Below are 115,343 nucleotides of genomic sequence, written 5' to 3'. Positions count from 1 at the left end.
CGGACGGGGGCTGCTGGGGCTGTGTGGGCTGTGGGGACTGCAGATACGGCTGGGACTGCGGGAGGGGCGAGGCGATGGAGCCCGGCGGGGCCTGCATCACCGGCAGGGCCTGGGTGGGCTGCGGGCCGTGGGAGGAGGCGCGGGACCGGGCGGACACCAGGGGCTGGACCGGCGCGAGCGCCTGGGCCTGCATCAGTGACCCCACCGGCAGTGGCCCCTCCGGCAGTTGCGACTGCGTAGTCGGCGGGGCGGGTTCGCTGGATGCGGCGGGCACGGTGGGTCCGGTGGGGGCGGTCAGCGCGGGCTGGCGGACCGGTGACAGCTGCGGAGGTTGTGCGGCCTGCGGGATCGGAGCCATCGGTGGGCCCGGGTCGGCCTGCGGGCCCGGGGTGCCATGCGGACGGGGGGCGGCCTGCGGGCCCGGGACGGTCGGGGCCGACTGCGTCCGCGGCCCGTCGGAGGGGGTGCGGGCCTTGTGGAGCTGCACCTGGCCCGATCGGCCCGAGGACGCGGGCAGGACGGCGCGCGGCGCCGGCTGCTCGACCACCCGTTCGGCCAGCTCGTGCAGCAGGATTCCGTGCCGGTAGGCGAGTTCGCCGATCTCCGTCCGGCCGATCCCGGACACCGCCAGACCCACCGCGCCGTCCCGGCGGACCAGAGCGCCCTGGCCGAGCAGCAGGTCCGCGAGCCGGGCCATCTGCGGGCCCCGGACGGACACCTCGGGGCGCAGCCGGGTGCGGCGGAAGTCGGCGACCGGCTGGTCCGCGACCAGCCTGCCCTGCTCCAGGGTGACCACCCGGTCGGCCAGCTGGGCCGCCTCCTGCGGGGTGCGGGTGGTCACCAGGACGGTGCCGCCGGCGACCGCGAACGAGCGCAGGAAGGAGTGGAACCACTCGATGTTGCGGGGTGACAGACCCTCGGTCGGCGCGTCGAGCACCAGGGTGCCCGGGGCCCCGAGGAGCGCTCCCGCGAGGATCAGCCGGCGGTTCATGCCCGGCGAGAAGGCGCGCAGCCGGTGGCCCGCGACCGTGGCGAGGCGGGTCTGCTCCAGGAGTTCGTCGGCGCGCCCGGTCGGCACGCCCGCGAGGGCGGCAAGCATCCGCAGGTGGCCCCGGGCGGTCCGGCCCGGATGACCGGCCATCGCCCCGACCGTCGGCAGGACGACCCCGACCTCGCGTTCCGGCCGACGCAGGGTTCGGTAGGTGCGGCCGCCGAACAGGGTGACTCCCTGGCCGCGTTCGAGGTCGAGCATCAGTCGCAGTGCGGTGCTCTTGCCGGACTCCTCGGGTCCGAGCAGCGCGGTGACCAGGCCCGGGCGGACGTCGAAGGTGAGGTCGAGCAGGGCCGGTGGCCGGCCGCGGCGGTAGACCTTGGTCAGTCCGGTGATCTGGATCATCGCTGGCTGCTCCCATTACCCTCGGCCGGCCGGGTCCACGGCACGGACCTCCCCGGACGTCCCCCGCGCCAGCACACTAGGTGCCACAGGTGGAGATTTCGGGCATTACGGAAGCGGCGCCGGGCACAAGTCCGCACACCTCACCCGATCAGGGGAAAATCCGACCCCGGGCATCCCCCGGACGCACCGGACCGCACCATCGGGGCAGGTGCCGCCGGCCGCGGACGGGCGGGCCCGGAGGCGGAGTTCGGGCCGCGGGCGCGAGAGGGGATGCGGGCGCAGCGGGCTCCGGGTCAGGGCTCCGGGTCAGGAGAGCGCGTCAGGACGGGTCAGGACTGCGGGTCAGGACTCCGGGCGCAGCATCGGCGGGTTGAGGTCGGTGGCGCCGCCGGCGGTGAACAACTGCGCGGGGCGGCCGCCCTGACGGGTCGTCGTGCCGCCGGAGGGCAGCAGGAAGCCCGGGGTGCCGGTGACCTTGCGGTGGAAGTTGCGCGGGTCCAGGGAGACGCCCCAGACGGCCTCGTAGACCCGGCGCAGCTCGCCGACGGTGAACTCGGTCGAGCAGAAGGCCGTCGCCAGCGAGGAGTACTCGATCTTGGACCGGGCTCGCTCGACCCCGTCAGCGAGGATCAGCCCGTGGTCGAAGGCCAGCGGAACGCCGTCGGCCGGGTTGCCGCCGAGCAGTTCCGCCACCGGCGCCCACCGCGCGCTGCTGGCGTCCCCGCCCGGGCGAGGGGTCGGCAGGTCCGGTGCGAGCACCAGGTACGCGACGCTGACCACCCGCATCCGGGGGTCGCGCTGGGGGTGTCCGTACGTCGCGAGCTGCTCCAGGTGGGCCCCGACCGAGCCGTGCTCGGGGGCGGAGTGGGCCCGCAGTCCGGTCTCCTCGGCCAGCTCCCGCGAGGCGGCCTCGGCGAGGCCTTCGTCGAGGCGCACGAAGCCACCGGGCAGCGCCCAGTACCCCTGGAAGGGCGGCTCGCCCCGTCGCACCAGCAGGGCACAGAGCGCGTGGTCCCGCACCGTCAGCACCACCAGGTCGACCGTGACAGCGAACGGGGGGAAGGCCGACGGGTCATAACGCGACATGGCGACGATCATAGTCGTCTCTCTGACGATAAGCACAGGCCCTCGCGGCCGTGACGTCGACGACCGCGGTGTCCGGGCGGCGGGGGCGCGGGCCGGGACGGCCGGGGGCGAGCCCCCGGCCGCGGGACGTGCCGGCCCGACCGCTCACCCGCCCCGGGCTCGCCCCGGGGGCTCAGCGGGCGCCGAGCTGAAGATCGGCCGACGCCTCCTCCACGACCGCGACGCCGATCCGGCTCACCCGCACCGAGAACGGCTCCCCCGCGACCCGAAGTCCGGTGAGCTGCAGTTCACCCAGGGGCGCCGTACTGGCCGGCCTGACCAGCACCCGGCCGGCCGGGACGTCGGGGCGGACGCCGGCCAGGGTGAGCACCGCGTGGACCGCCCCGGCCGCCGAGACGGCCGCCGGGCGGCAGGCCGCCGGATGCGGTACCGGCGGGCAGCCGGCGATCCGCTGCTCCCCCGCGTACATCTCCGGGAGCCTGCCCTCCAGGAAGGCGGACGCGCCGAGCAGGCCTTCGAGCAGTGCGCCGGCCTCCCGTTCGAAGCCGGCCTCGGCCATGCCCCCGATGGCCAGGGCCGTCTCATGGACCCGCACCGCGCCGCTCCGGTGGCCCAGCGGATTGAAGCGCGGCGACTTGGCGCTGAGGGTGCGCAGGCCCCAGCCGCAGTCCAGCTCCGGCGCGGCGAGGCGCTGCGCCACCATCCGGGTCTGCTCGCGGTCGAGCAGACCCTCGTGCCGGCCGCCGTCCGAGGAGAGCCCGAGGTCCAGCAGGTGCACCAGGGAGGACGCCACCGCCGGCAACGGACGGCCGCCGACCGCCAGTGCCGCGGCGGGGCGGCCGCCGGAGAGGTCGTCGATCCAGAACCTCTCGCGGAACCGCGACCGCAGGGCCGCCGCCCAGTCGCGCCACTCCTCGGCGCCCGGGCGGCCGAAGGCCTCCAGCAGGTCCGCCCCGTGCAGGGCGGCCCGCACGGCCTGGGCCTGCACCTCGCTCCGGGCCGCCGGCGGGTTCGCCGAGCGGTCCTCCACCGGGCGGCTGAGGTCCGTGACGAAGCCGTCGACGAGACCGGCCCGCAGCGTGCCGAGCGCCCGCTCGACCGCCGGGAGCAGCTCGGCCACCTCCTGCCGGGGCAGGCCCCAGCGCCAGGCCTCGGCCAGCACCGTGACGAACAGCAGGGTGGCCTCGGTCGCCGTGCAGGAGGGCGGGAGTTCGGGCCCGGCGTGCCGCAGGGCGCCGGGCAGCAGCCCCTCGGGGCGCTGGCCGGGCCCGCCGGCGGGCTGCTGGCGGCGGGCCAGCGCCCGGAGCGTGCCGGCCGCGAGACGGGTGCCGAGCGGCAGGGTCAGCCGGGCGGCCCAGAGGGCGTCGGCGGGGGCGAGGCCGAACCGCCAGGGCGCGCCGGAGGCGGCGTACAGGTCGGTGGGGCGGTCGGGGTCGGCCAGCAGCAAGCGGCTCAGGGCGTCCAGGGACCGCGGGACGAGCTGCTCGGCGCGGGGGTCGTCGCAGCGCACCTCGGCCTCGGCCCACGGCAGCGGAACGCCTGTCCCCCGGCCGCCCGGCGGCCGCGGGCCCGGACCGGAGATCTCCAGCTCGGTGCGGAGCTCGACGGACCACCTGGCTCCCGGCTGGACCTCCAGGTCCCACCGCAGGACACCGGCCCCGGCCAGGACGGCGTGCGGCGAGGGCTTGGCCGTCACGGTCGCGCTGTGCGTCTGGCCGGCCCAGCGGAGCCCGGCGGACTGCACCTGGCTGGGGAGGTCGGGTGAGCGCAGGCCGGCGGCGATCTCGGTCATCGGGCCCAGGTCGGTGCCCATCGCCAGCTCCAGCGGGAGCCGGGCCGGCCGGCTGCCGGTGTTGCGGACCGTGACCGTCTCCACCCCGTCGGCGTGCCGCAGCCGCTCGACGGTCAGGGCCGGATCCGGGTCCGGGTCACCGGGCAGGCGCACCGCGCCGAGGAAGCGGGCCTCGGCGGCCGACGTGAGGGTGCCCTGGAGCGGCAGCGGCTCGATGCCGCCGAGCCGCAGCTCCAGGCGGGCCAGCACACGGATGCCCGAACGGTAGAAGCCGTGCAGGCCGTGGCCGCGCAGCTGACCGTCCGGACCGGAGGCCGCCATCGCGGGTGCGTTGACGCAGACCACCGCGTGATGGGCGGCGGGTGGCTGGGGGCGTGCCGGGCCCGGGGCCGGGCGGGGCGCGTGGTCGGGCCGGCCGGCGGGTCTCGGTGCGCCGACCACGCTCTCGGCCGGCGCGGCCTGGGGTGGCCTCGTGGCGGTCACCGGACTCTCCTCCCCTCGGCGGTCCGCCGGCTGTGACCGGGCGGCCGCGAGCGTGATCGATCGCGAACTGGTGCTCCGGCGCCGGCGGGCTGGTGCTCCGCCGGGCGGCCGGACTGCTTCTGTCGGGCTGCTGGATGGCACTGCTGGGTGGCACCGGCGGTTGCCGGTCCGTGCTCCGGCGCCGCGGTGGGCCGGCTCTGCTCCGTGCCGGCACCTCGCTGTGCCGGACTGCTCCGTGGTGCGGGCGGCCGGTACCTGGCGGCGCTCCCGCCTCGCCGCCCTGTGCTGCCTTGCCGAACCGATTTGCCGGGCCGGGCCGGCCGGGGCCGTCGGTCCGCCCCGGTCGGGCCGGTGACTCGCCGTCGAGTCTCCCGGCCGTGTCCGGACGTTTCCCGCTGCCCGCCCCTGCTGCCCGGTGTTGCCTCGTCGGACCGGCCGTACCCCGCCCCGGTGCCGACATTCCCCAGGATGAACGCCGTGGACCCTCAACAGGTCACGCCATCGGTGCGCCGCGGTGGTCGTGCGGTGCGCTCCGGTGGTGCTGTCCGGTCGCGGAACCGTGGCCCGTCGGATGGGGCCACGCGTCCGCGGGACGGACGGGACCAGCCGGCCCCGGCCCTGCTCCGGCTGCCCGGAGCCGATGTGGTGCGGCCGCGGAACCGGTGCCCGGCCGCCGCCAGGATACGGTGCGGGGGTCGTGGCCTCCGCACCGGCAACACCATGGGCGGTGGCCATGACAGCTGTGACCAGCACATACCGAGGAGTTGTATGTCCACCGCCAGCCGGCTGCCCGGGATCGTCACGACCGACCACGTCTTCCACCTGCCGCTCGACCACGCCGTGCCCCAGGGCGAGCGGATCGACGTGTACGCCCGGGAGGTGGTCGCGGCCGGCCGTGAGGACGACGACCTGCCCTGGCTGCTCTTCCTCCAGGGCGGCCCCGGCGGCAAGGCCGGGCGCCCGCTCGGCCGTGACGGCTGGCTGGTCCGGGCCCTCGACGACTTCCGGGTGCTGCTGCTGGACCAGCGCGGGACCGGCCGCTCCACGCCGGCCACCCGGCAGACCCTGGCCCGCCGTGGCGGGCCGCAGGCGCAGGCCGACTACCTGGCGTCCTTCCGGGCCGACGCGATCGTCCGGGACGCCGAGCTGATCCGCCGTCTGCTGCTGGGCGAGGACCGGCGCTGGAGCCTGCTCGGGCAGAGCTTCGGCGGCTTCTGCGCCCTCACCTACCTCTCGCTCGCCCCGGAGGGCCTGCGCGAGGTCTTCATCACCGGCGGCCTGGCCGGCCTGCGCAGTTCCGCCGACGACGTGTACCGCTCGGCCTACCCCCGGGTACGCGGGAAGAACGAGGCGCACTACGCCCGCTATCCGGGGGACGTCGAGGCCGTCCGGCGGATCGCCGCCCACCTGGCCGACGCCCCCGCCACCCTGCCGGACGGCGGGCTGCTCACCGTCGAGGCCTTCCAGGCCCTGGGCATGATGCTCGGCTCGGGAACGGGCTCGCACGTCCTGCACTACCTGCTGGAGGAGGCCTGGGTCGAGGGACCGGCGGGGCCGGAGCTCTCGGACACCTTCCTGGCCGAGGCGCAGGCCAAGCTCTCCTTCGCGCAGAACCCGCTCTACGCGGTGCTGCACGAGTCGATCTACGGCCAGCGCTCGGTGGACCCGGCGGGGACGGCCTGGGCGGCCGAGCGGGTCCGCAAGGAGTTCCCCGGCTTCGACGCCCGGGCAGCCCTGGCCGCCGAGGAGCCGGTGCTCTTCACCGGCGAGATGATCTACCCCTGGATGTTCGAGACCGACCCGGCTCTGCGCCCGCTCGCGGAGACGGCCCGGCTGCTCGCCGAGCGCACCGACTGGCCCGACCTGTACAGCCTCGAACGGCTGGCCGCCAACGCAGTCCCGGTGGCCGCCGCCGTCTACCACGACGACATGTACGTGGACACCGCCGACTCCCTGGCGACCGCGCGTGCGGTCCGCGGCCTGCAGCCCTGGATCACCAACGAGTGGGAGCACGACGGCCTGCGGGTGAGCGGCGGCAAGGTGCTGGACCGCCTGATCGGGATGGCGCGCGGCGAGCTCTGACCGCCCGGCCCACCGGGCCCGGCTCCGGGTGCCGGCGAGCCCCGGAGCCGGCCCGGAGCCGGCCGGCGGCCGCTGCACCGACCGCGGCCGCCGGCGGGCGGGCCACGGGCCCGTACGCGACCCACGGTCGGTACCTGCCGACCGCCTCGTCCGCGCCGCCCGGGAGCCCGCCCCGACCCGGCTCATGTCACGACCTCGCCGCCGTGCCACGGGCCCGGCACCGGTGCCCGGGACCGGGCGGGACCTCGGCGGCCCTGCGCCGCCGGCGGACCGCCGCCCTGGCCCGGCCCGGCAGTCGGCGCCCCACGGGCTCCGGCCGACCGGTCCGCGCCGACGCGCCCGATGCAGGCCCGGGGCCCCGTCCCTGGTCCGGCCCGGTCGGGGCCTCCTCGTCGTCGTGCGGTGCCTCCGGCCCCGGGGGCGGCGTCGGCAGCGACCAGCGCCCCGGTCGCGGGCCCCGCTCCCCCGCGCCGGAGGCCGCCCCGGTCGACGGGCTCGGCGCGGTGGCGGCCCTCCTGGCCCGTTCGGCCCGCACGCCCTCCAGGAGCTGCTCCGGGGCGAGGCCGCCGTTCAAGGACTCGTGGAGCAGCTGGGCCAGCAGGTAGTCCGGGTCGAGCCGGAGCACCAGACCCAGCACCACCCGGGCGGTCGCGAGGTCGTCAGCCAGCCAGGACGTCCAGGCCAGCAGGGTCAGCGGAGCCGCGGCGTAGCCGTCGAAGGGGATCACGCAGCGTCCGGCCAGGAACCGCCACAGCCGTTGGGCCGCCCCGAGCTCCGCGGGTTCGGCGTACTCGGCGGCCCGGTCGCGCAGGGTCTTGTCCTGGAGCCCGACCAGCAGCAGGGCCGTCCGCCGCTCGTCGATCTCCCGCGCGCCCGCCAGGAACTCCGCCATCACCTCGTCGAGGAGCCGGCCCGCCCGCTCTCGGGCCGCCCCGCCGCCGGCGGCCGACCGCCGCAGCGCCTGTTCGATCGCCAGCCGCTGGGGCCCCGCGCCGGGCTCGCCCATCGGCGCCAGGCCGGCCACGATCGCCTTGCGGCTGCCGCGCGGGGCGAGGCCGGCGAAGGTCGCCGCGGCGACCACCGGGCCCGGCCCCCGGTCCTGCTGGACGGGATTGCCCGAGGGCTCGCAACAGCCCGCCCGTCGGCAGAGGAAGGACCACCAGCGGCCGCCGGAGACGCACAGCGACTCCTTGACGCCCACGCCCTTCGCCTCGAAGGCCGTCCGCAGGGCCTCCGCCAGCGGTCCGAGCGTGCCGAGGACGGGCCGGGTGTCCCCCTCCTCGGGATCGCGGCACAGGTAGAGCAGCACCTGCTCGGGCCGTTGGTCGCGCCGTTCGGAGAGCCGGACGAGGAGGGCGGCCGTCTCGGCGGCGGCCCGCGGCCAGTCCGCGGGTGCTTCGGGGATGTCGAGCCGGATCACCCCGCCCTGGCGCAGGTCCGCGCCCTGCAGGCCGACGGCGACGATGCTGTCGTCGGGGAAGAATCCGAGGAGATAGGGAAGCAGCTCGGCCATGTCGGCGGGGCCGCGCATCCTCACCGGCTGGTGGCCGGGGATCGGGTCCGGGTGCGGTGTGCCGTGTTCTTCGTTCATGGACGGAAGAATGACGGGTGGATTACCAGCCGCCCGGAATTCGTCATTGCCTGTGGATAAACCCCGCCTGTGGATATCTTGTCACCCGTCCGGAGCACATGAAAATCACTCGCACGAGCGGGATTTGACACCAGGTCAGGCGATCCGGACGACCCGTGCGGTGAAACCCGGGACGGCCTGCGACCCGGGCCGTTCGTGGTTTGTCGGCCCCGCACTGTTACATGGACGCATGGATCAGCCCGAGACCCACTCCAGCCCGCAGGCCGACACCTCCGCCGCCCTCCCCGGCACCGCCGACACCCCGGGAGCCCCCGACGGCGCCGCCGCCACCGGCGCCCCCGCACCCGGCGGGCCGGCCCTGGCGCGGTCCGGCGCCACGGCGGCCGAGCGGGCCGAGGTCAGGGGCCGGGCCGAGCAGGTCCTGCGCGAGCTGGCCGGGCCGGCCGCGACGCTGCGCGAGGACCAGTGGCTGGCGATCGAGGCGCTGGTGGTCGACCACCGGCGGGCCCTGGTCGTCCAGCGCACCGGCTGGGGCAAGTCCGCCGTCTACTTCATCGCCACCGCGCTGCTGCGCGGCCGCGGCGCGGGCCCCACCGTGATCGTCTCGCCACTGCTGGCCCTGATGCGCAACCAGGTGGACTCGGCCGCCCGGGCCGGCATCAAGGCCCGCACCATCAACTCGGCCAACACCGAGGAGTGGGACGAGATCCAGGCCGAGGTGGCGGCCGGGGCGGTGGACATCCTGCTGGTCAGCCCCGAGCGGCTGAACAACCCCGACTTCCGTGACCAGGTGCTGCCGAAGCTGGCCGCCTCCACCGGCCTGCTGGTGGTCGACGAGGCGCACTGCATCTCCGACTGGGGGCACGACTTCCGCCCCGACTACCGCCGGCTGCGCACCATGCTGGCCGACCTCTCGCCCGGTGTCCCGGTGCTGGCCACCACCGCGACGGCCAACGCCCGGGTCACCGCCGACGTCGCGGAGCAGCTGGGCACCGGCACCTCGGACGAACTGGCGCTGGTCCTGCGCGGCCCGCTCGACCGGGGAGAGCCTCTCGCTCGGGGTGCTGTCCCTGCCCGACCCCGCGCACCGCCTCGCCTGGCTGGCCGACCACCTGGACCGGCTGCCCGGCTCCGGCATCGTCTACACCCTCACGGTGGCCGCCGCCGACGAGGTGACCGCCTTCCTGCGCGAGCGCGGCTTCGCGGTGGCCTCCTACTCGGGGCGGACGGAGGACGCCGAACGCCGCAGCGCCGAGGCGGACCTGCTGGCCAACCGGGTCAAGGCGCTGGTCGCGACCTCGGCGCTGGGCATGGGCTTCGACAAGCCCGACCTCGGTTTCGTGGTGCACCTGGGGTCGCCCGGCTCCCCGATCGCGTACTACCAGCAGGTAGGGCGCGCCGGCCGTGGCGTGGACCGGGCGGAGGTGCTGCTGCTCCCCGGGCGCGAGGACGAGGCGATCTGGCGGTACTTCGCCTCGCTGGCCTTCCCGCCGGAGGAGCAGGTCCGCCGCACCATCGACGCCCTGGCCGAGGCCGGGCGGCCGCTGTCCACCGCCGCCCTGGAGCCCCGGGTCGACCTGCGCCGGGCCCGGCTGGAGACCATGCTCAAGGTGCTGGACGTGGACGGCGCCGTCCGCCGGGTCAAGGGCGGCTGGACGGCCACCGGCCAGGCCTGGGCCTACGACACGGCCCGGTACGCCAAGGTCGCGGCCTCCCGCGAGGCCGAGCAGCGGGCGATGCGCGAGTACGCCTCGACGTCCGCCTGCCGGATGGAGTTCCTGCGCCGGCAGCTGGACGACGAGCTGGCCGTGCCCTGCGGCCGCTGCGACAACTGCGCGGGGCCCCGGCACAGCGCCGACGTCTCCGCCGGGGCCCTGGACGCCGCCCGGGCGGCGCTCGGCCGCCCGGGGGTGACCTTCGAGCCGCGCCGGCTCTGGCCGACGGGGATGGACGCGCTCGGGGTGCCGCTCAAGGGCCGGATCCCGGCCGGCGAGCAGGCCGAGACCGGCCGCGCGCTCGGCCGGCTGTCGGACATCGGCTGGGGCAACCGGCTGCGCGCGATGCTGAACGACCAGGCCCCGGACTCGCCGGTGCCGGACGACGCGGTCAACGCCTTGGTCTCCGTGCTCGCCGACTGGGCCCGCGGCCCCGGCGGCTGGGCCGGCCCCGCCACGTCCGAAGGCGCCCGGCTCGACCGGCCGGTCGGTGTGGTCACCATGGCCTCGTCCCGCCGGCCGCAGCTCGTCGGGAGCCTCGGCGCGCAGATCGCCTCGATCGGCCGGCTGCCGCTGCTCGGCCGGATCGAGTACGCCGCAGGCCACGCGCCGCAGGGCGGGCGGAGCAACAGCGCGCAGCGGCTGCACTCGCTGGCCGGGGCGCTGGTGCTGTCACCCGGGCTGGCGGAGGCGCTCGCCGAGGCCGCCGGCCCGGTGCTGCTGATCGACGACCTGGTCGACTCGGGCTGGACGGTCACCGTGGCGGCCCGGCTGCTGCGCCGGGCCGGAGCGAGCGCCGTCCTGCCGCTGGTGCTGGCCGTCCAGGGCTGACGGCGGCCGCCGGCGTCGGGGTCCGCAGGCCGGCGGGCCCCGGCCCGGGAGACCCGAAAGGGTCACCGGCGGCACGCCCGGGCGACGTCACGGGGCAACCGGCGGGCCGGAGCGCGGGAGGCCGGTGGGGCGCGCGGGTCGCCGGGGGCGGCAGTGGCGATGCTCCCGCGGCAGCGGCGGCCGGGGCCCGACGGCGGCTCTCCCGCCGCCGTCCGGCAACGGCGCCGGACTCAGCCGAATGGCCCTACCGCCCCGGTGGAATATATCCGGCAGAACGTCGGCTTTCGGGCGGCGTTCGTCATTTCATCGTTGCCGCTCCGGCCCCTTTACCGAGAGAATTGGAGCGTACCCAAAAGCCTGGTCCGACGGACCGGCCTTCGGCGTACGCGCGCACCCCCGCACACCCGCCGGGGCAGGGAAGGAGGATCGTGATCAACGGTATCGACCGAGGTCGGAATCCCTTCACCCGGAGTGCGGACGGCAGACGCAGTCTGGATCTGGAGAGCTGGGCCGCGGTCGGAGTGCCGCTGCTGCGCGATCCGCGCGAGTTCGTGACCGAGCTGCACCAGCGCCACCTGCCCCAGCCCGGCACCGTGGTGATCAGCGTGCTGGACGCCCTGCACCACGTCACCGCGTCCGCCTCCTTCACGCCCCGGCCCCACGTCAGCGACGGCTGGCAGCACCGCAACGCGCTGCTCGCCCAGCTGCGCCAGGTGATCCCGCACGACCTCCGGCGGGCCGCCCCGACCAGGACCGCCGTGCTGCTGCGCTGCCGGGACGGCATGCCCGGATGGACGGAACAGGACGGGGCCTGGATGTGGGCGCTGCGCGACGCGGCGGCCCTGCACGGCCTGCGCTGCGGCTCGTACATCGCGCTGACGCCGTCGGGGTGGCAGACCCTCGGCGACGGCCGGGGCGGACGCAGTCCGCACTCGGGCTCCTGGGCGGACGGCCCGGTGCACACCGTCACCGAGCTGCCGCCCCGCTCCGCCCGTGAGGAACGGGCGGCCGAACGCTCCTGGGGGCAGCCCAAGGTGCCGGCCGTCGGACCGGCCAGACGCACGGCCGCCCGCTGAGGTCCGGGGACCTCAACGGGCGTGGCGGGCCCCGCCGGGCCGGGGAGGGCCCGCCGACGGTCGGGCGGCTGCCGCCGGGCCGGCGGCAGCCGTGGACACCGGGCGGGGCGCCCGGCGGTGGGACGGTCAGGCCAGCGCCGGGCGGCTCTCCGGAGCGCCCGGGGCGCCCACCGGCCCGGCCTCGCCGCACACCACCAGCAGGCTGCCTGCGCGGCCGAGCGCCTGCTGGAAGGCGGCCCCGGCGCGGTCGGCCGAGGCGTCGTTGACGACCAGCACCACGACCTCACGGCCGGCCGGCCGGGTCAGGCCCGCGTCGGCGTAGAACACGTCGCCGCCCTCGGTGAGCTGCGCCCAGTACCGGGCCTCGCCGAAGGAGAGTTCGTGCTGCTGCCACGGGTGCGGTTCGCCCACGGTCAGGACCAGCACGTCCCCCGGCCGGCGGCCGGACTCCAGCAGCTGGTCCACGGTGTCGTCGGCACGCTCCAGGGCGTCGCCCGCGGGGGCGGCGACGTACTGGACGGCGGGTGCGGGGCGGCGGGCGGCCGGCCCGGGCTTGGGACCGCGGCCGGGACGGGCCGGCGGTCCGGGCTTCACGGCCCGGGGCGGTGCCGGTCGCGGCGGACCGGGTCGGGGCCCCGGCACGGCGGGCACGGCGGCCGCGGTCCGGGAGTTGGCGGGGTTGACGGCAGGGGACGCGCTGCCGGTGGCAGGCGTACGGGGGGCTTGTGCGTCCGACTCGCGGGGGAAGGGAACGCCGGGGCCCGGGATGCTCTCGTGAATCTCCGGCTCCTCGGGGAAGACAGGCATACCCGGATATCTATCAAATGCCGCTCGAACGCGCACGGGCGCCCCACCCCTTGAACACCGGACGCCCACGGGACGAGGGGCGCCCGGGCGGGGCCGGGGCCGGCGCGCGGGGCGCAGGGGCCGTCAGAAGCCCAGCGTGAGCTGCTCGTCCGCGCCGGCCGGGGTCCGTTCACGCTTCAGGTGGCGCCACATGGGCAGCGCGTCCAGGTAGGACCAGGAGAGCCGGTGGTGCTCGGTCGGACCGAGTTCCTCCAGCGCGGCCCGGTGCACCGGCGACGGGTACCCGGCGTTGTCCGCGAAGCCGTACTCGGGGTGGCTCTCGCCGATCTCGGCCATCAGGGCGTCCCGGTGGACCTTGGCGAGCACCGAGGCGGCCGAGACGCAGATGCAGGACTGGTCGCCCTTGATCACCGTCCGCACCTGCCAGGGCCCGCCGAGGTAGTCGTGCTTCCCGTCGAGGATCACCGCGTCGGGGCGCACCGGCAGGGCCTCCAGCGCCCGGAGGGCCGCCAGTCGCAGGGCGGCCGTCATGCCGAGTTCGTCGCATTCCCCGGCCGAGGCGTGGCCGAGGGCGTAGGCGGTCACCCAGTCCGCGAGCAGCGGGGCGAGGGCGTCCCGGCGGCGTTCGGTGAGCAGCTTGGAGTCGGTGAGCCCCTCCGGCGGCTTGCGCAGTCCGGTGACCGCCGCGCCGACCGTGACCGGGCCCGCCCAGGAACCTCGCCCGACCTCGTCGAGGCCGACGACCACCTGGGCGCCGGCCCGGCGCAGCGAGCGCTCGACGGAGTGGGTCGGGGGAACGACAGGCATCGGGGCATCCGTTTCGACGAGGAGTCCCTCCAGCCTACGGCGCGCGCCGGGCGGACCGGTCCGCCCGGGGCCCGCTCCCCGGTCCGGTCCGCCCGGCCGCCGGCCGGGCGGACCCGGGCGGTGCGAACACCCGGCCGGGCGACGGGCCGGCGGCCCGGAAAACGGGTGGAAGCGGCGGGCCCGGGCCCCCTACCGTCGGACCATGGGCAGCAGCACCTCGTCCACCAGCTCGACGCCGAAGCCCTCGCCGAGCCGACCGTCGCAGACCTTCACCCGGTACATCAGCATCGCGGGGGCGACGTCGGCGACCAGCGGGTTGGCCGCGCCGGGCCGGACGTCACCGCGCAGTTCGCCGCGGCGCAGGATCGCGAGGGTGGCCGCCTTGGTCGGGTCGAAGACCCGCTCGACCACGAACTCCTTGAAGACCTGGGCCTGGTCGTGGTCCAGCTCGTTCATCAGCGCGTTCATCGCCCCGCCCACGCGGGACTCCAGAGCCGTCCCGAACCGGTCGATGAGCAGCAGCAATTCGCTTCGGGCGGACCCGAGGTCGGGGATGTCGTCAGGGGGTGGGAGAGTGGAGCGCAGGGCGTCGAGGACGAGGTCGACCTTGGACGTCCATCGCCGGTAGAGCGCCGCCTTCCCGGTGCGTGCCGCGCCGGCGACGCCCTCCATCGTCAGTCGCGCGTACCCGCCGGAGGTGAGCTGGTCGAGGGTGGCTTCGAAGATCGCCCGCTCCAGTGCCGCACCGCGTCGGCGGGCCGGCCTGGCGAGCGCCTCCGCGACGCCGACCGCGACGCCGGCGACCAGCGCGCAACCGGACGAGAGCGGCACGGCCGACGGGCCGGCCTTGTTCTGCAGTCGCTTCACCTGATCCATCGCCACCAACCTTAGAGAACGGTTGCGTTCACAAACACGCACCGGCTATCGTCCAGCTTAGTGAACGCTGCCGTTCCTTCATAGACCGCGACCACGGCCCGGCAGGCCGGTCCGGCCCACCTCCCGGACCACGCACCGGAGCAGGCGCCGAACCATGCCCGGAGCACGCCCGGACCACGGCAGACCTTCGCGGACCGCAGTCGAAAGCATACGAAGCAGTAGCCAGCAGGGGGCACATCTTGGCTATCTCCGACACACTCAGCAAGAACTCTCCGCCACTCGGCAAAAGCCGGGGCAAAGGCATCACGCTCACCGTGATCGCCGCGACCCAGCTGATGGTGGTGCTCGACGCCACGATCGTGAACATCGCGCTGCCGCAGATCCGGGACGTGCTGAAGTTCTCCACCACCGACCTCTCCTGGGTCATCAACGCGTACACCCTCACCTTCGGCGGGCTGCTGCTGCTCGGCGGCCGGGCGGGCGACATCCTCGGCCGCCGCCGGGTGTTCATCATCGGCACCCTGCTCTTCGGCTTCGCCTCGCTGCTCGGCGGATTCGCGCAGGACAGCAGCATGCTGCTGGCCGCACGCGCCCTGCAGGGCATCGGCGGCGCGATCTGTTCACCGACCGCCTTCGCGCTGATCGCCACCAACTTCGAGGAGGGGCCGGAACGCAACAAGGCGTTCGGCGTCTTCTCCGCGGTGGCCGGCTCCGGCGCCGCGATCGGCCTGCTGGCCGGCGGCCTGCTCACCGAGTACCTCGACTGGCGCTGGGTGTTCTTCGTCAACGTGCCGATCGCGGCCCTGATCGCGTTCGCCGCTCCGCGCTACATCGCCGAGTCCGAGCGCCAGACCGGCCGCTTCGACATCCCCGGTGCACTGACCTCGACGGTCGGCCTGGTCGCCCTGGTCTACGGCTTCATCCGGGCGGCCTCCGACGGCTGGTCCGACCCGATCACCCTGGGCTCCTTCGCCCTGGGCCTCATCCTGGTGGCCGCGTTCGTGGTCATCGAGCGGACCACCGCCCAGCCGATCACCCCGCTGCACCTGTTCGCCGACCGCAACCGCACCGGCGGCCTGGTGATGATGCTCTGCCTGGCGGCCGCCATGTTCGGCATCTTCTTCTACATCACCCTGTTCGTCCAGGGCCCGCTGGGCTACAGCCCGCTGCGGGCGGGTGTCGCCTTCCTGCCGATCAGCGCGGCGATCATCGTCGCGGCGCAGATCGCCTCGACCTTCCAGGCGAAGCTCGGCCCCAAGCCGTTCATGGCCGGCGGCGCCGCGCTGGTGACCATCGGGCTCACCTGGCTGACCACCCTGAGCGCCGACAGCGGCTACGTCGACGGCGTGCTGATCCCGACCGTCATCTTCGGCTTCGGGATGGGCCTCATCTTCGTGCCGGTGATGCTGCTCGCCGTGGCGGGTGTCGCCGAGCAGGACACCGGCGCAGCCTCGGGCCTGCTCAACTCGATGCAGCAGATCGGCGGCTCGCTCGGCCTGTCGATCCTGACCACGGTGTTCGCGACGGCCGCGGCCGACAAGACGGCCGACCTGATGGCCGCCGCGCCGAAGGACGTCGCGCCGACCAAGGAGCAGGCCGCGGCGATGGGCAACCAGGTGCTGGCGTACGGCATCTCGCAGGGCTTCATCGTGGGTGCCGTGCTGGCCGGGGTCGCCCTGCTGGTCGCGGTCTTCGTGATCAAGGCCAAGGCGAGCGACCTGCCGACCGGGGAAGCGCACGGCGCGATCCTCTGACGCACCGCCACGGCGGTCTCCGGACCGCCCGAACCACGGCGCCGGCCGGGAGCACTCCGCTCCCGGCCGGCGCCGTCGTCGCTCCCCCGCCGCCGCCCGGCCCCCGACCGTGGGGGGAGTCCGGCTGTCGGTCAGTAGTCGTACGAATAGCGCTCCTTGAACCCGACCGCCGAGCAGGAGGCGGCGGGGTGGCGGCCGATCGGGTGCCGCTCCAGGATCTCCCGGGCCCGGGACTCGGCCAGGCTGGTGGCGTACCAGGGCGCCGGACCGTCGGCGAGCGCCCGGCTGATCTCCTGCAGCGCGCAGGTCCGCAGGTCCTCGGGCAGCCGGTCGAGGGCCGGCACCGCGTCCAGCGAGAGGTCCCGGACGTTGCGCAGGTCGATCTGCCGGGTCGGGCTTTTCTCGTAGCGGGCCACGTTCTGCTCGGCGACCATGGCGTCCGGCCCCATCAGCCCGTACACGGCGGCGGTGACGGCCGCGCTGAGCACCACGGCGCGCGGCAGCCAGGAGCCCGAGCGCAGCACGCCGGCGGCGATCACCAGCAGGAAGACCACGCCGAGCCAGATCTCCACGACCAGGACCCACAGCCGCAGCGTGGTCAGCCCGGAGGCGTCCACGTAGTACGACATCCGCAGCAGCGCGGAGCCGACCACCACCAGGGTCAGCACGCAGAGGGTGCCGAGCAGTGCCCGGGTCAGCCGGTGGTCGGCGGGCGTGGAGCGCGGTGCCCACCGCTTGGCCAGCGCCACCACGCCGAGGGTGAGGACGGTGATCACCATCAGCTGCCAGAAGCCCTGCCGGGCGTACTCCGAGCGGCTCATCCCGGTGTTCTTGGTGATCGCGTCGCGGCCGCCCGCCAGCACCACGACCTGGATCACGGTGAAGGTGGCGAACATCAGGTTCAGGGCGGTCAGCGGGAGTGCCCACTCCAGGCGGCCGCGCTCACGGCCGGGCTTGGTGGTCGCGCGGTCCCAGACCCGGGGGCCGGCCGCGAGGTGCGCGAAGCCCAGCACCAGGACGGTCCCCAGCACGAACCGCAGGAACCGGGCCGGCAGGTCGTCGAGTTCGACGGAGGGCGTCAGGTTCGACAGCACGTCACCCATGGCGACGTCGGCACTGGCGAACAGGGCGCCGAAGACGATCAGGAGCACCACCGCGACGGCGGTCGCCTTGAGGATCGGCACGACCTTGTCCCGGGCCGGGTAGTCCCGGCCGCGCAGGGCTTGGAGCGCCCAGGGGAGCGAGGGCACCAGGTGCCAGAGGAAGCCGGGCAGGGCCAGCGTGACGCCCGTCCAGCGGCGCCCGCCGTGCAGCGCGAGCGAGGCCAGTCCGAGGGAGGAGGCGACGGCCAGGAAGGTCGGCCACCCGGCGTCGGAGAGCACGGGGACCACCAGGACGACCGCGGCCAGCACGCTCCACAGCACCGTCCAGGGGCGGACCCGGCGCCCGGCGGCCCTGGCGGAGAGCCCGGCCGTCGCGGTGGCGGCGAGGGCGCAGATCAGCAGGTTGACGCCGACACCCTCCCCCAAGAGCCAGGCGGCGAGCAGGCCCGCGGCCACCGCGGCCAGCAGCACCCGCAGGGTGGCCGGCGACCGGCGGGCGGGGGCGGTCTCGGCCATCAGCCGGTTCGGCGGCAGCGGCTGGGGCCGGAACGGCTGGGGGCCCGGCGGGACCGGCGGAGCGGCGAACGGGGCCGCGAACGGGTCGGCGGGGCGGGCCTCGGCGAAGCCCGCCCCCGCGACGGCCGGTTCCGGGGTGACCGGGGGGTGCGCGTCGGCGGGCGACGGCGTGCCGGGCGACGGCTCGGGTATGGACGAATCGGACATGAGTCACCCTCAACTGGTCAGTGGGCATGCGGAACCAGCCCACGGGGCAGTCCGCCGGCAGGCGCTGGATCGGCGCCGCGACATGACGCAGACTCTAGGGAGGACGATCATTCTGAACAAGTTCAAATCTATCTCGGAGGCCTTGTGTCGCAGATTTGTGACACAAGCGGCCACACGCACGAAGGCCCGGTGGCCACCCGTCACGGGCGGCCACCGGGCCCCTGTCCGGACACCCCCGGACACCATCGTCGGACGTCGTACCGCGCGTCCGTCGCCGCCGTACGGCGGCGCTCCGCCGGCCGCGCGGAGCGGCTCAGCCCTTGACCGAGCCGGCGAGCAGCCCGCGGACGAAGTAGCGCTGCAGGCTGAAGAAGACGATCAGCGGAATGATGATCGACAGGAAGGCACCCGCCGTCAGCAGCTCCCAGCGTCCGCCGAAGGAGCCCGAGAGCTGGGCCAGCCGGACGGTCATCGGGGCCACCTCGGGCGTACCGCCGGCGAAGGTCAGCGCCACCAGCAGGTCGTTCCAGACCCAGAGGAACTCGAAGATCGCGAAGGAGGCCAGCGCCGGCGTGCAGAGCGGCAGCACGATCGAGCGGAAGATCTTGAAGTGCGAGGCACCGTCGACGATCGCCGCCTCCATCAGGTCGCGCGGCAGCTGCGAGATGAAGTTGTGCAGCAGGAAGATCGCCAACGGCATCGCGAACATCGTGTGCGCCAGCCAGACCGGCGCGTACGTCCCGCTCAGGTTGAAGGCGGGGATGATGGTCACCGAGCCCAGGTGCGCCCCGCCGGAGAAGAGCTGGAGCAGCGGGATGAGCGCCATCTGCAGCGGCACCACCTGCAGCGCGAAGATCACGAAGAAGATGACGTCGCTGCCCCGGAACCGCACCCAGGACAGCCCGTAGGCCGCCATGGCGGCCAGCACCAGCGAGAAGACCGTCGCCGGGACGCTGATCGCCAGCGAGTTGACCAGGTAGGGCAGCAGACCGCCGCTGACGCCGAAGCCGCCCTCGAAGAGCACCGTGTGGTAGTTCGACAGGCCCAGGTCGGGGTGGGTGACCACGGTCCACCAGCCGCTCCCGGCGACGTCCTGCTTGGGGCGCAGCGAGGTGACCAGCAGGCCGAGGGTCGGGATCGTCCAGAGCACCGTCACGGCGATCACGAAAACCGAGGCGAGCGGGCTGCTGAAGGCCTTGCGGACCGGCCCCGGGTCGGGGGCCGGCAGTGTCGCGCGTGCGGGTTCGGCGGCCGGGGCCGCGCCGGTCTCGTTCATCGGACGGCACGCTCCTTGCGCAGCTGGAGGATGTTGTAGGCCACCAGCGGCAGCACCCCGAGGAAGAGGATCACCGCGAGGGCGCTGCCCCGGCCCGTGTTGAACTGCACGAAGGACTGGGAGTACATCTCGTTGGCGAGCACCTGGGTGCCGAAGTTGCCGCCGGTCATCGTGCGGACGATGTCGAAGGCCTTCAGCGTGGTGATCATCACCGTGGTGAGCACCACCACCAGGGTGGTGCGGATCATCGGCACGGTGACGAACCAGAACAGCTTCACCCCGCCGGCGCCGTCCAGCCGGGCGGCCTCGGTGACCTCGTCCGGGATCGCGTTGATCGCGGCGGAGAGCACCACCATGGCGAAGCCGGTCTGCACCCACACCATCACGACCATCAGCAGGAAGGTGTTCAGCGGCTGGGAGAGCATCCAGTTCGGCGGGTGGTGCCAGCCCAGGCTGATCGCCAGCTGGCTCATCAGACCGATCTGCGACTGGGAGACGTCCCTGGCGTCGTAGACGAACTTGAAGATGATGCTCGCGCCGACCAGGGAGATCGCCATCGGCATGAAGATCAGCGACTTGTAGACGGCCTGCCCGCGCACCCGGTCGATCAGCAGGGCGAGCAGCAGCCCGAGCCCGGTCGCGGCCAGCGGGGCGACCGCGAGCCAGAGCAGGGTGTTCAGCAGCACGTGCTGGACGGATTCGGTGGTCAGCGCCCAGCCGTAGTTCTTGCCGCCGAGGAACTTGGTGCCGTCGTCGTTGTAGAAGCTCAGGTAGACCGTGCGCACCAGGGGTGCGACCAGCCCGACGATCAGCAGCAGGACGGCGGGGCCGAGGAACAGCACCACGGCGAGCGGGCGGGCGATCCGTCCGGAGGCCCGGCCGGCGACGAAGAAGATCACCAGCAGGATGCCGAGGAAACCCGCGACGGCTCCCACCATGTTGCCGAGCTTGACGCTCGCGTCGGTCCACGCGCCGTCGGCGAGCAGTGCCCTGGTGACGGACATGACTGTTCGTCCTTCCTGGAATCCCGCTCCTCCCCGACGGGGTGCGGTCGGGGCGAGGGGTGGTGACGGCCGGCAGGTGGGCGCCGGTGGGGCGTAGGGGCGGGCGGTGCGGGTGGGTGGCCCCGCACCGCCCTCGGCAGGTGGTCTCGGCCGGTCGGCCCGCCGGTGTGCACCGGCGGGCCGACCGTTCAACTGTTGACGCCGGCCGGCGGTCGGCCGGACCGCCGGTTACTGGGGCCAGGCTGCGTCGATGTCGGCGGTGACCCGCTGGATGGACTGGCCCTCGGCGAACCAGGCGGTCAGCGACTTCCACTCCTGCCCGGAGCCGACCGCGGCCGGCATCAGGTCCGAGGCGTCGAACCGGAAGGTGGCGGTCGGGTCGGTCAGCTTGGAGGCGGAGAGCTGGTCGATCGGGTCGGTGTAGAGGCTCTTGTCCACGCCCTGGTTGGCCGACACCCAGCCGGAGGCCGTCTTCACCCGGCTGCTGGCCCAGTCGGAGCTGGACAGGTAGTTCTGCACGGCCTGGACCTCGGGCCGGTCGGAGAAGGCCGCGAGGAACTCGCCGCCGCCCTCGACCGGGTTCGGGACCGCCGGGTTCACGGCCGGCAGGTGGAAGGCGAAGACGTCGCCGTCCGCCGCGACCTTGGTGCCCTTGGGCCACTGCGCCTTGTAGAAGGAGGCCTGCTGCAGCATCGCGCACTTGCCCGCCAGGATCGGCGCACCGGCGTCCTGGAAGGTGGTGGTGGCGATCGACTTCACGTCGCCGATGCCGCCGTTCACCCAGGCCGGGTTCTGCATCCAGCCGGCCAGCGTCTGCATCGCGGTGGTGATCTTCTCGTCGCTGAACTTCACCTTGTGCTCGACCCACTGGTCGTAGACCTCGCCGCCGTACGAGCCGAGGACGATCTCCTCCAGCCAGTCGGTGGCGGGCCAGCCGGTGGCCGTGCCGGATCCGATGCCGCCGCACCAGGGCTTGGCGCCGCCGGCCTTGGCGAGCTTGTCACTGGCGGCCATCAGGTCGGCCCAGGTCTTCGGCACCTCGATGCCGGCGTCCTTGAAGGTCTTCGGGGAGTACCAGACCAGCGACTTCATGTTGGCGCTCATCGGCGCCGCGTAGAAGGTGCCGTTGACCGAGCCGTAGGTCTTCCAGACCGGGCTCCACTTGTCCTCGTTGGCGACCGTGCCGGCCGGCGGCTTCACGACCTTTCCGGTCTTCACCATCTGGGCCAGCAGGCCGGGCTGCGGGATGATCGCGAAGTCGGGCGCGTTGCCGCCGGTCACCCGGACGGGCAGCTGGGACTCGAAGTCGTTGGAGCCCTCGTAGCTGATCTTGATACCCGTACATTTGCTGAAGTCGGCCCAGGACTTCTCCAGGTTGTCCGACTCCGGGCTGAGGATCGAGGCGAACATCGTCACCTTGGTCCCCGAGTGGCCCGCGTACGGCTGGAACTGCGCGCAGTCACCGGTCAGCGCGGCCGCCGACCCCGAACCTCCGCCCGAGCCACCGGAACCGCCGGAACTGTTGGAGCAGGCTGCGGTGAGCGCCAGGGCCAGAACGGCGGGGGCCACCAGCAGGCGTCGGCGGGCGTTCATCGGCACACCTCGGTCGCGGTCAGGGTGAGGGTCAAAGCGTCCTCCAGGCCAGGGCTTCGGGCAACGGCGATATGGCGGAGCAACACTGCGCTGTACACGAGATCTGTCCGTACCCAGCGGTAGCTGGCTTGAAGACGTTAACGTAATGGCAACCTGGCGCCAAGGTGTCCGTTCGACCTTCATCGGCCAGAGTCGGAGTCGTGACCGACCTGTGCTGGAGCACGCAGCCGTCACCCACGAGCAGCGGCGGGGCACCCCTCGCCGACCCGAGGACGCCCCGCCGCCGCCTTGATCGCACCGGCCGCCCCCTCAGAGCCTGACCGGCAGCTCCTTCAGACTGTTGACCACCAGCGACGGGCTCGGCGACAACTCATGGTCCGGCACCGCCAGCGCCAGCCCCGGGAACCGTTCGAACAGTGCCGGCAGCGCCACCGCCGCCTCCAGCCTCGCCAGCGGAGAACCCGGGCAGACGTGCGGGCCGTGCCCGAACGAGAGGTGCCTGGCCGGGTCCCGGGTGACGTCGAACAGCTCTGCGGTGGCACCGTGCTGCGCCGGGTCCCGGCCGATCGCGTTGTACGAGATCAGCACCGGCTCGCCGCGCGGGATCACCGCCCCGTCGACCTCGACGTCCTCGGTGGTGAAGCGGAACAGGAAGTTGCTCGTCGGCGGGGTCCAGCGGAGCGACTCCTCGACCACCGCCGACCACGGCACCTCCCCCGAGCGGACCAGCGCCAGCTGCTCCGGATGGGTGAGCAGGGCCCGGACGGCGTTGCTGATCAGGTTGACGGTGGTCTCGTGCCCCGCCGCGATGATCACCCGCAGGGTGGCCGCCGCCTCGGCGTCGCCGAGTGCGCCGCCCTCCACGTCCGCCGCGAGCAGGGCGCTGGTCAGGTCGTCCCCGGGCTCGGCCCGGCGGCGTGACACCACCCCGCCGACGAAGGCGTTCAGCGCGGCGATCGTCGCCTGGATCCCGTCGGGGTCGGGGCGGCTGCCGAAGAACCGTTCGTACAGGTCGCGCAGGTGGGCGTGGTCGGCCTCGTCCACCCCCAGCAGCGTGCCGATCACCGTCATCGGCAGCGGGAAGGCGAACGCCGTCTTGAGATCCACCTCGGCCGGCCCGGCCGCCAGAGCGTCCAGCAGCTTCGCCGTGATCGCCTCCACCCGCGGGCGCATCAGCTCCACCCGCCGGGGCGTGAAGGCCTGCGCCACCAGCGCGCGCAGCCGCCGGTGCTCCGCCCCGTCGGTGGTCACCATGCTGGGGCCGGGCACCGCCAGCCCGATCAGCGGCCAGGTCCGCGGCACCTCGCCGCGCTGGAAGGCCGCCCAGTGCCCGGCGTCCTTCACCAGCCGGGGATCGGTCAGCAGCTCCCGCGCCGCCGCGTGCCGCGTCACCGCCCAGGCGGCCACCCCGCCGGGCAGCAGCACGGGCACCGCCGGGCCGGCCGCACGCAGCAGCGCGCCCTCGGCCGCGTTGTCCCGCGCCAGCGGGTCGAGCACGATCGGTCCGGTCATCGGCACACTCCTCGGGTTCGGACATCGGACGGAAGGCAGGGACCGCTCACCCGGCCACGTACCCGGGCGTGAAGGAGACCGGCAGGGCCACCAGACCGCGGACCCAGGGCGAGGGACGCCACACCAGCGCGTGCTCCGCGACCGCCAGCCGCAGGTCCGGCAGCCGGTCCAGCAGCACCTCGATCGCCGTGGTCGCGATCATCTCGGCCACCTCCCGCGCCGGCGACGGACAGCCGTGCTCGCCGTAGGAGTGGCTCAGGTGTGCGCGGTTGCCCTCGGCCGGCGCGCCGTCGGCCAGCCGCACCGACGGGTCGGCGTTCGCCCCGGCCAGCCCCAGCAGCACCAGGTCCCCGGCCGCGATCCGCTGCCCGCCGAGCTGGGTGTCCCTGGTCGCCCAGCGGCCCGCGAAGATCTGCGTCGGGGTGTCCTCCCAGAGCACCTCGTTCAGCGCCTGACCGATGCTGCGCCGCCCGCCCGAGAGCGAGGCCGCGAACCGCTCGTCGGTGAGCATCAGCCGCAGCGCGTTGGAGATCCAGTAGCTGGTGGGCTGGTGGCCGGCGATCAGCAGGACCCGGAGGTCCCACATCAGCTCCACCTCGCCGAGCGCGGCCTCGTGCGCCAGCATCCGGGACGGGATGTCGGAGCCGGGCCACTCCCGCTTCTCCGCGACCAGCCGCTCCATGCCGGCCAGCAGGCGCAGCGCCCCGTCCTGCGCGTCGGGGCCGCCGTCCAGCATCGTCAGCAGGCCCTCGATCAGCTCCGGCGCCTCCTCCTCGCCGAGGCCGAACAGCCGGCAGAGCACCAGCAGCGGCATCCGGTGCGCGTACTGCGCGACCAGGTCCGCCTCGCCGCGGCCGGCGAAGGCGTCGATCAACCCGTCGGCGATCTCCTCGGCGTGCTTCCTGAGCTCGTACTGGTCCACGCCGGCCAGCGCGTCGCCGACGGCGGCGGACCGCCGCCGGTGCTCGGCGCCCTCGGAGTACAGGATCGAGGGCACCGGCGCCGTCATCGGCCTCATCGGCCAGTCCTGCGGGATCGACGGCCAGGCGTTCCAGCGCGCCGAGTCCCGGCCGAAGAGTTGCGGCTGCCCGGTGACGTGCTGCAGCTCGCGGTAGCCGATGACCAGCCAGCCCGGGACTCCCCCGGGCAGCTCGACCGGCGCCACCGGCCCGTGGGCGGCGCGCAGCTCCCGGTACACCTGGGCCGGGTCGGTCTGGAACCGCGGCCCGTACAGCGGGGCCGCGTGGGCGTGCGCCGGGCAGCCCGGCGGCGGGGTCGGGGCGGGCTCGGTCACGGGGTGGTCTCCTCATCGGCCGCGCCCTCCCGCTGGGAGGCCTCGACGCGGGTGTGCAGATGGCGGACGAGTGCGATCAGCACCTGCTTGGCCGACTCGCGGTCCCGGGCGTCGCAGTCCACCAGCGGGACGTCGTCGGGCAGGTCCAGCGCGCGGCGGACCTCGTCCAGGCCGTGCGTCGGCTCGCCGAAGTTGTTGCGGGCGACGATGAACGGGGTGCCGTGGTGCTCCAGCCGGTCGATCGTGTACCAGGACTCCTCCAGGCGCCGGGTGTCCACCAGCACCACCGCGCCGAGCGCCCCGCTGAACAGCCGGTCCCAGAGGAACCAGAACCGCTCCTGCCCGGGCGCGCCGAACAGGTACAGCACGTTCTCGTCCGAGAGGGTGATCCGGCCGAAGTCGAAGGCGACCGTGGTCGACCGCTTGTCCGGCACCGCCGAGGGGTCGTCGACGCCCACGCCCGCCCGGGTCATGGTCTCCTCGGTGTTCAGCGGACGGATCTCGCTGACCGAGCCGACCAGGGTGGTCTTGCCGACGGCGAAGCCGCCCACCACGACGATCTTCATGCCGTTGTCGGCGGTCCCGCGCAGCGGCGCGCGCCCCGGGTGGTGCGCCGTGTCAGAGCTGCTGGAGTCCATCGAGCACCTGCTTCAACGTGTCGAGATCGGGCAGCCGGGCGGCGCCGGGGCGCCGGGCCGGGGAGAAGCGGGGGTGGCGGGCGGTGATCCGGCCCGCCTCCAGCAGGTCGCCGAGCAGGATCTTCACCACGGAGACCGGCATCCTCAGCTCGGCGGCGATCTCCACCACCGCCGTCGGGGCCGAGCAGATCCGCAGGATCCGGGCGAGCTCGGACTGCATGCCGGGGGTCGGGCCGCCCTCCGCGACGATCAGCGTGACCAGGTCGAAGACGTTCTCCGGCGGACGGCTGCGCCCACCGGTGACGGTGTAGAGCCGGTCCGGGCCGTCGTCGCGGCCCCCCGGCGCCAGCCGTGCTCTCATACCGGGCCGGCGCCGGCCGGCCGGCCGTCACCCTCGTCCTGGTCCCGCGGCGGGGCGCTCAGGTGGCTGCCGATCTGCTCGATCAGGCCGTGCATGTTGTGGCCCACCACGCCCACGTCCGCGTCGTCGTCGGTGACCAGGGCCAGGTGCGCGCCCTCGCCGGCCGCGACGATGCACAGGATGCCGCCGTGGAACTCCGTCATCGACTGGCGGACGCCGCCGCTGCGGTCGCCGAACTCGATCGAGGCGCCGTGCGCCAGGCTCTGGATGCCGGAGGCGATGGCGGCGAGCTGGTCCGCCTGATCGGTGTCCAGGGCGGCGGTGTGGCAGAGCTTCAGACCGTCCGCCGAGAGCACCAGGGCGTGCCTGGCGCCGGGCGTCGCGGTCAGCAGGTTCTCCAACAGCCAGTCGAGGTCACGGCCGGTCGCGCTGCTCATCAGGAGTCGTCCTTCGGGGGTACGGGGGAATCGTCGGGTGTGTCCTGGCCCTGCAGGGCCTTGCGGAAGGCCCCGAACCGGGCGGCCCGCACGGCGGCGGTCCCTTCGGGGGAGGTCTGCACGGGGGCGGTCCGGTCGGGGGCGGCGGCCTGCGGCGGCGCGGATGCGGCGGGGGGCGTCCCGCCGGGAAGCGTCGTCGCGGACAGCGTCGCGGCCGCGAGGGTCTGGCCGCGGCGGCGCTGCGGCAGGCCGCCGTCGGTGACGGGCCCGTTCCCGGGCCCGTTCCCCGGCCCGGCGGTGTCGCCGGGCACGGCGGCCGCCGCCGGTGCCGGGACGGGGGCGGTGACAGGAGCGGACGCGGGGGCGGTGACGGAGGCGGGGTCCGGGGCCCGACGGGCGGGCGGCGGCTCGGTGGCCGGCGGGTGGGTGATCAACTGCTGCGGGATCAGCATCACCACGCCCGTACCGCCCCGGGCGGACGGCCGGAAGGAGATCGTCAGCCCGTGCTTGCGGGCCAGCGAGCCGACCACCGCCAAACCGATCCGGGTGCCCGCCGACAGCGCGCCGAGGTCGAGCGGCTCGCCGGAGACCGCCCGCTCGGCCCGGCGCAGCCAGCTGTCGCCGAGGCCGAGGCCGCCGTCCTCCACGGTGATCACCAGCCCGGCGTACGCCTCCTCCACGTAGACGTGCACCTCGGCCGGCGGCGCGGAGAAGTTGGCGGCGTTGTCGAGGAGTTCGGCGAGCGCGTGCATCACGCCCTCGGCGGCGTACCCGGCGACGGCGGCGGTGCTGGCGTTGTGCAGCCGCACCCGCTGGTAGGCGCCGATCCGGCCGAGCGCGCCGCGCAGCACGGACTCCACGCCGATCGGCTTGGTCCAGCGCCGGCCGGAGCGGGCACCGGTGAGGACGGCGATGCTGTCGGCCAGCCGGCCCGCCTGGGCGGTGGAGTGGTCGAGCCGCAGCAGATCGCCGAGGACGTCCTCGTCGTGCCGGTGCTGCATCTCCCGCAGGTCGGCGTGCATGCTGGTGGCCAGCGCCTGGACCCGCCCGGCGGCGGTGGCGCAGACCGCGAGCGCGGCCGCCCGCTCGCGCTCCCCGCGCCCGACCTGTTCGGCGACGGTGCGCAGGACGGCGATCTGTGGGTGGCGGCGGTGCTCGGCGAGCGCGGTGTCCACGGAGGCGCCGGTGCGCAGCCGTTCGATCACGGCGGGGAGGATCTCGTCGGTCAGCCGGAGCAGGTCGCGGCGTTCGGCGCGCCGGGTCTCGGCCTCCTTCTCGGCCCGTGCCAGTTCGTCCTGGGCGACGGCCAGGGTGGCCAGGGCGGTGTCGCGCTCCTTGCGGGCGGCCTCGGCGGCGGCGGTGGACGCGGCGGTCCGCGCATGGGCACCCGCCGCCTCGTCCCGGGCGTCCACCAGTTCGTCCTGGCGGGCGGCCAGTTCGGCGGCGAGGCGGCGGGCCCGCTCGGTGGCGCCGGCGGCGAGGCCGACCGCGATGCACCACAGGACGACGACGGCGCAGACGGCGCCGGCGGTCAGCGGCTGGTCCGCGGCGATCGCCCGGGCCACCGCCACCGGGCCGGCGACCGCGGCCGGCAGCACCGCGGCGGCGGTCAGGGCGATGGTGCGCGGGGCCGGTCGCGGGCGGGGCCCGACGGCGGGTCTCGTGCGTGCTCTCATCAGTCCGGTCCTCGGCTGCAGGCGTCGACGGCGGGGCGGGCGACAGCGCGCAACCGCCCGGAGGGCACGCTGCCGTGGGCCTCCGGGCGGTTGTTCGATCTGCGCGGTCGGAAGATCATATCCATTCATGTGAGGTGCTCGACCGACCAGTTGACGGCCAGTACGGGAACACCGGGATCGGGCCTGCCGACACCCCCGGCCGGGGGTCCGGGCCCGGCGGCGCCGCACCGCCGGGCGGGCCGGGTCACCCTCGGGGCGCCCCGCCGGTCAGCCCGCCGACTCGGTCAGCCGGGCCTCGACGGCCCGCCGCACCGCCGCGAAGTCCAGCCCGTGATCCGCGATCACCCGGGCGCCGAGCCCCTGCCCCTCGCGCAGCAGGCCGAGCAGCAGGTGGCCGACCGCGATGTGACCGGAGCCGAGCCGGATCGATTCGCGCAGCGACAGCTCCAGGGTCTTCTTCGCCCGGGAGGTGAACGGACTGCGGCCGCCGGCCTTGAACCAGCCGCGGCCGCGGCGCTCCTCCCCCTTCGCCGGCCCGTCCAGCGCGCCCTCGCCGAAGGCGGCCTCGACCGCCTCCCGGACGGCGTCCAGGTCCACCCCGATGGCGGCGAGCGCCTGTGCGTCGTCGCCGGAGCCGAGCAGCCGGACCACGGCGGCCCGGGCGGTGGCCAGGTCGAGCCCGGCGTCGACGAGCACCTGCGCGGAGGGGTCGTCGGCCTGCCCCAGCATGCCGAGCAGCAGGTGCTCGGTGCCCACGTGGTCGTGCCGGAGCGCGGCGGCCTCCTCCCTGGCCTGCACGACCGTCCCGCGCGCGGCGACGGTGAATCGTTCGAACATCTCAGCCTCCGTCCTTCTCGTCCGTACCGAAACCGCGTCGGCCGTACTTCTTGTGGACCGCCTGCCGACTGACGCCGAGGCAGGTCGCGATGTCCTTCGCGATGTCCTGCCAGGACCAGCCCTGGCCGCGGGCGTTGCCGACCTGGAGGTCCTCCAGGCGGTCCGCCAGGTCGCGCAGGGCGCGGACCGCCCGCAGGCCCACGGCGGGGTCACGACTGCTCGCGGCTGCCGCGAGTTCCTTGGTGTCGCTCATGGTGTCAACCTAGGTTGACAGTCGCGCCCTGTCAACCCAGGTTGACACTTCAGGCCGGGCCGCCGAACCGGGCCGCCAGCGCCTCCTCGAAGGTGCCCCGCCCGTCCGCGTGCTCCGGGGTCAGGTTCCCGCCCGCCCGCAACCTCCGGAACGTCTCCCCCGGCAGCCGTACGGGCAGCAGCACCCGGCGCAGCCCCGCCGCCCGCAGGTAGGCCCGCGCCGCCTCCTCGTACCCGATCACCCTCGGCCCGCCCAGCTCCGGCGCGTACCCGACCGGCTCCCGCCCACCAGCTCGACCAGCCGGGCCGCCACCTCCCGGACGTCCACCGGCTGGAACCTCACCCCCGCCGCCACCGGCACCACCGGGGACTTCGCGGTCACCCGCAGCACCGACAGCAGCAGGTCGTGGAATTGGGTGGCCCGCAGGATCGTCCAGCCCAGCCCCGACTCCCGGACCAGTCGCTCGGCCGCCAGCTTCGCCCGGTAGTAGCCCAGCGGCACCCGGTCCACGCCGACGATCGAGACGTACACCAGGTGCGGCACCCCGGCCCGGCGCGCCGCCGCCACCAGGTTCGCCGTGGCCGTGACGTCCGCCTTCCCCCGGGTGGTGGCGCAGTCGACCACCGCCGAGACGCCGGCCACCGCCGCGTCCACCCCCGCCCCGGTCGCGAGGTCCCCCACCGCCCAGGCGTGCCCGCCCCCGGAGTGCTCCCGCCGGCTCAGCACCCGCACCTCGCACCCCTGCGCGAGCAGCAGCCGGACCACCTCCCGCCCCAGCGTGCCGGTACCGCCGGTCACCAGAATCGGCTTCATGACTGTCCCTTCTCCCGTCGTCCTTCGACAAGAACGACCGGACAGCCCGCCGGAACGTGACATCCCCCCGGGCGGGGGATGCCCGGACCGGCCACGCGCCGCCCGGGCGGGCAGCGCGAAGGGCGCCGACCGGTGGTCGGCGCCCTTCGTCACACTGCGGTACCGCGAGCGGTCGCGGCCCGGCCTCCCCGGCGGGCGGAACTCAGCACCGGGGCACGCGGGCCGCGCCCGGGATCAGCTGCAGCCGCTGGTCGAGCCGCAGCCCTCGCACAGGTAGCAACTGCCCGCGCGGCGCATCTTGGTGCCGCAGGAGAAGCAGAGCGGGGCGTCCGCGTTCAGGCCGAGCTGGATCTCCATCAGTTCGGTGGAGTTGTGGGCCTGGGCCGGGGCGGCCTTCGGCGCCTCGACGGCGGCGGGCTTGGCGGCCACCACCGGCTCCGCGGCGCGGGGGGCGGACTGGGCCAGGCCCTCGACGTCCAGCTCCTCGGCCTCCAGCGGCTCGTACGAGCCGGTGTCCAGGTGCCGCTGACGCTCCTCGACCGAGTGGATGCCGAGCGCGGAGCGGGTCTCGAAGGGCAGGAAGTCCAGCGCCAGGCGGCGGAAGATGTAGTCGACGATCGACTGCGCCATGCGCACGTCCGGGTCGTCCGTGAGGCCGGCCGGCTCGAAGCGCATGTTGGTGAACTTCGAGACGTACGTCTCCAGCGGGACGCCGTACTGCAGGCCGACCGAGACGGCGATCGAGAAGGCGTCCATCATGCCCGCGAGGGTCGAGCCCTGCTTGGACATCTTCAGGAAGACCTCGCCGAGACCGTCGTCCGGGTAGGAGTTGGCGGTCATGTAGCCCTCGGCGCCACCCACCGTGAAGGAGGTGGTGATGCCCGGGCGGCCCTTGGGGAGGCGCTTGCGGACGGGGCGGTACTCGACGACCTTCTCGACCACCGGGGCTGCCTCGGCCTTGGGGGCCTCGGCGGCGGGGGTCTTGGTCTTGGCCGAGAGCGGCTGACCGACCTTGCAGTTGTCGCGGTAGATCGCGAGCGCCTTGACGCCGAGCTTCCACGCCTCGAAGTAGATCTCCTCGATCTCCTCGACGGTGGCGACCTCGGGCATGTTCACCGTCTTGGAGATGGCGCCGGAGATCCACGGCTGGATCGCCGCCATCATCCGCACGTGACCCATCGCCGAGATGACCCGCTCGCCCATCGCGCAGTCGAACACCTCGTAGTGCTCGGGCTTCAGGCTCGGGGCGTCCACCACGTTGCCGTGCTCGGCGATGTGGGCGACGACCGCCTCGACCTGCTCCGGCTGGTAGCCGAGGCGCTTCAGGGCGCGCGGCACGGTGCCGTTGACGATCTGCATCGAGCCGCCGCCGACCAGCTTCTTGAACTTGACCAGGGCGAGGTCGGGCTCGACGCCGGTGGTGTCGCAGTCCATCATCAGGCCGATGGTGCCGGTCGGGGCGAGCACCGACGCCTGGGCGTTGCGGAAGCCGTTCTGCGCACCGATCCGCAGCACGTCCTGCCAGGTCTCGGTGGCGGCGGCCCAGACCGGGGCGTCCAGCTCGTCGACCGGCACGGCGGCGGAGTTGGCATCGGCGTGCTGCTTCATGACCCGCTGGTGCGGGGCCGCGTTGCGGGCGTAGCCGTCGTACGGGCCGACCACGCCGGCCAGCTCGGCGCCGCGGCGGTAGGCGGTGCCGGTCATCAGCGAGGTGATGGCGCCGGCGAGCGCGCGGCCGCCCTCGGAGTCGTACGCGTGGCCGGTCGCCATCAGCAGGGCGCCGAGGTTGGCGTAGCCGATGCCGAGCTGGCGGTAGGCGCGGGTGGTCTCGCCGATCTTCTCGGTGGGGAAGTCGGCGAAGCAGATGGAGATGTCCATCGCGGTGATGACCAGCTCGACGACCTTGGCGAAGCGCTCGGCGTCGAAGGAGTCGTCGTCGCGCAGGAACTTCATCAGGTTCAGCGAGGCGAGGTTGCAGCTGGAGTTGTCCAGGTGCATGTACTCGGAGCAGGGGTTGGACGCGTTGATGCGGCCGGACTCCGGGCAAGTGTGCCAGTGGTTGATCGTCGAGTCGTACTGGATGCCGGGGTCGGCGCAGGCCCAGGCGGCCTCGGCCATCTTGCGGAAGAGCTTCTTCGCGTCGACGGTCTCGATGACCTCGCCGGTCATCCGGGCGCGCAGGCCGAACTCGGTGCCGTTCTCGACCGCGGTCATGAACTCGTCGGAGACCCGGACCGAGTTGTTGGCGTTCTGGTACTGGACGGAGGTGATGTCGTCCCCGCCGAGGTCCATGTCGAAGCCCGCGTCGCGCAGCGCGCGGATCTTCTCCTCCTCCTTCACCTTGGTCTCGATGAAGGCCTCGACGTCCGGGTGGTCCACGTCCAGGACGACCATCTTGGCCGCGCGCCGGGTGGCGCCGCCCGACTTGATGGTGCCGGCGGAGGCGTCGGCGCCGCGCATGAAGGAGACCGGGCCGGAGGCGTTGCCGCCGGAGGAGAGCAGTTCCTTGGAGGAACGGATCCGGGAGAGGTTCAGGCCGGCGCCGGAGCCGCCCTTGAAGATCATGCCCTCTTCCTTGTACCAGTCGAGGATCGACTCCATGGAGTCGTCGACGGCCAGGATGAAGCAGGCGGAGACCTGCTGGGGCTGCTTGGTGCCGACGTTGAACCAGACCGGCGAGTTGAAGCTGAAGATCTGGTGGAGCAGCGCGTAGGTGAGCTCGTGCTCGAAGACCTCGGCGTCCTCCGGGGCGGAGAAGTAACCGTTCTTCTCGCCGGCGGCGCGGTAGGTGAGCACCACGCGGTCGATGATCTGCTTGAGGCTCCACTCGCGCTGCGGGCTGCCGACGGCGCCGCGGAAGTACTTGGAGGTGACGATGTTCACGGCGTTCACCGACCAGGAGTCGGGGAACTCCACGCCGCGCTGCTCGAAGTTGATCGAGCCGTCGCGCCAGTTGGTCATGACGACGTCGCGGCGCTCCCAGGTGACCTCGTCGTAGGGGTGCACGCCAGGGGTGGTGTGGATGCGCTCGATCCGCAGGCCGCCCTTCGTCGCCTTGCCGGCGGCGCCCTTGGCGGCCTTCTCGGACTTGGACCCGCGTGCGGAACCGCTCGTCGTGTCTGTCACTTCTCGCTCCTCCTCCTGGGCAAACGCCCTCGGCGCCCCTTTGCTTCCGGGGTGCCGCTGGTTCGCTTCTCCTGGTGTGCGGACAGCCGGGTCGCCGGCTGCTACCGCACGGTTTGTGGTGTTCTGTGCCCAGATTTCGGGCACGCGTCAGCCCCGGAGGGCCGGTCGGTACGGTTGTAGTACGTCGGTGTTACGCCGCCGCGTCGATGGACGCACCGGTTGGGGTCGTGCGGGTGCCGCCGGTCAGGACGCGGCGGCGGGGGCCGGCACCGGGGCGCCGCCCTCCAGGGCGAAGGCCTGCTCGGCGCGGAGTTCCGCGATGGCGGCCTCGAAGTCTTCGAGTCCGTCGTACGCCCGGTACACGCTGGCGAAGCGCAGGTAGGCGACCACGTCGAGGTCCTTGAGCGGACCGAGTATGGCGAGCCCGACGTCGTGTGTCGAGAGTTCGGCACTGCCGCTGGCCCGCAGGCACTCCTCGACCCGCTGGCCGAGCTGGGCGAGGGCGTCCTCGGTGACCGGGCGGCCCTGGCAGGCCTTGCGGACCCCGGAGATGACCTTCTCCCGGCTGAACGGCTCGGTGACGCCGCTGCGCTTGACGACCATCAGCGCGGCCGTCTCCACCGTGGTGAATCGGCGGCTGCAGTCGGGGCACTGGCGGCGGCGGCGGATCGAGCTGCCGTCGTCGGTGGTGCGACTGTCGACGACGCGACTGTCGGAGTGCCTACAGAAGGGGCAGTGCACCTGAGGATTCCCTCCCTGGCATGACGTGCGGACCCCGACGAGTCTACGCGATGCGAGGGGGTCGACCACAACTTGTGGGTCCGAGGAGCACTCTAGCCACTAGATCTAGGTCTTGGGGGGATCCGGCCACCCAGGCGCGCCGCCCCGGATTAGACTTGTGCAGTCGAACATTTAATCGATGTACAACAAAGCCTTGATCGAGTGTGTCAACTCTCGAATAATTCACTCGAACGTGTGTTTGGCGCAACCTTTCGATAGGTGGTGCCGTTGGGCTGGAAAAGGGGAGGACATCCGTCGAGAGGGGCCGCCGTGAACACGATCGAAAGCAACACCATCCCGGTGCAGGAACACACCCAGCTCAAGGTGGGGCAGCGCACCACGAACCAGAGTGTGGACCACAGCATGGACCGTAGCGAAGACCACCGCCAGGCCGGCCCGGCCGTCCCCGGCGTGAGCCGCGTCCCCGACCAGCCGATCGAGCACTCCAGCACCCAGGACGCCGCTCTCGGCCACCCGGCACCCACCCGCTCGCTGCCCGGCCGCCCGCCCGGCATCCGCACCGACGAGGCCGGGCTGACCGAACGCCAGCGCCGGGTCATCGAGGTCATCAGGGACTCCGTCCAGCGCCGGGGCTACCCGCCGAGCATGCGCGAGATCGGCCAGGCCGTCGGCCTGTCCAGCACCTCCTCGGTCGCCCACCAGCTGATGGCCCTGGAGCGCAAGGGGTTCCTGCGCCGCGACCCGCACCGCCCGCGGGCCTACGAGGTGCGCGGGGTCGAGGTCGCCCGGCCCAACACCGCCGAGACGGCGGGCCGCCCGTCCACCTCGTACGTGCCGCTGGTCGGCCGGATCGCGGCCGGTGGCCCGATCCTCGCCGAGCAGACCGTCGAGGACGTCTTCCCGCTCCCCCGTCAGCTGGTCGGCGAGGGCGAGCTCTTCGCCCTGACCGTGCGCGGCGACTCGATGATCGAGGCCGCCATCTGCGACGGCGACTGGGTCACCGTCCGCCGCCAGCCGGTCGCCGAGAACGGCGACATCGTGGCCGCCATGATCGACGGTGAGGCCACCGTCAAGCGCCTCAAGCGCGAGGACGGGCGGATCTGGCTGATGCCGCACAACCCGGCCTACGACCCCATCCCCGGCGACAACGCGACCATCCTGGGCAAGGTCGTGGCGGTGCTGCGCCGGCTCTGACCCGCCGGCGGGGAGCACCGCCGGACCGCCGGCCGGGCCCAGCTGAGCCGACCACAGATGAGGGGGACTCCGGTCGCAGCCGGAGCCCCCTCTGTCATGCCCGCCCGCCCCGGGCCGCCAGGGGCGGCCCCGAACGACCCGGAACCGCCGCTCAGCCGCGCTTGGCGACCGGACGCGGCTCCGGGGCCGAGGCGTCGATCGCGGCCAGCGAGCGCCGCACCTGGTTGCGGTCGGTGGTGTACCAGAACTCCGGCATCGACGAACGGAAGTAGCTGCCGTACCGGGCGGTGGCCAGCCTCGGGTCCAGCACCGCCACCACCCCGCGGTCGTCCACGGCCCGCACCAGCCGGCCGGCGCCCTGCGCCATCAGCAGCGCCGCATGGTTGGCCGCGACCGCCATGAAGCCGTTGCCGCCCGCCTCCTCAACCGCCTTCTGCCGGGCACTCATCAGCGGATCGTCCGGCCGTGGGAACGGGATCCGGTCCATCACCACCAGTTGGCAGGCGGAGCCCGGCACGTCGACGCCCTGCCAGAGCGAGAGGGTGCCGAACAGGCAGGCCTCCGGCTCGGAGGCGAAGTCGCGGATCAGCTCGCCGAGGGTGTCCTCGCCCTGCAGCAGGATCCGGTTGTCCAGCCGCTCGCGCATCGCCTCGGCCGCCGCCTGCGCCGCCCGCATCGAGGAGAACAGCCCGAGGGTGCGGCCGCCGGCCGCGCCGATCAGCTCCTCCAGCTCGGCCAGCATCTCCGGCCGGTCGGGCTCGCGGCCCGGCGGGGGCAGGTGCTTGGCGACGTAGAGGATGCCCTGCTTGGGATAGTCGAAGGGCGAGCCCACGTCGATCCCGCGCCAGTACGGCGGGGTGTCCTCACCGAACTCCGGCTCCGGGTCCTGAGGGGTGCGGACGTCCGCCAGCCGGCCCTCGCCGGGCAGGCCGAGCGAGCCGGCCACCCCGTTGAAGTCACCGCCCAGCTTGAGGGTGGCCGAGGTGAGGACGACCGAGCGCTCCTTGTAGAGGTTCTCCCGCAGCAGCCCGGCGACGTTCAGCGGCGCCACCCGCAGCGAGGCCGTGCCGGGGCCGAAGCGGTCGGAGCGCTCGATCCAGACCACGTCGTACTCGGACTCGGCGAGCAGCCGCTCGGCCGTCTCGTGCAGGGTGTCGGCGGAGGCCATCGCCTGCTTGCGGACGGCGTCCTCGTCGGTGAGGGCCTTGTCCCTGGTCTCCCCCAGCGAGGTGATCACCTGCCGGGCGGCGTCCCGGATCGCCGAGACCGCGTAGGAGAGGTACTCGGGCAGTTCCTCGACCCGGCCGGGCTGCGCCGTCTCCATCAGCCCGTGGTAGCTCTCGGCGGCCGCCTGGAGGGCGTCCACCGCCTTCTCGTTGGCCAGCCGGGCGGCCCGCTTCACCGCCCGGTTCACGGCGCCGACGGTCAGCTCGGCGGTGGCCGCGCCGGTCACCCGGTTCACCAGCTCGTGCGCCTCGTCGACGATCAGCATGGCGTGCTCGGGCAGCACCGGCGCGCCCTCGATCGCGTCGATCGCCAGCATCGCGTGGTTGGTGACGACGACGTCCGCCAGCTTGGCCCGCTCGCGGGCCTTCTCGGCGAAGCACTCCTGGCCGTACGCGCATCTGGTCGCGCCCAGGCACTCCTTGGAGGTGACCGAGAGCTGGGCCCAGGCCTTGTCGGAGACGCCGGGGGTGAGGTCGTCGCGGTCGCCGGTCTCGGTCTCGTCGGCCCATTCCCGCAGCCGCAGGACGTCCCGGCCGAGCTTGCCGGTGGGGCCGCCGAGCGCCTCGACCGGGTCGAACAGCCCCTCGCCCTCCTCGCTCGGGGTGCCCTCGTGCGCCCGGTGCAGGCAGAGGTAGTTGGAGCGGCCCTTGAGCATCGCGAACTGCGGGCGGCGGCGCAGCACCGGGTGCAGCGCGTCGACCGTCCGGGGCAAGTCCCGTTCCACCAGCTGGCGCTGGAGCGCGAGGGTGGCCGTGGCGACCACCACCTTGTCGCCGTGCGCGAGCGCCGGCACCAGGTAGGCGAGGGACTTTCCGGTGCCGGTGCCGGCCTGGACGAGCAGGTGCTCGCCGTGGTCGACGGCGTCGGCCACGGCCTCGGCCATCCGGACCTGGCCGGGGCGCTCCACGCCGCCGACCGCGGCCACGGCGGCGTGCAGCAGGTCCGGCAGGCGGGAGCGCTTCACCGCGGGTGCGTCGGCGGGCTCGGCCTCGTCGTCACCGGGCAGGGGCTGGGGTTGGGAGTCGTTCGTCATCGCCCTCCCACCCTACGGCGCGGCACTGACAATCCGGCTCCGCTGCCCGGGCATCGCCGCCAGCACGCCGGGGTGCAGCGCGTTGGGCACCTGTCCGTGCACGGCCGCGTGCGGCCGCTCCGGGCGGTCCCGGTAGCCGTCGAGCAGGAGCCGGTTGCGGTTGAGGCAGAGCCGGTCGATGGCCGGCAGGAACAGGTCGAAGAGTTCGAAGCGCTCGCGCAGCTCGGGGAAGCGGGCCTGGTAGCGCAGGATCTCCTCGCGCAGCAGCGCCCAGAACTCGGCCTCGGGCAGGCCGAGCTGCTGGTCGAGCAGCGGCGCGAGGTAGCGGTAGACGCCGATGAAGAGGCCGGAGTGCAGGAACTGGCAGAGGAAGTCCGGCCGGTCGCGCAGCAGGACGCCGGCCACCTCCGCGGGGATGCCGCGCAGCTCGGGCAGGTCCTGGTCGCTGAGGTTGACGTCGTCGACGAAGTCCTTGACGGCCAGCCGGACGGGCACGTCGTGCGCGTCGAACACCACGATGGCGTTCTCGCCGTGCGGGGAGAAGACGGTGCCGTAGCGGTACAGGAAGTGCAGCAGCGGCGGGAGCATCGCGCCGAACAGCCGGCTCACCCACTCCCGCGGGCCGAGCCCGGAGCGGGCGATCAGCTCGGCGGTCAGCGCCCGGCCGTCCCGGCCGCACTGCAGCAGGGCGGCCAGCGTGCGGGCCCGCTCGCCCGGGTCGAGGGAGGGCCCGAGCGGCTCCCGCCAGATCGCCCCGAGCAGTTCCTTGTACTGGTAGGGCGCCTCGGGCAGCTCCCGGTAGACCGGGTGGTCGACGGTGACGGAGGCGATCTCGCCGAGCAGGATCACCCGGCACTCGTCCCGCAGGAAGGCGTCGCCGTCCCGCAGCCCGTGGATCCAGCCGGTCACGGCCGGCGCCACCAGGGTGCGCTCGGTCGGCAGGCCGCGCCAGACCAGGGTGTTGAGGATGGCGAGCGGCAGTTTCACGGTGCAGCGGTCCGGCCGGCTGACGTTGAAGAAGGAGCGGATGGACTGCTGGGGCAGCCGCAGGTCTCCGTCGGAGGGCAGCGGCACGATCTCCCCCGCGGCGATCCAGGGGGCGAAGAGCGGCACCACCGTCTCGTCCCACTGCCAGGGGTGCACCGGCAGCAGCAGGTAGTCCTCGGCCCTGTCGCCGAGCACCGCGCGCAGTGCGGCGGGGTCGTCCAGCTCGGCCCGGTACAGCTGCTCCGGGGTCTCCAGGCCGGGCACCCCGCGGTAGGCGGCGAGCCGCTTGTGCACGGCGATCCAGGGCAGCGGCCGGGGGGTGCGGGCCTCCGGGGCCCAGCGGGCGGCGTCGGCGGCGGAGAAGCCGAGCCGGCCCTTGTTGGGCACGATCCAGGGGTGCCCGCCCTGGCGGCCCTCCAGCTCGGTGTGGCCGAGGTCGGCCAGCTCGGCGGCGGTCGGCGCGGTGGCCAGCTGGTGGGCGTCGGCGAGCAGCGTGGCGGTGAGCTCGCGGACCAGGTGGCCGGTGGTGTCGCCGCCGAGGCCGAGTTCGTGGCGGGCGAACTGGACGAAGCGCAGCGGGTCCAGGTCGGGGTCGTGCGAGCAGTGCAGGGAGGCCGGGTCGACCTGCCAGCTCCCGTAGGCACCGCGGCGGGCGGTGAAGCGGTAGGTCACCGCGCCGGGCAGGGTGAGCAGGTGGCGGCCGTCGGCCTCGGCGACCGGGGTGACGAGCTCCTCGTACGCGAACTCCCCCAGCATCTTGGCCAGCATCGCCCGGCGGGCCCGCTGCCAGTGCTCCGGGGTGAGCTGCGGGGGCAGGTACAGCGGCGGCTCAGCGGCTGGCTGCTGCGGCACGGGGCCACTCCTGGGGTCGTGGGAAGCCTGTGGTGGTCGGGGCGGTGGTGCCGGATCCGCCGCCACCGGCCGCGGTGTGCGGGGCGGCCACGGGCGGGGCGAAGCCGGTCCAGGCGGTGCGGGCGGGCAGCCGGTGGACGGTCCGGCCGGCGACGGCGTTGAGGATCACGGCGGCCCGGTGCGCTCCGAGCCCGAGGTCGGGGGTGCCGACGCCGTGGGTGTGCAGTTCGGCGTTCTGAACGTACAGCCCGCCGGTCAACTCCGGGAGAGTGGCGACACGGTGGTCCAGGCCGACCCGGTAGCGGCCGGTCCCGTCCCAGTCGATCAGGTCGGCCAGCGGCCCGAGCGCGGCCGGACGGGCGGCCCGGTAGCCGGTGGCGAGCACCACGGCGTCGGTGCGCAGCACGTGCTCGGCGGCCGAGTCGACGTGCCGGCAGCGCAGTTCGAGGCCCTCGCCGCCGGGGGCCGGCCGGGCGTCGGTGACCGCGGTGCCGGGGGTGATCTCCACCGGGGCCGAGTCGATCGGGCGGCCGATCGTCCGCTCGTACAGGTGGTCGTGGATCTCGGCGAGCGTCTCGGCGCTGGCGGCCTTGTGCAACTGCCACTGGGCGGTGACCAGTTCGTCGCGGACGGCGGCGGGCAGCGCGTGGAAGTACCGGGTGTAGTCGGGGGTGAAGTGCTCCAGGCCGAGCTTGGAGTACTCCATCGGGGCCAGCGCCCGGGTGCGGGTGAGCCAGCGCAGCCGGGTGCCGTCCTCGCCGCGCCGGCGCAGCAGGTCCAGGAAGACCTCCGCGCCGGACTGCCCGGAGCCGACCACGGTGATGTCCCGGGCGTCGTCCAGCTCGCGCCGGCGGTCCAGGTAGTCCGCCGAGTGCCAGGCCCGCCGATGCCCCGCCAGCGCGCCGAAGGCCTCCGGCAGCACCGGGCGGGTACCGACCCCGAGGACGACGTTGCGGGCGCGCACCGTCCGCCGGGCGCCGGTGGTGGTGTCGGTCAGCTCGGCCGCGAACAGACCGCCGGTCCAGCGCAGCGCGGTGACCTCGGTGCCGAACCGGCAGGCGGGCAGGCGTTCGGCGGCCCAGCGGCAGTAGTGGTCGTACTCGCGGCGGGGCAGCTGGAAGCGCTCGGCGAAGTAGAACGGGAAGAGCCGGTCCTGCTCGCGCAGGTAGTTGAGGAAGGACCAGGGGCTGGTCGGGTCGACCAGCGAGACCAGGTCGGCGAGGAAGGGCACCTGCATCCGGGCGCCTTCGACCAGCATCCCCGGGTGCCAGCGGAACTCCGGACGGGCCTCGCAGAACAGCGTGCTCAGGCCGGCGGCCCCGTCCGCCAGCGCGGCGAGCGAGAGGTTGAAGGGGCCGATGCCGACGCCGAGCAGGTCGTAGGGGTCGGGGGTGGGCGTTTCCATGTCGGAGGGGGATTCCTAGGGGAGGGGCGGCGGCGCCTGGGCCGGGCGGCCGGGCGGGCGTTGGCGGATCATCAGGGCGGCGCGCTTGGTGGGCAGGTCGAGTTCGGCGGTGAGCCGGAACCCGGCCCGCTCGAAGGCCCGGACGGACGGCAGGTTGCGCACGTCGGGTTCGGCGACCACCCGGGTGCAGCGCGGGCGGACCCGCAGGATCCGCTCCGCGACGGCGTCCAGCAGCATCGTGCCGAGGCCCCGGCCGCGGGCCCGGGACGGGCCGAGCAGCAGGTGGACCCCGGTGTCGTGCGGGCGGGCCGGGTAGTGGCGGGCGAGCGGGTCCAGGTCGGCCCGGTAGACCTCCCAGTAGCTCATCGGCGTGCCGTCCAGCAGGCCCATGCAGGGCACGCTGCGGCCGTCGCCCTCCAGTTGTCCGCGCAGGTGGTGCTCGGTGGTGGCGGGCGGCCCGTCGAGCTCCCAGAAGGCGGCCACCTCGGGGTCGTTCATCCAGCCGACGAGCAGGCCGAGGTCGGGGGCGAGCCGGACGGGCCGCAGCCGGAAGTCGCCCGCGTCGGTGGGCATGGTGCCCCACCGGGCGATGCCGTCGAGCAGGTCGGCGGGGGCGCGGGGCGCCGGCGGTGCGACCCGGACCGGCGCTCCCGTCCAGGAGCCGGCCGTCACGCGGCGGCCACCGGGTTGGGGATGTCCACGTACACCGACTGGGTCTCGACCGGGCCGACCAGTTCGTCCAGGCCGTTCAGCCTGGTGAGCAGGTTGGCCTTGCAGCGCAGGGTGGCGGAGCCCAGCAGGTGGGCGGGCAGCGCGGAGCCGGTGGCCGCGGCCCGGGGGCCGGCCAGGAAGCGCCGCAGGGCGGCGAGCAGGACCTGCTCGTCGGCGAGCCGCTGGGAGCCGAGGGCGCCGATCAGGCCCAGCACGTGATTGATGCCGAGGTAGTAGGCGAAGCGCTCGTCGGCGGTGGCGTCGGCGACGAAGGTGTCGCTGTCCTCGCCGAGGCCGGGCAGCCGGGCGTGCAGCCGCCCGGCGTGCGAGGCGCGGAAGTAGTAGCCCTGGTTGTCCCGGTAGCGGCCGCCGACCGGCCAGCCGACGGCGTCCAGCAGCACGAGGCTGTTCTGCTGGTGGGCCTCCAGGGCGATGCCGGCCCGGCCGTCCAGCCAGAGCACCGGCAGCACGACGGCGTCCAGGTAGCGCAGGAACCACTCGGTGGCCACCGTCCGGAGCGGCCGGCCGCAGCGCGCGGACAGCGCCCGCAGCACATCGCCCAGCCGGCTGCGGACCGGTCCTTCGCCGCCCAGCGGCTGCTCGGCCACCAGGCCGGCCACGCAGAGCGCGCGCTGGTCCTGGCCGAAGGGCTGCTGCCGCAGGACGGTGTCCAGACCGCTGGGGTCGGCGGGGCCGTCCTGGCCCGCGCCGGGCAGGTCCACGCCGATCCAGGCCGGGTCCCGGACGATGTCGAAGCCCGGGTGGGCGGCGCGCCACTCCTCGCCGAGGCCGCTCTCCAGCAGCCGGTGCACCTCCAGGCCGCGGTGGAGCTCCTTGCGGAGGTTCTCCCGGCGGGAGTTGGTGATCCGCAGGCCGAGCGAGAGCTTCAGCATCCAGGGGGTGCCGGGGCGGCAGACGGTACGGACCGAGGAGGTCGGGTACCAGGGCGCGCCGTGCGGGCCCAGGTCGTGCAGCCGGCCGTCGGCGAGCAGCGCGGCGACCGCCGGGCGCAGGGCCAGCTCGCGGGCCTGCCAGGGGTGCAGCGGGAGGGCGGCGGTGCCCGGCGGGAGCAGCCCGGGGGTGGCCAGCAGGCTCTCGGTGAGCTGCTCGGCGGTGCTGCTCAGCGCGGAGCCGGCGGCGAGCAGCTCGCGGTCGACGGCGTACCAGTGCAGTTGGAAGGAGCCGCGCAGCTCCGGCGAGTAGGCGGCGCTCTGGGCCGGGCCGAGTCCGTCGCGGCTCTTCGGGGTCGGATGCAGCGGGTGGCCGAGCAGCAGGTCCTGTTCCGCGGCCAGGAAGGGCGAGGCGGGCCGGGCGGCGGGGTCGGCGGGCTGCCGGCGGTGGGCCAGGATGTCGGTGGTGCGGGCCACCGAGTCGGCGACCCGGGCGGCGAGGTCGGCGATCCGGCCGGGGTCGGGGCGGTCGGCGGCGGCCGCGGCGAGCAGCGCGGCGGCGGTGACGGCGTCCACGGGGGCGCCGTCCGGAGCGGGGCCGCCGGGCTCCGCGGCGAGGTCCCCGGGCCCGGCCCCGGGGCCGGAGGCGGCGGAAGCGCCGGTGAGGGCGGCTGCGCCGAACCGGTGCCAGCCGCAGGCCGACCAGTGCCGGACGGGGACGGTCAGCCGGGCGGCGCCGCCGAGGACGGCGATCCGCAGCAGGCCGTCGGGGTCGGGGCGGGCGCCGGTCTCCCTGGTCCAGCAGCGCAGCAGTGCCTCCAGCGCGGCCTGTTCGGCGGCGACCGCCGGGTCCTGGTCCAGCAGCCGGTCCGGTTCCGCCGCCCGGGCGCGAACCACCGCCGCTTCGGTACCGGTCCGGTCCGTGCCCGCCCGCTCCGGCGCCGCCCGCTGCGGACCGCCCCCGTCCGACTGGGCCTCTTCCGCCCCGGCCTCTTCCGCCGCTGCCTGCTGGGGCAGGTACGGAAGTGCGGTCGGGGCTCCGGTGAGGGCGGTGCTCAAGGCTGCTCCTTGTGGCGCGGGGGACTCCGGACGCGGCATGGTCGGGGATGTCTGGCGGGCACCTCTCACCGTGCGTCAAGTAAGGGTTACCTATCCCTGAGGGGTGATCACAAGAACGGACCACTCGTTGGAGTGAAGATCGCGAGTTACTCACCCTCAGGGGGGAGCAGCTGCTTCTCCGACGCGACGCCGGCGGGGCCGCCGAGGAGCGCACCGGGGCACACCCGGCCTGCCGGCGACGGACGCGCTCCGAGCGCCGTGTCACGGATCGGTGACCTTCCATCATCGTCCGCAACCGGGGGGTGGCCACCGCCGTCCTGATGGCCGGTGGAAGACTCCACCATGCCCGCGACGGCCGCAGCACGGCGGTCCGTCACCCCGGCGGCCGGTCGTCGGCGCCGGGCAGTGGACCACAGGGGGAGCGAAGCCCATGTCACCGATCCGCCGATCCGCCGACCGCGCGTCCGGAGCGGCCGCCCGGCCGGCCCGCGCGCGCCGCCGCGCCGTCGGCGCGGCCCTCGTCGCGGCGGCCCTCCTCGGCAGCGCCGCCTGCGGCCCCGACGGCGGCGGCAAGGCCGCCCCGCCCCCGGACGGCCAGGCGGCCACCACCGGTGCGGCGCCGGGCGGCGGCGGGGTGATCGGCGGCCTGACGCTGCCCTCGGGGCTGCCGTCCGGCCTGCTCGACGGGCTGCCGAAGACCTGGGACGACCTGAAGAAGTGGAAGTTCGAGGACTGGGACAACTGGGCCAACCAGCACGTCTTCAACAACCCGGTGGTCAAGGACTTCTGGAACCCGGACAAGATGGGCGACTCCAAGCCCGCCGACCCGGCCCCGCCGACCACGCCGCCGGCCGGCGACAGCGGCGCCAGCGACCCGGAGCCGCCGGTGGTCAAGGCCTCCCCGGTGGCCCGCCCGTACACCAAGCAGCCGTCGGGGAAGGTCTTCTTCAGCGCGGAGGGCGGGCGCGGCAACTGCTCGGCCACCGTGATCGCCGACCCGGCCCACCCCGGCAGGAGCAACCTGGTGTGGACCGCGGGCCACTGCGTCCACCAGGGCAAGGGCGGCGGCTTCTACAAGGACCTGGTCTTCGTCCCCGCGTACAACAACTCCGGTGCCTCCAGCGGCGGGAAGAAGGCGCCGCTGGACCAGCTCGCGCCGCTGGGCACCTGGTGGGCCGACAAGGTCGTGCCTTCCCCGCAGTGGACGGCCGAGGGCGGCGGCACGGGTGACTCGGCGAGCCAGTACGATTTCGCCGTCATGCGGGTGCACAACCAGAACGGCGGCGGCAAGTCGCTGGAGGAGACGGTCGGTTCGGCCGTCCCGGTCTGGTTCGACGCCCCGCGCGAGGCGCTCTCCGTCGCGGCCTGGGGCTACCCGCTCTTCAAGCCCTTCGACGGCCAGGAGTTGTACAAGTGCGACGGCGGCAAGCCGTCCCGGCTCTCGTTCGACGCCAAGCGGCCCTCGATGCTCACCATCGGCTGCGACATGACCCAGGGCTCCAGCGGCGGCGGCTGGTTCGCCAAGATGCCGGACGGAAGGACCGCCCTGGTCAGCAACACCTCGATCGGCACCGAGGAGCACACCTCGCTGAGCGGCCCGTACCTGGAGACCGTCGCCAAGCAGGCCCTGGAGTACATCTCCAAGAAGTAGGCCCGCCGCCGGCCCCCGCGGCCGGCGTACGGCCGCCCACCACCACTCACGACCACCACGGGGAACCACACACCATGTCGAACACCGTCCGCACCAGCCCGGTCCGGCGCCGGGCCGCCCTGGCCTGCGCCTCGGTCCTGGCCGTCCTCTCGCTCACCGCGACCGCCTGCGGGCCGGAGAACGGCGACCCGAGCACCGACGCGGGCGGCACGTCCGCACCGACCGTCGCGGCGAGCGGCTCCGCGCCCGGCAAGCCGGGCCTGGGGCTGCCCACCAGCCTCGCCGACCTCGCCAACTGGAGCCTGGACGACTGGGCGAAGTTCGCCAACGACAACATCCTGAAGAACGATGTCGTCAAGGGCTTCTGGGACATGACCAAGATGGAGGCCGCGGCCGGCCGGGACACCCCCGAGTTCAGCACCCAGAGCGCCACCGCCCAGAACGAGACCGACGCGCAGCTGCCGGGCCCGATACCGGCCAAGCCCCAGGCCCACCCGTACAACGCCGCGACCGCGGTGCTCGGCAAGCTGTTCCTGGAGGACGGCAAGGGCGGCGGCGGCTACTGCTCGGCCACCGTGGTGAGCGACCCGGCGAACCCGGGCCGCAGCAACCTGGTGTACACCGCCTCGCACTGCCTGCACGAGGGCAAGGGCGGCAAGTTCTTCCAGAAGATGACCTTCGTGCCGTCCTTCAACAAGAGCGGCGCGTACAGCAACGGCAAGAAGGCCAGTGAGGCCGAGATGGCCCCGTACGGCTGGTGGGCGGCCGACGAGGCGTACGTGAGCCCGCAGTGGGCGGCCGAGGGCGGCCATGACGGCGGCCCGGTCAGCCAGTACGACTTCGGCATGATCCACGTCCACAACATGAACGGCGGCGGCAAGTCGCTGGAGGAGACGGTCGGCAGCTCGGTGCCGGTCTGGTTCAACGCCCCGCGCGACCAGATCAACTCGGCCTTCGCGTACGGCTATCCGTCCGCCGCGCCGTTCGACGGCCGCGAGCTGGAGCACTGCGACTCCACCGTCAAGCCGGCCAAGCTCTCCTTCGAGGCGGCCCGGCCGACCATGTACGTGATCGGCTGCACCATGACCCCGGGCTCCAGCGGCGGCGGCTGGTTCGTCACCAAGGACGGCAAGCCGGCCCTGATCAGCGTCAACTCGATCGGGCCGAAGCCCGCCGCCTGGATGGCCGGCCCCTCGCTGCAGGCCCAGGCCAAGAACATGTTCGACTACGTGAGCAAGAAGAAGCGCTGACCCGCAGCGGCGGAACGCCGCGGGCCCCGGTCTCCTGGGAGACCGGGGCCCGCGGCGTTCGGGTGGGCCGGGATCAGCCCTGCGTCACCACGGTGTAGCGCTCCAGCTCGGCCGCCAGCTCGGCGGCCACCTTGGCCTTGATCAGGGTGCCCTCGCCGGTGTGCTCGGTGGCGAGCAGCTCACCCTCGGCGTGCACCCGGGAGACCAGGTCGCCCCGGGTGTAAGGGACCAGCGCCTGGACCTCGATGGCGGGCCTCGGGAGTTCCTCGTCGATGAGGCGCAGCAGTTCCTCGATGCCCATCCCGCTGCGGGCCGAGACCACGATGGCGTGCGGCTCGCGGCGCAGCAGGCGCTGCAGGACGAGCGGGTCGGCGGCGTCCGCCTTGTTGATCACGACGACCTCCGGCACGTTCTGCGCGTCGACCGAGACGATCACCTCGCGGACGGCCGCCAGCTGCGTCTCCGGCTCCGGGTGCGAGCCGTCCACCACGTGCAGGATGAGGTCGGCGTCGGCGACCTCCTCCATGGTGGAGCGGAAGGCCTCGACCAGGTGGTGCGGCAGGTGCCGGACGAAGCCGACGGTGTCGGCCAGCGTGTACACCCGGCCGCTCGGGGTCTGCGCCCGGCGGACGGTCGGGTCCAGGGTGGCGAACAGGGCGTTCTCCACCAGGACGCCGGCGCCGGTGAGCCGGTTGAGCAGCGAGGACTTGCCGGCGTTGGTGTAACCGGCGATGGCCACGGACGGCACCTGGTGGCGCTTGCGCTCCTGGCGCTTGGTGTCCCGGCCCTTCTTCATGTCGGCGATCTCCTTGCGGAGCTTCGCCATCTTCTCGCGGATCCGTCGCCGGTCCGTCTCGATCTTGGTCTCACCGGGACCACGGGTGGCCATGCCGCCGCCGGAGGACCCGGAGCCGCCACCACCCATCTGACGGGAGAGCGACTGGCCCCAGCCTCGCAGCCGCGGCAGCATGTACTGCATCTGCGCGAGCGAGACCTGCGCCTTGCCCTCACGGGACTTGGCGTGCTGGGCGAAGATGTCCAGGATCAGGGCCGTCCGGTCGACGACCTTGACCTTGACCACGTCCTCCAGCTGGATCAGCTGGCCGGGGGTGAGCTCACCGTCGCAGACCACGGTGTCGGCGCCGGTCGCGGCGACGATGTCGCGCAGCTCGCGGGCCTTGCCGGAGCCGATGTAGGTCGCGGCGTCGGGCTTGTCGCGGCGCTGGATCACACCGTCCAGCACCTCGGAGCCGGCGGTCTCGGCGAGGGCGGCGAGCTCGGCGAGCGAGTTCTCCGCCTCCTCGACGGTGCCGTCCGTCCAGACGCCGACGAGCACCACGCGCTCCAGGCGGAGCTGGCGGTACTCGACCTCGGTGACGTCCTGGAGTTCGGTGGAGAGGCCGACGACACGGCGCAGCGCGGCGCGGTCGCTCCGGTCGTACTGGTCGCCGTCGTAGTGGCGGTCGCGGTCCTCGTCGATGGCCGCGAGGTCCTCGTCCATCAGGGCCTCGGCCCGGAGGTCGCCGAGGCGACGGGAGGAGTCTTCGGATTGGTCGCGGGTTTCGAACGTGGAGGTCATTCTGTCCTTTGTCTAGCTGGTGTCCGACGGGTGCGGGTGGCCGTGCGTGACCGTGCCGGGACGGTCGCACGGGGATTCTGCCCGGCTGCCGCCCCTTGTACCTCGTACGGTACGGGCGGATCGGAGCAACCCCTCAGGACCGCAGGTGCCAGTAACGCTTCTACACCTCTGGGAACGCCGCGGACCGGCCGTGAATTCCCCATGATGGTCGCACGCCCGGACCGGGCGGGTCATCCGCATTTCCCGCACCCTCCGGCTGCGGCCGGCACACGTCGTACACCCCGGAGACCCGCAGCATCGCCCGCATCACCAGCGGCAGCGTGCCGGCCGTGGGCAGCTCGATCGTGTAGGTGTGGCGGACCCGCAGCTCCTGCGGCGGCTCCACCTCGGCGGACACGATGCCGATCCCCTCGGCGGACATCACGGCGGTGAGGTCGGCCAGCAGCCGGGGCCGGTTGAGCGCCTCGGCCCGCAGCGTGACCCGGTAGCCGGAGGGCGGCACCGCCTCCGGCACCCAGGTGATGCCGAGCGGGCCGCGGCCGGCGGCGCGCATCCGCTCCCCCGCCGGGCAGCCCGCCCGGTGCACGGTGACCGAGCCGCCCTTGGTCGCGTAGCCGGTGACCTCGTCCGGCGGCACCGGGGTGCAGCAGCGGGCCAGCCGGACCGGTACGCCGGGCCGCCCGGCGACCGCCACCGGGGCGGCGCCCCGGCCGGCGGCCGGCGGCCCGGGCGGGGCGGGCTGCTCGGCGGAGGGACCGGTGCGCACCACCGGCGCGCCGGCGGGGTGGTCGACGAGCCAGCGCTCGATGGCCAGCCGCGCGCCGGGAGTACGGGCGTACGCCAGCCACTCGGGCGCCGGCCCGGAGGGCTCCGCGCCCACTGCCGCGCCGGGCTGGTCCGGACCGCCGCCCTCGGTGAGGACGCCCAGCACGTCGCCGTCCTCCAGCGTGGTGGAGAGCGCGGTGAGCCGGCCGTTGACCCGGGCGCCGATACATCGGTGGCCGGTCTCCTCGCCGATCAGGTACGCGGCGTCCACGCAGCTGGCGCCGGCCCGGAGCTGAAGCGTTTCGCCGCTCTCCGTCACCACGGTGATCTCGCGGTCGCCGGCCAGCTCGGCGGTGAGGGTGGACCAGAAGGCGTCCGGGTCGGGCGTCTCCTGCTGCCACTCCAGCAGCCGGCTGAGCCAGCCGGGCCGGGCCGGGTCCGTCCGGTCCAGCTCGTCGCGCGGGCCCTGGCCGCCCGGTTGCCCGGTCGGCTGCCCGGTGGCGGGCTGCCCCGCCGGCTGCCCGCCGGGCTGGTGCGGGTCGCCCAGCGCGACCACGCCGGTCTCGGCCACCAGGTGCATCTGCCGGGTCCTGACCAGTACCTCCACCACCTCGCCGTCGACCGCGACGGCGGTGTGCAGGGACTGGTAGAGGTTGAACTTGGGGGCCGCCACGAAGTCCTTGAACTCACCCGGCAGCGGGGTCCAGCAGGTGTGCAGCTCACCGAGCACGGCGTAGCAGTCGGCGTTCTCCTCGACCACCACCAGCACCCGCCCGAAGTCGGCCGGGTGCAGACCCTGCGGCAGCCCGTCCCGGCCGGCCGCGCCGGAGCGCTTCACCATCACCCGGTGCACCGAGACGCCGTGCCGGGGCCGGACGGTCACCTCGGCGGGCACCCCGGCCTCGGCGAGCTGGCGGCCCAGCGCCTCCGCGAACGGCTGCAGCAGGGTGTCCTGGTCGGCCTCGTGGGCGGCGACCAGCGCCCTGGTCCGGGCGTGCTCCTCGGGGTGCAGGGTGGCGAAGACGATGTCCTCCAGCTCCGCCTTCACCACCTGGATGCCGAGCCGCTCGGCGAGCGGGATCAGCACGTCCCGGGTGACCTTGGCGATCCGCGCCTGGCTGGCCGGCTTCATGTGACGGATCGTCCGCATGTTGTGCAGCCGGTCGGCGAGCTTGATCACCATCACCCGGACGTCGTCGCCGGTCGCGACCAGCATCTTGCGGAAGGTCTCGGCCTCGGCGGCCGCACCGAAGTCGACCTTCTCCAACTTGGTGACGCCGTCGACCAGATAGGCCACCTCGGGGCCGAAGTCGGCGCTGACCTGGTCGAGCGTCACCTCGGTGTCCTCCACGGTGTCGTGGAGCAGCGAGGCGACCAGGGTGGTGGTGCCGGCGCCGAGCTGGGCCAGGATCATGGTGACCGCGAGCGGGTGGGTGATGAACGGCTCGCCGCTCTTGCGGGTCTGCCCGCGGTGGCTGGCCTCCGCCGTCCGGTAGGCCCGGCCGAGCAGGCCGATGTCCGCCTGCGGATGGTGCCGGCGGTGCGCCTGCACGATCGGCTCGATGGCGTCGGGCACCGGCTGGCGGCCGGTGGCCAGCAGCGCGGCGCGGCCCGCCCGGCCCAGCGCTCCCCGGCCGAGCCCGCCGAGCGGGCGTCTGACCGGGCCGGGCCTGGCGGCCCGGGAGTCGTCTGCGGCCGGCGGGGCGGGCGGCGGGGCGGCGAGCGCCGCAGGCTGCGGGGGGTTCGGCCGCGGAGCGGCGGGCGGGAGCGCACTCGGCTGCAGGGCACCGAGCCCTGCGACACTGAGCTGCCCGGTCTCGGGCTGCCCGGCTTCGACGGTCATCGGCACCTCCGGCAGCTAGCACCGGAGCGACTGCCGACCCGGTGGTCCATGCTACCGAGGACAGCACGTTCCGCGATGCCTCGCTTCCCTTCCGTCATCGGGATCACCCGATCGGGGGGATTCGCGTCGGTACGAAATGGGCAAAACCGCCCGCCGATCCCCCACCCAGCGCCGGGCGGGAGCCCGGCAAGGGCCGAGCAAGGGCCCGGCAAGGGTCCGGGAACGGCCGGGCGGCAACCCGGCGGCGCCCGCCCGGCGGCCCGAGGACCCGCGGGAGCGGGCCCCGGGCGGGCGGCGACCGGTCAGCGCGGGAGGGCGGCGAGCCAGTCCGGCTCCAGGACGCCGCTGCCGACGATCACGGCCGGACCGGTCATCTCCACCCGGCCGTCCGGGTGCTCGGCGATGACCAGCCGTCCGCCCGGCAGGTCCACCACGTAGCTGACGCTCTCCCCGGTGACCGCGGGATCGGCGCCGTCCCGGCGGGCGGTCGCGACCGCCACCGCGCAGGCGCCGGTCCCGCAGGAGCGGGTCTCGCCGGAGCCTCGCTCGTGCACCCGCATGGCGACGTGCCGGGGGCCGCGGTCCACCACGAACTCCACGTTGACGCCCTCCGGGTAGACCCCGTCCGGGCTGGTCAGCGGCGCGGCCAGCAGGTCGCCGGCGTGGTCGAGGTCGTCGACGAAGGCGACCGCGTGCGGGTTGCCCATGTTCACGTTGCGGGCCGGCCAGCGCCGGTTCCCGACCGTCACCTCGATCCCGTCCGGACCGGGCAGCCGGGCCACGCCCATGTCCACGGTGACGTCGCCGGGGGTGCCGTCGGCCGCGTCCTCGGCGATCCGCACCCGGAGCACGCCCGCGCGGGTGGCGACGGCCAGCGGCCCGGGCTCGGCCAGGCCCGCGTGCACCAGGTAGCGGGCGAAGACCCGCAGGCCGTTGCCGCACATCTCGGCGATGCTGCCGTCGGAGTTGCGGTAGTCCATGAACCACTCGGCACGGTCGGCCAGCGGCGCGGAGACCGGGTCGGCCGCGGCGCGCACCACCCGCAGCAGTCCGTCGCCGCCGATCCCGGCCCGACGGTCGCAGAGCACGGCGACGGCCTCCGGACCGATCACCAGCCGCCCGTCCGGGTCGGGCAGGATGACGAAGTCGTTCTGGGTGCCGTGCCCCTTGAGGAAGGGGAGGCCGGCCTGCTGCAACGGGGATTCGCTCACACGGACGATGGTACCGACCGGACCCCGGCGGCCCGGGCGGCGGACACTCCGGCCGGGCGTCAGCTGTGCAGGTGGACGACCCGCCAGACGGCGAGCGCGCAGGAGACCAGGGCGACCAGCGTGTAGATCACGATGGCCCGCCAGCCGGCCCGCTGGCCGGATCCGCGGCGGGGCAGTCCGGGCCACTTGTAGCCGGCGTGCCGGGCGGCCATCGCGCCCCAGCCGACCGAGGCCGCGGTGAGCAGCAGGCCGAGCATCCCGACCATCGCCCCGCCGGAGCCGAAGGCGAGCGGGAACCCGAACATCAGCGAGCCGACGGCCGCGAGCAGGGCGATCGGGAGCGTCTGCCACCAGCGGAGTCTTCGGCGCGGGCGGATCTCACGCTCGTGCACGACACCGCCCGGACCGAGGTCGTCGAGCGTCGGCAGCGCCAGCGCGTACGAGGTGGGCCCGTCGAGGGGCGGCAGGTCGGAGAGCTCGGCCAGGGCCGGTGCGTGCTTCTCGACCGCTTCGGTGGTGGCGCTCATCCGCTGCTCGGTTTCGGGGCCGGTACCCGTCGACACGCGGCCTCCCCTGACAGTTCGACACGAGTCCGGACTCACGGCCGGTGCGACCGGCCCGCGCGGCCGGTCTCCAATGCTTTGATGATGGCATGTCCCGGGTGGCCGACAGCGCGTCCCGAGGGGTCTTCGGGTGATCCGTGGCCATGACGTGATCCGCCTGTAACCGCCGGTTCGTCCTGCACGGGAACCTGCGCGCGCAGGTGCACCACCGAGTGGCCGGATACCGCCGTCGGACGGCTCAGATCTGATGTCCGATCAGATCCAGCGACCGCTGGAGGAGCTCGGCCGGGTCTGCGCCGGCCGGCCGGGCCAGCCAGTGGATGCGCTCGCGCGCCGGAACCAGGACTCCTGGCGGCGGGCGAAGCGCTTGGTCGCGCGGACGGTCTCGGCCCGTGCCTCCTCCTCGCTGCACCCGCCGGCGAAGTGCTCCAGCACCTGCTGGTAGCCGAGCGCCCGGGCGGCGGTGCGGCCCTCGCGCAGGCCGACCTTCTCCAGCGCGCGGACCTCGTCCAGCAGACCGGCCTGCCACATCCGGTCCACCCGCAGGGCGATCCGCTCGTCCAGCTCGGGCCGCGGCACGGCGACGCCGATCTGCACCACGTCGTAGACGGCGGTGTTGCTCGGCAGGTTGGCGGTGAAGGGCAGCCCGGTGATCTCGATGACCTCCAGGGCGCGGACGATCCGCCGACCGTTGCTCGCCAGGATCGCCGCGGCCGCGGCCGGGTCGAGGCCGGCGAGCCGCAGGTGCAGGGCGCCGGAGCCCAGCTCGGCCAGCTCCCGCTCCAGCCGGGCCCGGACCTCCGGGTCGGTGCCGGGGAACTCCATCTCGTCGACGGCCGCCCGGACGTACAGCCCGGAGCCGCCGACCAGGACGGGGGTGCGGCCGTCGGCGAGCAGCCGGTCGATCTCGGCGCGGGCCAGCCGCTGGTACTCGGCCACGCTGGCGGCCTCGGTGACGTCCCAGACGTCGAGCAGGTGGTGCGGGACGCCGCCCCGCTCCTCGACGGTGAGCTTGGCGGTGCCGATGTCCATGCCCCGGTAGAGCTGCATCGAGTCCGTGTTGATCACCTCGCCGCCGAGGCTGCGGGCGAGGGCGACGGCCAGGTCGGACTTGCCGGCGGCGGTCGCGCCGACCACCGAGACGACACGGGGCGGGGTGGGGAGGGAGCTGCTCACGCTGCAAGTCTCGCAAAAGCGCCGCCGTACCGGTCCGCCCGCTGCCGAAGGCGGCCGTCCGCGAGACGATATGACCGGTATCGGATGATTTTCACGGCCGGCACCGGCCCGGCCCGCACCTGCGAGCGCCGGAGAACGACTCGGCGCGCACCAGCGTTGGGTGAAGAAGAAGGACGATCGGCCTGCGGGCCGCAGCGGCCGGACGCGACACGGGAGACGCCACCATGGGCATGATGGACAACCTCAAGGGCAAGGCCGAGGAGCTCAAGGAGAAGGCCAGCGAACTCACCGGCAAGCACAACGAGCAGATCGACCACGCGGTCGACAAGGCCGGCGACGCGATCGACAAGGTCACCAAGGGCAAGTACAGCGAGAAGATCGAGCACGGGACCACGAAGGCCAAGGACGCGGTGGACGGCTTCGCGCACCGTCCGCACCCGGACGGCGGCACCGGCGGCACCGCGGGAAACGGCCAGCGGCCGGGGGCCTGATCCCGCGCCGCGGCCCCGGGGCGCCTCGGCGGTGACGCGACGCGGCCGCGCCGGTAAACGGCGGGCGGGGCCGGAGCCGGCGGGGCGCAGCGGGGCGGCAGCGGCCCGGGACGACGCCCGGGGCCGGCCGCGACGGCGTCAGCGCCAGGAGGCCACGAAGTAGCCGACGCCGTACGGCGCGTCCTGGTAGCCGAGCCGGGCCCGCAGCTCGGTGCCCTCGGCGGCGCCCGCCAGCACCTGCCAGGGGGCCCGGCCGTCGGCCTGCAGTTCGGCGCCGAGCCGGGCGTCCAGGGCGGCCAGCGCGGCCAGGTCAGCGGAGCCGAGGGCCCGCGCGACGGCGGCGTCGTACTCCTCGGCGCGCTCGTCGAAGTAGCCCGGCGCCTTCACCGAGCGGCAGGTGCTGCCGTCCCCCATCACCAGCAGCCCGACCCGGTCGGCGAGGCCGGCCAGGCCCTTGCCGAGGCCGGTCATCCGGTCGGCGGGCGAGTCGGCCGGGACGGCGCAGGCGTGCGTCGGCAGCGCCACGCCCGCCCGGTCCAGCAGCCAGGCGCCGACCGTGAGCGCGGGCGTGAGTTCCGGGCCGTCGACACCGCCGGACGGCAGCCGGACGGCCAGCCCGACCCCGAAGCGGCGGAACGAGCCGGCCCCGCCCTCGGTCCACACCTCGGGCTCGGGCCCGGTGCCGACCACGACGATCAGCTCCGGCCCGGCAGCCACCAGCTCCGCGACCGCCTCCGCGCAGGCCGCGCGCAGCGGCTCCAGCTCGGCCGCCGCACCGGCGGCGACCTCCGGCACGAGCAGCGGCGGACTGGGGCACACGGCGGCGGCTACGAGCATGCCGATCACTCTATCCGGGCCGGCTCCGGGCCGGGGCAGGTCCCGCCGACGACTGCCGACGGCTCCGGGCCCGCCCGCGTACGCCGACGGCCCGGCGGGGTCCCCGCCGGGCCGTCGGTGCGGCGCTCCGCCGCCGAACCGCTCGCTCAGTCCCCGCAGCAGGCGCTCGCCGGGGCGGCGGCCGGCGGCGCGGGCGCACCGATCCCGGGCAGGCCCAGCATCACGCCGGCAGGCTTGGCGGCCGGGGCGGCCTGGCGCTTCTCCCAGGCGTCGCCCGCCCGGGTGCGGCGCACCGCGAGGGTCGGGCCCTCGGCGAGCAGGTGGTGCGGCGCGGCGTAGGTGATCTCGACCGTCACCACGTCACCGGGGCGCACCGGCGACGCGGGCCGGGTGAAGTGCACCAGCCGGTTGTCGGGCGCGCGGCCGGAGAGCCGGTCGGTGCGGTCGTCCTTCTTGCCCTCGCCCTCGGCGACCAGGATCTCCAGGGTGCGGCCGACCTGCTTCTTGTTCTCCTCCCAGGAGATCTCCTCCTGGAGGGCGATCAGCCGGTTGTAGCGCTCCTGCACCACGGCCTTGGGGATCTGGCCGTCCATGTCGGCGGCCGGGGTCCCGGGGCGCTTGGAGTACTGGAAGGTGAAGGCGTTGGCGAAGCGGGCCTCGCGGACCGTGTGCATGGTCTGCTCGAAGTCCTCCTCGGTCTCGCCGGGGAAGCCCACGATGATGTCGGTGGAGATGGCGGCGTCCGGCATCGCCTCGCGCACCTTGCGGATGATCCCGAGGAACCGCTCCTGCCGGTACGAGCGGCGCATCGCCTTCAGCACCGTGTCCGAGCCGGACTGCAGCGGCATGTGCAGCTGGTGCATCACGTTCGGGGTCTCGGCCATCGCGGCGATCACGTCGTCGGTGAAGTCGCGCGGGTGCGGCGAGGTGAAGCGGATCCGCTCCAGGCCCTCGATCTGCCCGGCGGCGCGCAGCAGCTTGGAGAACGCCTCGCGGTCGCCCAGGTCGGAGCCGTAGGAGTTGACGTTCTGGCCGAGCAGGGTGACCTCGATGACGCCCTCGCCGACCAGCGCCTCGATCTCGGCGAGGACGTCGCCGGGGCGGCGGTCCTCCTCCTTGCCGCGCAGCGCGGGCACGATGCAGAAGGTGCAGGTGTTGTTGCAGCCGACCGAGATGGCCACCCACGCCGCGTAGGCGGACTCCCGGCGGGTCGGCAGCGTGGAGGGGAAGGTCTCCAGCGACTCCAGGATCTCCACCTGGGCCTGCTGCTCGATCCGGGCCCGCTCCAGCAGCGCCGGCAGGTGCCCGATGTTGTGGGTGCCGAAGACCACGTCGACCCACGGCGCCTTGCGCACGATGGTGTCGCGGTCCTTCTGCGCGAGGCAGCCGCCGACCGCGATCTGCATGCCCTTGTGGCGGGTCTTCGCCGGCGCCAGCTGGCCGAGGTTGCCGTACAGCTTGTTGTCGGCGTTCTCGCGCACCGCGCACGTGTTGAAGACCACCAGGTCGGGATCCCCGTCCGAGGTGGCCTTGACGTACCCCGCGTCCTCCAGCAGCCCGGACAGGCGCTCGGAGTCGTGGACGTTCATCTGGCAGCCGTACGTGACGACCTTGTAGCTCTTCAATCCGCTGTCACCGCTCACACAGACCAGGGTAAGGGCACGGCGTGCGGCCCCTTCCTGACCGGTGCGAAGTCCCGCCCCCGCCCCGGGGCCCGGGCCCTCGGCCCCGGGCCGCGCGGCATCACAACTCGGTCCCTTCACCGGGGCGACCCCTCCCGTTCTCCCCGCCGGGCTGGCAGTATCCCCCCATGACCGCCTCCCCCACCGCCCGCCTCGGCGCCGCCGCCCGCGCGGCCGCCCGCAGCCGGCTGTGGCGCGTCGTGCTGGCCCTGGTGCTGGTGCTGGCGGCGCTGGGCGGCTGGTGGCTGTCGGCCGCGGGATCTCCGGGGTACCCGCGCGGGGAGACCGGTTTCGCGACCGGCGTCCAGCGCGGGGTGTACGACCGCTACGGCCAGCTGCTCCAGGAGCACGTGGCCGGGGCGATGCCCGGCGTCCGGCTGCGGCTGGACAATTCGCAGGGCTCGCTGGACAACCTGGAGCGGGTGACGTCCGGGCGGGACGACTTCGCGATCGCGACCGCCGACTCGGTGGCGAAGTACTCGGGGCCGGGCAAGGACCGGCTGCGGGCGATCGCCCGGCTCTACGACGACTACCTGCAGCTGGTCGTCCCGGCGGATTCGCCGGTGCAACGGACGGCCGACCTCAAGGGCCTGCGGGTGGGGGTCGGGCAGTCGCTCTCCGGGGTCAACCTGGTGACCCGGCGGCTGCTGGCGGCGGCCGGGCTGGACCCGGACAAGGACGTCCGGCCGTCGATGCTCGGGGTCGGGGACGCCGCCGACCAGCTGCAGGCCGGCCGGCTGGACGCGTTCTTCTGGTCCGGCGGACTGCCCACCAGCGCGCTGACCGACCTGTCGGAGCACTTCCGGATCAAGTTCGTACCGCTCGGCGACCTCGCGGAGATCGTCCACCAGGTGGAGGGCGGCGGGACGGACGCCTACCGGGCCGCGACGATCCCCAGCAACACCTACCCGAAGGCCGGGCCGACCGAGCCGGTCTCCACCGTCGCGGTGCCCAACCTGCTGGTCACCCGGGACGACGTCGACACCGGCCTGGTGCAGGGCATGACCCGGGCGGTGATAGACAGCCGCGACCGGATCGGCTCCCAGGTGCACGCCGCCCAGCTGGTGGACCTGCGCACCGCCGTCTACACCGATCCGCTGCCGCTGCACGAGGGAGCCCGGCGGTACTACCGCTCGGTCAAGCCGTAGCCGCGGGCACGGAAGCGGTCGGCCGTGGCCACGGGCACGGTGGGCCCCGCCCCCGGCGGCCCCGCGGCCGGCTCAGTCCCCGGCGCGGCGCGGGACGGCGAGCGTCACCGCCAGGCCGGTCGGCTCGACCGGCCCGAAGGACAGCGAGCCGCCGCCGGCCAGCAGCAGGGTGCGGGCGATCGACAGCCCGAGGCCCGAACCGTCCACGTTCTGGTGCCGGGGGCTGCGCCAGAAGCGGTCGCCGACCCGGGCCAGCTCCTCATCGGTCAGGCCGGGGCCCGCGTCGTACACGGTGACGGCGACCTCCCGGCGGCGCACCGCGACCAGCAGCCGCACCGGGGCGCCGCGCGGCGAGAACTTGAGCGCGTTGTCCAGCACCGCGTCCAGCGCGCTGCCGAAGCCGATCGGGTCGGCCATGCCCAGGGCCAGCGGCGGGCCGTCCCAGACCAGCTCGACGCCGCGCTGGGCGGCGACCGGGCGCCAGGCGTCCATCCTGGCCAGCACCAGCGCGGTGAGGTCGGTCGGCTCGGGCTCCGGCCGGGCGTGCTCGGCGGTGGCCAGCCCCAGCAGGTCGTCCAGCACCCGGGCCAGCCGCACCCCCTCCTCGCGGACCCCGCCGAGCTCCTCGTCGTGGCCGTCCGGCAGCTCCAGCCCGAGCAGCTCGACCCGCAGCAGCAGGGCCGCCAGCGGGTTGCGCAGCTGGTGCGAGGCGTCCGCCACGAAGGCCTTCTGCTGGTCGAGGGCGAGCACCACGTGGTCCGCCATCTCGTTGAAGGAGCCGGCCAGCCGCTGCAGCTCGGGCGGACCGCCGCCGGGGGCGACCCGGGCGTTCATCCGGCCGGTGGCGATGTCGTGGGTGGCCCGGTCCAGGGTGCGCACCGGGCGCAGCACCCACTCGGTCAGCCGGATCGCCAGCAGCACCGCGACGATCATCGCGGCGGCCTCGCCGGCCCCGATGAACAGCCAGCGGTTCAGCACCCGGGAGCGCAACGGGCCGGTCGGGGACTCGGTGAGCACGACCGCGACCACGTCGCCGTCACGGACCACCGGCGCGGCGACGGCGAGCGTACGGTCCGGGGTCCACGGCCAGACCTGCGGCGGGTTGTGGCTGCGCCGCCCGTCCAGGGCCTCCTGGAAGGCCTGGGCACCCCATCCGGTGGTCGGAGCCTGCCAGCCCGCCGGGGCGATCGCGATGGCGCTGCCGTCGCGGGCGAAAAGGCCGATCCGGGCCCCGTACAGCTCGTGGTAGCGGGCGACCTCGGCCCGCAGGGCGTGCCGCCGGCTGGTGTCGCTGGTGGCCTGGGCGGTGGCCGTCTGCGGGGTGCCGGCGGCCGCGGCGGCCGGCGCCGGGTCGGGCAGGTCCTGGGCGAACCGGGCCGCGTCGTCGAGCCGGTCGACCACCACCCGGCTCTGCTCGGCGGCGGCGACGGCGGCCCCGAGCGGCAGCCCGAGGGCGGCCAGCACGCAGGCCATCAGGGAGAGCAGGATGCCCAGCAGGCGGGTGCGCACGGGCCGTCAGTGCTCCGGGGCGTTCGGGGGCGTCCCGGTGGCGGGCGCGGACGGGCTCGCCCCGGGCGCCGGGGCGGCGGCCGGGGACTCCGGGATCAGGCGGTAGCCGACGCCCCGGACGGCCTCGACCAGCCCGGGCAGCGCGAGCTTGGTGCGCAGCGAACCGATGTGCACCTCCAGGGTGCGGCCGTTGCCCTCCCAGCCGCTGCGCCAGACCTCGCTGAAGATCTGCTCCCGCCGGTAGACCACGCCGGGGCTCTGCGCGAGCAGGGCCAGCAGGTCGAACTCCTTGCGGGTGAGGGGGACGTCGCGCCCGTCGACGCTGACCCTGCGCCGTTCGCGGTCGATCCGGATGCCGCGTGACTCCAGCGGCCCGCGGGGCGCGGGCAGGGCGTCGTCGTCCACCGCGACGGCGGCCGCGGCGGGTGCCGCGCCACGGCGGGCCACCGCGTGGATGCGGGCGAGCAGCTCCCCCATGTCGTACGGCTTGGTGACGTAGTCGTCGGCGCCGAGGTTGAGGCCGTGGATCCGGGAGCGGATGTCGGCCCGCGCCGTCACCATGATCACCGGGACGCCGCTGCCGGCCCGGATCCGGCTGCAGACCTCGAAGCCGTCGCGGTCGGGCAGCCCGAGGTCGAGCAGCACCACCCGGTAGGGATCGTTGCCGTCGGGCACCAGCGCGTCGAGGGCCTCGTGCCCGCTCCGGGCATGCCTGACCTGGAAGCCGTGCCGGCCCAGTACCGCGACCAGTGCCGCCGCGACGCGTTCGTCGTCCTCGACGAGGAGCAGTCGCATGGTGTTCCTCCTTCCCGCCGGCTGGCCCTCGGCCGTCCCGCTCGGTTCTCCGGTCCCTCCCGGCGGCTTCCCGCCGGTCCGGCGGTCGGCCGGACGGACCCCGGTCCTGCGCAGTATGGGCCAGCAGGGCGGGCGGACGCCAGGCTCGGTCACGCTCGGCCACGGGGCGGACACCCGGACGGACGGTCCGTACCCGTGCGATCACCGGCCGCGGGCGGGCGGGCGGAGGCGTCCGGGCCGCTCGGCGGAGGCGGCGTGCCCGTGGTGTGGCCGGATCGTGATCCTCAAGTTCCGCTCAGATCGGCTGACGTGGCATCGTCACCACTTCTATGGTCGCCCCACCGGGGGCCGCGAGCTCCGCCGGCTTCCGGCCCCCGGTACTGCGCCGCCGTACTCGGCGGCTCTCCGGTTCCGCTGACGTCGATTCACCGGGCAGCGCATCATCAGTACTTCCGCCCAAGGGAGTTCCCCCAGGGCCGACACGAGGGAGCACGTCGCGATGAGCACGAGCATCGTCAAGGACCTCGCCCCCGGTGCGGCCCCACTGGTCGTCCTGGACGGCGTGAACAAGCACTTCGGCGCCCTGCACGTGCTCCAGGACATCAACCTGGAGATCGCGCAGGGCGAGGTCGTGGTGCTGATCGGCCCGTCCGGCTCCGGCAAGTCGACGCTGTGCCGCACCATCAACCGTCTGGAGACGGTCGACTCCGGCACCATCACCATCGACGGCCGCCCGCTGCCCGCCGAGGGCCGCGAGCTGGCCCGGCTGCGTGCCGAGGTCGGCATGGTGTTCCAGAGCTTCAACCTGTTCGCGCACAAGACCGTGCTGGAGAACGTGGTGCTGGGCCAGGTCAAGGTGCGCAAGGTGCCCCGCGCGCAGGCCGAGGCGACCGCCCGCGAACTGCTGGAGCGGGTCGGCGTGGCCGCGCAGGCCGACAAGCTCCCGGCCCAGCTGTCCGGCGGGCAGCAGCAGCGGGTGGCGATCGCCCGCGCCCTCGCGATGAACCCCAAGGTCATGCTGTTCGACGAGCCGACCTCGGCCCTCGACCCGGAGATGATCAACGAGGTGCTGGAGGTGATGCGCAGGCTCGCCGCCGAAGGCATGACGATGGTCGTCGTCACCCACGAGATGGGCTTCGCGCGCTCCGCCGCCAATCGCGTCCTCTTCATGGCCGACGGCCGGATCGTCGAGGAGAACACCCCCGAAGCCTTCTTCACCGCCCCGCGCAGCGACCGCGCCAAGGACTTCCTTTCGAAGATCCTGCACCACTGACAGCGCAGTTGATCCAGTATCAGTGTGCCGGTGGTGGCCGGCCCGAAAGCCGCGCCACCCCCGTCACGCACGGAACTTCCCGATCCCAGCGCCCGGTTGACCGCGGCCCTGCCCCGAGGAGAGCAACCCTCATGAGGACTCGTCACATCATCGCCGCCACGCTCTGTGTCGTCGCGCTCACCGCGACCACCGCCGCCTGCGGCAAGAGCGGCACTCCGGGCGACAGCGCCGCGGGCGCCTCCGCCGCGCCGAAGCTGCCGACCTACCAGGTCAAGGCCGACGCCAAGGTGGAGGGCTCGAAGACCTTCGACGCGGCCAAGAGCCGCGGCAAGCTGATCATCGGCGCCAAGGCCGACCAGCCCTTCCTCGGCTTCGAGGACCTCAGCACCAACACCCGCAACGGTTTCGACATCGAGATCGCCAAGATGATCGCCGCCGACCTCGGCTTCTCCGCCGACAAGATCGAGTGGAAGACGATCGCCTCGGCGAACCGCGAGACCGAGATCAAGGGCGGCGGCATCGACTACTACGTCGGCACCTACAGCATCACCGACACCCGCAAGACCTCGGTCTCCTTCGCCGGCCCGTACTACATCGCCGGCCAGGACCTGCTGGTGAACAAGGACAACACCGAGATCACCGGCCCGGAGTCGGTCAAGGGCAAGAACGTCTGCACGGTCACCGGCTCCACCTCGATCAAGCAGATCGAGCCCTACGGCGCCAAGATCACCCAGTACGAGACCTACTCGCAGTGCGTCGACAAGCTGCTCACCAAGGAGGTCGACGCGGTCACCACCGACGACTCGATCCTCAAGGGCTACGCGGCCAAGAACGCCGGCAAGTTCAAGCTCGTCGGCAAGCCGTTCACCAAGGAGAACTACGGCGTCGGCCTGGGCAAGGACGACAAGGCGCTGCGCGACGCGATCAGCGACGCGCTGAAGGCCCACGAGGACAACGGCGACTGGAAGAAGGCCTACGACGCCACCCTCGGCCTCTCCGGCTCCCCCGCCGAGATCCCGGCCCTGAACCGCTACTGATCCCCCTTTTCCGACCAACTCCCGATCGAGAGGAGGGCCGCCGGCATGGACATCCTGTTCGAGCACGGCAACTTCGCGCTGCTTCGCGACGGCTTCCTGCAGACGGTCGAGCTGAGCGCGCTGGCCGCACTGCTCGCCCTGCTGCTGGGCACCCTGCTGGCGGCCTTCCGGGTCTCGCCGGTACCGGTCCTGCGCGCGTTCGGCGCCGTCTGGGTGACGGTGTTCCGCAACACGCCGCTGACCCTGCTGTTCCTGGCCGCGGTGTTCACCCTGCCGCGGCTGGACGTCCGGTTCAGCCCCTTCACCTTCGCGGTGCTGGCGCTCGGCTTCTACACCGCGGCCTTCGTCTGCGAGGTGCTGCGCTCCGGCATCAACACCGTCCCGCTCGGGCAGGCCGAGGCCGCCCGCAGCCTGGGCATGACCTTCGGGCAGACCCTGCGCCTGGTGATCCTGCCGCAGGCCGCGAAGACCGTGATGGGCCCGATGAGCAGCGTCTTCATCGCCCTGCCCAGGAACTCCGCGATCGCGGGCGCCTTCAGCGTGGCCGAGCTGTTCCAGGCCCAGGCCTCGCTGACCGACCTCGGCTACCCGATCGTGGTGATCTTCTTCTGGGTGGCCCTGCCGTACCTGGCGATCAGCGCCTCGGTCGGCGTGCTGTTCCACTACCTCCCGCAGATCGTCGCGGCCGCCGGCCGGCTGGTCCGCGGCCTGTCCGAGCGCGGCACCCCCGTACGGACCGAAACCGTGGAGGCGAACCAGTGAGCTCCTCCCGCTCCGCCTCGGCCAGCGTCCTCTACGACGCGCCCGGCCCGCGCGCCCGCACCCGCTACCGGGCCTTCGGCGCCCTCGCCGTGCTCGGCATCGCCGGGCTGCTCTGGTACGCCTACTACAAGCTGGACAGCACCGGCCAGTTCGCCCCCGAGCTGTGGGAGCCGTTCCAGTACACGGCCGTGCAGCAGCGGATCCTGGACGGACTGCTGGCCACCCTCAAGGCCTTCGCCCTGGCCGCCGTCCTGTCGCTGCTGCTGGGCGCGCTGCTGGCGGCCGGCCGGCTGTCGGACCACAAGCCGGTCCGCGCGGTCTCCACCGCCGTCGTGCAGTTCTTCCGCGCGATGCCGCTGCTCATCATGATCTTCGCGCTGTACCGCGGCCTCTTCGCCGGCGACCCGTTCTGGGCCCTGGTCACCGGGCTGACGCTGTACAACGGCTCGGTCCAGGCCGAGATCATCCGCTCCGGCATCGAGGCCGTCCCCCGTGGGCAGAGCGAGGCCGCCTACGCCCTGGGCATGGGCAAGAGCCAGGTGATGCTGAGCATCCTGGTGCCGCAGGCGGTCCGCTCGATGCTGCCCGCGATCATCAGCCAGATGGTGGTCACCCTCAAGGACACCTCGCTCGGGTTCGTCATCACCTACCCCGAGCTGCTGTACGCCATCAAGATCATCGCCAGCAACAGCACCGGCTACCCCTACGTCCCGACCGTCCTGGTGGCCACTCCGATCTACATCGCGATGTGCCTCCTGCTGACCGCGCTCGCCCGCTGGATCGAGGCGCGCGGACGCCGCGGCGCGAACCGGCGTACACCGGTCCCTGCTTGACGGACACGCAGGTGATCTGTTGCATTGCTCTTCGTGACACCACCCGGGACCATCCTCGCGGCATATGACGCCCCCTCGACCCGAGCGTCGGCCTGCCGCCGCCCGGCCGGGCCGGAGGTCCCCCCGTGGACCCGGTGATCGTGGTCGGGGCCGGGCCGGTCGGCCTGGCCCTGGCCCTCGCCCTCGCCCGGCACGAGGTTCCGACCGTCGTCCTGGACGAGGGCACCGGCCTGTGCCCCGAAGGGCCCCGCAGCGTCGTCCTCGGCAGCGACACCACCGCCCTGCTCACCCGCCTCGGCTACGCCCGGGCCGCCTCCGACGCCGCCCGCTGGGACAGCTTCACCGTCTGGCGCCGCCGCCAGGAGGTCCTCCGGGTGGACCTCACCCGCACCCCCGCCCTCCACCTCCCGCAGCACCGCCTCCAGCGCGGCCTGCGGGACGCCCTCACCGCCACCCCGCTGGTCCAGCTCGCCCCGCTCAGCCGGGTGGTCGAACTCGAACAGGACCGCGACGGCGTCAGCGTCCGCACCCGCAACCCCCAGGACGGCACCGAGACCTGGTGGCGCGGCAGCCACCTGGTCGGCTGCGACGGCGCCCGCTCGGCCGTCCGCAAGCTCCTCAAGATCCGCTTCCCCGGCCGCCCGGCCGTCGACCGGCACGCCGTCGCCACCGTCCGGGTCGACCTGCCCTTCGCCGGCGAGGCCAGACTGCACCGCGAACCCCCCTGGCGCGGCGACCGCGAAGCCTCCGCCCGCCCCCTCCCGGACGGCCTCTGGCGGCTGGACTGGCGACTGCCCCCCGGCCGGCCCGCCCCCACCGAACCGGTCGACCCGCACGCCACCTGGCCCGGCATCGTCACCGGCGACACCCTGCTCGCCCGGGTGAAGGCCACCCTCACCGGCTGGTGCGGCGAACTCCCCCGCTACGACCTGCTCGCCGCCGCCGACCACACCGCCCAGCAGCGCCTCGCCGCCCGCTTCCGCAGCGGCCGCTGCTTCCTGGCCGGCGACGCCGCCCACCTGCACGGGGCACTGGGCATGCAGAACCTCGCCGACGGCCTGCGGGACGCGGACAACCTGGCCTGGCGGCTCGCCCTGGCCTGGCACCTCCCGCCGCACGCCGGCGGCCCGCAGCCCGGCGGCGCCCTGCTCGACGGGTACGAGGCCGAACGCCGGGGCGCCGTCGGCGCCCGGCTGCGCGCGGTCGACCAGACCATGCCGCTGCTGCGCCCGCTGCGCGGCTGGCAGCAGACCCGCCGCTCGCTGCTCAGCGGCTCCTTCCGCAAGCACGCCCCGCTGCTCACCGACGGCCAGCTCGGCAGCGGACGCTTCGGCGGCGCGCCCGCCTATCCGGCGGCGCCCTCCGGCGTCCCCGGCCGGGTGCCGGTGCAGCGCAACGCCGGCCGCGGCACCACCCTGTCCGAACTGCTGCCGGCCACCGCGCCCGGCGTGCTCGTCCCCGACCTGCCGGTGCTCGCCATGGACGGCGCCGCCGACCAGCTGCGCGCCCGGCTCGGCGGGACCTTCCTGCTCCTGCTGGTCGCCCCCGGCACCGCCGTCTGGTCGGCCCAGCACTGGCTGGGCGCCGGCCTGATGCCCCGGCTGGCCGAGGTCGCCGCCGCCCTTCCGGTGCCCGCGGAAGTCCTGGTCACCGAGGACTACCCCGGCGCCGCGCCGCACACCGTGCTGCTGATCCGGCCCGACGGGCACCTGGTCGGCACCACCCAGGGCTGCCACGCCGAGGGCCTGCTGGCGCTGGCCGACGACGCCCGCGGTGGCCCGGCGCCGCTGCCGGGCACCCCGGAGCCGGCCGCCTGAGGGCGGCCCCGGGCGGCGGACCGGTGCCCGCCGCCGCGGCCCGCGCTACCGGGCGACGGCGGTGACCCGGCTCTCCCGCACCACCGTGATCCGTATCTGCCCCGGGTAGGTCAGCTCCTGCGCGACCCGCTTGGCCACCTCCCGGGCGATCACCTGGGCCCGAAGGTCGTCCACCACCTCCGGCTGCACCATCACCCTCACCTCGCGCCCCGCCTGCATCGCGAAGACCTTCGAGACCCCGTCGTGGGCCGCCGCGATCTCCTCCAGCCGCTCCAGCCTGCGCACGTACGTCTCCACCGCCTCGCGGCGCGCCCCCGGCCGGCCGCCCGAGCAGGCGTCCGCCGCCTGGGTCAGCACCGCCTCCACCGTCTTCGGGTCCACCTCGCCGTGGTGCGCCTCGATGGCGTGCACGACCTCCGAGGACTCCCCGTGCCGCCGGGCCAGCTCCGCCCCGATCGCCGCGTGGCTGCCCTCGACCTCGTGGGTGAGCGCCTTCCCGATGTCGTGCAGCAGCGCCGCCCGCCGCACCAGCACCGCGTCCACCCCCAGCTCGTCCGCCATCATCCCGCCGATGTGGGCCGACTCCACCAGGTGCCCGAGCACGTTCTGGCCGTACGACGTGCGGTACCGCAGGGTGCCGAGCAGCCGGACCAGCTCCGGTGCCATCTCACCGACCCTGGCCGCCAGCAGAGCGTCCTCCCCGGCCCGGACGCAGAGCCGCTCGACCTCCGCCCGGCTGCGCTCGTGGACCTCCTCGATCCGCACCGGATGGATCCGCCCGTCCGCGACCAGCGTCTCCAGGGTGAGCCGCGCGGTCTCCCGGCGGACCGGGTCGAAGCAGGACAGCTGCACCGACTCCGGGGTGTCGTCGACGATCAGGTTGACCCCGGTGACCGCTTCGAAGGCCCGGATGTTGCGCCCCTCCCGCCCGATGATCCGACCCTTCATGTCCTCCCCCGGCAGCCGGAACACCGACACCACCGTCTCGGCGGTCTGCTCGCTGGCCAGCCGCTGGATCGCCCCGGCGATGATCTCGCGGGCCCGGCCGTCGGCCTCCGCCTTGGCCGTCCGCTCGATCTCCCGCACGGAGACGGCCGCCTCGCGCCGGGCCTCCGCCTCGGCCTCGCGGACCAGCTCGGCCCGGGCGCTCTCGGCGCTCAGCCCGGCGACCCGCTCCAGCGCGGCCCGGCGCCCGGCCTCGAGTTCGCGGACGACGGCCCGCTCCCGGGCCAGCTCGGCCGCCCGCCCGGCGGTCTCCTCCTCCAGGGCGCGCACCCGGCGCAGTTCCTCGGCCAGCCGCTCCTCGCGCCGGTCCAGTTCGCCGCGCAACTGCGCGGTCCGGGCCTGGGCCCACTCCCTGGCCTGCTCGCTCTCGCCGGCGGCCCGGCGCTGGGCCGCCTGGAGTCGGCGGATCATCAGCCAGGTCGCACCGAGGACGGCGACCAGGACTCCCGCCAACACCAGGGAAGCGACCGATCCGGCACCCACCGCGATCTTCATCCAGCCCACTCCCCGTCCCTGCGCGCTCAGCTGTCACGGCGGTGAGGGGCCTGCCGGGGCTCGGGACGCCGGCCGGTGAGGCGCTCAGCCTCGGTTGCGGGGCATTCGGCAAGTGGAGCAAGCCGCCCGGGGCCGACTCCGGCCGTACCCGCGCATGCCCGCCCGCTACGTGGTCGAAGTGCTCCCTCACTGCTTGCGAGGCTAAGCGCAGGTTACGAAACGGTCAAGATGCGATCGAGAGTTGACTTCGGCTCTCCCTGACGCGACATCACCAGTCGCCGGTGCCCGGGTCGTCGTCCTCCTCGCCCAGTGCCTCGCGGACCACCCGGTAGGCCAGGCCCTCCGAGTAGCCCCGCCGGGCCAGCATGCCGACCAGCCGGCGCGTCCGGGCCTGTCGGTCCAGCCCCTTGGTGGCGCGCAGCTTCCGCTCGACCAGGGCGCGGGCCGCCTGCGCCTCCTCGTCCGGGCCCAGCCGGGCCATCGCCTGCTCGACCAGCTCACCGGCCACGCCCCTGGTCCGCAGCTCCTGCGCCAGCGCCCGGCGGGCCAGCCCCCGGGCGGCGTGCCGCGACTCGACCCAGGCGTCGGCGTAGGCGGCATCGTCGATCAGCCCGACCTCTTCGAGTCGGGTGAGCACCTCATCGGCGACCTCGTCCGGGATCTCGCGCTTGCGCAGCGCGTCCGCGAGCTGCTTGCGGGTCTTGGCCGTGCCGGTGAGCAGGCGCAGGCAGATGTCCCTGGCCCGGCCCGCCGGGTCGGCCGGCTCCTCCCGCCGGGCGGCCGCCGGCTCACGCTCGCCGGCCGAGCGGTCCTTCTGCCGGCGCCCGCCGGAGCGGCGGCCACCGGCCCGCCCGCCGTACTCCCGGTCGTGGTCGTCGGCGTGCTGCTCGTCGGCGAGCCGCCCCGCATCGTCCTCCGGGTCGTGGTCGGCCCCGGTGTCGCCGAAGGGCGGACGTCCGGGAGCCGGGCGGCCGGCCCGCCTGCCTGCCGCGGCCCGGCCCCGGGAGGGCGTGGCCGGGGCGGAGTCAGGCCCGCCCGCACCCGCCGGGCCGGACTCCTCCTCCAGCGCGGAGCGGCGCCGGCGCCGCCCGCCGGGCAGCTCGGAGGCCGGGGCGAGCACGGCGCCCAGCGAGCGCAGTGCGGCTCCGGTCGGGACCGGGCGGGCGGCGCGCCCGTCGGCGGTGTGCTCCTGCTCGGCCGCCGGGCCGTCCGCGGCGTTGCCGCCGACGCCGCTGGCGCACCAGTCGACCGGACCCCAGTCGCCCGCCGTGCCGCTGCCGGGCTCCCCCGGGGCCGGCGGACTGCCGCCGGACCCGGGACGGGGCCGGAACTCCTCGGTGTCGTGCATCGGGTCGGTGTCGTGCATCGGGCGATCAGGCCTTGGCGGCCGCCGCCGTCTTCTTCGCCGCGGCCGTCTTGGCGGCGGTCGCGGTGATCGGCTTGGCAGCGCCGTCGGCGGCCTCGGCGGCCGGGGCACCCTCGGCCGGGGTCTCCGACTTGGGGCCGATGCCCAGCTTCTCCTTGATCTTCTTCTCGATCTCCTCGGCCAGCTGCGGGTTGTCCCGCAGGAAGTTACGGGCGTTCTCCTTGCCCTGGCCGAGCTGGTCGCCCTCGTAGGTGTACCAGGCGCCGGCCTTGCGGATGAAGCCGTGCTCGACACCCATGTCGATCAGGCCGCCCTCCCAGCTGATGCCGTGGCCGTAGAGGATGTCGAACTCGGCCTGCTTGAACGGCGCGGCGACCTTGTTCTTGACGACCTTGACGCGGGTGCGGTTGCCGACCGCCTCGGTGCCGTCCTTCAGGGTCTCGATCCGGCGGATGTCCAGCCGCACCGAGGCGTAGAACTTCAGCGCGCGGCCACCGGTGGTGGTCTCGGGCGAGCCGAACATGACGCCGATCTTCTCGCGCAGCTGGTTGATGAAGATCGCGGTGGTGTTCGACTGGTTGAGCGCACCGGCGATCTTCCGCAGTGCCTGGCTCATCAGCCGGGCCTGCAGGCCGACGTGCGAGTCGCCCATCTCGCCCTCGATCTCCGCCCGCGGGACGAGCGCCGCGACGGAGTCGATGATGATCAGGTCGACCGCGCCGGAGCGGATCAGCATGTCGGTGATCTCCAGCGCCTGCTCACCGGTGTCCGGCTGGCTGACCAGCAGGGAGTCGGTGTCCACGCCGAGCTTCCTGGCGTACTCCGGGTCGAGGGCGTGCTCGGCGTCCACGAAGGCGACCGTGCCGCCGAGCTTCTGGGCGCTGGCCGCGGCGTGCAGGGTCAGCGTGGTCTTGCCGGAGGACTCGGGGCCGTAGATCTCGATCACCCGGCCACGCGGGAGACCACCGACGCCGAGCGCCACGTCCAGCGCCGTGGAGCCGGTCGGGATCACGTCGATCGGGGCGCGGGACTGGTCGCCGAGGCGCATCACCGAGCCCTTGCCGAACTGCCGCTCAATCTGCGCGAGTGCGTTCTCAAGGGCCTTCTCGCGGTCCGTACCTGCCATGGCTTCCACCCTCGGGTTCTGTGCTGTGCGCTTCATCGTCCTCGACGCTAGCGCGTCCCACTGACAAACGGCCCCGACCTGGCTCCGCCTGTGGAGAACTCATCGCCGGAGAGTACAAAGAACATATGTTCGATTCAAGCCGGAAGGCAAGGCGCTAGCCCTTCCGGCCCTCCCCACCCGGCCCTCCGCCCGGCCCTCCACCCCGGGAGTCGTCCCGGTCCTGACCGCCGCCCACCATCCGCCGCAACCGGCGCGCCGTCTCCCGACGGCGCTCGCGGCGGGCCGCGCGCCGCTCCTCGCCCCGGTCGATGCGGGGGTCGGTGGCCACCTCGTACCGGCGCACGTACGTCCCGACGAATCCCTGCAGGGTGGCCGCGGCCGGAATGGCGATCAGCGCACCCACCGCCCCGAGCAGCGCGGCACCGGCGATCACCGAGCCGAAGGCCACCGCCGGGTGCACGTCCACCGTCCGCGCGGTGATCCTGGGGTGCAGCAGGTAGTTCTCGATCTGCTGGTACACCACCACGAAGGCCAGCACCCAGAGCGCGTCCACCGGTCGCACGGTCAGTGCGACCAGCACCGGCAGGGCCCCCGCGAGATAGGTGCCGATGGTCGGCACGAACTGCGACATCACGCCGACCCAGACCGCCAGCGCGGCCGCGTACGGCAGGTCGAGCACCACGAACATGATCCAGTGCGCCGCGGCCGAGACGACCGCGAGCAGCGCCCGCGAGTAGAGGTAGCCACCGGTCTTGGCCAGCGCGATCTCCCAGGCCCGCAGTACCTCGCCCTGCATCGCGGGCGGCAGCAGCGAGCAGACCGTGCGCCGGACCCGGGGCCCGTCGGCGGTGAAGTAGAACGTGAACAGCCCCACGGTGAAGGCCTTGAAGAGCCCGCCGATCAGGGTGCTGGACACCCCCCAGGCATTGTCGGCGGCCTGCTGCGCGTAGGTCTCGATGCTGCCCGAGTCCTTGAGGAGCTTCTCCTGCAGCTGGTCCAGCGAGAGGTTCTGGTGGAAGGTCCGGTTGACCCAGGCGATCAGGTTGTCGAGCAGGTGCGGAAGGTCGCCGGCGATCTTCGCCACCTGGTCGACCAGCAGGGTCCCCAGCGCGGCGAGGAAGCCGACGATGGCCACCACCACCGCGACGAACACCAGGAAGGTGCCCAGGCCGCGCCGTATCCCGCGGGCGGCCATCCGGTCGACGGCGGGCTCCAGCGCCAGCGAGAGGAAGAAGGAGACCAGCAGCATCACGAAGAGGTCGATCAGCTGATGGAAGGCCCAGTCGGCCAGTTGGAACAGCCCGACCAGCACCAGGGCGAGCACCATCGCCCTGGGGAGCCAGCGCGGCATCGAGCCGGTCCGCCCGTCGCCCGAGGCCCGGGAGCCCTCGGACCGGGAGCCCCCGGGACGGGAGCCTCCGGCCCCCGGAGCCTCGGCGCGGGTGGCCTCGGCACTGCGGTTCCCGGCGCGGGGGGCCTCGGCGCGGGGGTCCGCCGGTGGTTCGACGTCCGTCGGCGCGGTCGTGGGTGGTGTGTCCGGATTCGGGGTTTCTGGGCTGCTTACCACCCGCACAGTCTCACCCATCCGCCGGCCGCCCCCGCGCGCCCCCGCCCCGGGTGCGCCGCCGCGGCAACCGGCGGCCGGGCCGGCCGGGGCTCCGGCCCCGGGCTCAGCGCAGCAGCGTCGACACGCCCTGGGTGTCGCAGACCACCCGCCAGACGTCCTTGGCCTCCCAGCCCGCGTCCAGCGCCTGGCGCACCGTACGTCCGCCGAGCTCGCTCATCACGTGGTCGGACGCGAAGGACTCCGCGTACACCTCGCCGAAGTGCTCGTACATCCGTCGCCAGAACTCGGTCAGCCTCATGCGCCCAGTATCCCGGACGGGCCGCCGGAGGCCGTCTGCGCCCGGATCCAGTCCGCCGCCTCCAGGGCGTACTCGACGTCGCCGTGCTCGGCCCCCTCGATCGGGTCCGGCCAGCTCTCGTGGAAGGTCCGGACGTGGCGCAGCCCGGCCTTCTCCATCACCCGGCGCGAGCCCGTGTTGACCGCCATCGTGGTAGCCGTCACCCGTCGCACGCCCAGTTCGGTGAAGCCGCGGCGCAGCAGGGCCAGCGCTCCCTCGGTGGCGTAGCCGCGGCCCCAGGCCGCGTGCCGCAGCCGGTAGCCGAGCTCGACCTCGTCCAGCGGGTTCCGCTCGTCCACCGGCCGGAACTCGAACCAGCCCACGAAGGCCCCGCCGGCCCGCTCCTCGGCGGCGAAGTACCCGAGCGAGGCGTGCCGGTCCCGGCAGCCGAGCATCCGGGGCAGCACCTCGCGCTCGACCACCTCCCCGGGGGTGGCGCGCCCGCCGGTGAGGTGGCGCATCACCCGCGGGTCCGCGTCCAGGGCCGTCAGGTGGCCGGCGTCGTCCGGGGTGAGGACGCGCAGCACCAGGCGGTCGGTGATGAGGGATTGCGTCACGCCCCGATGCTGGCCCCGGACCGGGGCCGTTGTCATCCGTATTTCGAGACCGCCGGTGCCGCCGGTGCCGACGGTGGCGACGCGGCCGGTGCCCGGCCGGAGGCTCATCGCGGGAGGGTGACGATCCCGGCGCCGTAGTACTCGCGGTCCCCGCAGCCCCGGCTGACCGGCGGGCAGGCGGCCGCCGCGGTGTTCGCCAGCAGCGCGGCGAGCTGTTCGGAGTTCCAGTCGGGGTGCAGCACCGCCGCGACGGCCACCGCCCCGGTCACGTGCGCGGCCGCCATCGAGGTGCCGGCCAGCGCGGTGTACTGGCCGCCGGGCCAGTCGGAGACGACCGCGCCCTGGACGCCGGAGTCCGGGTCCCCGCCGGGGGCGGCCAGCGAGACCTTCCCGCGCCCGAAGTTGGTGTAGGCGGAGGGCTGGCCGTCGCGGTTGACCGAGGTGACGGTGACCACGCCGGGCAGCTCGCCCGGCAGCCGGATGCACTCGGTGCCCAGTTCGCGGCTCTGCGGCGCTCCGGAGACCCGGTCGTTGGGGCTGCGGTCGTCCCGGCGGGGGGCGCCGAGGTCCTGGCTGTCGTTGCCGGCCGAGGCGACCACCACGGCGCCCTTGCCGCGCGCGTACTCGACCGCCCGGGACACCGCGGCGACCACGGCGGCCTGGTCCGGGTCCTGCGGGCAGTTGTACTTCCACGGGTCGGCGAAGTAGCTGTTGTTGATCGCCTTCGCACCGTGGTCGGCGGCCCAGATCATGCCGCAGACGATGTTCTCGGGGTAGTACTGCCCGAGCGGTCCGAGCAGCCGGACGGCGCCGATCCGCACGCCGGGCGCCACCCCCATGACGCCGTGGCCGTCGCGCACCGCGCCGACGATCCCGGCCACGTGGGTGCCGTGGCCGCTCTCGGTGACCCCGTCGTCGGGCCGCCAGGCGCCGGCCCGGGCGTCGGGGCGGCCGTCCGCGCAGGAGGCCGAACTCTTGGGGTCGACGGCGCCGCGCAGGTCGGGGTGGGTGTCGTCGACCCCGGAGTCGAGGACCGCCACCATCACCTTGTGCAGCGCCTCCGGGCCGGGCACCCCCCGCTCGGCGGCCGGGGTGCGCAGCAGCGCGGCGGAGGTCTCCACGCCGGGGCGGACGCCCACGCCGAGCATCGCGACGTTCCAGCTGTCCTGCTCCCCCGGGTCGGGCAGTGTCGCGGTGCTCTCGTCGTCACGGGTGTCGGGCCCGTCCAGGGAGTCCGAGGCGGCGCTGCCGAAACCGCCGGCGCCGCTGAGCGGGCGGGGCGGGCCGGGCACGGGGGCGGTCCGGGTGGCGCCGACGGCGGCGATGCCGGGGCGGGCCCGGACGGTCTCGGCGAAGCCGCCGGTGGCGTAGGCGAGGACGGCGCCGATCTGCGGGTAGTCCTGGACGACCTCGCCGCCGGCCGCCCGGGCCTCCTCGGCGGCGAGCGCCGAGCCCGAGCCGTCCACCTGCTGGGCGAGCACCAGGTAGCTGAGGTAGGAGCGGCCGGGGCCGGCCACGTAGGGGACGGCGCCGCCGAGCACCAGGGCGGTGAGCAGCATGACGAGCAGCACCCGGAGCGCGCCCTTGCGCGACCCGGGGGTGCCGCCGCCGGCCAGGTGGACCTGCTCCATCGCGCCGGCCTCCGCTCGTCGGTCCCGCCGGGTGTCACGGGTCTAATTCCTCACGATAGAAGCTGATTATCACTTTTGTCCCTTTCGGTTACGGCAGACGGCACCCCGGCACGCCGCCACCTGCCGGACCCCTCGCAGGCCGTCGCTGCGCACCCCGCCGGCCTCAACCCGCCGCCGCGCCCCCGACACCCCTCGGCCCGCCCCCTCAGCCCGCCGCGCCCCCGTTGTCGGTGGCACCGGGCACCATGGGGGCATGGCGCCTCGCACCCCCGACCGGCCCGCCGGCCCGGACGACCCGCTGGCGGGCTTCGCGCCCGCGACCCGGGCCTGGTTCACCGGTGCCTTCAGCGCACCCACCGACGCCCAGAGCGAGGCCTGGCGCGCCATCCGGGAGCGGACGGACGTGCTGGTGGTCGCCCCCACCGGCTCCGGCAAGACCCTGGCGGCCTTCCTCTCCGCCCTCGACCACCTCAGCAGCACCCCGGCCCCGGCCGACCCCAAGCGGCGCTGCCGGGTGCTCTACATCTCCCCGCTGAAGGCCCTCGCGGTCGACGTCGAGCGCAACCTGCGCGCCCCGCTGGCCGGCCTGCGCCAGGCCTCCGTGCGGCTCGGCCTGCCCGAGCCCGACGTCCAGGTCGGCATCCGCTCCGGCGACACCCCCGCCGCCGACCGGCGCCGCTTCGCGACCCACCCGCCGGACATCCTGATCACCACCCCCGAGTCGCTCTTCCTGCTGCTCACGTCCGCCGCGCGGGACGCCCTGCGCGGCATCGACACCGTGATCCTCGACGAGGTGCACGCCGTCGCCGGGACGAAGCGCGGCGCCCACCTCGCCCTCAGCCTGGAGCGGCTGGACGAACTGCTGGAGCGGCCCGCGCGCCGGATCGGCCTCTCCGCCACCGTCCGGCCGGTCGAGGAGGTCGCCCGCTACCTGAGCCCGCAGCGCGGCGCCGCGATCGTCCAGCCCCCGGCCGGCAAGCGCTTCGACCTCAAGGTCGTGGTGCCCGTCCCCGACCTGGACGACCTGCCCGCCGCACCGGCCGGCCCGGGCGCGGGCTCCGCCGACGCGGACGACCCGGGCCGCAAGGCCTCGATCTGGCCGCACGTCGAGGAGCGGATCGTCGACCTCGTCCAGGCCCACCGCTCGACGATCGTCTTCGCCAACTCGCGCCGCCTGGCCGAGCGGCTCTGCAACCGGCTCAACGAGATCGCCCTCGAACGGGCCGGCGCCGGGGCGCTCGCCGAGGCCCACGCCCCGGCCGAGCTGATGGGCGGCTCCGGCGCGGCCAAGGGCGCGCCGCCCGTCCTCGCCCGGGCCCACCACGGCTCGGTCTCCAAGGAGCAGCGGGCCCTGGTGGAGGAGGAGCTGAAGGCCGGCCGGCTGCCCGCCGTGGTCGCCACCTCCAGCCTGGAGCTGGGCATCGACATGGGTGCGGTGGAGCTGGTCGTCCAGGTCGAGTCCCCGCCCTCGGTGGCCTCCGGACTGCAGCGGGTCGGCCGGGCCGGCCACCAGGTCGGCGCGGTCTCCACCGGCGTCTTCTTCCCCAAGTACCGCGGCGACCTGGTGCAGTCCGCCGTGGTCACCGAGCGGATGCGGGCCGGGCGGATCGAGGCGCTGCGGATCCCCCGCAACCCGCTGGACGTGCTCGCCCAGCAACTGGTGGCGATCACCGCCCTGGACACCTGGGCGGTGGACGACCTGCTGGCCCTGGTCCGCCGGGCCGCGCCGTTCGCCACCCTCCCGCAGTCCGCCTTCGACGCGGTGCTCGACATGCTGGCCGGCCGCTACCCCTCCGACGCCTTCGCCGAACTGCGCCCCCGCCTGGTGTGGGACCGGGTCGCGGGCACCGTCACCGGCCGCCCGGGCGCCCAGCGGCTCGCCGTCACCTCCGGCGGGACGATTCCCGACCGCGGCCTGTTCGGCGTCTTCATCGCCGGCAGCAAGGCCTCCGACCCGAAGGGCGGGCGGCGGGGCGGCGGCCGGGTCGGGGAGCTGGACGAGGAGATGGTCTACGAGTCCCGGGTCGGCGACGTCTTCACCCTCGGCACCACGTCCTGGCGGATCGAGGAGATCACCCACGACCAGGTCCTGGTCACCCCCGCCCCCGGCGTCCCGGGCCGGCTGCCGTTCTGGAAGGGCGACACCCTCGGCCGCCCGCTGGAGCTGGGCCGGGCGCTCGGCGCCTTCGTCCGCGAGCTCGGCACGCTCGACCCGGAGCGGGCCACCGAGCGGCTCCGGGCCGCCGGCCTGGACGACTGGGCCTGCGGCAACCTGCTGGACTACCTCGCCGAGCAGCGCGCGGCCTGCGGCCACCTGCCCGACGACCGCACCATCGTGGTCGAGCGGTTCCGCGACGAGCTGGGCGACTGGCGGATCGTCATCCACTCCCCCTTCGGCGCCCAGGTGCACGCCCCGTGGGCGCTGGCGCTGGGCGCCCGGCTGCGCGAGAAGCACGGCCTGGACCCACAGGTCATGCACGCCGACGACGGCATCGTGCTGCGGCTGCCGGACGCCGACCTGCTCGCCCCCGACTTCGACTTCCCCAGCGCCACCGGCGGCACCGGCACCCCTGACGAGGCCCCGGTCGGCGCCGACGCCGCCCTGTTCGACCCCGGCGAGATCGAACAGCTGGTCACCGACCAGGTCGGCGGCTCCGCCCTGTTCGCCTCCCGGTTCCGCGAGTGCGCGGGCCGCGCCCTGCTGCTGCCCCGGCGCAGCCCCGGCCGGCGCACCCCGCTCTGGCAGCAGCGCCAGCGCGCGTCCCAGCTGCTGGAGGTGGCCTCCGAGTACGGCTCGTTCCCGATCGTGCTGGAGGCCGTCCGCGAGTGCCTGCAGGACGTCTTCGACGTGCCCGGACTGGTCGAGCTGATGGGCGACCTGGAGTCCCGGGCCGTCCGCCTGGTCGAGGTCACCACCCCCGAACCGTCCCCCTTCGCCCGTTCCCTGCTCTTCGGGTACGTCGCCCAGTTCCTCTACGAGGGGGACTCCCCGCTCGCCGAGCGCCGTGCCGCCGCCCTCTCCCTGGACTCCCGGCTGCTGTCCGAACTGCTCGGCCAGGCCGAGCTGCGCGAGCTGCTCGACCCCGCGGTGCTCGCCGACCTGGAGGCGGAGCTCCAGCGGCTCACCCCCGAGCGGCGGATCAAGGACGCCGAGGGGGTCGCCGACGCCCTGCGCCTGCTCGGCCCGCTCGGCGAGGCCGAGCTGACCGCCCGGGGCGCCGAACCCTTGTGGGCGCTGGAGCTCGAAGCCGCCCGCCGGGTCATCCAGGTCCGGATCGCCGGCGAGCAGCGCTGGGCCGCCGTGGAGGACGCCGGACGGCTGCGCGACGCCCTCGGCACGCCCCTGCCGGTCGGCGTCCCGGAGGCCTTCACCGAGCCGGTCAAGGATCCGCTGGGCGACCTGCTGGCCCGCTACGCCCGCACCCACGGGCCGTTCACCGCCGCCGAGGCCGCCACCCGCTTCGGCCTCGGCACCGCCGTCGTCAGCGGCACCCTGCAGCGGCTGACCGCCGGCGGCCGGCTGGTCCAGGGCGAGTTCCGCCCGGTCGAGGGCCACACCGCCACCGTCGAGTGGTGCGACGCGGAGGTGCTCCGCCGCCTGCGCCGCCGCTCGCTGGCCGCCCTGCGCCAGGAGGTGGAGGCGGTGCCCCCGCGGGCGCTGGCCGCCTTCCTCCCGCAGTGGCAGCACCTGGCCGGCCACCGGTTGCGCGGCCTCGACGGCCTGGTCCGGGTGGTGGAGCAGCTGCAGGGGACGGCCCTGCCCGCCTCCGCACTGGAGAAGCTCGTGCTGCCCGCACGGCTGACGGACTACCACCCGGCCATGCTGGACGAGCTCACGGCGGCGGGCGAGGTCGGCTGGTCCGGCGCGGGCGCCCTGCCCGGCAAGGACGGCTGGATCAGCCTGCACCTCGCCGAGAACGCCCACCTGCTGCGCCCCGAGCCGCTGCCGCCCGCCCTGACCCCGGTGCACCGCGCCCTGCTGGACGCGCTGGCCGGCGGGTACGGGCTGTTCTTCCGGCAGCTGGCCGAGCGGGTGCGGGCGGCCGGCGACCAGCCCGGCGCCGAGCAGCCCGCGGGCGACACCGAGATCGTCGAGGCGCTCTGGGACCTCCTCTGGGCCGGGTACGTCACCAACGACACCCTGGCCCCGCTGCGCGCCCTGCTGGGCTCGGGCCGGACGGCGGGCGCCACCGCGCACCGGGCGCCCCGGGGCACCCCTCGCGGGCGGTACGGCGGGGCGGGGCGGGGCCTGGGGCGGCTCGCGCCGGGCGGGGTGCGGTCGGGGCCGCCGACCGTCGCCGGCCGGTGGTCCCTGCTGCCGGCCCTCGCCGCGGACCAGACCGTGCGCTCCACCGCGCAGGCGCAGAACCTGCTGGACCGGCACGGCCTGCTCACCCGGGGGACGGTGGCCGCAGAGCGGGTGCCGGGCGGGTTCGCGGGCGTCTACCGGGTGCTGTCGGCGATGGAGGAGCGCGGTCGGGCCCGGCGCGGGTACTTCGTGGAGGGGCTCGGCGGGGCGCAGTTCGCCATGGAGGGCGCGGCCGACCGGCTGCGCGCCGTCAACACCCGTCTGGAGCGGACCCGCGGCGACTGGGCGGGCGGCGCGGGCGCCGAGCCGCCGCAGCTGCTGGTGCTGGCCGCCGCCGATCCGGCCAACGCCTACGGCGCGGCTCTGCCCTGGCCCGAGCCCCCGAACAGCCCGCCCGCCGGGGCGGACCCGCCGGGCGCGGGGCCCGGCAAGGGTTCCGCACCCGCCAAGGCGGCCACCGCACACCGCCCCGGCCGGAAGGCGGGCGCGCTGGTCGTGCTGGTCGACGGCGAACTGGCGCTGTACGTGGAGCGGGGCGGCAAGTCCCTGCTCGCCTGGCCCGAGGACGCCGCCACCCGCGCGCTCGCCGCCGAGGCGCTGGCCGGCGCCGTCCGCGCCGGTGCGCTGGGCAGTGTGACGGTGGAGCGGGCCAACGGGGAGCCGGCGCTGACGTCGGAACTCGGCGCGGCGCTGGAGGCCGCGGGCTTCCACCCGACCCCGCGGGGCCTTCGGCTGCGGCCCTGAAGGCCGCCGGGCCGCCCCGGCGGGGCCCGGCCGGTCGGGTCCCCGCCGGGGAACATTCCCGGGAAGGTCCCGCAACGGGCCCGGGGAGGGCCTGGAACGCGCGACGGCCGTGGGGAGGCCACCCGGGCCCGGAGGCTACGGGTGGCCTCCCCACGGCCGTCGTACACACATCCGTGGGTTCTCGCCGGATCAGTCCGCCGGGGCCGCCGGATCCTCCTGGGCGGGGGATTCACCCGATCGACGCGGTGGCCCGGTCAACCGGGGGTCGGCGTGGATCGGCAGCAGTCCGAGGCCCCAGCCGCCGGCGGCCAGCGCCCCCAGGACCACGCCGTCCGCACCCGGCCCCCTGGTGAGCAGGAGCCAGCAGCAGAGCGCGCCCAGCAGGGCCGCCAGGACCCATCGGACCGGGCGCGGAACCATCCGGTGCAGACCTATTCGGGCATCGGCACCCGCCGCCACGACTCTGCGCACCGCCGTCTCCTTCGCTCGTCCCCGGGTCGGGCCCGGGGCGGGCGGGATCCGGTCGGGTCAGGCCGCGACCACGTCCACGGCCGCGGCCTTGGGCGAGATGGAACTCATCCGGTCGACGCCGGGGGCCGGCAGCGGCACGGGTTCGAGAACCGGCCTCAGCATTTCACCTTCGGAGAGGGTGGCCATGGCCGCAAGTTCGGCGAGCGACAGTTCGTCGCTGACCTCGCGCATGACCTCGGACATCCGGACGTCGAGCGCGTCGCAGATGGCGGAGAGCAGCTCCGAGGAGGCCTCCTTCTGACCTCGCTCGACCTCGGAGAGGTAACCGAGCGAAACCCTGGCTGCCGCCGACACCTCGCGAAGTGTGCGGCCCTGGCGCTGGCGCTGCCGACGCAGTACATCGCCCAGTAGGCGACGGAGCAGGATCATCGGTGCCTCCCTCCTCGGACTGCGGATCGAGATGTCACGTCCCCACCGTACCGCCTCGCCCGCGTCGCGTGCGGGGACCGTGGTCGTGTTCACTCTGGGCTGCAAGGCTGCCCCCTCCCCTGTATCCGTTGTCCCACCCGGCCCGTCGGGCCCCTCACTGTGCCCGCTCCGGGGGCGCGGCGACAGCCGCGCACTCTTCTCCCACCTGGTTTCTGCCCAACCAGGCCCTTCGATGTAACACGATCCTCCAGGTACGACGACCGAATCCGCCGGTCCGTCAGTTCCCGCCCGGGCCGAGGTCCTGGCCAGGGCGCCGGTCGCGGCCGGGTCCGGGGTCGGCCGGCAGCTGCCGCAGGAGCAGTTCGAGCGCGGCCGTCACCGCCTTGCGACGGATTGTGGCACGCTCCCCGGACAACCGTGGCGAAGTGACCAGACTTCCCGCAGGACTTGCAAAAGCGAGATACACCGTCCCCACAGGTCGCCCGTCCTGCGGATCCGGGCCGGCCACCCCGGTGGTCGCGAGCCCGTAGGTGGCGCCGAGCAGCCGCCGCACCCCCTCGGCCATCTGGCGGGCCACCACCGGGTGGACCGGGCCGTGGACGTCCAGCAGGCCCTCGTCGACGCCGAGCACCGAGGCCTTCAGCTCGGTGGCGTACGCGGTGACCGAGCCGCGGAAGGTCGCCGAGGCGCCGGGGACGTCGACCAGCGTGGCGGCGAGCAGCCCGCCGGTGAGCGACTCCGCGACGGCCACGGTGCCGCCGACCGCCCGCAGCGCCGCGTGCGCCCGCGCCGGGAGGCCGGGCTGCGCGCCCGCAGCGGCCTCCGGGCCGGCTCCGGCGGCTCCGGCCGCTCCGGTGCCCCCGGCGGCTCCCCTGGCCCCGCTCATCGGCCTTCGCGCTCCGCCGCCAGGCCCTGGCGGCGCATCCGGACCGCCTGGCTGATGTAGTCCACCGCGGTGCCGAGGGTGAGCAGCACGGCGAGGCCCATCAGTACGGCGCGGGCGGTGGCGAGCCAGCCGTCGAGCACCAGGACGTACATGCCGACCGCGATGCCCTGGGTGAGGGTCTTCAGCTTGCCGCCGCGGCTGGCCGGGATCACGCCGTAGCGGATCACCCAGAAGCGCATCAGGGTGATGCCCAGCTCGCGGGCCAGGATCACGATCGTGACCCACCAGGGCAGGTCGCCGAGGACGGACAGGCCGATCAGCGCGGAGCCCATGATCGCCTTGTCGGCGATCGGGTCGGCGATCTTGCCGAAGTCGGTCACCAGCCCCTTGCGCCGGGCGATCTCGCCGTCGAAGAGATCGGTGATCATCGCGATGGCGAAGGAGGCCCAGGCCACCGAGCGCCACTTCGGGTCGTGGCCGCCGTCCGCGAAGAGCAGCAGCACGAACACCGGCACCAGCAGGAGCCGGAGCATGGTCAGCATGTTCGCGATGTTCCAGATGCCCGGCGGCGGGGGCAGCGCCGCCCCCGACCTGCCGGGGGCGGCCGCAGCCGGGGCGCCGGGCCCCTTGGTCATGCCCCGGCTCCGGCGGACGCCGCCACGGCCGGCGCCGGGGCGGCGGCGGTGACCCGCACCTGCTCCAGCGCCTCGGCCACCAGGTCGACGCCCTCACTGGCGACGACCCGGGCCCGGTAGAACTGCCCGACGACCGGATTCTCCACCCCGGTGAGGGTGGTGAGGCCGTCGGTCTCCGGCGCCTGGTGCTCGGCGCGGCCCTCGACCAGGTCGCCCTCGACCGACTCCACCATGACCTCGACCTCGGTGCCGATCCGCTGCTCGGCCCGCTGGGCGGTCAGCTCCTCGGCCAGCCGGGAGAGCTTGGCGAGGCGCTCGGCCACCACGTCCTCCGGCAGCTTGCCGTCGAAGGTCGCGGCCTCGGTGCCGTCCTCGTCCGAGTAGCCGAAGACGCCGATCGCGTCCAGGCCGGCGTGGGTGACGAAGCGCTCCAGCTCGGCGAAGTCCTCCTCGGTCTCCCCGGGGAAGCCGACGATGAAGTTCGAGCGGGCACCCGCCTGCGGGGCCTTGCCGCGAATGGTGCCGAGCAGTTCCAGGAACTGGTCGGTGTTGCCGAAGCGCCGCATCCGGCGCAGTACGGCGGGCGCCGAGTGCTGGAACGACAGGTCGAAGTACGGCAGGACGCCGGCGGTGCCGGTCATCACGTCGACCAGGCCGGGCCGCATCTCGGCGGGCTGCAGGTAGCTGACCCGCACCCGCTCGATGCCGGGCACCGCCGCGATCTCGCTGAGCAGCGTCTCCAGCAGGCGGATGTCGCCGAGGTCCTTGCCGTACGAGGTGTTGTTCTCACTGACCAGGACGACCTCGCGGACGCCCTGCCCGGCCAGCCAGACGGCCTCGTTGAGCACGTCCGAGGGGCGGCGTGAGATGAACGAACCGCGGAAGGCGGGGATCGCGCAGAAGGAACAGCGGCGGTCGCAGCCCGAGGCGAGCTTGATGGAGGCCACCGGGTTGTCGTCCAGCCGCTTGCGCAGGGTGCGCGGCCCGGAGGCGGGGGCGAGGCCGTCGGGGAGGTCGGAGGGGACGTTCTCGGGGGCGCCGTGGCCCGGCAGGGCGACCTCGGCGGCGGCGGCCTGCCGCTCGACCGGGGTCAGCGGGAGCAGCTTGCGGCGGTCCCGCGGGAGGTGCGCGGCGTGGTGGCCGCCGGAGAGGATCGTCTGGAGGCGCTCGGTGATGTTGGCGTAGTCGTCGAAACCGAGCACCGCGTCGGCCTCGGGCAGCGCGTCGGCGAGTTCCTTGCCGTAGCGCTCGGCCATGCAGCCGACGGCGACGACGGCCTGCGTGCGGCCGTGACCCTTGAGGTCGTTGGCCTCCAGCAGGGCGTCGACGGAGTCCTTCTTGGCGGCTTCGACGAACCCGCAGGTGTTGACGACGGCGACGTCGGCGTCGGCGGCGTCGTCGACCAGCTGCCAGCCATCGGCCTCCAGTCGCCCGGCGAGTTCCTCGGAGTCCACCTCGTTGCGGGCGCATCCGAGCGTGACAAGGGCGACAGTACGGCGTTCAGGCATAGGGCCAAGATTAACGCGCGGCCCCCGGTGCCGTTCGCCCCGGAGGCCGCGCGCCTCGGATTAGCAGATCTTCGCCCCGCCGGTTCAGCCTGCCTGCGGGTCTCCGGGGGTGTACGTGACGTGCACCACCTGGCCGTCCTTGCCCGCAGGACCGAGGTCCTTGCCGTTGACGTACACGTGCACGGCACCGGCGTTGCCGATCACCAACTTGATCTGCTTGGCGTCGGTGAAGGTCTGGTCCTGACCGGCGTCGATGTTGTTCTGGTAGAGGGACTTGCCGTTGCCGTCGACCGCGGACACCCAGCTGGCGTCCTTCTCGGCGACCAGCTTCACGGTCACCTTGTCGGCCGGGGCGGCCGCGATCGCCGCGACGCTGGGCGCCGGGGCGGGCGGCTGGACGCTGGGGGAGGCGGCGGCGACGGACCCGGTGCCCGAGCCGCTGGGAAGGGGTGCGCTGGCCGAGCCGGTGCCGGAGACACCGGTCTTGCCGTTCACCAGGTTGAAGCCGATCAGCGCGACGACCGCGCAGATCGCGGCGACCATGGCCGCCGTCCAGTTCGGACGGCGCCGGTCGGTGACCTTGATCGGTCCGGTGTCGAGCAACTGGCTGGGACGCTTGGTCGCCGGTGCGCCGCCGTGCGCGGCGTCGTACCGGGCGACCAGTTCGTCACCGTCGATGCCGACCGCCTTGGCGATCGAGCGGATGTGGCCACGGGCGTAGAAATCGCCGCCGCAGCGGCCGAAGTCGTCCTCCTCGATGGCGTGGACTATGGGAACCCGGACGCGGGTGCTCGTACTCACCTGGTCGACCGTGAGACCCGCCTCGATCCGGGCGCCGGACAGCACCCGTCCGATGCTCGGGCCTTCGGCGGCCGGCTCCGGTGCCGCAGGGGTCCCGTCGGAGCCGTCCCGGCCTGGCACGGCTCCGGTCTTGCCGGCGGTGGATCGGCGGTTGTCACGGTCCGGGGACTTGCCGATGGTCACGGGGTGCGCCTTTCGAGCGGATGGCCACCTGCTGGAGAAACAGTCTAGGGGCGGGGTCGGAACGATTCTCAAGCGGAATAGGCCCGAACGTGCGCGCCCATCCCGGCCGGGGTCCGCGGGCCGGCCGCCGTCGGATGACGGCAGGTCAACCCGGCGGGTCCGTCGTGCTCCCCCGGCCCTGTGACGCGACGGCAACCCGGTCGGTTCCCACCACGCCCTCTGTCCTCCGAACGAGTGGACACGTCCGGAGGTCACTGCTCTCGCGGGGCACGGCTACCCCCGGATACTGATGATCACACCGTCCAACTCGTCGGGTTTGACCAGCACGTCCCGGGCCTTGGAGCCCTCGCTGGGGCCAACGATCCCACGAGACTCCATCAGGTCCATCAACCGGCCCGCCTTTGCGAAACCGACCCTCAGTTTGCGCTGGAGCATCGAGGTCGAACCGAACTGGGTGGAGACCACCAGCTCGGTCGCCTGGATGAGCAGATCGAGGTCGTCGCCGATCTCCTCGTCGATCTCCTTGCGCGGCCCGCCGCCGACCGTGACGTCGTCCCGGTAGACCGCCGTCAGCTGGTCCTTGCAGTGCTGGACCACGGCGGCGATCTCGGCCTCGGTGACGAACGCGCCCTGCATCCGGACGGGTTTGCTGGAGCCCATCGGCAGGAAGAGCGCGTCGCCCTTGCCGATCAGCTTCTCGGCGCCCGGCTGGTCGAGGATGACCCGGGAGTCCATCATCGCGGAGGTGGCGAAGGCCAGCCGGGAGGGCACGTTGGCCTTGATCAGTCCGGTGACCACGTCCACCGAGGGCCGCTGGGTCGCCAGCACCAGGTGGATGCCGGCCGCCCGGGCGAGCTGGGTGATCCGGACGACGGAGTCCTCGACGTCGCGCGGCGCGACCATCATCAGGTCGGCCAGCTCGTCGACGATCACCAGCAGGTACGGGTACGGCGTCAGCTCCCGCTCGCTGCCCAGCGGCGGGGTGATCCTCCCCGCCCGGACCGCCGCGTTGAAGTCGTCCACGTGGCGGAACCCGAACGCGGCGAGGTCGTCGTAGCGCAGGTCCATCTCGCGGACCACCCACTGCAGCGCCTCGGCGGCCTTCTTCGGGTTGGTGATGATCGGTGTGATCAGGTGCGGGATGCCCTCGTACGCCGTCAGCTCGACCCGCTTGGGGTCCACCAGCACCATCCGGACCTCGTCCGGGGTGGCCCGCGCCAGCACCGAGGTGATCAGGCAGTTGATGCAGGAGGACTTGCCCGCGCCGGTGGCGCCGGCCACCAGGATGTGCGGCATCTTCGCGAGGTTGGCCATCACGGTGTGGCCCTCGACGTCCTTGCCCATCCCGACCAGCATCGGGTGCGGGTCGTCGGCGGCCGCGCGCGAGCGCAGCAGGTCCCCGAGGTTGACCATCTCGCGGTCGAGGTTCGGGATCTCGATGCCGACCGCGGACTTGCCGGGGATCGGGCTGATGATCCGCACGTCCGCGCTGGCCACCGCGTAGGCGATGTTCTTCGCGAGCGCGGTGATCCGCTCCACCTTGACCGCCGGGCCCAGCTCGACCTCGTAGCGGGTGACCGTCGGGCCGCGGGTGAAGCCGGTGACCCTGGCGTCCACCTTGAACTCGCCGAACACCGCGGTCAGCTGGGCCACCACGTCGTCGTTGAGCTTGCTGCGGGTCTTGCCCGGGCCGCCGCGCTCCAGCAGGTCCAGCGAGGGCAGCGCGTAGGTGATGTCGCCGGAGAGCTGCAGCTGCTCCATCCGGACGGGGGCCGGGCCGTGCTCCTCCGGGGCCGCCTGCCCGGCCGTCCGGGCCGCCGGGACGGCCGGCTCCTCCGGCACGGCGGTGCGGTCCTGGACCTGGTGCATCATGTCCGCCACGGCCGGCGAGGCGGGCACCCCGTACAGCAGGGCGCCGTCCAGGTCGGCGGCCACCCCGGCCGCGATGTTCCGGGTCGCGTACGGGTCGTCCCCGTCCTCCCCCGGGCCGGCCTGGGGATGCTTGGCGAACATGTCCGGGACGGCCGGGTCGAGTTCCGGCTCGTCCGCCTGCTTGCGGCGCCGGCGCCGGCGGCGGGCGACGCCGTCCGCCGGACCGTCACCGTCGGTGTCCACCGTGTAGGGCAGCGCGTTCGGGTCGGCGTCCTCCGGCGGAGCGGTGGAGTACTCGCGCGCCGGCGCACCACCCGCGGCGGCCGCCTCCTCGGCGGTCGGTTCGACCACGCCCAGGCGCACGCCGAGCATCCGCAGCCGCTCGGGGATCCGGTTCACCGGGGTCGCGGTCACCACCAGCAGGCCGAAGAAGGCCAGCAGCAACAGCAGCGGCACGGCGAGCGGGGGCCCCGCGGCCGCCATCATCGGGGTCGAGGCCGCCCAGCCGGCCAGACCGCCGGCCTGCCGGATCCTGGTCGCACCGCCGCCCATCGCGGGCGCTCCGCAGCCGATGTGCACCAGCCCCAGCACGCCGACCACCAGCGCGCTCAGCCCGATGACGATCCGTCCGTTCGCCTCCGGCACCTCCGGGTGCCGCATCAGCCGCACCCCGACGGCCGCCAGCAGGAACGGGACCAGCACGTCGAGCCGGCCGAACAGCCCGGAGACCACGTTGGTCGCGACCTCGCCGAGCCAGCCCTGCGGGCTGAACCACGTCCCGGCCGCGGTGACCAGGGCGAGCGCCAGCAGCAGCAGCCCCACGCCGTCCTTGCGGTGGTCCGGGTGCAGGCCCTTGGCTCCGTCGCCGAAGCCCCGGAACAGCGCGCCGACACTGTGTGCCAGACCGAGCCAGACGGCCCGTACGGCGCGGAAGAGTATCGGCCTGGGGGGTGCCGGCGCGGGCGCCGCGGCGGGCTTGGCAGCCGCCTTCCTGGCCGGCACGGCCTTCTTCGCCGCCGCCTTCCCGGCCGGTGCCTTGGCCGGCGACTTCGCCGCCGCCTTCTTGGCCGATCCCGCACCGGAGCCGCGCGCGGCCCCGCCGCGCGAGCCGCTGATGTCCCCGCGGCGCACGCCGCTAGTGTCGCTGCCGGGCGTACGAGTGGCCATGGGCCAGCAGCCTACCGGCGGCGCGCGGCTGCGGACACGCGCCCGGGCACCGGGGCGCGCGCGTGTCGCAGACACACCGTCACGCTGACCACGCTTCACCCGCCCGGCGGAACCGGCCCGCCGGATCGGCCGGGCCCCGCGCCCGCCCGCCCGGTGCCGGGGCAGCCGGACCGGACGGGCCCGTACGACGGGAGGGACCGGCCGCCGTGGGCCGGTCCCGGGTGGACGAATTCAGTCCGAGCCGGGGCGCAGCGCCTCCAGCGCCCGGCGCAGACCCGCCAGCTTGCGCTCCAGATGGGCGGCCGTGGCGGCGGCGCCGCTGTCGTCCGCGCCGTCCAGCTGCTTGGTCAGCGCCTCCGCCTGCTCCTCCACCGAGGCCAGCCGGGCCGACAGCTCGCTCAGCAGCGCACCGCCCAGCGCCGGCCGGGCCGCGTCGCCCGCCTCCAGCTGCAGCCGCAACAGCGCCGCCTGCTCCTTCAGCTGGCAGTTCTTCATGTAGAGGTCGACGAAGACCGACACCTTCGCGCGCAGCACCCACGGGTCGAAGGGCTTGGAGATGTAGTCCACCGCGCCGGCCGCGTAGCCGCGGAAGGTGTGGTGCGGCCCGTGGTTGATCGCGGTGAGGAAGATGATCGGGATGTCCCGGGTGCGCTCGCGGCGCTTGATGTGGGAGGCCGTCTCGAAGCCGTCCATCCCCGGCATCTGGACATCGAGCAGGATCACCGCGAAGTCGTCGGTCAGCAGCGCCTTGAGCGCCTCCTCGCCGGACGCGGCGCGCACCAGCGTCTGGTCGAGCGCGGAGAGGATGGCCTCCAGGGCCAACAGGTTCTCCGGTCGGTCGTCTACCAGGAGGATCTTCGCCTTCTGCACCACGACCCGCCCTCCTGCCGCCTGCCGCCCAGGGGACGGCACCTTGGTACTGCCCACCATTACCCCGGTCATGCTAGCCCGACCCCCTCGCCCGCCACATCGCCCCGGTGGAATGCGACCCGCCGACCCGTCCGGAGACCGCGTCGCCGACCGGGCGGACAGCACTCCGGCGCACCTCTGCGCTGAGTCGCGGTTCCGTCACTGTTCGCAACGATCGGTGACCCTACCGGGTTCCCGGCCGTCCCCGCCAGCGAAAGGGCACGGCCACCGGCGCGGGGCGGCGCCCGGGCTCCCCCGCCGGCGCCCCGCACGGCCCGGGCGCCCCCGCGTCGGCACTCACTTCTGCTCCAGCCAGTGGTGCATCACGGTCAGCAGGTGGTCCGTCTCGACCGGCTTGGTGATGTGGTCGGTGGCACCGGCCTCGATGCTCTTCTCCCGGTCGCCCTTCATCGCCTTCGCGGTCAGCGCGATGATCGGCAGGCCCGAGAACTGGGGCATCCGGCGGATCGCCTCGGTGGTCGCGTAGCCGTCCATCTCCGGCATCATGATGTCCATCAGCACCAGCGCCACGTCCTCGTGCTGCTCCAGCACCTCGATGCCCTCCCGGCCGTTCTCGGCGTACAGCACCGTCAGGCCGTGCTGCTCAAGGACGCTGGTGAGGGCGAAGACGTTGCGGATGTCGTCGTCCACGATCAGCACCTGCTCACCGTCGAACCGGCCGTCGAAACGCCCGTCCGGCCGCGCCACGGCGCCCGGGCGGGCGGCCGGCTCGGTCTGCTGCCGCGGGAGGCCCTCCTCGGCGGCGGCCGCCCGGCGGCGCTCGACGGCGCCCCGGCGACGCTCCTCCGCCAGCTCCCGCACCTCCTGGGCCCAGTGCTCGGCCGGGTTCTCCCCCACCGGCACCGGTGTGCCCACCGGCGTCACGCCGACCGAGGCACGGACCGCCGGGGCGGTCGGGCGCTCGTGGACGGACGGGTCGGGGGCCTCGCTGCGCAGCGGCAGGTAGAGGGTGAAGGTGGAGCCGCGGCCCAGCTCGCTCTCGGCGTGGATCTCGCCGCCGAGCAGCCGGGCGATCTCCCGGCTGATGGAGAGCCCGAGGCCGGTGCCGCCGTACTTGCGGCTGGTGCCGCCGTCGGCCTGCTTGAACGCCTCGAAGATCTCCCTCAGCTTGTTGCCGGGGATGCCGATCCCGGTGTCCGAGACCGAGAACGCCACCAGCTCCTCGTCCGGGTCGCCGATCGCGCCGGCCTCCAGCAGCTGCTCGCGCACGTGCTGCGGCACATCGGCGCCGGCCGGGCGGATGTACAGGTCGACGGCGCCGGAGTCGGTGAACTTCACCGCGTTGGAGAGCAGGTTGCGCAACACCTGCTGGAGCCGCTGCTCGTCGGTGTGCAGGGTCACCGGGAGCTCCGGCGAGACCCGGACGGCGAAGTCCAGGCTCTTGTCCACGGTGAGCGGCCGGAACGCCGCCTCGACGTAGTCGACCAGCTGGACCAGCGCGATCTTCGCCGGACGGACGTCCATCTTGCCCGCCTCGACCTTGGAGAGGTCGAGGATGTCGTTGATCAGCTGGAGCAGGTCGGAGCCGGCACCGTGGATGGTGTCGGCGAACTCGACCTGCTTCGGCGAGAGGTTGCCCTCGTTGTTGTCGGACAGCAGCTTGGCCAGGATCAGCAGCGAGTTCAGCGGGGTGCGCAGCTCGTGCGACATGTTCGCCAGGAACTCGCTCTTGTACCGGGAGGCGAGGGCGAGCTGCTCGGCGCGCTCCTCCAGGACCTGCCGGGCCTCCTCGATCTCGCTGTTCTTGATCTCGATGTCGCGGTTCTGCTGGGCGAGCTGCTCGGCCTTCTCCTGCAGCTCCTCGTTGGTGCGCTCCAGCTCCTCCTGACGGGCCTCCAGCTCGGCGGAGCGCATCGAGAGCTCGGCGGTCAGCCGCTGCGACTCCAGCAGCAGGCCCTCCGTCTTGGTGTTGACGCTGATGGTGTTGACCGTGACGCCGATCAGGTCGGCGATCTGGTTGAGGAAGTCCAGCGCCACGGTGGTGAAGGAGCTGAAGGTGGCCAGTTCGATGACGCCGAGCAGCCGGCCCTCGAACAGCACCGGCAGCACCACCACGTGCGCCGGCGAGGCCTCGCCCAGCCCCGAGGCGATCTTGAGGTATCCGGGCGGCGCCTCCTTCAGGATGATCGAGCGCTTCTCCACCGCCGCCTGGCCGACCAGCGACTCCCCGGGCCGGAAGGTGGTCGGCATCGCCCGCCGCTGGTAGCCGTAGCTGCCGATCAGGCGCAGCACGGTGTCGTTCTCGTCGTCGTCCTCGGTGATCATTTCGGCGGTCCGGCCGGCCGGCTGGGCGAGGAAGAAGGCGCCGTGCTGCGCGGAGACCACCGGCGTCAGCTCGGTCATGATCAGCGAGGCCACGGCCTCCAGGTCCCGGCGGCCCTGCAGCAGACCGGTGACCCTCGCCAGGTTGGTCTTCAGCCAGTCCTGCTCCTGGTTGGTCCGGGTGGTCTCCCGCAGGTTGGCGATCATCTGGTTGATGTTGTCCTTGAGCTCGTCGAGCTCGCCCGAGGCGTCCACGTCGATCCGCAGCGACAGGTCGCCCCTGGTCACGGCGGTGGCGACCTGGGCGATCGCGCGCACCTGCCGGGTCAGGTTGTTGGCGAGCTCGTTCACCGACTCGGTGAGGTCCTGCCAGGTGCCGTCCACGCCCGGCACCCGGGCCTGGCCGCCCAGGATGCCGTCGGTGCCCACCTCGCGGGCCACCCGGGTCACCTCGGCCGCGAACGAGCCGAGCTGGTCGACCATGGTGTTGATGCTGGTCTTGAGCTCCAGGATCTCGCCCCGGGCGTCCACGTCGATCTTCTGCGACAGGTCGCCGCGGGCCACCGCAGTGATGACCAGGGCGATGTTGCGGACCTGCCCGGTCAGGTTGTTCGCCATCAGGTTGACGTTGTCGGTCAGGTCCTTCCAGATGCCCGCGACGCCCGGCACCCCGGCCTGGCCGCCCAGGATGCCGTCGGTGCCCACCTCGCGGGCCACCCGGGTCACCTCGACGGCGAACGCCGACAGCTGGTCCACCATCGTGTTCAGGGTGCCCGCGAGGGCCGCGACCTCGCCCTGCGCCTCGATGGTGATCTTCTTGGAGAGGTCGCCGCGGGCCACCGCGGTGGCGACCTCCGCGATGTTGCGGACCTGGCTGGTCAGGTTGGACGCCATGAAGTTGACGTTGTCGGTCAGGTCCTTCCAGATGCCCGACACCCCGCGCACCCGCGCCTGGCCGCCCAGGATCCCCTCCGTGCCCACCTCGCGGGCCACCCGGGTCACCTCGTCCGCGAACGCCGACAGCTGGTCCACCATCGTGTTGACGGTGGTGACCAGCTCCAGGATCTCCCCGCGGGCGTCCACGGTGATCTTCTTCGACACGTCGCCGCGGGCGACCGCCGTGGTCACCTCGGCGATGTTGCGCACCTGGTCGGTCAGGTTGTTCGCCATGAAGTTGACGTTGTCGGTGAGGTCGCGCCAGACGCCCGCCGCGCCCGGCACCTGCGCCTGGCCGCCGAGCCGCCCCTCGGTACCGACCTGCCGGGCCACCCGGGTCACCTGCTCGGCGAAGCCGGAGAGCTGGTCCACCATCGTGTTGATGGTGTTCTTCAGCTCCAGGATCTCGCCCCGGGCGTCCACCTCGATCTTCTGCGACAGGTCGCCGCGGGCCACCGCCGTGGTCACCTGCGCGATGTTCCGGACCTGCCCGGTCAGGTTGTTCGCCATGAAGTTGACCGAGTCGGTCAGGTCGCGCCAGACCCCGGCCACTCCCGGCACCTGCGCCTGACCGCCCAGCCGCCCCTCGGTGCCCACGTCCCGGGCGACCCTGGTCACCTGCGCGGCGAAGGAGTTGAGCTGGTCCACCATCGTGTTGACGGTGTTCTTCAGCTGCAGCATCTCGCCGTCGACCTCGACGGTGACCTTCCGGGAGAGGTCGCCCTTGGCCACCGCGGTGGTCACCTCGGCGATGTTGCGCACCTGCGCGGTCAGCCGGCCGGCCATCGTGTTGACCGAGTCCGCGAGGTCCTTCCAGCTGCCCGAGACACTGCGCACCCGGGCCTGGCCGCCGAGCTTGCCCTCGGTGCCCACCTCGATGGCGACCCGGGTCACCTCGTCGGTGAACTCGGAGAGCTGGTCGACCAGTCCGTTGACGGTGCGGCCGATCCGCAGGTATTCGCCGCGCAGCGGATGGCTCACCCCGTTGGTGTGGACCGAGCGCAGTTCCATCTTCTGTTCGAGGTCGCCGTCGGCGATCGAGGTGAGCACCCGGCCGACCTCGGCCATCGGGCGCGCCAGGTCGTCGATCAGCGCGTTGCAGTTGTCCACCGCGGCCATCCAGGCGCCCTCGCCCGCGCCGGTCTCCAGCCGCTCGGACAGCCGCCCCTCACGGCCCACCGCCCGCCGGACCCGCGCCAGTTCACCCGTCAGGTGCTGGTTCCGCTCGGCGACCTCGTTGAAGACCGCGGCGATCTCGGCCAGCGGACCGTCCCCCGGCACCGTCAGCCGCCGCTTGAAGTTGCCGTCACGCATCGCCGTCAGCGCCGCCAGCAGCTTGCGCAGATCGGCGGGCTCGGCGCCCCGGGCGTGGTTCGGGCGCCGTCCGGCGGTGCCCCGAGGCGCCGCCCCGGACCGTCCGCCGCGTGCGGCGGACGGAGTCGTGCCGGTCGCGTCCTTGGTGGCCGAACTCAACGGGACCCTCCCACATCGTGAACTGTCCAGTACCGCCCGGAACCGCGCGGGCACAGGCACCGGTGCGGCCGAAAACCGCTGCGGGGACCGTCCGGCCCGCCGGCACCGCATCGACCGTACTGCGCGATCAGGTCGTTGCGGACCCCCCAGTCTGGCAGTACTGGCACCGGGTGTACGGCCGGTTGCGCTCGGTTGGTACGACTCCCGGCCAAACACGTGCCCAGAATCACCCTCCGGTGCTTGTTTCGGCTCCCTGTCCCCACGGGGAACCAACCGGAAAGTAGGGTGGAGCGCTGCACCGGGCCACGAGTCGTCCCGGCGCCGCCACCACCCGGCAGGCGCAGCAGGCGATTCGCCCCCGGACCGTCCGCCGTGTGCGGCGGGCAGCCGGACCAGAGCAGAGGAGAAGTGGCAACGTGGTCACCGCGCGCGCAGCCGCCACCTTCGGACCAGTGGGCCGGTCGGCCGCGGCCGCGCGCGGCTTCGTCCGGGACGCCCTGCTGAGCTGGGGGCTGCCCGAGGTCGTCGACGACGCCGTCGTCCTGGTGAGCGAACTCGTCACCAACGCCGTCGTGCACGCCGGCACCGCCGCCGAGGTCTGCTGTCTGCGCGAGGACGAGACCGTCCGGGTCGAGGTCACCGACCACCACCCCGAACGCGGCCTGCCGGCCTTCGCCGACGTCCCCGACGCGGGCGTCGAGGTGTACGCGGACCCGGACGACGAGGGCGGCCGCGGGCTGCTGATGTGCTCGGCGCTCTCCTCCTGCTGGGGTGTCGAGTACGCGGCCGGACGCAAGACCGTCTGGTTCCGCCTCGCGCTGCCCGACCACGTGATCGGCACCAGGTACGCCGAGCCCGCCGCCCCCGGCGACGAACTGCCCAGCACCGACGGGCCCGTGCACGTCGCCGTCGTCCAGGTCGACGAGCGCGCCCGGGTGCTGGCCTGGAACCCCGACGCCGAAGCGCTCTTCCGGCACCGCTCCGAGGACGTGCTCGGCCGCCCCTGGGCCGAGTTCGCCGCCTGGCCCCAGTCGGCCGGCATCGGCCTCGGCCTCGACGAGACCCTCCGCCTGGCCCGCTGGGAGGGAAGCTTCGGCCTGCGCCGCGGCGACGGACTCACCGTCGAGGTGTACGGCGTGCAGATCCGGGTCCGCGACGCCGAGGGCGTCCCGTCCACCCTCTGCCTGCTGGTGCGCGAGGTCGACCGCGCCGTCCTGCGCTCCCCGGCGCGCACCCACGGCGGCGATCCGGCCGGCCCCGCCGACGCGCCCTTGGACCTGCTCGCCGGGGCGGCCGCGCCGGACGACCTCGGCGCACTGCTGCAGCGCACCGTGGAACGTGCCCGGGACCTGCTGGACGCCGACGCCGCGTACCTGCTGCTGGTCACCGACGACGAGAGCGAGTTCGAGGTCCGCGCCGCCACCGGGCTGACCGCCGGCCGCCGCCGCTACGACCGCTTCCCGGTCGACCCCAACCGCAGCCGCTTCGACGCCGCCCGGCTGCCCACCGTGCACGAGGACCTGGCCCTCCGGCCCGCGCCCGTCCCGCTGCTCAACGGCAGCGGACTGCGTTCGCTGATCACCGTCCCGCTGAAGGTGGACGGCCGGCTGATCGGCTCGCTGGGCGTGGCCGCCGCCCCGCCCGGCCGCTACGACAACGAGGACGCGCTGCGCCTGCAGTTCGCCGCCGACCGGGTCGCCCTCGCCCTGGAGAGCGCCCGGCTGGCCGAGCTGGAGCGGCTGCGGCGCGGCTCGCTCTCCTTCCTAGTGGAGGCCTCCGAACTGCTGGCCGGCACCCTCGAGCACGAGCAGACGCTCGCCCTGATGGCACAGATGGCCGTGCCCACACTGGCCTCCTGGTGCGCCGTCTACACCACCGGCGAGCAGGGCGGCCCGGCCTCGCTCGCCTTCGTCCTGCACCAGGACGAGGACCGGATCGACCCGCTGCGCTACGTGCTCGACAAGATCGCCGCCCCGGAGGCCGACCCGGCCCCGGGCACCCGCTTCTGGACGGCGCCGGCCGAGGCGGCCCGCACCGGCGGCCTGGCCGACAGCCCGGAACTGACCGGCCTGCTGGGTGAGACGGTGGTGCTGCCGCTGGCCGCCCGCAACCGGGTCATCGGGCTGCTCGTCCTGGGCGCCCCGGCCGGTGTCCGGTTCCGCCAGGAGATGCTCGAACTCGCCGAGGACCTCTCCCGTCGCGCCGCCCTCGCGCTGGACAACTCCCGTCTCTACTCCGAGCGCACCGCCACCAGCCAGGCGCTCCAGCGCAGCCTGCTGCCACCGGAGTTGCCCGAGATCCCCGGCGTCGAGGTGGACGTGTTCTACCAGGCCGCCGGCGAGGGCAACGAGGTCGGCGGCGACTTCTACGACCTCTTCCCGATCCGGGAGGGCACCTACGGCTTCGCGATCGGCGACGTGTGCGGCACCGGCCCCGAGGCCGCCTCGGTGACGGGCCTGGCCCGCCACTCGCTGCGGCTGCTCGCGCGCGAGGGCCTGGACGCGCCGCAGGTCCTGCGGCGGCTCAACGCGGCCATCCTGGACGAGGGTTCGCGCAGCCGCTTCCTGACCCTGCTGTACGGCGAGCTGACCCCCAGGGCGGACGGCTGCACCGAACTGTCGCTGGTCTGCGCCGGCCACCCGCTGCCGCTGCGGCTGCGGGTCGACGGACAGGTCGACCAGGCCGCCACCCCGCAGCCGCTGCTCGGCGTGATGGAGGAGCTGGAGCTCACCGCCGAGCACCTGGTGCTGCATCCGGGCGAGGTCCTGCTCTGCGTCACCGACGGCGTCACCGAACGCCGCGAGGGCCTGCGGATGTTGGGGGACGACGGCCTCGCCCAGGTGCTCAGCGGCTGCACCGGGCTGACCGCCGGCGCGGTGGCCGCCCGGGTCCAGCGGGCCGTGGAGCGCTTCGCCCCCGAGCCCCCGTCGGACGACATGGCGATCCTGACCCTGCGGGTGCCCGCCCAGCGAGTGGGCTGACCGTACGTCAGGCCGTGGCCAACTCGTAACGCCCGGGCGACGGTTCACCCGGGCGGTCAACCCCGTTCACCAAGTGGCCAATCGTGGGCGGCCCACAACGGCGGACCATACAAATTGTGCCATTCACAAGGGTACAAGCGGCCACCGGCCGGGTACACCGGATTCACCGGGGAATCCCCCGGAGGGGACACCGACCAGCGGCTACGCCGTTGGCACTTCACTGACCGCAGCCGTTCGCACGTCGATTTTCCGTGCGCCCTCGGCCGGCCACGCGCAGCCACCTCATCGCTCGCATTGACAGCGCCTCAGGCGCGCCCAGAGTGAAAGGAGCCTCCGGTGAGCAACGAAGCTACCGGGGCGCAGAACGCCCGGTCCTCAGGAGCCGACGCCGGTTCCCTCGGATATCTCGCACTCGGCCTGACCCTCCTCGCCTACGGCCTGCTCTCCACCGGCATCTTCAGCGGCACCGGTGCCAAGGACGCGGCCACCCTCGCCCACCTGGTCGGCGGGCTGACCCTGTTCGTCGCCGGCCTCTGGCAGCTCCGCTCGGGCGAGGGCTTCACCGGCACCGCCTTCACCAGCCTCGGGGCCTTCTGGGCCACCTGGTCGGCGGCGGGCGGGGCGGGCAAGAACGCCGCCGGCCTGTTCCTGCTGCTGTGGGCGCTGCTGGCGCTCACGCTGACCGCCGCCGGCTGGAACTCCGGCCTGTTCAGCCGCGCCGTGTACGGCCTGCTCACGGTCTCCCTGGTGGTCTCCGCGATCGCCGTCCTCGGGAGCTCCGGCGGACTCGCCAAGGTCGGTGGCTGGCTCGCCGCCGCGTCCGGCCTGGTCGCCTGGTACTGGGCCACCGCCGCGCTGACCAACAGCGGGTGGGGCCGGGCGGCACTGCCGGTCAAGTAGCGCGGCCGGCCGGCGGGCGCCGCGAGGAGCGGTCGGCCCGCCCGACCGGACACCGTGGCCGGTACGGATACCCCGCGCCGGCCACGGCCGCCGAACGAACCGTGGGCCGGGCCTCGTCCAGAGGCCCGGCCCACGGGTGTGCCGGCTCGAAGCGGGCCTGCCCGGCCGCTGACCGCACAGGCCTGCCAGGCTCGGCCGGGCCGCCGCCCACGCCCTCAGTGCCGTACGGGCGCCCCTCGCGGTGCCGTACGCGGCTCGACGGCCTCCCGGGCCGCCAGGCGAGCCGTGCGGTACCGCCGGACCGCCCACTGCGCCGTGTAGGCCAGCGCCAGGATCACCAGCGCGACCAGCCCGTCCGCCCAGAAGTGGTTCGCGGTGACCACCACCACCCAGACCGTGACCAGCGGGTGCAGGACGATCAGCCAGCGCAACGCGCTGCGGGACACCACGATCACCGTGACGGCCGCCAGGACGCACCAGGCGACGTGCACCGACGGCATCGCCGACAGCTGCGCGGCCACCACCACTCCGCCTACCGCTCCTCCGTAGACGGACTGCCCGTACTCGGCCGCGACGTCGACGAAGCCGCTCTCCGGCAGCATCCGGGGCGGCGCGACCGGGATGAACTGGACGGCCAGGCAGACGGCCGTGGTGAGCACCACCGTGGTCCGCACCCAGGCGTACCGGGAGCGATGGCGGACGAATACCCAGAGCAGCACCGCGATCATGACGGCGAAGTGCATCGACGCGTAGTAGTAGTTGGCGGCCTTCACCACCACCGGGTACGGGGTGACGGCGGCCTGCCAGCCGGCCTCGTCGGGCAGGCCCAGCGCCAGTTCGGTGCGATGGATCCAGGCCGCCCGGTCCAGCGCGTGGTCGGCGCTCATCAGCGAGAGCCGGCCGACCAGCTGCCAGAGCGCGAAGAGCGCCAGCAGGATGCCGGCCTCCCGCAGCATGCTGCCCAGCGAGGGCCGCCGCAGCCGCTTGGCCGCGTACCCCGCGGCGAGGAGGGCGACCGAGGCTCCGCCGGCTGTCTGCCACGTAAGGGTCAGGTTCTGCACTGGACGCGCCTCCACCGAGCTCAGGTTGTGCTGGGGAGACGTTAACGCAAAAATGCCCCCTCCCGAACGGGAGGGGGCATTTTTGGAATGATTGTTCGGCGGCGTCCTACTCTCCCACAGGGTCCCCCCTGCAGTACCATCGGCGCTGTAAGGCTTAGCTTCCGGGTTCGGAATGTAACCGGGCGTTTCCCTCACGCTATGACCACCGAAACACTATGAAACTGTCACCGCACCGCACGATCCCGTGGCCCGGGACATGCGGGGTCGTTGTTTCAGAACAACACAGTGGACGCGAGCAACTGAGGACAAGCCCTCGGCCTATTAGTACCGGTCAGCTCCACCCCTTACAGGGCTTCCACATCCGGCCTATCAACCCAGTCGTCTACTGGGAGCCTTACCCTCTCAAGGAGGTGGGAATACTCATCTCGAAGCAGGCTTCCCGCTTAGATGCTTTCAGCGGTTATCCCTCCCGAACGTAGCCAACCAGCCATGCCCTTGGCAGGACAACTGGCACACCAGAGGTTCGTCCGTCCCGGTCCTCTCGTACTAGGGACAGCCCTTCTCAATATTCCTACGCGCACAGCGGATAGGGACCGAACTGTCTCACGACGTTCTAAACCCAGCTCGCGTACCGCTTTAATGGGCGAACAGCCCAACCCTTGGGACCTACTCCAGCCCCAGGATGCGACGAGCCGACATCGAGGTGCCAAACCATCCCGTCGATATGGACTCTTGGGGAAGATCAGCCTGTTATCCCCGGGGTACCTTTTATCCGTTGAGCGACGGCGCTTCCACAAGCCACCGCCGGATCACTAGTCCCTGCTTTCGCACCTGCTCGACCCGTCGGTCTCACAGTCAAGCTCCCTTGTGCACTTACACTCAACACCTGATTGCCAACCAGGCTGAGGGAACCTTTGGGCGCCTCCGTTACTCTTTAGGAGGCAACCGCCCCAGTTAAACTACCCACCAGGCACTGTCCCTGATCCGGATCACGGACCCAGGTTAGACATCCAGCACGACCAGAGTGGTATTTCAACGTCGACTCCACAACCACTGGCGTGGCTGCTTCAAAGTCTCCCACCTATCCTACACAAGCCGAACCGAACACCAATATCAAGCTATAGTAAAGGTCCCGGGGTCTTTCCGTCCTGCTGCGCGAAACGAGCATCTTTACTCGTAATGCAATTTCACCGGGCCTATGGTTGAGACAGTCGAGAAGTCGTTACGCCATTCGTGCAGGTCGGAACTTACCCGACAAGGAATTTCGCTACCTTAGGATGGTTATAGTTACCACCGCCGTTTACTGGCGCTTAAGTTCTCAGCTTCGCCGAGACGAATCTCGACTAACCGGTCCCCTTAACGTTCCAGCACCGGGCAGGCGTCAGTCCGTATACATCGCCTTACGGCTTCGCACGGACCTGTGTTTTTAGTAAACAGTCGCTTCTCGCTGGTCTCTGCGGCCGGCCCCAGCTCACGGAGTAAATCCGATCACCAGTTCCGGCCCCCCTTCTCCCGAAGTTACGGGGGCATTTTGCCGAGTTCCTTAACCATAGTTCACCCGAACGCCTCGGTATTCTCTACCTGACCACCTGAGTCGGTTTGGGGTACGGGCCGCCATGAAACTCGCTAGAGGCTTTTCTCGACAGCATAGGATCATCCACTTCACCACAATCGGCTCGGCATCAGGTCTCAGACTATGTGTTGCGCGGATTTGCCTACGCAACGTCCTACACCCTTACCCCGGGACAACCACCGCCCGGGCTGGACTACCTTCCTGCGTCACCCCATCGCTCACCTACTACCCTGTTGGGTCAGCGGCTCCACCACGTCCCATTGTCCGAAGACTCCGGGCCGGCTTCGCGGCTTTAGCATTCAGAGGTTCGACGTTGGCGCTTCAAAGCGGGTACGGGAATATCAACCCGTTGTCCATCGACTACGCCTGTCGGCCTCGCCTTAGGTCCCGACTTACCCTGGGCAGATCAGCTTGACCCAGGAACCCTTGGTCAATCGGCGCAAGAGTTTCTCACTCTTGTATCGCTACTCATGCCTGCATTCTCACTCGTGTCCCGTCCACAACTGGATTCCTCCGCTGCTTCACCCGGAACACGACGCTCCCCTACCCATCACAGCAGGCGTTGGCCCTGTTGCTGCAATGACACGACTTCGGTGGTGTGCTTGAGCCCCGCTACATTGTCGGCGCGGAATCACTTGACCAGTGAGCTATTACGCACTCTTTCAAGGGTGGCTGCTTCTAAGCCAACCTCCTGGTTGTCTCTGCGACTCCACATCCTTTCCCACTTAGCACACGCTTAGGGACCTTAGTCGGTGTTCTGGGCTGTTTCCCTCTCGACCATGGAGCTTATCCCCCACAGTCTCACTGCCACGCTCTCACTTACCGGCATTCGGAGTTTGGCTAAGGTCAGTAACCTGGTGAGGCCCATCGCCTATCCAGTGCTCTACCTCCGGCAAGAAACACGTGACGCTGCACCTAAATGCATTTCGGGGAGAACCAGCTATCACGGAGTTTGATTGGCCTTTCACCCCTAACCACAGGTCATCCCCCAGGTTTTCAACCCTGGTGGGTTCGGTCCTCCACGAAGTCTTACCTCCGCTTCAACCTGCCCATGGCTAGATCACTCCGCTTCGGGTCTTGGGCATGCAACTGAAACGCCCTATTCGGACTCGCTTTCGCTACGGCTACCCCACACGGGTTAACCTCGCTACACACCGCAAACTCGCAGGCTCATTCTTCAAAAGGCACGCAGTCACGAGACACACAGCAAGCTGCATGTCCGACGCTCCCACGGCTTGTAGGCACACGGTTTCAGGTACTATTTCACTCCGCTCCCGCGGTACTTTTCACCATTCCCTCACGGTACTATCCGCTATCGGTCACCAGGGAATATTTAGGCTTAGCGGGTGGTCCCGCCAGATTCACACGGAATTTCTCGGGCTCCGTGCTACTTGGGAGAAGCTCAAGTGAGCCGCTGATGTTTCGTCTACGGGGGTCTTACCCTCTACGCCGGACCTTTCGCATGTCCTTCGACTACACCAACGGTTTCTGACTCACCCAGCCGCCGGCAGACGACTGAAGAACTTTCCCACGACCCCTCATACGCAACCCCTGCCGGGTATCACACGTATCAGGTTTAGCCTCATCCGGTTTCGCTCGCCACTACTCCCGGAATCACGGTTGTTTTCTCTTCCTGCGGGTACTGAGATGTTTCACTTCCCCGCGTTCCCTCCACATACCCTATGTGTTCAGGTATGGGTGACAGCCCATGACGACTGCCGGGTTTCCCCATTCGGAAACCCCCGGATCAAAGCCTGGTTGACGGCTCCCCGGGGACTATCGTGGCCTCCCACGTCCTTCATCGGTTCCTGGTGCCAAGGCATCCACCGTGCGCCCTTAAAAACTTGGCCACAGATGCTCGCGTCCACTGTGCAGTTCTCAAACAACGACCAGTCACCCACCATCAAACCCCCGAAACGAGGATCATCAAGTAGGACCGGCACTGAAGCAACGACCATACGGCCGTTCCCTCAGGACCCAACAACGTGCCCGACACGACCCAACCCCATCAGATGCTTTCCACGCGCCGAAGCGCAGTACTTACGGTCGATGAGACCGAACCGTGCCGAATAGTCAACGTTCCACCCATGAGCAACCGTGCGAGACATTTGCTCGCATTCGGCTATGTGCTCCTTAGAAAGGAGGTGATCCAGCCGCACCTTCCGGTACGGCTACCTTGTTACGACTTCGTCCCAATCGCTGGTCCCACCTTCGACGGCTCCTCCCCTTACGGGTTAGGCCACCGGCTTCGGGTGTTACCGACTTTCGTGACGTGACGGGCGGTGTGTACAAGGCCCGGGAACGTATTCACCGCAGCATGCTGATCTGCGATTACTAGCAACTCCAACTTCATGGGGTCGAGTTGCAGACCCCAATCCGAACTGAGGCCGGCTTTTTGGGATTCGCTCCGCCTCGCGGCATCGCAGCCCTTTGTACCGACCATTGTAGCACGTGTGCAGCCCAAGACATAAGGGGCATGATGATTTGACGTCGTCCCCACCTTCCTCCGAGTTGACCCCGGCAGTCTCCTGTGAGTCCCCATCACCCCGAAAGGCATGCTGGCAACACAGAACAAGGGTTGCGCTCGTTGCGGGACTTAACCCAACATCTCACGACACGAGCTGACGACAACCATGCACCACCTGTATACCGACCACAAGGGGGCGACCATCTCTGGCCGTTTCCGGTATATGTCAAGCCTTGGTAAGGTTCTTCGCGTTGCGTCGAATTAAGCCACATGCTCCGCTGCTTGTGCGGGCCCCCGTCAATTCCTTTGAGTTTTAGCCTTGCGGCCGTACTCCCCAGGCGGGGAACTTAATGCGTTAGCTGCGGCACCGACGACGTGGAATGTCGCCAACACCTAGTTCCCAACGTTTACGGCGTGGACTACCAGGGTATCTAATCCTGTTCGCTCCCCACGCTTTCGCTCCTCAGCGTCAGTAATGGCCCAGAGATCCGCCTTCGCCACCGGTGTTCCTCCTGATATCTGCGCATTTCACCGCTACACCAGGAATTCCGATCTCCCCTACCACACTCTAGCCTGCCCGTATCGAATGCAGACCCGGGGTTAAGCCCCGGGCTTTCACATCCGACGCGACAGGCCGCCTACGAGCTCTTTACGCCCAATAATTCCGGACAACGCTCGCACCCTACGTATTACCGCGGCTGCTGGCACGTAGTTAGCCGGTGCTTCTTCTGCAGGTACCGTCACTTGCGCTTCTTCCCTGCTGAAAGAGGTTTACAACCCGAAGGCCGTCATCCCTCACGCGGCGTCGCTGCATCAGGCTTTCGCCCATTGTGCAATATTCCCCACTGCTGCCTCCCGTAGGAGTCTGGGCCGTGTCTCAGTCCCAGTGTGGCCGGTCGCCCTCTCAGGCCGGCTACCCGTCGTCGCCTTGGTAGGCCATTACCCCACCAACAAGCTGATAGGCCGCGGGCTCATCCTGCACCGCCGGAGCTTTACACCAACCCCCATGCGGAGGAAGGTCATATCCGGTATTAGACCCCGTTTCCAGGGCTTGTCCCAGAGTGCAGGGCAGATTGCCCACGTGTTACTCACCCGTTCGCCACTGATCCACCCCGAAGGGCTTCACCGTTCGACTTGCATGTGTTAAGCACGCCGCCAGCGTTCGTCCTGAGCCAGGATCAAACTCTCCGTGAATGTCTGCTCGTAATCGAGCGGCCACTCGCGTTGAGCGGCACGGCAACCACCGGAATAGGGCGGCCCCGCGCACTGCGTCCTCGCTAGTGTTTTGTTACTAAAGGAATCTCCAACCCCGATCAGAGATCGAGGCCGGGGATGTCAACATATCTGGCGTTGACTTTTGGCACGCTGTTGAGTTCTCAAGGAACGGACACTTCCTTCGAGCCACTCTCGTGAACTCTCCGGGCGCTTCGTTCTTTCGTGTTTCAAGCTTATCAGATGTTTTCCGCTCCGTTTTCCGGAGTTTCGCTTCCCTGCCTTGCTTTCCTTCGGCCTTTCGGCACTCCCAGACTCTACCAGAGCCTTTCGTGCTTCCCGGCCTTCAGGAGGGTTTCGTCGGCCCGACCTGACGGTCCGTCCGACGACTCAAACTCTAGCCCAGCCCCGCCCCGAAAGGCGAATCCAAGCCAATCCGCTAAACACACACATGCCAATTAACCGCACAGGAATACGCCGAAGCGAAAAACCCATGACGATGCGATGGGAGGTGGTTCATGGAGTGGCCGCCCCGGGACCGTCCGCGCTGACTGCGTGTCCGGTGCTCCCTGCCGAGCGACTAGGGAACACTACGCCGTTCCCGGCGACGAAGCAAACAGGGCCTGCCGGCCGCGTCGAACGCGGCCGGCAGGCCCTGAGGGCGAGGTGCGGGTTGGCTCAGCTGTTGGTCGGGAAGCCCAGGTTGATGCCGCCGTGCGACGGGTCCAGCCAGCGCTGGGTGACGGCCTTGCCGCGGGTGAAGAACTGGACGCCGTCCGGTCCGTACGCGTGGCTGTCCCCGAAGAGGGAGGCCTTCCAGCCGCCGAAGGAGTAGTAGGCGACCGGCACCGGGATCGGCACGTTGATGCCGACCATGCCGACCTCCACCTCGTGCTGGAAGCGCCGGGCGGCGCCGCCGTCGTTGGTGAAGATCGCCGTGCCGTTGCCGTACGGGTTGGCGTTGATCAGCTCCAGGCCCTCGTCGTACGAGGCGACCCGCACCACCGAGAGCACCGGACCGAAGATCTCGTCGTTGTAGACGGACATGCCGGGCTTCACGTGGTCGAACAGGGTGGGGCCGAGCCAGAAGCCGTCCGCGGTCGGTGCGCCGTTGGCGTCCTCGGCGGCGATCGGGTGCTTGCGACCGTCCACAGCCAGCTCCGCGCCGTCCGCAACGCCGGACTCCACGTAGGAGGTGACCTTGTCGCGGTGCTGGCCGGTGACCAGCGGGCCCATGTCGGAGTCGCCGTTGCAGCCCGGGCCGACCTTGAGGGTGGCCATCCGCTGCTTGATCTTCTCGACCAGCTCGTCGCCGATCGGGTCCACCGCCACCAGGACGGAGACCGCCATGCAGCGCTCGCCCGCCGCGCCGAAGCCGGCGTTGATGGCCGCGTCGGCGCTGAGGTCGAGGTCCGCGTCGGGCAGGACCAGCATGTGGTTCTTCGCCCCGCCGAGGGCCTGCACGCGCTTGCCGTAGCGGGTGCCGGTCTCATAGACGTAGCGGGCGATCGGGGTGGAGCCGACGAAGCTGACGGACTTGACGTCCGGGTGCTCCAGCAGGCGGTCGACGGCCACCTTGTCACCGTGCACGACGTTGAAGACGCCGTCGGGCAGCCCGGCCTCCTTCCAGAGCTCCGCGATGAAGTTCGCGGCGGACGGGTCCTTCTCCGAGGGCTTGAGCACCACGGTGTTGCCGGCCGCGATGGCGATCGGGAAGAACCACATCGGCACCATGGCCGGGAAGTTGAAGGGCGAGATGACGGCGACCGGGCCGAGCGGCTGGCGGATCGAGTAGACGTCGATGCCGGTGGAGGCCTGCTCGGTGAAGCCGCCCTTGATCAGCTGCGGGATCCCGCAGGCGTACTCGACGACCTCCTGGCCGCGGGCGATCTCGCCGAGGGCGTCCGAGTGCACCTTGCCGTGCTCGGAGACGATGATCGCGGCCAGCTCGTCCTTGCGGGCGTTGAGCAGCTCGCGGAAGTTGAAGAGCACCGTGGTGCGCTTCGCCACCGAGGCGTGGCGCCACTCGGCGAAGGCGGAGGCCGCGGCCGCGACCGCCTGGTCGACCTCGGCGATGCCCGCGAAGTCGACGTGACCCGCCACCTGGCCGGTGGCCGGGTCGAAGATGTCGCCGCGGCGCGGCGCGGAACCGGCGGTGGCGACGGGCGCGCCGCCGATCCAGTGGGTGAGGTGCTTGGTCACGTTGGGCTTGCTCAAGATCGTCTGCCTCCGAAGTCCCGGGCGGCACTCCGCCGGTCCCTTTGTGCGGCGCCGCCCGGGAACGGCCGGGCGACGGGATCACGGGGCTACCGCGCTCGTTCTCCAGTCTGGTCCGCACCGCGCCCCGCCTCAACGAGCAGGCTGACGGGTATCCGCGATTCAGCCTTACAGGTCGTCGGGGGTGTCCGCCGGACGGCCCAGCAGGGGCGGGGCGGGGCGGCCCGGCTGCGGGGGCCGTCAGCGGCAGGGGTGGACGAGATCGGCGGCCGCCTCGTGCAGGGCGAACTCCAGCAGCGCCGGGTCGGTGAGCCGCCCCGAGCCGTCCGGCGGGACCAGCCAGCGCACACCGCTGCCCCGCCCGGCCGGATGCGGGACGACGATCCAGCTGCCGTTGCCCGCCGTCCGCACCCCGGTGCCGAGCCAGCGGGCGGCGGTGCCCACCGGGACCAGGAAGCCCAGGTGCTCGTCGCCGAAGTCGGCGTACACCGGGCCCGGTCCGCCCGGGTGGCGGGCCAGGGCGGCGAGAGCGGGCCGCCCCAGCGAGCCGGCCACCAGCAGGACGTCCCAGCGCCGGCCGGCCGGCAGCAGCACCAGGCCGGCGCTGGCGCGGTGCCATTCCCGTCGGCAGGCCTCCGGGTCGGGGGCCGCCTCGGCGAGCCAGTCCAGCCCGGCGGACGGCCCGACGGACGGCGGCTCCCCCGAGCCGCCGGAGGGTCCCCCGGCCGATCCCTTGCTGTCCATGACCTGTCCTCCGCTCGTTCGGTACGGCGGGTTCCGCTGCCTGCCGTCACCGTGGAGAGGGACCCGGCCCCGGGGTCTTACACCGTTCCGCCGAGCTGCACGGGTTCTGCACAGTTCGGCGCCGCGGCCCCAGGAGCCCGGCGGGCGGGAACGTGGGCGGACGGGATCGCGGCCGGACGGACAGCGGCCCGGACAGCACGGCGGGGCGCACCCCCGGTACAGGGATGCGCCCCGGGTCCCGAAGGCCCGTGCCGGACGGGAGCCGTCCGGGCGCAGTCAGCTGTCGAAGCCGAGTCCGAGCCGGTCCAGCGTCCGCAGCCAGAGGTTGCGGCGCCCACCGTTGCGGTCGGCGCGGTCCAGCGACCACTTGGTCATCTCGATCCCCGCCCACCGCACCGGCTCCGGCGGGAACGGCAGCGGCTTGCTGCGCACCATCTCCAGCGAGGTCCGCTCGGTCCGCTCGCCCGCCAGCAGGTCGAGCATCACCTCCGCGCCGTAACGGGTGGCGCCCACGCCGAGGCCGGTGTACCCGGCCGCGTAGGCGACCCGGCCCCCGTAGGCGGTGTCGAAGAACGCGGAGAAGCGGGTGCAGGTGTCGATCGCACCGCCCCAGGCGTGGGTGAAGCGCACCCCCTCCAGCTGCGGGAAGCAGCGGAAGAAGTTGGCCGCCAGTGTCCGGAAGGTCTCCGGCCGCTGGTCGTACTCCTCCCGCACCCTGCCGCCGTACTGGTAGACGGCGTCGTAGCCGCCCCACAGGATGCGGTTGTCGGCGGAGAGCCGGAAGTAGTGGAACTTGTTGGCGCTGTCGCCGAGGCCCTGCCGGCCGCGCCAGCCGATCGCGGCCAGCTGCTCGGTGCTCAGCGGCTCGGTCATCAGTGCGTAGTCGTACACCGGCACCACGAACGGGCGGACCCGCTTCACCAGCGACGGGAAGACGTTGGTGCCGAGGGCCACCCGCCGGGCGAAGACCCGGCCGTAAGGGGTGCGAACGGCCATGCCGCCGCCGTGCTCGGCGAGCGCGGTGGCCTTGGTCCGCTCGAAGATCCGCACGCCCTGGCCGAGGCAGGCCTGCTTCAGGCCCCAGGCCAGCTTGGCCGGGTGGACCATCGCCACGCCCTCCTTGTCCCAGACGCCGCCCAGGAAGGTGGGCGAGTCGACCTCGGCCCGCAGAGCGTCGGCGTCCAGGACGGTGAGTTCGAGGCCGTGGTCGGCGACGGCCTCGGCGATCTCGTGCAGCTCCGCGAGCTGGTGCGGCTGGGTGGCGACGTCGATCTCGCCGGTCCGCTCCCACTCCGCGTCGATGCCGTAGCGCTTGAGCGTGTCCTCGATGGCCTGCAGGTTGGCCGCGCCCTGGCGCTCCAGCTCGGCCAGCTCGCCGGGCCAGCGCTGCAGGCCGTTGCCGAAGCCGTGGGTGAGGCTGGCGGCGCAGAACCCGCCGTTGCGCCCGGATGCGGCCCAGCCGACCTCGTTGCCCTCGACGAGAACCACGTCGAGGGACGGGTCCCGCTCCTTGGCGATCAGCGCCGTCCACAGGCCGGAGTAGCCGCCGCCGACCACCAGCAGGTCGCAGGTGGTGTCGCCGACGAGGGCGGGCAGTGCCTCCGGCCGGCCCGGGTCCTCCAGCCAGAAGGGGGTGGGCCTGGCGTCACTGAGCGCGCGGGCGGAGTCCATGCATTATCAGCCACTTTCTGGACATTGAGGGTGATTTCGGTGCAACACTGGGGAGCCTACCCGGGCCCGGACCGCCCGTCCCTGACCGGAGGTCAGGCGACGGCCTTACGCCGGTTCCCGAGCCACTGGCCCCCGACGGTCAGGGCGACCGCGGCGATGAACATCGCGGTGCCGATGACGTTCACCTGGACCGGGATGCCGCGCTGCGAGGCGCCCCAGACGAACATCGGGAAGGTCACGGTGGTCGGGCCGGAGTTGAACTGGGTGATGATGAAGTCGTCGAAGGAGAGCGCGAAGCTGAGCAGCGCGCCGGCCGCGATGCCGGGGGCGGCGAGCGGCAGGGTGACCCGCAGGAAGGTCTGCACCGGGGTGGCGTAGAGGTCCTGGGCGGCCTGTTCCAGCCGGGGGTCCATGCTCATCACGCGGGCCTTGACCGCTGTCACCACGAAGCTGAGGCAGAACATGATGTGGGCGATCAGGATGGTGACGAACCCGAACGGGATGCGCATGTTGAGGAAGAGCGTGCCCAGCGAGGCGGCCATCACGACCTCGGGCATCGCCATCGGCAGGAAGATCATCGCGCTGGTGGCGCCCCGGCCCCGGAAGCGGTAGCGGGCCAGCGCGAAGGCGACCATGGTGCCGAGCACCGTGGCGCCGATCGTGGCCAGCACGGCCACCTGCAGGCTCAGCGACAGCGACTGGCACATGTCGGCGACGCCGCACGGGTTGGTCCAGGCGTCGGTGGAGAACTCGGACCACTCGTAGTTGAACTTGCCCTGCGGCTTGTTGAAGGAGAAGGCCAGCACGACCAGGTTCGGCAGCACCAGGTAGGCGAGGGCGAGCACACCCGCCAGCACCACCAGGTGGGACCGGATCCACGTGAAGATTCGGGACATCAGACCAGTTCCTCCGTCCCGGCCTTGCGCATGTAGACCGTCACCATGCCCAGGATCAGGGCCATCAGGATGAAGCTCAGGGCAGCTGCCGTCGGGTAGTCGAGGACGTTCAGGAACTGCTTCTGGATGCCGTTGCCGACCATCTGCTCGCTCGGCGACCCCAGCAGCTGGGCGTTGATGTAGTCGCCCGAGGCCGGGATGAAGGTGAGCAGGGTGCCCGCGACGACACCCGGCAGCGAGATCGGGAACGTGACCTTGCGGAAGGTCGTGAACGGGCGGGCGTACAGGTCGCCGGCCGCCTCGTGCAGGCGCGGGTCGATCCGCTCCAGCGAGGTGTAGAGCGGCAGGATCATGAACGGCAGGAAGTTGTACGTCAGGCCGCAGACCACCGCGAGGGGCGTGGCCAGCACGCGGTCGCCGGAGGTGAGGCCGACGGCGCTGGTCAGGTCCAGGACGTGCAGGGCGTTCAGCGCGCCGACCACCGGGCCGCCGTCCGACAGGATCGTCTTCCAGGCCAGCGTGCGGATCAGGAAGCTGGTGAAGAACGGCGCGATCACCAGGATCAGAATGACGTTGCGCCAGCGCTTGCTCGCCTTGAAGGCGATCGTGTACGCCAGCGGGTAGCCGATCGCCAGGCAGAGCACGGTGGCGATGGCCGCGTAGGAGAACGAGCGGACGAAGTGCCACTTGTACTCGCCCAGCGCGTCCCAGTAGGTGGCGAAGTGCCAGGTGAGCTTGAAGCCCTGCTCCAGCGAGCCGGTCTGCAGCGAGGTGGAGCCCTGGTAGACCATCGGCACCGCGAAGAAGACCACCAGCCAGGCGATGCCCGGCAGCAGCAGCCAGTACGCGGTGAGCTTGCGGCGCGGCCGGCGGGCCGGCGGCGCCGCGGCGTCGTCGGGTGGTATCGCCCGGGCCGGCGCGGGGGCGGTGGTGGACGTCATGCCGCCGCCTCCCCGGTGCCCGCGTCGATCGCCTGGGCGGCGTCCATGCCGAAGGAGTGGGCCGGGTTCCAGTGCAGGACGACCGGCGCGCCGGGGACGATCCGGGCGTCGCGCTCCATGTTCTGCTCGAAGACCGCGACCTCCTGGCCGGCGTCGGTGCGCACCACGTACTGGGTGGAGACGCCGATGAAGCTGGAGTCGACGACGGTGCCGCCCAGCCGGTTGCGGTTGTCCGCGACCTCGACCGAGGCGTGCGCGATGGTGATCTTCTCCGGGCGCACGCCCAGGTAGATCTCCTTGGCCTCGGTGGCGCAGCGGGCCTTCGGCACGGCCAGGCGCACGCCGCCGGCCGAGAGCAGCAGGTCGGTGCCCTCGGCACCGGTGACCTGGGCGGTGATCAGGTTGGACTGGCCGAGGAAGTTGGCCACGAAGGTGCTGGCGGGGTTCTCGTACAGGTCGGCGGGGGCGCCGAGCTGCTCGACCCGGCCGCCGTTCATCACCGCGATGGTGTCGGCCATGGTCATGGCCTCCTCCTGGTCGTGGGTGACGTGCACGAAGGTGATGCCGACCTCGGTCTGGATCCGCTTGAGCTCCAGCTGCATCTGCCGGCGCAGCTTGAGGTCGAGGGCGCCGAGCGGCTCGTCCAGCAGCAGGACCTGCGGGTGGTTGATCAGCGCCCGGGCGACCGCGACGCGCTGCTGCTGGCCGCCGGAGAGCTGGTGCGGCTTGCGCCGGGCGAACTGGCCGAGCTCGACCAGCTCCAGCATGTCCTCGACCTGCTTCTTGACGTCCTTGCGGCCGCGGCGGCGCAGGCCGAACGCGACGTTCTCGAAGATGTCGAGGTGCGGGAAGAGCGCGTAGCTCTGGAAGACGGTGTTCACCGGCCGGCGGTAGGGCGGCAGCGCGGTGACGTCCTGGCCGCCGATCACCACGGTGCCGCTGGTGGGCTCCTCCAGGCCGGCGATCATGCGCAGGGTGGTGGTCTTGCCGCAGCCCGAGGCGCCGAGCAGGGCGAAGAAGGACCCCTGGGGCACCGTCAGGTCGAGCGGGTGGACGGCGGTGAAGGCGCCGTAGGTCTTGCCGATGCCGGTGAGGCGGACGTCGCCGCCCGCGGCCGAGTCGCGCAGCTGGTCTGTCATGGTCTCTCTCTGTCTGCTGCCGTTGGGTCTGATGCCGTCAGGTGGGGTCAGGCGCCGATCAGTTTGGAGAACTTCTCCTCGAAGTCGCTCTCCTCGGCCTCGTTCAGGGAGCGGAAGACATGGACCTTGGCGGCCATCTCGGGGGTGGGGACGACCAGGGGGTTGGCCGCGGTGTCCGGGTCGAGGGCGGCGAGCGCCTCCTTCATGCCGGTGACGGCGGAGACGAACCCGATGCCAGCGGTGAGCCGGGCCGCGATCTCGGGCCGGTAGTAGAAGTCGATCAGGCGCTCGGCGTTGGCCTTGTGCTGCGCCCGGGCCGGGATCACCATGTTGTCGGTGGAGGAGACGTAGCCCTTGTCCGGGATCACGAACTCGATGTCGGGGTTGTCCGCCTTCAGCTGGATGAGGTCGCCGCCCCAGGCGAGGCAGGCCGCGATGTCGCCGGAGGAGAGCTCCTGGCCGTAGTCGTTGCCGGTGAACTTGCGGATCTGCTTGGAGTCGACGCCCTTCTGCAGGCGGGCGACGGCGGCCGCGTAGTCGTCGGCGGTGAACTTCGCCGGGTCCTTGTCCATGTCCAGCAGGGTCATCCCGATGGTGTCGCGCATCTCCGACAGGAAGGTCACCCGGCCCTTGAGCTCGGGGTCGTCGAGCAGCTGGCTGACGCTGGTGACCGGCTTGCCCTTGGTGGCCTTGGAGTTGTACGCGATGACGACCTGGATGCCGGCCCAGGGGTAGCTGTACAGGCGGCCCGGGTCCCAGTCGGGGGCGCGGAAGCGGGACTCGATGTTGGTGATGGCCGTGGTGATGTTGGACTGGTTGAGCTTCTGCACCCAGCCGAGCCGGATCAGCCGGGCGACCATCCAGTCGGTGAGCACCATGACGTCGCGGCCGGTGTCCTGGCCGGCGGCGAGCTGGGGCTTGACCTTGCCGAAGAACTCGACGTTGTCGTTGACGTCCTCGGTGTACTTGACCTTGATCCCGGTGGCCTCGGTGAAGGCCTCGACGGTGCCGTGCTTCTCGGTGTCGTTCTCGTCGGTGTCGACGTAGAGCGGCCAGTTGGAGAAGTTGACCTCCTTGTCGCTCTCCGAGCGGTCCTCGGCGGCGTTCGCGAGGGAGTCACCGGTGCCGGTGGTGCGGGCCGGCGGGATGCCGCAGGCCGCGAGGGTGCCCGCCCCGGCGGTCAGAGCCGCCGCGCGCAGCATCGTGCGCCGGGTCAGCGCGGCACGGCCGCCCGCCAGGCTGCGTTCCCAGGCCTTGCGGACGGGCTCTGGCAGGCCGTCGGTGATCTCGTTGAGCTCCATGCTGGAACGCCCTCCCGGGGGAAGTGAGGGGGACGGCCCGCCGGTGACCGTGGGGGTGGCGGGCCGTCCACGAGGGGTTATCTGTCTCCGAAGACGGTGCGGTGCCAGTCCTTGCGGACCACCGCGGTGGTGTCGTACATGACGTGCTTGACCTGCGTGTACTCGTCCAGCGAGTACTGCGACATGTCCTTGCCGTAGCCGGAGGACTTGTAGCCGCCGTGCGGCATCTCGCTGATGATCGGGATGTGGTCGTTGACCCAGACACAGCCGGCCGCGATCTCGCGGGTGGCGCGCAGGGAGCGGTGGATGTCGCGGGTCCAGGCGGAGGCGGCCAGGCCGTAGGGGGTGTCGTTGGCGAGGCGCAGGCCCTCCTCGTCGCTGTCGAAGGGCAGGACGACCAGGACCGGGCCGAAGATCTCGCCCTGGACGACCTCGCTGTCCTGGGCGACGCCGGTGATCAGCGTCGGCCGGTAGTAGGCGCCGCGGGCGAGGTCGGTGCCGTCGTGGCCCTTGGCGGGGGCGTGGCCGCCGGCCGCGACGACGGCGCCGTAGCCGCGGGCGCGCTCGACGAAGCCGGCCACCCGGTCGCGGTGGGTGAAGGAGACCAGCGGGCCGAGGTCGGTCCGCGGGTTGAGCGGGTCGCCGAGGCGGACGGATTCGAAGAGTTCGGCGACGCCGGCCACGAAGGCGTCGTAGAGCGGGCGCTGGACGTAGGCGCGGGTGGCGGCGGTGCAGTCCTGGCCGCTGTTGATCAACGATCCGGCGACCGCGCCGTGGACGGCGGCCTCCAGGTCGGCGTCGTCGAAGACCACGAAGGGCGCCTTGCCGCCCAGCTCCAGGTGGGTGCGCTTGGCGGTGGCGCTGGCCAGCTCGGCGACCCGCTTGCCGACCGGGGTGGAGCCGGTGAAGGAGACCATGGCGACACCGGGGTGCGCGACCAGGTGCTCACCGGCGCCCGGTCCGGCGCCGGTGACGACGTTGACGACGCCGTCCGGGATACCGGCCTCGGTGCAGGCGCGGGCGAACATCAGCGAGGTGAGCGGGGTCAGCTCGGCAGGCTTGAGCACGATGGTGTTGCCGGCCGCGATGGCCGGGAGGATCTTCCAGGCGGCCATCTGCAGGGGGTAGTTCCACGGCGAGATCGACCCGATCACGCCGATCGCCTCGCGGCGGACGTAGGAGGTGTGGTCGCCGGAGTACTCACCGGCCGCCTTGCCCTCCAGGTTGCGGGCGGCGCCGGCGAAGAAGGCGGTGTTGTCGACCGTCCCCGGGACGTCGAACTCGGTGGAGAGCTTGATCGGCTTGCCGGTCTGCGCGGTCTCGACCCGGGCCAGGTCGTCGGCCGCGTCGGCGAGCACGGCGGCGAGCTTCAGCAGCGCCTCGGAGCGGGCGCCGGGGGTGGCGCCGGCCCACCCGGGCAGGGCGGCCCGGGCGGCGGCCACGGCGGCGTCGACGTCCCCGGTGGAGGCCAGGGTGACCTGCTGGACGACGCTGCCGTCGGCCGGGTTGACGACCTGGAAAGGCTGGTTCCCGGTGCCCTGGGTCTGCCTGCCGGCGATGTACTGCGCGCCCGCGCTGAAGTCGGTCAGGTCCATCGTGGTTCCTCCATGTGCCCGGTTCTTCGGCTGCCGCCCTGACGAGCAGCGTGATTGCTGCACGTCATGCTGCCCGCGCCGCTCTGCGCGGGCCCGTAGCCGGTGGCGGAGCGGCTGGTCGAGTCGCCGCCTGGCGGTACGGGAGCCCCCGCTGTCGTCGCGGGCGGCCCGATTGATCACCGAGGTGCGTGATCCTGACATCGCTGTGTTGCCGCTACAAGGGATTCCGCCGTTGCTTTCTGGTTACGCGACGGATTCCGTGCCGATGTCCGGCTGATGCAACAGCGGGTCGCCACTGCCGACTCGCTGACGATGCCTGCTGCCGGGGCGGGGTGACAAGGACCACTCCGGCAGCCTCCGCGCAAAGGGCCTTACAGGGTGCAAAGGTTCGATTTGGGCAACAGGTCGTCGCGGGGATGGATGATTTACCTGACACAGTGCACGCCCGGCCCGCACCGGCGCGTGCCCGACCGGCACGGCCCACCCCCGTCGCACGAACCGCCCAGCCCCCGGAGGACCGACGTGCTCCCCACCGTCGCCCGCGTACTCGACCTGGAGGTGATGCGGCGCGGCCTGCCCCAGGTGGTGGCCGGCGCGGCCCACCTGGAACGACCGGTCCGCTGGGTCCACGTCAGCGAACTGCCGGACGTCGCCGGCATGCTGCAGGGCGGCGAGCTGGTGCTCACCACGGGCATCGCGCTGCCCGAGGACCGCGACGGCCTGGCCAGGTACGTCCGCGAGCTGGACGAGGTCGGGGTCGCCGGGCTGGTGATCGAGTTCGGGCGGCGCTACTTCGACACCCTGCCGCGCGCCCTGGTGCACGCCGCCGAGCAGCGCGGCCTGCCGCTGATCGCGCTCCGTCGGGAGCTGCGCTTCGTCGCCGTCACCGAGGCCGTGCACGCCCTGGTGGTCAACGCCCAGCTGGAGCAGCTGCGCACCTCCGAGGCGGTGCACCAGGTCTTCAACGAGCTCGCGGTGGAGGGCGCCGAGCCCGGCGAGGTGGTCCGGCAGGTGGCCCGGATGGCCGGCGCCCCCGTGGTGCTGGAGAACCTCGCCCACCAGGTGCTGGCCCACGACACCGCCGGCCGCCCCGAGACGGAACTGCTGGAGGGCTGGGAGCGCCGCTCGCGCGGGGTCCGGCCGCCCGGGCGCACCGGTCACGACCCGCGCAGCGGCTGGCTGGTGACGGCGGTCGGCGCCCGCGGGCAGGACTGGGGACGGCTGATCCTGGTCGACGACCCCGGCCCGCTGCCGGACGGTACCGCGCACCCGCACGCGATGCTGCTGGAGCGCGGCGCCGCCACCCTGGCGCTCAACCGCCTGGTACTGCGCGACCGGGAGAGCCTGGAGCGGCAGACCCATCGCACCCTGCTGTCGGGCATCCTCACCCACGCCCTGACCGTGTCCGAGGTGGCCCTGCGGGCCCAGGCGCTCGGTGTGCCGCTGGAGGGCCGGCGGCTGGTCGGCGTGGTGCTGCGGCAGCGGCGCGGGCCGAGCCCGGCCGCGCTGGAGGCGCAGGCGAGGCTGCGGGACTTCACCGAACTGGCGGCCACCGCGGTCCGCACCTGCCGGCTGCCCGCCCTGGTCGGCGCCCTGGACGACGAGGGCGTCGGGGTGCTGATCGCGCTCGGCTCGCAGCAGGACGAGCACGCCGCGCTGGACGCCTTCGCGGCGGCGCTGCGCAAGCTGGCCGCCGACAGCGGCCGGGAGGCGGGCGGCGGCGAGGGCCGGCAGGCGGCGCAGGCGATCCAGCCGGTGGTGGCCGTCGGCTCCTCGGTCGGCTCCGTCCGGGACGCCCGGCGCACCCTGCTGGAGGCCACCCAGGTCGCCGACGCCGCCCTGCACGACGCGCCGGGCGGGCGCGCCGCCGCCTACTACCGCCTGCCGGACGTCCGGCTGCGCGGTCTGCTGCACCTGCTGCGGGACGACGCCCGGCTGCAGACCTACGTCGAACGGGAGCTGGGCCCGCTGCTGGCCCACGACGCCGAGCACGGCGGCCAGTTGGTGCAGATGCTGCGGATCTACCTGGAGCAGGGCCGCAACAAGTCGGCCGCGGCGGACGCGGCGCACCTGTCCAGGCCGTCGTTCTACGACCGGCTGCACAAGGTCGAGCGGATCCTGGCCGTCGACCTGGACCAGGTGGAGTCCTGCCTGTCCCTGCACGTGGCGCTGCTGGCGCTGGACGCCGTCCGCCGCTGAAGCGGCCGCCGGCCCGTCACCACGACGACGGCGGAGGCCCGGTACCGGTCCGCCGCCGCCGTCCGATCAGACGCCGGTGATCCGGCCCCAGACGCGGTGCAGGTCGGGCCGCTCCGCCGCGGTGACGTCCCGCATGGTGCGCAGCCGGGCGCGCATCTCCTCGGTGGGGAAGATCAGCGGCTCCTCGGCGAGTGCGGCGCGCTCCGCGTCCCCGCTGTCGGCCAGGACCTCGCGGGCGGCCGGCACCGGGCAGATGTACTGGACGGCGGCGGCGAGTTCGGCCGCGACCTCGGGCCGGTAGTAGTAGTCGACCAGCAGCTCGGCGTTGCGCTTGTGCCGCGCCCGGTTGGGCACCAGCAGGCTCTCCGCCCAGAGCTCGCCGCCCTCCTCGGGGACGACGAACTCGATGTCGGGGTTGTCGGCCTTCAGCTGGATCGCGTCGCCGGAGTAGGCCTGGCAGGCGAGAGCCGCGCCGGAGGCCAGATCGCTGGTG

General features: G+C 73.0%; 78 protein-coding genes, 3 rRNA genes and 3 pseudogenes (2 of these 84 cut by a window edge). 18 read left to right on the top strand and 66 right to left on the bottom strand.

Going from position 1 to position 115,343, the window contains the following annotated elements:
- The 3 genes from J2S46_RS27405 to J2S46_RS27395 all read right to left on the bottom strand — a co-directional run.
- Window positions 1–1,396, bottom strand: the 5' portion of a protein-coding gene (locus tag J2S46_RS27405; protein ID WP_191291936.1) for a DUF8746 domain-containing protein. The gene continues 230 nt to the left of window position 1, outside the view; 1,396 of the gene's 1,626 nt are visible here — the first part of the coding sequence; its start codon is at window positions 1,394–1,396; its stop codon lies beyond the left edge, outside the window.
- A gap of 342 nt (window positions 1,397–1,738) precedes the next feature.
- On the bottom strand, window positions 1,739–2,482 hold the full coding sequence (locus J2S46_RS27400) for an NUDIX hydrolase (RefSeq protein WP_191291937.1): 744 nt from the start codon (window positions 2,480–2,482) through the stop codon (window positions 1,739–1,741).
- Between the two features lie 172 nt (window positions 2,483–2,654).
- On the bottom strand, window positions 2,655–4,757 hold the full coding sequence (locus J2S46_RS27395) for an amylo-alpha-1,6-glucosidase (RefSeq protein WP_307351457.1): 2,103 nt from the start codon (window positions 4,755–4,757) through the stop codon (window positions 2,655–2,657).
- A 768-nt stretch (window positions 4,758–5,525) separates the two neighbouring features.
- On the opposite strand from J2S46_RS27395, the gene J2S46_RS27390 reads away from it, so the two are divergent.
- The gene (locus tag J2S46_RS27390; RefSeq protein ID WP_191291938.1) at window positions 5,526–6,839 is read left to right on the top strand and encodes an alpha/beta fold hydrolase; all 1,314 of its coding nucleotides are present in this window, start codon (window positions 5,526–5,528) and stop codon (window positions 6,837–6,839) included.
- 187 nt (window positions 6,840–7,026) lie between these two features.
- Here J2S46_RS27390 and J2S46_RS27385 read toward each other — a convergent pair whose 3' ends face one another.
- Both J2S46_RS27385 and J2S46_RS27380 read right to left on the bottom strand, forming a co-directional pair.
- Window positions 7,027–8,430 (bottom strand): DUF4192 domain-containing protein, encoded by a 1,404-nt coding sequence (locus tag J2S46_RS27385; protein ID WP_191291939.1) that lies wholly within the window; start codon window positions 8,428–8,430, stop codon window positions 7,027–7,029.
- Window positions 8,431–8,664: 234 nt separating this feature from the next.
- Entirely contained in the window at window positions 8,665–8,967 is a 303-nt protein-coding gene (locus J2S46_RS27380; RefSeq protein ID WP_307352937.1) for a hypothetical protein, read from the bottom strand.
- Between J2S46_RS27380 and J2S46_RS27375 the strand changes: the two are divergent.
- Window positions 8,852–10,976 (top strand): annotated as a pseudogene (locus J2S46_RS27375) (RecQ family ATP-dependent DNA helicase). The gene J2S46_RS27380 and the pseudogene J2S46_RS27375 overlap by 116 nt on opposite strands.
- A gap of 428 nt (window positions 10,977–11,404) precedes the next feature.
- Complete coding sequence (locus J2S46_RS27370; RefSeq protein ID WP_191291940.1) at window positions 11,405–12,052, top strand: hypothetical protein; 648 nt, start codon at window positions 11,405–11,407, stop codon at window positions 12,050–12,052.
- 126 nt (window positions 12,053–12,178) lie between these two features.
- Here the strand turns inward: J2S46_RS27370 and J2S46_RS27365 are convergent, their stop codons facing one another.
- From J2S46_RS27365 to J2S46_RS27355, 3 genes are all read right to left on the bottom strand, one after another.
- Window positions 12,179–12,646, bottom strand: a complete 468-nt coding sequence (locus tag J2S46_RS27365; protein WP_307351452.1) for a hypothetical protein — start codon at window positions 12,644–12,646, stop codon at window positions 12,179–12,181.
- A gap of 336 nt (window positions 12,647–12,982) precedes the next feature.
- Window positions 12,983–13,666 (bottom strand): ribonuclease HII, encoded by a 684-nt coding sequence (gene rnhB / locus J2S46_RS27360; protein WP_191291942.1) that lies wholly within the window; start codon window positions 13,664–13,666, stop codon window positions 12,983–12,985.
- A 189-nt stretch (window positions 13,667–13,855) separates the two neighbouring features.
- Window positions 13,856–14,542: a TetR/AcrR family transcriptional regulator gene (locus J2S46_RS27355; RefSeq protein WP_191291943.1), complete on the bottom strand. Its 687-nt coding sequence runs from the start codon at window positions 14,540–14,542 to the stop codon at window positions 13,856–13,858.
- Between the two features lie 239 nt (window positions 14,543–14,781).
- Between J2S46_RS27355 and J2S46_RS27350 the strand changes: the two genes are divergently transcribed.
- The gene (locus tag J2S46_RS27350) at window positions 14,782–16,296 is read left to right on the top strand and encodes an MFS transporter (protein WP_268255713.1); all 1,515 of its coding nucleotides are present in this window, start codon (window positions 14,782–14,784) and stop codon (window positions 16,294–16,296) included.
- A 131-nt stretch (window positions 16,297–16,427) separates the two neighbouring features.
- On the opposite strand, the gene J2S46_RS27345 is transcribed toward J2S46_RS27350, so the two are convergent.
- The 15 genes and pseudogenes from J2S46_RS27345 to nrdR all read right to left on the bottom strand — a co-directional run bounded on the left by J2S46_RS27345 (window position 16,428) and on the right by nrdR (window position 33,683).
- Complete coding sequence (locus J2S46_RS27345) at window positions 16,428–18,122, bottom strand: DUF4153 domain-containing protein (protein ID WP_191291944.1); 1,695 nt, start codon at window positions 18,120–18,122, stop codon at window positions 16,428–16,430.
- Window positions 18,123–18,435: 313 nt separating this feature from the next.
- Window positions 18,436–19,398: a carbohydrate ABC transporter permease gene (locus tag J2S46_RS27340; RefSeq protein ID WP_191291945.1), complete on the bottom strand. Its 963-nt coding sequence runs from the start codon at window positions 19,396–19,398 to the stop codon at window positions 18,436–18,438.
- Complete coding sequence (locus J2S46_RS27335; RefSeq protein ID WP_191291946.1) at window positions 19,395–20,402, bottom strand: carbohydrate ABC transporter permease; 1,008 nt, start codon at window positions 20,400–20,402, stop codon at window positions 19,395–19,397. The genes J2S46_RS27340 and J2S46_RS27335 overlap by 4 nt, the downstream gene beginning before the upstream one ends.
- A gap of 228 nt (window positions 20,403–20,630) precedes the next feature.
- A complete protein-coding gene (locus J2S46_RS27330) occupies window positions 20,631–21,995 on the bottom strand; it encodes an ABC transporter substrate-binding protein (RefSeq protein ID WP_073924843.1) in 1,365 nt (454 codons plus the stop codon).
- 309 nt (window positions 21,996–22,304) lie between these two features.
- Entirely contained in the window at window positions 22,305–23,507 is a 1,203-nt protein-coding gene (locus J2S46_RS27325; RefSeq protein WP_191291947.1) for a cytochrome P450 family protein, read from the bottom strand.
- Between the two features lie 46 nt (window positions 23,508–23,553).
- Window positions 23,554–24,801 carry a cytochrome P450 gene (locus J2S46_RS27320; protein ID WP_191291948.1) on the bottom strand — a complete coding sequence of 416 codons (1,248 nt, stop codon included), beginning with the start codon at window positions 24,799–24,801 and terminating at the stop codon, window positions 23,554–23,556.
- A complete protein-coding gene (locus J2S46_RS27315) occupies window positions 24,798–25,439 on the bottom strand; it encodes a GTP-binding protein (RefSeq protein ID WP_191291949.1) in 642 nt (213 codons plus the stop codon). Before J2S46_RS27315 ends, J2S46_RS27320 begins: the two co-directional genes overlap by 4 nt.
- On the bottom strand, window positions 25,420–25,800 hold the full coding sequence (locus tag J2S46_RS27310) for a DUF742 domain-containing protein (RefSeq protein WP_191291950.1): 381 nt from the start codon (window positions 25,798–25,800) through the stop codon (window positions 25,420–25,422). The genes J2S46_RS27315 and J2S46_RS27310 overlap by 20 nt, the downstream gene beginning before the upstream one ends.
- Window positions 25,797–26,237: a roadblock/LC7 domain-containing protein gene (locus tag J2S46_RS27305; RefSeq protein WP_191291951.1), complete on the bottom strand. Its 441-nt coding sequence runs from the start codon at window positions 26,235–26,237 to the stop codon at window positions 25,797–25,799. The genes J2S46_RS27310 and J2S46_RS27305 overlap by 4 nt, the downstream gene beginning before the upstream one ends.
- Window positions 26,237–27,913: a sensor histidine kinase gene (locus J2S46_RS27300; protein WP_191291952.1), complete on the bottom strand. Its 1,677-nt coding sequence runs from the start codon at window positions 27,911–27,913 to the stop codon at window positions 26,237–26,239. The genes J2S46_RS27305 and J2S46_RS27300 overlap by 1 nt, the downstream gene beginning before the upstream one ends.
- Before the next feature lie 267 nt (window positions 27,914–28,180).
- Window positions 28,181–28,750: a Clp protease N-terminal domain-containing protein gene (locus tag J2S46_RS27295; protein ID WP_191291953.1), complete on the bottom strand. Its 570-nt coding sequence runs from the start codon at window positions 28,748–28,750 to the stop codon at window positions 28,181–28,183.
- Window position 28,751: 1 nt separating this feature from the next.
- Window positions 28,752–29,003 (bottom strand): RNA polymerase subunit sigma-70, encoded by a 252-nt coding sequence (locus J2S46_RS27290; RefSeq protein WP_307351444.1) that lies wholly within the window; start codon window positions 29,001–29,003, stop codon window positions 28,752–28,754.
- A gap of 49 nt (window positions 29,004–29,052) precedes the next feature.
- Window positions 29,053–29,816: pseudogene (locus J2S46_RS27285) on the bottom strand (SDR family oxidoreductase).
- A gap of 234 nt (window positions 29,817–30,050) precedes the next feature.
- Entirely contained in the window at window positions 30,051–32,942 is a 2,892-nt protein-coding gene (locus J2S46_RS27280; protein ID WP_191291956.1) for a vitamin B12-dependent ribonucleotide reductase, read from the bottom strand.
- Between the two features lie 243 nt (window positions 32,943–33,185).
- Complete coding sequence (gene nrdR / locus J2S46_RS27275) at window positions 33,186–33,683, bottom strand: transcriptional regulator NrdR (RefSeq protein WP_191291957.1); 498 nt, start codon at window positions 33,681–33,683, stop codon at window positions 33,186–33,188.
- A 474-nt stretch (window positions 33,684–34,157) separates the two neighbouring features.
- Here nrdR and lexA point away from each other — a divergent pair, with 474 nt between their 5' ends.
- On the top strand, window positions 34,158–34,877 hold the full coding sequence (lexA, locus tag J2S46_RS27270; RefSeq protein ID WP_229913015.1) for a transcriptional repressor LexA: 720 nt from the start codon (window positions 34,158–34,160) through the stop codon (window positions 34,875–34,877).
- Between the two features lie 151 nt (window positions 34,878–35,028).
- On the opposite strand, the gene J2S46_RS27265 is transcribed toward lexA, so the two are convergent.
- Genes J2S46_RS27265 through J2S46_RS27245 form a run of 5 tightly spaced genes read right to left on the bottom strand, consistent with a single transcriptional unit; the run spans window position 35,029 to window position 43,080 of the window.
- The gene (locus J2S46_RS27265) at window positions 35,029–37,137 is read right to left on the bottom strand and encodes an ATP-dependent DNA helicase (RefSeq protein WP_191291958.1); all 2,109 of its coding nucleotides are present in this window, start codon (window positions 37,135–37,137) and stop codon (window positions 35,029–35,031) included.
- Window positions 37,138–37,149: 12 nt separating this feature from the next.
- Window positions 37,150–38,976, bottom strand: a complete 1,827-nt coding sequence (locus tag J2S46_RS27260; protein ID WP_370882251.1) for an IucA/IucC family protein — start codon at window positions 38,974–38,976, stop codon at window positions 37,150–37,152.
- Complete coding sequence (locus J2S46_RS27255) at window positions 38,954–40,381, bottom strand: lysine N(6)-hydroxylase/L-ornithine N(5)-oxygenase family protein (RefSeq protein WP_191291959.1); 1,428 nt, start codon at window positions 40,379–40,381, stop codon at window positions 38,954–38,956. Before J2S46_RS27255 ends, J2S46_RS27260 begins: the two co-directional genes overlap by 23 nt.
- Before the next feature lie 15 nt (window positions 40,382–40,396).
- Complete coding sequence (locus J2S46_RS27250; protein ID WP_229913005.1) at window positions 40,397–41,053, bottom strand: GNAT family N-acetyltransferase; 657 nt, start codon at window positions 41,051–41,053, stop codon at window positions 40,397–40,399.
- On the bottom strand, window positions 41,050–43,080 hold the full coding sequence (locus tag J2S46_RS27245) for an IucA/IucC family protein (protein WP_370882250.1): 2,031 nt from the start codon (window positions 43,078–43,080) through the stop codon (window positions 41,050–41,052). Before J2S46_RS27245 ends, J2S46_RS27250 begins: the two co-directional genes overlap by 4 nt.
- A 391-nt stretch (window positions 43,081–43,471) precedes the next feature.
- On the opposite strand from J2S46_RS27245, the gene J2S46_RS27240 reads away from it, so the two are divergent.
- Together J2S46_RS27240 and J2S46_RS27235 are read left to right on the top strand one after the other, a co-directional pair.
- Entirely contained in the window at window positions 43,472–44,692 is a 1,221-nt protein-coding gene (locus tag J2S46_RS27240; RefSeq protein WP_191291960.1) for a trypsin-like serine peptidase, read from the top strand.
- 74 nt (window positions 44,693–44,766) lie between these two features.
- The gene (locus tag J2S46_RS27235) at window positions 44,767–45,942 is read left to right on the top strand and encodes a trypsin-like serine peptidase (protein ID WP_191291961.1); all 1,176 of its coding nucleotides are present in this window, start codon (window positions 44,767–44,769) and stop codon (window positions 45,940–45,942) included.
- Window positions 45,943–46,015: 73 nt separating this feature from the next.
- On the opposite strand, the gene hflX is transcribed toward J2S46_RS27235, so the two are convergent.
- The 5 genes and pseudogenes from hflX to miaA form a co-directional block, all read right to left on the bottom strand.
- Window positions 46,016–47,521, bottom strand: coding sequence for a GTPase HflX (gene hflX, locus J2S46_RS27230; RefSeq protein ID WP_191291962.1), 1,506 nt, complete (start codon window positions 47,519–47,521; stop codon window positions 46,016–46,018).
- Window positions 47,522–47,681: 160 nt separating this feature from the next.
- Entirely contained in the window at window positions 47,682–50,129 is a 2,448-nt protein-coding gene (locus J2S46_RS27225) for a RelA/SpoT family protein (RefSeq protein ID WP_191291963.1), read from the bottom strand.
- A 302-nt stretch (window positions 50,130–50,431) separates the two neighbouring features.
- Window positions 50,432–51,349 carry a diaminopimelate epimerase gene (gene dapF, locus J2S46_RS27220; RefSeq protein WP_370882334.1) on the bottom strand — a complete coding sequence of 306 codons (918 nt, stop codon included), beginning with the start codon at window positions 51,347–51,349 and terminating at the stop codon, window positions 50,432–50,434.
- Between the two features lie 50 nt (window positions 51,350–51,399).
- A complete protein-coding gene (locus J2S46_RS27215) occupies window positions 51,400–51,903 on the bottom strand; it encodes a hypothetical protein (RefSeq protein WP_229913007.1) in 504 nt (167 codons plus the stop codon).
- A 238-nt stretch (window positions 51,904–52,141) separates the two neighbouring features.
- Window positions 52,142–53,079: pseudogene (gene miaA / locus J2S46_RS27210) on the bottom strand (tRNA (adenosine(37)-N6)-dimethylallyltransferase MiaA).
- 224 nt (window positions 53,080–53,303) lie between these two features.
- On the opposite strand from miaA, the gene J2S46_RS27205 reads away from it, so the two are divergent.
- Complete coding sequence (locus tag J2S46_RS27205; RefSeq protein ID WP_191291966.1) at window positions 53,304–53,570, top strand: antitoxin; 267 nt, start codon at window positions 53,304–53,306, stop codon at window positions 53,568–53,570.
- Between the two features lie 138 nt (window positions 53,571–53,708).
- Here J2S46_RS27205 and J2S46_RS27200 read toward each other — a convergent pair whose 3' ends face one another.
- The gene (locus J2S46_RS27200) at window positions 53,709–54,407 is read right to left on the bottom strand and encodes a class III extradiol dioxygenase subunit B-like domain-containing protein (protein ID WP_191291967.1); all 699 of its coding nucleotides are present in this window, start codon (window positions 54,405–54,407) and stop codon (window positions 53,709–53,711) included.
- A 146-nt stretch (window positions 54,408–54,553) separates the two neighbouring features.
- Entirely contained in the window at window positions 54,554–56,050 is a 1,497-nt protein-coding gene (miaB, locus tag J2S46_RS27195; protein WP_268255714.1) for a tRNA (N6-isopentenyl adenosine(37)-C2)-methylthiotransferase MiaB, read from the bottom strand.
- A gap of 167 nt (window positions 56,051–56,217) precedes the next feature.
- On the opposite strand from miaB, the gene J2S46_RS27190 reads away from it, so the two are divergent.
- Window positions 56,218–57,237: a TAXI family TRAP transporter solute-binding subunit gene (locus J2S46_RS27190; RefSeq protein ID WP_191291968.1), complete on the top strand. Its 1,020-nt coding sequence runs from the start codon at window positions 56,218–56,220 to the stop codon at window positions 57,235–57,237.
- A gap of 72 nt (window positions 57,238–57,309) precedes the next feature.
- Here J2S46_RS27190 and J2S46_RS27185 read toward each other — a convergent pair whose 3' ends face one another.
- Entirely contained in the window at window positions 57,310–58,746 is a 1,437-nt protein-coding gene (locus J2S46_RS27185) for a sensor histidine kinase (protein ID WP_191291969.1), read from the bottom strand.
- A 6-nt stretch (window positions 58,747–58,752) separates the two neighbouring features.
- Entirely contained in the window at window positions 58,753–59,541 is a 789-nt protein-coding gene (locus tag J2S46_RS27180; RefSeq protein WP_191291970.1) for a response regulator transcription factor, read from the bottom strand.
- Between the two features lie 499 nt (window positions 59,542–60,040).
- Between J2S46_RS27180 and J2S46_RS27175 the strand changes: the two genes are divergently transcribed.
- The 5 genes from J2S46_RS27175 (at window position 60,041) to J2S46_RS27155 (ending at window position 65,263) form a co-directional block, all read left to right on the top strand.
- Window positions 60,041–60,814: an amino acid ABC transporter ATP-binding protein gene (locus J2S46_RS27175; RefSeq protein ID WP_073924820.1), complete on the top strand. Its 774-nt coding sequence runs from the start codon at window positions 60,041–60,043 to the stop codon at window positions 60,812–60,814.
- A 131-nt stretch (window positions 60,815–60,945) separates the two neighbouring features.
- The gene (locus tag J2S46_RS27170) at window positions 60,946–61,851 is read left to right on the top strand and encodes a glutamate ABC transporter substrate-binding protein (RefSeq protein WP_073924819.1); all 906 of its coding nucleotides are present in this window, start codon (window positions 60,946–60,948) and stop codon (window positions 61,849–61,851) included.
- A 45-nt stretch (window positions 61,852–61,896) separates the two neighbouring features.
- Window positions 61,897–62,613, top strand: a complete 717-nt coding sequence (locus J2S46_RS27165; RefSeq protein WP_191291971.1) for an amino acid ABC transporter permease — start codon at window positions 61,897–61,899, stop codon at window positions 62,611–62,613.
- Window positions 62,610–63,446: an amino acid ABC transporter permease gene (locus J2S46_RS27160; protein WP_191291972.1), complete on the top strand. Its 837-nt coding sequence runs from the start codon at window positions 62,610–62,612 to the stop codon at window positions 63,444–63,446. The genes J2S46_RS27165 and J2S46_RS27160 overlap by 4 nt, the downstream gene beginning before the upstream one ends.
- Before the next feature lie 125 nt (window positions 63,447–63,571).
- The gene (locus J2S46_RS27155) at window positions 63,572–65,263 is read left to right on the top strand and encodes an FAD-dependent monooxygenase (protein ID WP_191291973.1); all 1,692 of its coding nucleotides are present in this window, start codon (window positions 63,572–63,574) and stop codon (window positions 65,261–65,263) included.
- 45 nt (window positions 65,264–65,308) lie between these two features.
- Here the strand turns inward: J2S46_RS27155 and rny are convergent, their stop codons facing one another.
- From rny to J2S46_RS27120, 7 genes are all read right to left on the bottom strand, one after another.
- Complete coding sequence (rny, locus tag J2S46_RS27150) at window positions 65,309–66,763, bottom strand: ribonuclease Y (protein ID WP_191291974.1); 1,455 nt, start codon at window positions 66,761–66,763, stop codon at window positions 65,309–65,311.
- A 268-nt stretch (window positions 66,764–67,031) separates the two neighbouring features.
- Entirely contained in the window at window positions 67,032–67,829 is a 798-nt protein-coding gene (locus tag J2S46_RS27145; RefSeq protein WP_191292001.1) for a regulatory protein RecX, read from the bottom strand.
- A 307-nt stretch (window positions 67,830–68,136) separates the two neighbouring features.
- Window positions 68,137–69,255 (bottom strand): recombinase RecA, encoded by a 1,119-nt coding sequence (gene recA, locus J2S46_RS27140; protein ID WP_191292002.1) that lies wholly within the window; start codon window positions 69,253–69,255, stop codon window positions 68,137–68,139.
- Window positions 69,256–69,409: 154 nt separating this feature from the next.
- Window positions 69,410–70,606, bottom strand: coding sequence for an AI-2E family transporter (locus J2S46_RS27135; RefSeq protein ID WP_191291975.1), 1,197 nt, complete (start codon window positions 70,604–70,606; stop codon window positions 69,410–69,412).
- Between the two features lie 319 nt (window positions 70,607–70,925).
- Window positions 70,926–71,120 (bottom strand): DUF3046 domain-containing protein, encoded by a 195-nt coding sequence (locus tag J2S46_RS27130; RefSeq protein WP_073924813.1) that lies wholly within the window; start codon window positions 71,118–71,120, stop codon window positions 70,926–70,928.
- Entirely contained in the window at window positions 71,117–71,752 is a 636-nt protein-coding gene (locus J2S46_RS27125) for a GNAT family N-acetyltransferase (RefSeq protein WP_191291976.1), read from the bottom strand. The genes J2S46_RS27130 and J2S46_RS27125 overlap by 4 nt, the downstream gene beginning before the upstream one ends.
- 68 nt (window positions 71,753–71,820) lie before the next feature.
- Window positions 71,821–73,347, bottom strand: a complete 1,527-nt coding sequence (locus J2S46_RS27120) for a S8 family peptidase (RefSeq protein WP_191291977.1) — start codon at window positions 73,345–73,347, stop codon at window positions 71,821–71,823.
- 253 nt (window positions 73,348–73,600) lie between these two features.
- On the opposite strand from J2S46_RS27120, the gene J2S46_RS27115 reads away from it, so the two are divergent.
- Window positions 73,601–78,400 (top strand): ATP-dependent helicase, encoded by a 4,800-nt coding sequence (locus J2S46_RS27115; RefSeq protein ID WP_191291978.1) that lies wholly within the window; start codon window positions 73,601–73,603, stop codon window positions 78,398–78,400.
- Between the two features lie 189 nt (window positions 78,401–78,589).
- Here the strand turns inward: J2S46_RS27115 and J2S46_RS27110 are convergent, their stop codons facing one another.
- The 9 genes from J2S46_RS27110 to J2S46_RS27070 form a co-directional block, all read right to left on the bottom strand.
- Window positions 78,590–78,871 (bottom strand): hypothetical protein, encoded by a 282-nt coding sequence (locus J2S46_RS27110; protein ID WP_191291979.1) that lies wholly within the window; start codon window positions 78,869–78,871, stop codon window positions 78,590–78,592.
- 57 nt (window positions 78,872–78,928) lie between these two features.
- Window positions 78,929–79,300 (bottom strand): helix-turn-helix domain-containing protein, encoded by a 372-nt coding sequence (locus J2S46_RS27105; RefSeq protein WP_191291980.1) that lies wholly within the window; start codon window positions 79,298–79,300, stop codon window positions 78,929–78,931.
- Window positions 79,301–79,577: 277 nt separating this feature from the next.
- Window positions 79,578–80,186: a CinA family protein gene (locus J2S46_RS27100; RefSeq protein WP_191291981.1), complete on the bottom strand. Its 609-nt coding sequence runs from the start codon at window positions 80,184–80,186 to the stop codon at window positions 79,578–79,580.
- Window positions 80,183–80,821: a CDP-diacylglycerol--glycerol-3-phosphate 3-phosphatidyltransferase gene (gene pgsA / locus J2S46_RS27095; protein WP_191291982.1), complete on the bottom strand. Its 639-nt coding sequence runs from the start codon at window positions 80,819–80,821 to the stop codon at window positions 80,183–80,185. Before pgsA ends, J2S46_RS27100 begins: the two co-directional genes overlap by 4 nt.
- Window positions 80,818–82,329, bottom strand: coding sequence for a 30S ribosomal protein S12 methylthiotransferase RimO (rimO, locus tag J2S46_RS27090; RefSeq protein ID WP_191291983.1), 1,512 nt, complete (start codon window positions 82,327–82,329; stop codon window positions 80,818–80,820). The genes pgsA and rimO overlap by 4 nt, the downstream gene beginning before the upstream one ends.
- 84 nt (window positions 82,330–82,413) lie before the next feature.
- Window positions 82,414–83,313 (bottom strand): helix-turn-helix domain-containing protein, encoded by a 900-nt coding sequence (locus J2S46_RS27085; protein ID WP_229913009.1) that lies wholly within the window; start codon window positions 83,311–83,313, stop codon window positions 82,414–82,416.
- Window positions 83,314–83,586: 273 nt separating this feature from the next.
- On the bottom strand, window positions 83,587–86,352 hold the full coding sequence (locus tag J2S46_RS27080) for a DNA translocase FtsK (RefSeq protein WP_191291984.1): 2,766 nt from the start codon (window positions 86,350–86,352) through the stop codon (window positions 83,587–83,589).
- Window positions 86,353–86,583: 231 nt separating this feature from the next.
- Complete coding sequence (locus tag J2S46_RS27075) at window positions 86,584–87,225, bottom strand: response regulator (RefSeq protein WP_191291985.1); 642 nt, start codon at window positions 87,223–87,225, stop codon at window positions 86,584–86,586.
- A gap of 333 nt (window positions 87,226–87,558) precedes the next feature.
- Complete coding sequence (locus J2S46_RS27070) at window positions 87,559–91,953, bottom strand: HAMP domain-containing protein (RefSeq protein ID WP_442358322.1); 4,395 nt, start codon at window positions 91,951–91,953, stop codon at window positions 87,559–87,561.
- 416 nt (window positions 91,954–92,369) lie between these two features.
- Here J2S46_RS27070 and J2S46_RS27065 point away from each other — a divergent pair, with 416 nt between their 5' ends.
- Together J2S46_RS27065 and J2S46_RS27060 are read left to right on the top strand one after the other, a co-directional pair.
- The gene (locus tag J2S46_RS27065) at window positions 92,370–94,934 is read left to right on the top strand and encodes a SpoIIE family protein phosphatase (RefSeq protein WP_191291987.1); all 2,565 of its coding nucleotides are present in this window, start codon (window positions 92,370–92,372) and stop codon (window positions 94,932–94,934) included.
- A gap of 336 nt (window positions 94,935–95,270) precedes the next feature.
- Window positions 95,271–95,834, top strand: a complete 564-nt coding sequence (locus tag J2S46_RS27060) for a GPR1/FUN34/YaaH family transporter (RefSeq protein ID WP_191291988.1) — start codon at window positions 95,271–95,273, stop codon at window positions 95,832–95,834.
- A gap of 215 nt (window positions 95,835–96,049) precedes the next feature.
- Here J2S46_RS27060 and J2S46_RS27055 read toward each other — a convergent pair whose 3' ends face one another.
- The 12 genes from J2S46_RS27055 to J2S46_RS27000 all read right to left on the bottom strand — a co-directional run bounded on the left by J2S46_RS27055 (window position 96,050) and on the right by J2S46_RS27000 (window position 112,651).
- A complete protein-coding gene (locus tag J2S46_RS27055) occupies window positions 96,050–96,910 on the bottom strand; it encodes a phosphatase PAP2 family protein (protein WP_229913010.1) in 861 nt (286 codons plus the stop codon).
- Between the two features lie 78 nt (window positions 96,911–96,988).
- Window positions 96,989–97,105 (bottom strand): 5S ribosomal RNA (gene rrf, locus J2S46_RS27050).
- A 91-nt stretch (window positions 97,106–97,196) separates the two neighbouring features.
- Window positions 97,197–100,318, bottom strand: a 23S ribosomal RNA gene (locus tag J2S46_RS27045).
- 287 nt (window positions 100,319–100,605) lie between these two features.
- Window positions 100,606–102,129 (bottom strand): 16S ribosomal RNA (locus J2S46_RS27040).
- Together the 16S, 23S and 5S rRNA genes form the textbook arrangement of a ribosomal RNA operon.
- A gap of 696 nt (window positions 102,130–102,825) precedes the next feature.
- Complete coding sequence (locus tag J2S46_RS27035) at window positions 102,826–104,364, bottom strand: CoA-acylating methylmalonate-semialdehyde dehydrogenase (RefSeq protein ID WP_370882249.1); 1,539 nt, start codon at window positions 104,362–104,364, stop codon at window positions 102,826–102,828.
- A gap of 240 nt (window positions 104,365–104,604) precedes the next feature.
- Complete coding sequence (locus J2S46_RS27030) at window positions 104,605–105,108, bottom strand: bifunctional DNA primase/polymerase (protein ID WP_229913130.1); 504 nt, start codon at window positions 105,106–105,108, stop codon at window positions 104,605–104,607.
- A 276-nt stretch (window positions 105,109–105,384) separates the two neighbouring features.
- The gene (locus tag J2S46_RS27025) at window positions 105,385–106,779 is read right to left on the bottom strand and encodes an NAD(P)/FAD-dependent oxidoreductase (RefSeq protein WP_191292668.1); all 1,395 of its coding nucleotides are present in this window, start codon (window positions 106,777–106,779) and stop codon (window positions 105,385–105,387) included.
- A 92-nt stretch (window positions 106,780–106,871) separates the two neighbouring features.
- The gene (locus tag J2S46_RS27020; RefSeq protein WP_073927417.1) at window positions 106,872–107,675 is read right to left on the bottom strand and encodes an ABC transporter permease; all 804 of its coding nucleotides are present in this window, start codon (window positions 107,673–107,675) and stop codon (window positions 106,872–106,874) included.
- A complete protein-coding gene (locus J2S46_RS27015; protein WP_073927416.1) occupies window positions 107,675–108,616 on the bottom strand; it encodes an ABC transporter permease in 942 nt (313 codons plus the stop codon). Before J2S46_RS27015 ends, J2S46_RS27020 begins: the two co-directional genes overlap by 1 nt.
- Window positions 108,613–109,755, bottom strand: coding sequence for an ABC transporter ATP-binding protein (locus J2S46_RS27010; RefSeq protein WP_191292667.1), 1,143 nt, complete (start codon window positions 109,753–109,755; stop codon window positions 108,613–108,615). The genes J2S46_RS27015 and J2S46_RS27010 overlap by 4 nt, the downstream gene beginning before the upstream one ends.
- 47 nt (window positions 109,756–109,802) lie before the next feature.
- A complete protein-coding gene (locus J2S46_RS27005) occupies window positions 109,803–111,056 on the bottom strand; it encodes a polyamine ABC transporter substrate-binding protein (protein WP_191292666.1) in 1,254 nt (417 codons plus the stop codon).
- Between the two features lie 77 nt (window positions 111,057–111,133).
- Complete coding sequence (locus tag J2S46_RS27000; protein WP_191292665.1) at window positions 111,134–112,651, bottom strand: gamma-aminobutyraldehyde dehydrogenase; 1,518 nt, start codon at window positions 112,649–112,651, stop codon at window positions 111,134–111,136.
- A 522-nt stretch (window positions 112,652–113,173) separates the two neighbouring features.
- Here J2S46_RS27000 and J2S46_RS26995 point away from each other — a divergent pair.
- The gene (locus J2S46_RS26995) at window positions 113,174–114,850 is read left to right on the top strand and encodes a PucR family transcriptional regulator (RefSeq protein WP_191292664.1); all 1,677 of its coding nucleotides are present in this window, start codon (window positions 113,174–113,176) and stop codon (window positions 114,848–114,850) included.
- A gap of 66 nt (window positions 114,851–114,916) precedes the next feature.
- Here the strand turns inward: J2S46_RS26995 and J2S46_RS26990 are convergent, their stop codons facing one another.
- Window positions 114,917–115,343 carry the final stretch of a polyamine ABC transporter substrate-binding protein gene (locus J2S46_RS26990; RefSeq protein WP_191292663.1) on the bottom strand. 743 nt of this gene lie beyond the right edge of the window, so only the last 427 of its 1,170 coding nucleotides appear in the window; its start codon lies off the right edge, out of view; the stop codon is at window positions 114,917–114,919.

The sequence above is a fragment of the Kitasatospora herbaricolor genome, assembly GCF_030813695.1.
GTDB lineage: Bacteria > Actinomycetota > Actinomycetes > Streptomycetales > Streptomycetaceae > Kitasatospora > Kitasatospora herbaricolor.
This window is presented reverse-complemented; position numbering and strand designations above follow the sequence as displayed.

Bases quoted from the DNA above. Each gene is read 5' to 3' on its own strand.
- J2S46_RS27330 (WP_073924843.1), bottom strand. From the start codon at position 21,995: ATGAACGCCCGCCGACGCCTGCTGGTGGCCCCCGCCGTTCTGGCCCTG.
- J2S46_RS27305 (WP_191291951.1), bottom strand. From the start codon at position 26,237: ATGAGCAGCGCGACCGGCCGTGACCTCGACTGGCTGTTGGAGAACCTG.
- J2S46_RS27340 (WP_191291945.1), bottom strand. From the start codon at position 19,398: ATGAACGAGACCGGCGCGGCCCCGGCCGCCGAACCCGCACGCGCGACA.
- rnhB (WP_191291942.1), bottom strand. From the start codon at position 13,666: ATGCCTGTCGTTCCCCCGACCCACTCCGTCGAGCGCTCGCTGCGCCGG.
- J2S46_RS27255 (WP_191291959.1), bottom strand. From the start codon at position 40,381: ATGGAAACGCCCACCCCCGACCCCTACGACCTGCTCGGCGTCGGCATC.
- recA (WP_191292002.1), bottom strand. From the start codon at position 69,255: ATGGCAGGTACGGACCGCGAGAAGGCCCTTGAGAACGCACTCGCGCAG.
- J2S46_RS27235 (WP_191291961.1), top strand. From the start codon at position 44,767: ATGTCGAACACCGTCCGCACCAGCCCGGTCCGGCGCCGGGCCGCCCTG.
- J2S46_RS27240 (WP_191291960.1), top strand. From the start codon at position 43,472: ATGTCACCGATCCGCCGATCCGCCGACCGCGCGTCCGGAGCGGCCGCC.
- rimO (WP_191291983.1), bottom strand. From the start codon at position 82,329: ATGCCTGAACGCCGTACTGTCGCCCTTGTCACGCTCGGATGCGCCCGC.
- J2S46_RS27180 (WP_191291970.1), bottom strand. From the start codon at position 59,541: ATGCGACTGCTCCTCGTCGAGGACGACGAACGCGTCGCGGCGGCACTG.
- hflX (WP_191291962.1), bottom strand. From the start codon at position 47,521: ATGACCTCCACGTTCGAAACCCGCGACCAATCCGAAGACTCCTCCCGT.
- J2S46_RS27120 (WP_191291977.1), bottom strand. From the start codon at position 73,347: ATGGAGCAGGTCCACCTGGCCGGCGGCGGCACCCCCGGGTCGCGCAAG.
- J2S46_RS27295 (WP_191291953.1), bottom strand. From the start codon at position 28,750: ATGTTCGAACGATTCACCGTCGCCGCGCGCGGGACGGTCGTGCAGGCC.
- J2S46_RS27030 (WP_229913130.1), bottom strand. From the start codon at position 105,108: ATGGACAGCAAGGGATCGGCCGGGGGACCCTCCGGCGGCTCGGGGGAG.
- J2S46_RS27400 (WP_191291937.1), bottom strand. From the start codon at position 2,482: ATGTCGCGTTATGACCCGTCGGCCTTCCCCCCGTTCGCTGTCACGGTC.
- J2S46_RS27310 (WP_191291950.1), bottom strand. From the start codon at position 25,800: ATGAGAGCACGGCTGGCGCCGGGGGGCCGCGACGACGGCCCGGACCGG.
- J2S46_RS27020 (WP_073927417.1), bottom strand. From the start codon at position 107,675: ATGTCCCGAATCTTCACGTGGATCCGGTCCCACCTGGTGGTGCTGGCG.
- J2S46_RS27325 (WP_191291947.1), bottom strand. From the start codon at position 23,507: ATGACCGGACCGATCGTGCTCGACCCGCTGGCGCGGGACAACGCGGCC.
- J2S46_RS27245 (WP_370882250.1), bottom strand. From the start codon at position 43,080: ATGCCGCGTCCGGAGTCCCCCGCGCCACAAGGAGCAGCCTTGAGCACC.
- J2S46_RS27290 (WP_307351444.1), bottom strand. From the start codon at position 29,003: ATGAGCGACACCAAGGAACTCGCGGCAGCCGCGAGCAGTCGTGACCCC.
- J2S46_RS27105 (WP_191291980.1), bottom strand. From the start codon at position 79,300: ATGATCCTGCTCCGTCGCCTACTGGGCGATGTACTGCGTCGGCAGCGC.
- J2S46_RS27130 (WP_073924813.1), bottom strand. From the start codon at position 71,120: ATGAGGCTGACCGAGTTCTGGCGACGGATGTACGAGCACTTCGGCGAG.
- J2S46_RS27165 (WP_191291971.1), top strand. From the start codon at position 61,897: ATGGACATCCTGTTCGAGCACGGCAACTTCGCGCTGCTTCGCGACGGC.
- rny (WP_191291974.1), bottom strand. From the start codon at position 66,763: ATGAAGATCGCGGTGGGTGCCGGATCGGTCGCTTCCCTGGTGTTGGCG.
- J2S46_RS27225 (WP_191291963.1), bottom strand. From the start codon at position 50,129: ATGACCGTCGAAGCCGGGCAGCCCGAGACCGGGCAGCTCAGTGTCGCA.
- J2S46_RS27205 (WP_191291966.1), top strand. From the start codon at position 53,304: ATGGGCATGATGGACAACCTCAAGGGCAAGGCCGAGGAGCTCAAGGAG.
- J2S46_RS27335 (WP_191291946.1), bottom strand. From the start codon at position 20,402: ATGTCCGTCACCAGGGCACTGCTCGCCGACGGCGCGTGGACCGACGCG.
- J2S46_RS27005 (WP_191292666.1), bottom strand. From the start codon at position 111,056: ATGGAGCTCAACGAGATCACCGACGGCCTGCCAGAGCCCGTCCGCAAG.
- J2S46_RS27300 (WP_191291952.1), bottom strand. From the start codon at position 27,913: ATGAGAGCACGCACGAGACCCGCCGTCGGGCCCCGCCCGCGACCGGCC.
- J2S46_RS27015 (WP_073927416.1), bottom strand. From the start codon at position 108,616: ATGACGTCCACCACCGCCCCCGCGCCGGCCCGGGCGATACCACCCGAC.
- J2S46_RS27010 (WP_191292667.1), bottom strand. From the start codon at position 109,755: ATGACAGACCAGCTGCGCGACTCGGCCGCGGGCGGCGACGTCCGCCTC.
- J2S46_RS27265 (WP_191291958.1), bottom strand. From the start codon at position 37,137: ATGACGAACGACTCCCAACCCCAGCCCCTGCCCGGTGACGACGAGGCC.
- J2S46_RS27190 (WP_191291968.1), top strand. From the start codon at position 56,218: ATGACCGCCTCCCCCACCGCCCGCCTCGGCGCCGCCGCCCGCGCGGCC.
- J2S46_RS27135 (WP_191291975.1), bottom strand. From the start codon at position 70,606: ATGCCGCGCTGGCTCCCCAGGGCGATGGTGCTCGCCCTGGTGCTGGTC.
- J2S46_RS27115 (WP_191291978.1), top strand. From the start codon at position 73,601: ATGGCGCCTCGCACCCCCGACCGGCCCGCCGGCCCGGACGACCCGCTG.
- J2S46_RS27385 (WP_191291939.1), bottom strand. From the start codon at position 8,430: ATGAACGAAGAACACGGCACACCGCACCCGGACCCGATCCCCGGCCAC.
- J2S46_RS27345 (WP_191291944.1), bottom strand. From the start codon at position 18,122: ATGTCCGATTCGTCCATACCCGAGCCGTCGCCCGGCACGCCGTCGCCC.
- J2S46_RS27100 (WP_191291981.1), bottom strand. From the start codon at position 80,186: ATGAGCGGGGCCAGGGGAGCCGCCGGGGGCACCGGAGCGGCCGGAGCC.
- J2S46_RS27080 (WP_191291984.1), bottom strand. From the start codon at position 86,352: ATGGCCACTCGTACGCCCGGCAGCGACACTAGCGGCGTGCGCCGCGGG.
- J2S46_RS27355 (WP_191291943.1), bottom strand. From the start codon at position 14,542: ATGGATCAGGTGAAGCGACTGCAGAACAAGGCCGGCCCGTCGGCCGTG.
- J2S46_RS27025 (WP_191292668.1), bottom strand. From the start codon at position 106,779: ATGGACTCCGCCCGCGCGCTCAGTGACGCCAGGCCCACCCCCTTCTGG.
- J2S46_RS27170 (WP_073924819.1), top strand. From the start codon at position 60,946: ATGAGGACTCGTCACATCATCGCCGCCACGCTCTGTGTCGTCGCGCTC.
- J2S46_RS27390 (WP_191291938.1), top strand. From the start codon at position 5,526: ATGTCCACCGCCAGCCGGCTGCCCGGGATCGTCACGACCGACCACGTC.
- J2S46_RS27000 (WP_191292665.1), bottom strand. From the start codon at position 112,651: ATGGACCTGACCGACTTCAGCGCGGGCGCGCAGTACATCGCCGGCAGG.
- pgsA (WP_191291982.1), bottom strand. From the start codon at position 80,821: ATGACCAAGGGGCCCGGCGCCCCGGCTGCGGCCGCCCCCGGCAGGTCG.
- J2S46_RS27200 (WP_191291967.1), bottom strand. From the start codon at position 54,407: ATGCTCGTAGCCGCCGCCGTGTGCCCCAGTCCGCCGCTGCTCGTGCCG.
- J2S46_RS27175 (WP_073924820.1), top strand. From the start codon at position 60,041: ATGAGCACGAGCATCGTCAAGGACCTCGCCCCCGGTGCGGCCCCACTG.
- J2S46_RS27315 (WP_191291949.1), bottom strand. From the start codon at position 25,439: ATGGACTCCAGCAGCTCTGACACGGCGCACCACCCGGGGCGCGCGCCG.
- J2S46_RS27125 (WP_191291976.1), bottom strand. From the start codon at position 71,752: ATGACAACGGCCCCGGTCCGGGGCCAGCATCGGGGCGTGACGCAATCC.